The organism is Rhodococcus sp. NPDC058639 (assembly GCF_042717545.1).
Taxonomy (GTDB): domain Bacteria; phylum Actinomycetota; class Actinomycetes; order Mycobacteriales; family Mycobacteriaceae; genus Rhodococcus.
Genome location: NZ_JBHXRF010000002.1, coordinates 170,770 through 286,112, shown reverse-complemented (window position 1 = coordinate 286,112; position 115,343 = coordinate 170,770). Strand labels below are relative to the sequence as shown.

98 protein-coding genes, 1 tRNA gene, 1 pseudogene and 1 riboswitch (2 of these 101 only partly in view) are annotated in these 115,343 nt (G+C 67.7%); of the genes and pseudogenes, 35 read left to right on the top strand and 65 right to left on the bottom strand.

What is annotated here, in order from left to right; translation table 11 throughout:
• From ACFWU2_RS04275 to purS, 6 genes are all read right to left on the bottom strand, one after another.
• On the bottom strand, positions 1 to 44 hold the 5' end (the start) of the coding sequence (locus ACFWU2_RS04275) for a TetR/AcrR family transcriptional regulator (RefSeq protein WP_378601415.1). The gene continues 571 nt to the left of window position 1, outside the view; only the first 44 of its 615 coding nucleotides appear in the window; the start codon lies at positions 42 to 44; its stop codon lies beyond the left edge, outside the window.
• A gap of 72 nt (positions 45 to 116) precedes the next feature.
• On the bottom strand, positions 117 to 2,366 hold the full coding sequence (locus tag ACFWU2_RS04270; RefSeq protein ID WP_378601412.1) for a cytochrome P450: 2,250 nt from the start codon (positions 2,364 to 2,366) through the stop codon (positions 117 to 119).
• A 20-nt stretch (positions 2,367 to 2,386) separates the two neighbouring features.
• Positions 2,387 to 3,544, bottom strand: coding sequence for a serine hydrolase (locus tag ACFWU2_RS04265; RefSeq protein ID WP_072701967.1), 1,158 nt, complete (start codon positions 3,542 to 3,544; stop codon positions 2,387 to 2,389).
• Positions 3,545 to 3,589: 45 nt separating this feature from the next.
• Positions 3,590 to 4,435: an SDR family NAD(P)-dependent oxidoreductase gene (locus tag ACFWU2_RS04260; protein ID WP_378601408.1), complete on the bottom strand. Its 846-nt coding sequence runs from the start codon at positions 4,433 to 4,435 to the stop codon at positions 3,590 to 3,592.
• Positions 4,436 to 4,615: 180 nt separating this feature from the next.
• A complete protein-coding gene (gene purQ, locus ACFWU2_RS04255; RefSeq protein WP_378601405.1) occupies positions 4,616 to 5,293 on the bottom strand; it encodes a phosphoribosylformylglycinamidine synthase subunit PurQ in 678 nt (225 codons plus the stop codon).
• On the bottom strand, positions 5,290 to 5,535 hold the full coding sequence (purS, locus tag ACFWU2_RS04250; RefSeq protein WP_072701971.1) for a phosphoribosylformylglycinamidine synthase subunit PurS: 246 nt from the start codon (positions 5,533 to 5,535) through the stop codon (positions 5,290 to 5,292). Before purS ends, purQ begins: the two co-directional genes overlap by 4 nt.
• Before the next feature lie 180 nt (positions 5,536 to 5,715).
• Between purS and ACFWU2_RS04245 the strand changes: the two genes are divergently transcribed.
• Positions 5,716 to 7,962, top strand: a complete 2,247-nt coding sequence (locus ACFWU2_RS04245) for a heavy metal translocating P-type ATPase (protein WP_378601402.1) — start codon at positions 5,716 to 5,718, stop codon at positions 7,960 to 7,962.
• 51 nt (positions 7,963 to 8,013) lie between these two features.
• On the opposite strand, the gene ACFWU2_RS04240 is transcribed toward ACFWU2_RS04245, so the two are convergent.
• Both ACFWU2_RS04240 and ACFWU2_RS04235 read right to left on the bottom strand, forming a co-directional pair.
• Positions 8,014 to 8,928, bottom strand: coding sequence for an LLM class flavin-dependent oxidoreductase (locus ACFWU2_RS04240; protein ID WP_378601399.1), 915 nt, complete (start codon positions 8,926 to 8,928; stop codon positions 8,014 to 8,016).
• A 4-nt stretch (positions 8,929 to 8,932) separates the two neighbouring features.
• Positions 8,933 to 9,412, bottom strand: coding sequence for a carboxymuconolactone decarboxylase family protein (locus ACFWU2_RS04235; RefSeq protein ID WP_378601396.1), 480 nt, complete (start codon positions 9,410 to 9,412; stop codon positions 8,933 to 8,935).
• A gap of 134 nt (positions 9,413 to 9,546) precedes the next feature.
• Between ACFWU2_RS04235 and ACFWU2_RS04230 the strand changes: the two genes are divergently transcribed.
• On the top strand, positions 9,547 to 10,191 hold the full coding sequence (locus ACFWU2_RS04230; RefSeq protein WP_378601393.1) for an MBL fold metallo-hydrolase: 645 nt from the start codon (positions 9,547 to 9,549) through the stop codon (positions 10,189 to 10,191).
• Positions 10,192 to 10,218: 27 nt separating this feature from the next.
• Here ACFWU2_RS04230 and ACFWU2_RS04225 read toward each other — a convergent pair whose 3' ends face one another.
• The 10 genes and pseudogenes from ACFWU2_RS04225 to ACFWU2_RS04180 form a co-directional block, all read right to left on the bottom strand.
• Positions 10,219 to 11,862 carry an FAD-binding dehydrogenase gene (locus ACFWU2_RS04225; protein WP_378601390.1) on the bottom strand — a complete coding sequence of 548 codons (1,644 nt, stop codon included), beginning with the start codon at positions 11,860 to 11,862 and terminating at the stop codon, positions 10,219 to 10,221.
• A gap of 59 nt (positions 11,863 to 11,921) precedes the next feature.
• On the bottom strand, positions 11,922 to 12,626 hold the full coding sequence (locus ACFWU2_RS04220) for a DUF2334 domain-containing protein (protein ID WP_378601387.1): 705 nt from the start codon (positions 12,624 to 12,626) through the stop codon (positions 11,922 to 11,924).
• Positions 12,627 to 12,689: 63 nt separating this feature from the next.
• Entirely contained in the window at positions 12,690 to 13,385 is a 696-nt protein-coding gene (gene bluB, locus ACFWU2_RS04215) for a 5,6-dimethylbenzimidazole synthase (RefSeq protein ID WP_378601384.1), read from the bottom strand.
• A 5-nt stretch (positions 13,386 to 13,390) separates the two neighbouring features.
• A complete protein-coding gene (locus tag ACFWU2_RS04210; RefSeq protein WP_378601381.1) occupies positions 13,391 to 13,885 on the bottom strand; it encodes a glutathione peroxidase in 495 nt (164 codons plus the stop codon).
• Positions 13,886 to 13,910: 25 nt separating this feature from the next.
• The gene (locus ACFWU2_RS04205) at positions 13,911 to 14,426 is read right to left on the bottom strand and encodes an SRPBCC family protein (RefSeq protein ID WP_378601378.1); all 516 of its coding nucleotides are present in this window, start codon (positions 14,424 to 14,426) and stop codon (positions 13,911 to 13,913) included.
• A complete protein-coding gene (locus ACFWU2_RS04200) occupies positions 14,423 to 14,794 on the bottom strand; it encodes an ArsR/SmtB family transcription factor (protein ID WP_378601376.1) in 372 nt (123 codons plus the stop codon). Before ACFWU2_RS04200 ends, ACFWU2_RS04205 begins: the two co-directional genes overlap by 4 nt.
• A gap of 73 nt (positions 14,795 to 14,867) precedes the next feature.
• Positions 14,868 to 15,137: a metal-sensitive transcriptional regulator gene (locus ACFWU2_RS04195; RefSeq protein ID WP_378601373.1), complete on the bottom strand. Its 270-nt coding sequence runs from the start codon at positions 15,135 to 15,137 to the stop codon at positions 14,868 to 14,870.
• 101 nt (positions 15,138 to 15,238) lie between these two features.
• Positions 15,239 to 15,400 (bottom strand): annotated as a pseudogene (locus ACFWU2_RS04190) (sulfite exporter TauE/SafE family protein); the annotation flags it as partial.
• A 76-nt stretch (positions 15,401 to 15,476) separates the two neighbouring features.
• Positions 15,477 to 17,639 (bottom strand): S9 family peptidase, encoded by a 2,163-nt coding sequence (locus ACFWU2_RS04185; RefSeq protein WP_378601370.1) that lies wholly within the window; start codon positions 17,637 to 17,639, stop codon positions 15,477 to 15,479.
• Between the two features lie 6 nt (positions 17,640 to 17,645).
• Complete coding sequence (locus ACFWU2_RS04180) at positions 17,646 to 18,530, bottom strand: phosphoribosylaminoimidazolesuccinocarboxamide synthase (RefSeq protein ID WP_378601367.1); 885 nt, start codon at positions 18,528 to 18,530, stop codon at positions 17,646 to 17,648.
• A 105-nt stretch (positions 18,531 to 18,635) separates the two neighbouring features.
• Between ACFWU2_RS04180 and ACFWU2_RS04175 the strand changes: the two genes are divergently transcribed.
• The 3 genes from ACFWU2_RS04175 (at position 18,636) to ACFWU2_RS04165 (ending at position 21,461) form a co-directional block, all read left to right on the top strand.
• Positions 18,636 to 20,075, top strand: a complete 1,440-nt coding sequence (locus ACFWU2_RS04175; protein ID WP_378601364.1) for an MDR family MFS transporter — start codon at positions 18,636 to 18,638, stop codon at positions 20,073 to 20,075.
• A 30-nt stretch (positions 20,076 to 20,105) separates the two neighbouring features.
• Positions 20,106 to 20,978, top strand: coding sequence for a siderophore-interacting protein (locus tag ACFWU2_RS04170; protein WP_378601361.1), 873 nt, complete (start codon positions 20,106 to 20,108; stop codon positions 20,976 to 20,978).
• A gap of 114 nt (positions 20,979 to 21,092) precedes the next feature.
• The gene (locus ACFWU2_RS04165) at positions 21,093 to 21,461 is read left to right on the top strand and encodes a hypothetical protein (RefSeq protein ID WP_378601348.1); all 369 of its coding nucleotides are present in this window, start codon (positions 21,093 to 21,095) and stop codon (positions 21,459 to 21,461) included.
• A 57-nt stretch (positions 21,462 to 21,518) separates the two neighbouring features.
• Here ACFWU2_RS04165 and ACFWU2_RS04160 read toward each other — a convergent pair whose 3' ends face one another.
• The 6 genes from ACFWU2_RS04160 to ACFWU2_RS04135 all read right to left on the bottom strand — a co-directional run bounded on the left by ACFWU2_RS04160 (position 21,519) and on the right by ACFWU2_RS04135 (position 42,344).
• A complete protein-coding gene (locus tag ACFWU2_RS04160; RefSeq protein WP_378601345.1) occupies positions 21,519 to 22,442 on the bottom strand; it encodes a DUF5996 family protein in 924 nt (307 codons plus the stop codon).
• A gap of 110 nt (positions 22,443 to 22,552) precedes the next feature.
• Positions 22,553 to 23,803, bottom strand: coding sequence for an enterobactin transporter EntS (entS, locus tag ACFWU2_RS04155; RefSeq protein WP_378601342.1), 1,251 nt, complete (start codon positions 23,801 to 23,803; stop codon positions 22,553 to 22,555).
• Positions 23,804 to 23,813: 10 nt separating this feature from the next.
• A complete protein-coding gene (locus ACFWU2_RS04150; RefSeq protein WP_378601297.1) occupies positions 23,814 to 24,035 on the bottom strand; it encodes a phosphopantetheine-binding protein in 222 nt (73 codons plus the stop codon).
• Positions 24,036 to 24,069: 34 nt separating this feature from the next.
• The gene (locus ACFWU2_RS04145) at positions 24,070 to 33,360 is read right to left on the bottom strand and encodes an amino acid adenylation domain-containing protein (RefSeq protein ID WP_378601294.1); all 9,291 of its coding nucleotides are present in this window, start codon (positions 33,358 to 33,360) and stop codon (positions 24,070 to 24,072) included.
• Positions 33,361 to 33,474: 114 nt separating this feature from the next.
• Entirely contained in the window at positions 33,475 to 34,494 is a 1,020-nt protein-coding gene (locus ACFWU2_RS04140; protein WP_378601291.1) for an ABC transporter substrate-binding protein, read from the bottom strand.
• 92 nt (positions 34,495 to 34,586) lie between these two features.
• On the bottom strand, positions 34,587 to 42,344 hold the full coding sequence (locus ACFWU2_RS04135) for an amino acid adenylation domain-containing protein (RefSeq protein ID WP_378601288.1): 7,758 nt from the start codon (positions 42,342 to 42,344) through the stop codon (positions 34,587 to 34,589).
• Between the two features lie 178 nt (positions 42,345 to 42,522).
• On the opposite strand from ACFWU2_RS04135, the gene ACFWU2_RS04130 reads away from it, so the two are divergent.
• From ACFWU2_RS04130 to ACFWU2_RS04115, 4 genes are read left to right on the top strand one after another with little or no spacing between them, the layout of a single operon-like run.
• A complete protein-coding gene (locus ACFWU2_RS04130; protein WP_378601285.1) occupies positions 42,523 to 43,665 on the top strand; it encodes an isochorismate synthase MenF in 1,143 nt (380 codons plus the stop codon).
• Complete coding sequence (locus tag ACFWU2_RS04125; RefSeq protein ID WP_378601282.1) at positions 43,662 to 44,432, top strand: 2,3-dihydro-2,3-dihydroxybenzoate dehydrogenase; 771 nt, start codon at positions 43,662 to 43,664, stop codon at positions 44,430 to 44,432. Before ACFWU2_RS04130 ends, ACFWU2_RS04125 begins: the two co-directional genes overlap by 4 nt.
• A gap of 30 nt (positions 44,433 to 44,462) precedes the next feature.
• Positions 44,463 to 46,112, top strand: a complete 1,650-nt coding sequence (locus ACFWU2_RS04120) for a (2,3-dihydroxybenzoyl)adenylate synthase (RefSeq protein WP_378601279.1) — start codon at positions 44,463 to 44,465, stop codon at positions 46,110 to 46,112.
• 29 nt (positions 46,113 to 46,141) lie between these two features.
• Positions 46,142 to 46,783 carry an isochorismatase family protein gene (locus ACFWU2_RS04115; RefSeq protein WP_378601276.1) on the top strand — a complete coding sequence of 214 codons (642 nt, stop codon included), beginning with the start codon at positions 46,142 to 46,144 and terminating at the stop codon, positions 46,781 to 46,783.
• Position 46,784: 1 nt separating this feature from the next.
• Here the strand turns inward: ACFWU2_RS04115 and ACFWU2_RS04110 are convergent, their stop codons facing one another.
• Entirely contained in the window at positions 46,785 to 48,641 is a 1,857-nt protein-coding gene (locus ACFWU2_RS04110; RefSeq protein WP_378601273.1) for an ABC transporter ATP-binding protein, read from the bottom strand.
• An 85-nt stretch (positions 48,642 to 48,726) separates the two neighbouring features.
• Between ACFWU2_RS04110 and ACFWU2_RS04105 the strand changes: the two genes are divergently transcribed.
• Positions 48,727 to 49,155, top strand: a complete 429-nt coding sequence (locus ACFWU2_RS04105) for a MarR family winged helix-turn-helix transcriptional regulator (RefSeq protein WP_378601270.1) — start codon at positions 48,727 to 48,729, stop codon at positions 49,153 to 49,155.
• Between the two features lie 55 nt (positions 49,156 to 49,210).
• On the top strand, positions 49,211 to 49,933 hold the full coding sequence (locus ACFWU2_RS04100) for a 2OG-Fe(II) oxygenase (protein ID WP_378601267.1): 723 nt from the start codon (positions 49,211 to 49,213) through the stop codon (positions 49,931 to 49,933).
• Between the two features lie 54 nt (positions 49,934 to 49,987).
• Here ACFWU2_RS04100 and ACFWU2_RS04095 read toward each other — a convergent pair whose 3' ends face one another.
• From ACFWU2_RS04095 to ACFWU2_RS04085, 3 genes are read right to left on the bottom strand one after another with little or no spacing between them, the layout of a single operon-like run.
• Entirely contained in the window at positions 49,988 to 50,698 is a 711-nt protein-coding gene (locus ACFWU2_RS04095; RefSeq protein WP_378602309.1) for a GNAT family N-acetyltransferase, read from the bottom strand.
• On the bottom strand, positions 50,673 to 51,644 hold the full coding sequence (locus tag ACFWU2_RS04090) for a phosphotriesterase (protein ID WP_378601264.1): 972 nt from the start codon (positions 51,642 to 51,644) through the stop codon (positions 50,673 to 50,675). The genes ACFWU2_RS04095 and ACFWU2_RS04090 overlap by 26 nt, the downstream gene beginning before the upstream one ends.
• Before the next feature lie 59 nt (positions 51,645 to 51,703).
• Positions 51,704 to 52,522 carry an SDR family oxidoreductase gene (locus tag ACFWU2_RS04085; protein ID WP_378602306.1) on the bottom strand — a complete coding sequence of 273 codons (819 nt, stop codon included), beginning with the start codon at positions 52,520 to 52,522 and terminating at the stop codon, positions 51,704 to 51,706.
• Positions 52,523 to 52,684: 162 nt separating this feature from the next.
• On the opposite strand from ACFWU2_RS04085, the gene ACFWU2_RS04080 reads away from it, so the two are divergent.
• Positions 52,685 to 53,347 carry an alpha-ketoglutarate-dependent dioxygenase AlkB family protein gene (locus tag ACFWU2_RS04080; RefSeq protein WP_378602303.1) on the top strand — a complete coding sequence of 221 codons (663 nt, stop codon included), beginning with the start codon at positions 52,685 to 52,687 and terminating at the stop codon, positions 53,345 to 53,347.
• A 13-nt stretch (positions 53,348 to 53,360) separates the two neighbouring features.
• Here the strand turns inward: ACFWU2_RS04080 and ACFWU2_RS04075 are convergent, their stop codons facing one another.
• A complete protein-coding gene (locus tag ACFWU2_RS04075) occupies positions 53,361 to 54,230 on the bottom strand; it encodes an aldo/keto reductase (protein WP_378601261.1) in 870 nt (289 codons plus the stop codon).
• A 133-nt stretch (positions 54,231 to 54,363) separates the two neighbouring features.
• Here ACFWU2_RS04075 and ACFWU2_RS04070 point away from each other — a divergent pair, with 133 nt between their 5' ends.
• Positions 54,364 to 54,849 (top strand): MarR family winged helix-turn-helix transcriptional regulator, encoded by a 486-nt coding sequence (locus ACFWU2_RS04070; protein WP_378601258.1) that lies wholly within the window; start codon positions 54,364 to 54,366, stop codon positions 54,847 to 54,849.
• 31 nt (positions 54,850 to 54,880) lie between these two features.
• On the opposite strand, the gene ACFWU2_RS04065 is transcribed toward ACFWU2_RS04070, so the two are convergent.
• The 7 genes from ACFWU2_RS04065 to ACFWU2_RS04035 form a co-directional block, all read right to left on the bottom strand.
• Positions 54,881 to 55,684 (bottom strand): family 1 encapsulin nanocompartment shell protein, encoded by an 804-nt coding sequence (locus tag ACFWU2_RS04065; RefSeq protein ID WP_378601255.1) that lies wholly within the window; start codon positions 55,682 to 55,684, stop codon positions 54,881 to 54,883.
• Positions 55,681 to 56,706 (bottom strand): Dyp-type peroxidase, encoded by a 1,026-nt coding sequence (locus ACFWU2_RS04060; protein ID WP_378601252.1) that lies wholly within the window; start codon positions 56,704 to 56,706, stop codon positions 55,681 to 55,683. Before ACFWU2_RS04060 ends, ACFWU2_RS04065 begins: the two co-directional genes overlap by 4 nt.
• A 55-nt stretch (positions 56,707 to 56,761) precedes the next feature.
• Positions 56,762 to 58,366 carry an L-lactate permease gene (locus ACFWU2_RS04055; RefSeq protein WP_378601249.1) on the bottom strand — a complete coding sequence of 535 codons (1,605 nt, stop codon included), beginning with the start codon at positions 58,364 to 58,366 and terminating at the stop codon, positions 56,762 to 56,764.
• 4 nt (positions 58,367 to 58,370) lie between these two features.
• Positions 58,371 to 58,799, bottom strand: a complete 429-nt coding sequence (locus tag ACFWU2_RS04050; protein WP_378601246.1) for an HIT family protein — start codon at positions 58,797 to 58,799, stop codon at positions 58,371 to 58,373.
• Positions 58,796 to 59,407, bottom strand: a complete 612-nt coding sequence (locus ACFWU2_RS04045; RefSeq protein ID WP_378602300.1) for a TetR/AcrR family transcriptional regulator — start codon at positions 59,405 to 59,407, stop codon at positions 58,796 to 58,798. The genes ACFWU2_RS04050 and ACFWU2_RS04045 overlap by 4 nt, the downstream gene beginning before the upstream one ends.
• Before the next feature lie 74 nt (positions 59,408 to 59,481).
• Entirely contained in the window at positions 59,482 to 60,903 is a 1,422-nt protein-coding gene (purB, locus tag ACFWU2_RS04040; RefSeq protein ID WP_378601243.1) for an adenylosuccinate lyase, read from the bottom strand.
• Positions 60,904 to 60,933: 30 nt separating this feature from the next.
• Positions 60,934 to 61,542 (bottom strand): TetR/AcrR family transcriptional regulator, encoded by a 609-nt coding sequence (locus tag ACFWU2_RS04035; RefSeq protein ID WP_378601240.1) that lies wholly within the window; start codon positions 61,540 to 61,542, stop codon positions 60,934 to 60,936.
• A gap of 143 nt (positions 61,543 to 61,685) precedes the next feature.
• Here ACFWU2_RS04035 and ACFWU2_RS04030 point away from each other — a divergent pair, with 143 nt between their 5' ends.
• The gene (locus ACFWU2_RS04030) at positions 61,686 to 63,314 is read left to right on the top strand and encodes a GMC oxidoreductase (RefSeq protein ID WP_378601238.1); all 1,629 of its coding nucleotides are present in this window, start codon (positions 61,686 to 61,688) and stop codon (positions 63,312 to 63,314) included.
• A gap of 19 nt (positions 63,315 to 63,333) precedes the next feature.
• Here the strand turns inward: ACFWU2_RS04030 and ACFWU2_RS04025 are convergent, their stop codons facing one another.
• The 4 genes from ACFWU2_RS04025 to ACFWU2_RS04010 form a co-directional block, all read right to left on the bottom strand.
• A complete protein-coding gene (locus ACFWU2_RS04025; protein ID WP_378601195.1) occupies positions 63,334 to 64,512 on the bottom strand; it encodes a pyridoxal phosphate-dependent aminotransferase in 1,179 nt (392 codons plus the stop codon).
• A gap of 30 nt (positions 64,513 to 64,542) precedes the next feature.
• The gene (locus tag ACFWU2_RS04020; RefSeq protein ID WP_378601192.1) at positions 64,543 to 66,363 is read right to left on the bottom strand and encodes a CocE/NonD family hydrolase; all 1,821 of its coding nucleotides are present in this window, start codon (positions 66,361 to 66,363) and stop codon (positions 64,543 to 64,545) included.
• Between the two features lie 87 nt (positions 66,364 to 66,450).
• On the bottom strand, positions 66,451 to 67,704 hold the full coding sequence (purD, locus tag ACFWU2_RS04015; RefSeq protein WP_378601189.1) for a phosphoribosylamine--glycine ligase: 1,254 nt from the start codon (positions 67,702 to 67,704) through the stop codon (positions 66,451 to 66,453).
• 10 nt (positions 67,705 to 67,714) lie between these two features.
• Positions 67,715 to 68,380, bottom strand: a complete 666-nt coding sequence (locus ACFWU2_RS04010) for a nucleoside/nucleotide kinase family protein (protein ID WP_378601186.1) — start codon at positions 68,378 to 68,380, stop codon at positions 67,715 to 67,717.
• Between the two features lie 154 nt (positions 68,381 to 68,534).
• Between ACFWU2_RS04010 and ACFWU2_RS04005 the strand changes: the two genes are divergently transcribed.
• Complete coding sequence (locus ACFWU2_RS04005; protein WP_378601183.1) at positions 68,535 to 68,960, top strand: HIT family protein; 426 nt, start codon at positions 68,535 to 68,537, stop codon at positions 68,958 to 68,960.
• A gap of 45 nt (positions 68,961 to 69,005) precedes the next feature.
• The gene (locus ACFWU2_RS04000; protein ID WP_378601180.1) at positions 69,006 to 70,514 is read left to right on the top strand and encodes an MDR family MFS transporter; all 1,509 of its coding nucleotides are present in this window, start codon (positions 69,006 to 69,008) and stop codon (positions 70,512 to 70,514) included.
• Positions 70,515 to 70,520: 6 nt separating this feature from the next.
• Here the strand turns inward: ACFWU2_RS04000 and ACFWU2_RS03995 are convergent, their stop codons facing one another.
• The 3 genes from ACFWU2_RS03995 to ACFWU2_RS03985 are packed head-to-tail and all read right to left on the bottom strand — an operon-like array spanning position 70,521 to position 73,840.
• Positions 70,521 to 71,678, bottom strand: a complete 1,158-nt coding sequence (locus tag ACFWU2_RS03995) for an alpha/beta hydrolase (protein ID WP_378601177.1) — start codon at positions 71,676 to 71,678, stop codon at positions 70,521 to 70,523.
• A gap of 21 nt (positions 71,679 to 71,699) precedes the next feature.
• On the bottom strand, positions 71,700 to 73,091 hold the full coding sequence (locus ACFWU2_RS03990) for a sensor histidine kinase (protein WP_378602297.1): 1,392 nt from the start codon (positions 73,089 to 73,091) through the stop codon (positions 71,700 to 71,702).
• A 32-nt stretch (positions 73,092 to 73,123) separates the two neighbouring features.
• Positions 73,124 to 73,840 (bottom strand): response regulator transcription factor, encoded by a 717-nt coding sequence (locus ACFWU2_RS03985; RefSeq protein WP_378602294.1) that lies wholly within the window; start codon positions 73,838 to 73,840, stop codon positions 73,124 to 73,126.
• Positions 73,841 to 73,967: 127 nt separating this feature from the next.
• On the opposite strand from ACFWU2_RS03985, the gene ACFWU2_RS03980 reads away from it, so the two are divergent.
• From ACFWU2_RS03980 to ACFWU2_RS03970, 3 genes are all read left to right on the top strand, one after another.
• On the top strand, positions 73,968 to 74,174 hold the full coding sequence (locus ACFWU2_RS03980) for a hypothetical protein (protein ID WP_378601174.1): 207 nt from the start codon (positions 73,968 to 73,970) through the stop codon (positions 74,172 to 74,174).
• A gap of 73 nt (positions 74,175 to 74,247) precedes the next feature.
• A riboswitch (guanidine-III (ykkC-III) riboswitch) is annotated at positions 74,248 to 74,313 on the top strand.
• A gap of 11 nt (positions 74,314 to 74,324) precedes the next feature.
• Positions 74,325 to 74,639: a DMT family transporter gene (locus ACFWU2_RS03975; protein WP_378601171.1), complete on the top strand. Its 315-nt coding sequence runs from the start codon at positions 74,325 to 74,327 to the stop codon at positions 74,637 to 74,639.
• 51 nt (positions 74,640 to 74,690) lie between these two features.
• Entirely contained in the window at positions 74,691 to 75,521 is an 831-nt protein-coding gene (locus ACFWU2_RS03970) for an ABC transporter (RefSeq protein ID WP_378601168.1), read from the top strand.
• A gap of 22 nt (positions 75,522 to 75,543) precedes the next feature.
• On the opposite strand, the gene ACFWU2_RS03965 is transcribed toward ACFWU2_RS03970, so the two are convergent.
• Together ACFWU2_RS03965 and ACFWU2_RS03960 are read right to left on the bottom strand one after the other, a co-directional pair.
• Complete coding sequence (locus ACFWU2_RS03965) at positions 75,544 to 76,413, bottom strand: ribokinase (RefSeq protein WP_378601165.1); 870 nt, start codon at positions 76,411 to 76,413, stop codon at positions 75,544 to 75,546.
• Between the two features lie 37 nt (positions 76,414 to 76,450).
• Positions 76,451 to 77,062 carry a TetR/AcrR family transcriptional regulator gene (locus ACFWU2_RS03960; protein ID WP_378601162.1) on the bottom strand — a complete coding sequence of 204 codons (612 nt, stop codon included), beginning with the start codon at positions 77,060 to 77,062 and terminating at the stop codon, positions 76,451 to 76,453.
• A 128-nt stretch (positions 77,063 to 77,190) separates the two neighbouring features.
• Between ACFWU2_RS03960 and ACFWU2_RS03955 the strand changes: the two genes are divergently transcribed.
• Positions 77,191 to 77,664, top strand: coding sequence for a general stress protein (locus ACFWU2_RS03955; RefSeq protein ID WP_378601159.1), 474 nt, complete (start codon positions 77,191 to 77,193; stop codon positions 77,662 to 77,664).
• 271 nt (positions 77,665 to 77,935) lie between these two features.
• On the opposite strand, the gene ACFWU2_RS03950 is transcribed toward ACFWU2_RS03955, so the two are convergent.
• A tRNA-Thr gene (locus ACFWU2_RS03950) sits at positions 77,936 to 78,007 on the bottom strand.
• A 118-nt stretch (positions 78,008 to 78,125) separates the two neighbouring features.
• Between ACFWU2_RS03950 and ACFWU2_RS03945 the strand changes: the two genes are divergently transcribed.
• Entirely contained in the window at positions 78,126 to 79,694 is a 1,569-nt protein-coding gene (locus ACFWU2_RS03945; RefSeq protein WP_378601156.1) for a threonine/serine exporter ThrE family protein, read from the top strand.
• 31 nt (positions 79,695 to 79,725) lie between these two features.
• On the opposite strand, the gene ACFWU2_RS03940 is transcribed toward ACFWU2_RS03945, so the two are convergent.
• The 3 genes from ACFWU2_RS03940 to ACFWU2_RS03930 form a co-directional block, all read right to left on the bottom strand.
• The gene (locus ACFWU2_RS03940; protein WP_072702139.1) at positions 79,726 to 79,959 is read right to left on the bottom strand and encodes an MbtH family protein; all 234 of its coding nucleotides are present in this window, start codon (positions 79,957 to 79,959) and stop codon (positions 79,726 to 79,728) included.
• Positions 79,956 to 81,344, bottom strand: a complete 1,389-nt coding sequence (locus ACFWU2_RS03935) for a lysine N(6)-hydroxylase/L-ornithine N(5)-oxygenase family protein (RefSeq protein WP_378601153.1) — start codon at positions 81,342 to 81,344, stop codon at positions 79,956 to 79,958. Before ACFWU2_RS03935 ends, ACFWU2_RS03940 begins: the two co-directional genes overlap by 4 nt.
• 238 nt (positions 81,345 to 81,582) lie before the next feature.
• Positions 81,583 to 82,383 carry an alpha/beta fold hydrolase gene (locus ACFWU2_RS03930; protein ID WP_378601125.1) on the bottom strand — a complete coding sequence of 267 codons (801 nt, stop codon included), beginning with the start codon at positions 82,381 to 82,383 and terminating at the stop codon, positions 81,583 to 81,585.
• A gap of 191 nt (positions 82,384 to 82,574) precedes the next feature.
• On the opposite strand from ACFWU2_RS03930, the gene ACFWU2_RS03925 reads away from it, so the two are divergent.
• The 3 genes from ACFWU2_RS03925 to ACFWU2_RS03915 are packed head-to-tail and all read left to right on the top strand — an operon-like array spanning position 82,575 to position 86,458.
• The gene (locus ACFWU2_RS03925; protein ID WP_169621356.1) at positions 82,575 to 82,745 is read left to right on the top strand and encodes a hypothetical protein; all 171 of its coding nucleotides are present in this window, start codon (positions 82,575 to 82,577) and stop codon (positions 82,743 to 82,745) included.
• Between the two features lie 37 nt (positions 82,746 to 82,782).
• Complete coding sequence (locus tag ACFWU2_RS03920) at positions 82,783 to 84,306, top strand: trehalose-6-phosphate synthase (RefSeq protein ID WP_378601122.1); 1,524 nt, start codon at positions 82,783 to 82,785, stop codon at positions 84,304 to 84,306.
• A gap of 46 nt (positions 84,307 to 84,352) precedes the next feature.
• Positions 84,353 to 86,458: an FAD-dependent oxidoreductase gene (locus ACFWU2_RS03915; protein WP_378601119.1), complete on the top strand. Its 2,106-nt coding sequence runs from the start codon at positions 84,353 to 84,355 to the stop codon at positions 86,456 to 86,458.
• 44 nt (positions 86,459 to 86,502) lie between these two features.
• Here the strand turns inward: ACFWU2_RS03915 and ACFWU2_RS03910 are convergent, their stop codons facing one another.
• The 12 genes from ACFWU2_RS03910 to ACFWU2_RS03855 form a co-directional block, all read right to left on the bottom strand.
• Positions 86,503 to 86,976 carry a twin-arginine translocation pathway signal gene (locus tag ACFWU2_RS03910; protein ID WP_378602291.1) on the bottom strand — a complete coding sequence of 158 codons (474 nt, stop codon included), beginning with the start codon at positions 86,974 to 86,976 and terminating at the stop codon, positions 86,503 to 86,505.
• Positions 86,977 to 87,314: 338 nt separating this feature from the next.
• Entirely contained in the window at positions 87,315 to 87,932 is a 618-nt protein-coding gene (locus ACFWU2_RS03905; protein WP_378601116.1) for a hypothetical protein, read from the bottom strand.
• On the bottom strand, positions 87,932 to 89,347 hold the full coding sequence (locus ACFWU2_RS03900; RefSeq protein WP_378601113.1) for an MCE family protein: 1,416 nt from the start codon (positions 89,345 to 89,347) through the stop codon (positions 87,932 to 87,934). The genes ACFWU2_RS03905 and ACFWU2_RS03900 overlap by 1 nt, the downstream gene beginning before the upstream one ends.
• The gene (locus ACFWU2_RS03895; protein WP_378601110.1) at positions 89,344 to 90,561 is read right to left on the bottom strand and encodes an MCE family protein; all 1,218 of its coding nucleotides are present in this window, start codon (positions 90,559 to 90,561) and stop codon (positions 89,344 to 89,346) included. Before ACFWU2_RS03895 ends, ACFWU2_RS03900 begins: the two co-directional genes overlap by 4 nt.
• Entirely contained in the window at positions 90,558 to 91,907 is a 1,350-nt protein-coding gene (locus ACFWU2_RS03890) for an MCE family protein (protein ID WP_378601107.1), read from the bottom strand. Before ACFWU2_RS03890 ends, ACFWU2_RS03895 begins: the two co-directional genes overlap by 4 nt.
• The gene (locus ACFWU2_RS03885) at positions 91,904 to 92,962 is read right to left on the bottom strand and encodes an MCE family protein (protein ID WP_378601104.1); all 1,059 of its coding nucleotides are present in this window, start codon (positions 92,960 to 92,962) and stop codon (positions 91,904 to 91,906) included. Before ACFWU2_RS03885 ends, ACFWU2_RS03890 begins: the two co-directional genes overlap by 4 nt.
• On the bottom strand, positions 92,959 to 93,978 hold the full coding sequence (locus ACFWU2_RS03880) for an MCE family protein (protein ID WP_378602288.1): 1,020 nt from the start codon (positions 93,976 to 93,978) through the stop codon (positions 92,959 to 92,961). Before ACFWU2_RS03880 ends, ACFWU2_RS03885 begins: the two co-directional genes overlap by 4 nt.
• A 2-nt stretch (positions 93,979 to 93,980) precedes the next feature.
• Positions 93,981 to 95,159 (bottom strand): MCE family protein, encoded by a 1,179-nt coding sequence (locus ACFWU2_RS03875; RefSeq protein WP_378601101.1) that lies wholly within the window; start codon positions 95,157 to 95,159, stop codon positions 93,981 to 93,983.
• 10 nt (positions 95,160 to 95,169) lie between these two features.
• Entirely contained in the window at positions 95,170 to 96,018 is an 849-nt protein-coding gene (locus ACFWU2_RS03870; protein ID WP_378601098.1) for an MlaE family ABC transporter permease, read from the bottom strand.
• Between the two features lie 19 nt (positions 96,019 to 96,037).
• A complete protein-coding gene (locus tag ACFWU2_RS03865) occupies positions 96,038 to 96,802 on the bottom strand; it encodes an ABC transporter permease (RefSeq protein WP_169621365.1) in 765 nt (254 codons plus the stop codon).
• Positions 96,803 to 97,233: 431 nt separating this feature from the next.
• The gene (locus tag ACFWU2_RS03860) at positions 97,234 to 98,139 is read right to left on the bottom strand and encodes a 3-oxoacyl-ACP reductase (RefSeq protein WP_378601047.1); all 906 of its coding nucleotides are present in this window, start codon (positions 98,137 to 98,139) and stop codon (positions 97,234 to 97,236) included.
• Between the two features lie 130 nt (positions 98,140 to 98,269).
• Positions 98,270 to 98,455, bottom strand: a complete 186-nt coding sequence (locus ACFWU2_RS03855) for a ferredoxin (RefSeq protein ID WP_378601044.1) — start codon at positions 98,453 to 98,455, stop codon at positions 98,270 to 98,272.
• A 110-nt stretch (positions 98,456 to 98,565) separates the two neighbouring features.
• Here ACFWU2_RS03855 and ACFWU2_RS03850 point away from each other — a divergent pair, with 110 nt between their 5' ends.
• The 11 genes from ACFWU2_RS03850 (at position 98,566) to ACFWU2_RS03800 (ending at position 110,970) form a co-directional block, all read left to right on the top strand.
• Entirely contained in the window at positions 98,566 to 99,750 is a 1,185-nt protein-coding gene (locus ACFWU2_RS03850; protein WP_378601041.1) for an acyl-CoA dehydrogenase family protein, read from the top strand.
• Between the two features lie 16 nt (positions 99,751 to 99,766).
• A complete protein-coding gene (locus ACFWU2_RS03845; RefSeq protein WP_378601038.1) occupies positions 99,767 to 100,882 on the top strand; it encodes an acyl-CoA dehydrogenase family protein in 1,116 nt (371 codons plus the stop codon).
• A gap of 19 nt (positions 100,883 to 100,901) precedes the next feature.
• Positions 100,902 to 102,539 carry a long-chain-fatty-acid--CoA ligase gene (locus tag ACFWU2_RS03840; RefSeq protein WP_378601035.1) on the top strand — a complete coding sequence of 546 codons (1,638 nt, stop codon included), beginning with the start codon at positions 100,902 to 100,904 and terminating at the stop codon, positions 102,537 to 102,539.
• A gap of 44 nt (positions 102,540 to 102,583) precedes the next feature.
• On the top strand, positions 102,584 to 103,348 hold the full coding sequence (locus tag ACFWU2_RS03835; protein ID WP_378601032.1) for an MlaE family ABC transporter permease: 765 nt from the start codon (positions 102,584 to 102,586) through the stop codon (positions 103,346 to 103,348).
• A 2-nt stretch (positions 103,349 to 103,350) separates the two neighbouring features.
• Positions 103,351 to 104,205: an MlaE family ABC transporter permease gene (locus tag ACFWU2_RS03830; protein ID WP_378602285.1), complete on the top strand. Its 855-nt coding sequence runs from the start codon at positions 103,351 to 103,353 to the stop codon at positions 104,203 to 104,205.
• 68 nt (positions 104,206 to 104,273) lie between these two features.
• A complete protein-coding gene (locus tag ACFWU2_RS03825) occupies positions 104,274 to 105,434 on the top strand; it encodes an MCE family protein (protein WP_378601029.1) in 1,161 nt (386 codons plus the stop codon).
• On the top strand, positions 105,431 to 106,447 hold the full coding sequence (locus ACFWU2_RS03820) for an MCE family protein (protein WP_378601026.1): 1,017 nt from the start codon (positions 105,431 to 105,433) through the stop codon (positions 106,445 to 106,447). The genes ACFWU2_RS03825 and ACFWU2_RS03820 overlap by 4 nt, the downstream gene beginning before the upstream one ends.
• On the top strand, positions 106,444 to 107,463 hold the full coding sequence (locus ACFWU2_RS03815; RefSeq protein ID WP_378601023.1) for an MCE family protein: 1,020 nt from the start codon (positions 106,444 to 106,446) through the stop codon (positions 107,461 to 107,463). Before ACFWU2_RS03820 ends, ACFWU2_RS03815 begins: the two co-directional genes overlap by 4 nt.
• Positions 107,460 to 108,671, top strand: a complete 1,212-nt coding sequence (locus tag ACFWU2_RS03810) for an MCE family protein (protein WP_378601020.1) — start codon at positions 107,460 to 107,462, stop codon at positions 108,669 to 108,671. The genes ACFWU2_RS03815 and ACFWU2_RS03810 overlap by 4 nt, the downstream gene beginning before the upstream one ends.
• Positions 108,668 to 109,762 carry an MCE family protein gene (locus ACFWU2_RS03805; RefSeq protein WP_378601017.1) on the top strand — a complete coding sequence of 365 codons (1,095 nt, stop codon included), beginning with the start codon at positions 108,668 to 108,670 and terminating at the stop codon, positions 109,760 to 109,762. Before ACFWU2_RS03810 ends, ACFWU2_RS03805 begins: the two co-directional genes overlap by 4 nt.
• Positions 109,759 to 110,970 (top strand): MCE family protein, encoded by a 1,212-nt coding sequence (locus ACFWU2_RS03800; protein WP_378601015.1) that lies wholly within the window; start codon positions 109,759 to 109,761, stop codon positions 110,968 to 110,970. The genes ACFWU2_RS03805 and ACFWU2_RS03800 overlap by 4 nt, the downstream gene beginning before the upstream one ends.
• A gap of 112 nt (positions 110,971 to 111,082) precedes the next feature.
• Here the strand turns inward: ACFWU2_RS03800 and ACFWU2_RS03795 are convergent, their stop codons facing one another.
• The 4 genes from ACFWU2_RS03795 to hmgA all read right to left on the bottom strand — a co-directional run.
• Positions 111,083 to 112,213 carry a nitronate monooxygenase gene (locus tag ACFWU2_RS03795; RefSeq protein ID WP_378601012.1) on the bottom strand — a complete coding sequence of 377 codons (1,131 nt, stop codon included), beginning with the start codon at positions 112,211 to 112,213 and terminating at the stop codon, positions 111,083 to 111,085.
• A gap of 95 nt (positions 112,214 to 112,308) precedes the next feature.
• A complete protein-coding gene (locus tag ACFWU2_RS03790) occupies positions 112,309 to 113,559 on the bottom strand; it encodes a CaiB/BaiF CoA transferase family protein (protein ID WP_378601010.1) in 1,251 nt (416 codons plus the stop codon).
• Positions 113,560 to 113,579: 20 nt separating this feature from the next.
• Positions 113,580 to 115,061, bottom strand: coding sequence for an aldehyde dehydrogenase family protein (locus ACFWU2_RS03785; protein WP_378601007.1), 1,482 nt, complete (start codon positions 115,059 to 115,061; stop codon positions 113,580 to 113,582).
• Positions 115,062 to 115,070: 9 nt separating this feature from the next.
• Positions 115,071 to 115,343, bottom strand: the 3' end of a protein-coding gene (gene hmgA, locus ACFWU2_RS03780) for a homogentisate 1,2-dioxygenase (RefSeq protein ID WP_378600999.1). 1,065 nt of this gene lie beyond the right edge of the window; only the last 273 of its 1,338 coding nucleotides appear in the window; its start codon lies beyond the right edge, outside the window; it ends in the stop codon at positions 115,071 to 115,073.

Below are 115,343 nucleotides of genomic sequence, written 5' to 3'. Positions count from 1 at the left end.
TCGACCCGCGTCATCTTCGGCACGACCGCCGTTCTCGGTGCCACTCACCCTCCCGCATCTCGTCGCACGAAACCCTACCGGTCCCGCCGCCGGAATCCGATCGAGTTTTCGCACGGTCAGGCATCGAGCACGAGCTTCGAGCACCCCTTCTCCGCGCGCGAGACACACATCATCATCGTCTCGTTCCGCTCCTGCTCACCGGGGGTGAGGATCGAGTCTCGATGGTCGGCGCGTCCCGCGAGAATCCGGACCTCGCAGGTGCCACACGTCCCTTCCTTGCACGACGACAACGCCTCGATACCGTTCTCCTCCGCCACGTCCAGCACCGATTTCCCGGCGGGCACCGTGGCGGTGATCCCGGATCGGGAGAAGTCGACGTCGAACGCCACGTCCGGTTCGGTGCGCACGATCTTCTTCGCGGCGAAGCGTTCCGTCACCAGCGACCCGACCGGCCAGTGCGCGCTCGCGGCTTCGATCGCCTGCAGGAGCGGCTCGGGACCGCAGCAGTAGATCAGCGTGTCCTCGGTGGGCTCGGCGAGCAACGTACGCAGATCCAGCAGACCGGTTTCGTCCTGCGGGCACACGGTGATCTTGTCGCCGAACCGCTCGAGTTCGGAGAGGAAGGCCATCGACGCGCGAGTGCGGCCGCCGTAGAGCAGCTCCCAGCGGGCACCGTCGGCCTCGGCCTGCGCGATCATCGGCAGGATCGGGGTGATGCCGATTCCTCCGGCTACGAAGACGTACCGCGAGGCCGGGAGGAGACGGAAGTTGTTGCGGGGGAAGCCCACCGTCACGGTCGCACCGTCCCGCAGCCGGTCGTGCACGTACTGAGATCCACCGCGCGAATCCGGTTCGCGGAGCACACCGATCCGCCAGCGTGTGCTGTCCTGCGGAGACGACGACAGCGAGTACTGCCGCAGCAGAACGTCGTCACCGTCGCCGAGCCGAACTTCGATGTGCGCGCCCGGCTTCCACGTGGGCAGCGCGCCGCCGTCGGGGTGGCCGAGGGTCAGCGACACCACCCCGTCGGATTCGTCGCGGCGCTCGAGCACCGTGAGTTCCATGTGCCTTGCGGTCTTGGTTTTCGCTCGCTCGATGTCGGCGACATCCCAGGTCACCGGCAGGGTCCGGCGCACCGGAAGCAGCGCGATCGGCAGGAAGTCGAGGGGAACCTCCGCTGCCGGACGCAACGACGGGAGCCGTTCGAAGAGCACCTTCAGTGCCGTCGCGCCCTGGACCCGCGCGAGTGCCTGGCCGAGGCAGGTGTGCCGGCCCTGGGTGAACGCGAGGTGGTTCTCGGGTTCGGGGCGGTGGATGTCGAACTCGAACGGGTGCGGGCACCGCGCCGGGTCGGTGTTGGCGCTGGCCAGCGCCAGCCACACCATGTCGCCCTTCCGGATGTGCGCGCCGCCCAGTTCGATGTCCTGCTGCGCCTGACGCGCGGCGAACGGTGACGACGGCCTGCGTCGCACGGTCTCCTCGAACACTCGCTGCCAGAGTCCGGGATCCTCGATCGCCTCGGCGAGGGTCTCCGGGTTCCGCGCGAGGAACAACACCGCGTTCGACACCGCCTGAGTGGTCGAATCGACGCCGGCCATCGCGAATTCCGTGAGATGCACCGCGATCTGGGCCGACGACAGCATCCGGTTGCCGTCCTTGTCGTTCACGATCGCCATGTCGGAGATCAGATCGGTGCCGGGGTTCTCACGACGCTCGTCGATGATGCGGCGCAGCACGAGGGTCGCATCGATGTAGCGCTGCCAGACCTGGGTTCGCAGCGGCTCGGCCATCGGTTCGGCAGCCGACGCGAGGATCATCGCGAAGTCGTCCCGGAGTTGGCGCATCATCGCGTCGTGCTCGTACCCGAGACCCATGTGCGCCATGATCGTCTGCGTGGTGAGTTCGAGCGCGTAGTCCGTCACGAGGTTGCCGGAGCCGCGTGCCTCGAAGCCGTCGACGACGCGGTGTGCGCGCGCCTCGATCTCCGGCTGCAGCGCCTCCATGCGTTCTTTGGTGAACCCGCGCTGCGCGACGAACCGGTGGTCGGTGTGGCTCGGCGGATCGGATCCCACCAGCATCTGTGTGATCAGGTCCGGGGGCACGATCGCCCGGAACTGTTCGGGGACGTCGATGGTGCCGCTGTTACCGCCGGAGGTGAACCGCTGCCAGTCGGCGAGCACCGTCTCGACGTCTTCGCGGCGGTTGACGATCCACGCGTTGAGGTACGGGTAGAAGAACACGGGCGTCTCGTCCCGGAACTTCGCGAAATGTGCTGCGGGGTCGGTGAAGTAGTCGTCGCTCAGTGCGTCGAAACCGTGCGCGACAGGGCACCGGGAAGCGGAGGGAACTTCGGGCGTAAGGGTCATGTCAGGTCTTCCCGGAGGAGTCAGAGGGCGGCCGCGGCGGCCATGGTGGAGAGCTTCTGGAATCGCGCGACGTTGTCGCCTTCGTCCATGCAGCCGGCCGACAGGAATACGAACGTCATGTCGAGTTCGGGGTCGACCCAGAACAGGGACGACCCGGCACCGTAGTTGCCGAAGGTACGAGGTGAGGTGAAGGGTCCGAAGAACGATGCGTGGGGACCCGTGCCGGACAAGGAGAATCCGAGACCGAAGTTTCCGGGCGGGGTTTCCCATCCGCGACTCGCGGCGATGCCCGCGTAGAGATCATTGGGCATGTCACCGGTCTGCAGGGTCGTGGCGTGGTCGACGACCACGGGAGCGACGAGGTGCTGTCCGTTCACTTCGCCCTTGCGGCGGAACATCTCGGCGAAGGCGAAGATGTCCTCCGCGGTGCTGACCGCACCGACCCACGGGATCTCCGCGGCCTCGGTGATGGTGTCGTTGAGGTTTTCGATGTCCGCCGGCGACAGCCAGCCGTTGTCGGGTACGTATGCCTTGAGCGGCACCGCGTCCGCGCGCCACGCGTCGGGCATACCGAACGCCGTCCGCGTCATCCCGAGCGGCTCGAAGACGAGATCCCGCGCGAGGTCCCGGAAGTGTTCGTAACCGTAGGCACGACGGACCATTTCACCCATGAGGGCGTGGTTGATCGACGGCGCGTAGTTGAGGTTGGTCCCGGGTTCGTTGACGACGTCCACGGAGCACAGCGCGTCGATCACGTCGGCGAGTACCCCGAAGCGCTCCGGTCCGAGGCCGGGATTGGGGGTGGCGGGCATTCCCGAGCGGTGTGTGAGGAGATGGTGGAGGTTGATGCGGTCCTTGCGCACCGAGCGGAAGACGTCGGTGCCGAAGAACTCCGGGATGATGTCGACGACCCGCGTCGACAGCGCGAGCTTGCCTTCGCCGAGGGCGCGGTACGCGAGCGTGTTGGTGAACGCCTTCGACATCGAGAGGATGCGGAAGACGCTGTCCGGGCGCAGGGCTGCGTCCGTGGCTCGTTCCGCGTAACCGATCGTCTCGTGCACAGCGATGTCGCCGTGACGGGCAACGATGATGTTGACGCCGTCGTAGTCGCCGCGGTCGATGTCGCGGCGGATCTCGTCGGTGAGCCGGGTCAGTGCGGTGGGGTCCAGAGCGGGCATGGTGTCGGTCCTGTTTCTCTCGGTGCGGCGGGTATCAGCGGTGGGTCACATGACCAATCCGCCGGACGGCGAGAACGTCTGACCGGTGTAGTAGGAGCCCTCTGCACCCGCGAGGAACAGCACCGTCTTGGCGATCTCCTCGGGGGTGGCGGGCCGCTTGATGGGCTGCATCGAGATGAGGAAATCGGAGAACTCCTCGTCGCTCTGGCGGAACAGCGGCGTGTCGACGGCCCCGGGCGCAAGAGAGTTGACACGGATGTTGAAGGGAGCCAGTTCGGTCGCAGCCTCCCGGGTCAGGCCGAGCACACCGGCTTTGGATGCCGGGTAGTACGCGGGCATCGCCACCGACATCAGCGCGGCGGCCGAGGAGAAGTTGATGATCGCGCCGCCGCCTGCCTTCTTGAGCAGCGGCACCGCGGAACGCATCGTGTAGAAGGGGCCGTACAGGTTGATCTTCAGGACGCGGTCGAAATCCTCGTCGGTGATGGTTTCGTAGAACTCCGGGTTGTGCTGCCGGCCTTCCTTCATCGCCTCGAAGCCCTTGTAGTTCTCGGCGTTGAGGGCGTCGAGCGCCGCTTTGTTGGGAGCGTTGACGCCTGCCGCGTTGACGAGCACGTCGAGCCGGCCGTGCTCACGCTCGACGGTGGCGAAGGCTTCGCGCACGGCGGCACTGTCGGCGATGTCGAGGGGAACGGCGTGGACTCCGGGGAGCGCCGCGAAGTCGCGAGCGAGGTTCTCGGCCGAGATGTCGGCGCCGTAGACGACGGCGCCCTGGTCGGCGAATGCCTGCGCGGTAGCAAGACCCATGCCCGACGCGGCACCGGTGATGAAAACGACCTTGTCCTGGAACTGCATACGAATCTCCTCGGGGATGTGCGGCAGCTGGCTCACTCGTCCTCCGCCACCGGTAACGCAGAGCATGACACTTTGGGTAGACGTATGTCTAGTGAAACTTTTCCGCTGCAGGTGAGGACAGGTATTTCGACGAGGAAACGACCGGAACGAGAGGCCCGACCAACAGAAAAACCCCCGCCGTCCGATGGACGGCGGGGGTTTCGGTGGATCAGGAGATCAGGCGTTGACCACCGCGTCGAGCGCGCTGTAGAAGATGCCGAGCCCGTCGTCGCTGGGGCCGGTGAGCGCCTCGGTGGCGTGCTCGGGGTGCGGCATCAGGCCGACGACCCGGCCGTTCGCCGACGCGATGCCCGCGATGCCTCGCTGGGATCCGTTCGGGTTCTCGCCGACGTAGCGGAACACGACCCGGCCTTCGCCCTCGAGTTCGTCGAGCACTTCCTGCGAGGCCTGGTAACGGCCCTCGCCGGACTTGAGCGGTACCAGGATCTCGGCACCCTGCTCGTAGCGCGACGTCCAGGCGGTGGAGTTCGACTCGACCTTCAGCCACTGGTCGCGGCACAAGAAGTGCAGACCTGCGTTGCGGGTCAACGCGCCGGGCAGCAAGCCCGCTTCCGCGAGCACCTGGAAGCCGTTGCAGATGCCGAGCACCGGCATTCCACCGCGCGCCGCCTCGACGACCTTGGTCATCACCGGAGCGAACCGCGCGATGGCACCGCACCGCAGGTAGTCACCGTAGGAGAACCCACCGGGCACGACGACCGCGTCGACACCCTTGAGGTCGGCGTCACCGTGCCACAGGCTCACGGCCTCGCCGCCGGCAAGCTTCACCGCCCGGGCTGCGTCGATATCGTCGAGCGTGCCGGGGAACGTGATGACCCCGATGCGTGCGCTCATGCGTCACCGTCGATCCGGCGAACCGCCCAGTCTTCGATCACGGTGTTGGCGAGGAGCGCTTCGGCGATCTTCTCCACCTGGGCGTCGTCGACGCTGCCGTCGACCTCGAGTTCGAATCGCTTTCCCTGGCGGACGTCGGTCACGCCCGCGAAGCCCAGCCGCGACAACGCCCCGGCAATGGCCTGACCCTGGGGGTCGAGAATCTCGGCCTTGGGCATGACTTCGACGACGACACGCGCCACGTGCTGCTCCTAGGTAGTAGTGCTGGCGTCCGGGAACGGACACCGGACCCACCGAAGTTTACCGGCTCAGGCACCTTCGGCCGGAACCGGCCGCTGCCCCGCCGGCCAACATCCCCGAGGAGTAGCGGCCTCATACCCCCTAGGGGTATAAAGGAGGGACGACATCGAAGGAGTATCCCCATGACGACCGCTGACACGACGCGTGACGTCGAACTCACCATCGGTGGGATGACCTGCGCCTCCTGCGCCGCGCGCGTCGAGAAGAAGCTCAACCGCATGGAGGGCGTCACCGCGTCGGTCAACTATGCGACCGAAAAGGCGAAGGTCAGCTACAGCGGCGACATCACGCCCGAAGACCTCGTCGCGACCGTCGAAGCCACCGGTTACACCGCAGCACTGCCCGCACCTCCGCGGGCGCAGCACCCCGACACCGAGGACGGCGGACCCGAATCCGACGAAGCCGCCCAATGGAAGCAGCGCCTGACGGTGTCGGCTCTGCTCACCGTCCCCGTGGTCGCACTGTCGATGATCCCGGCCCTGCAGTTCGACAACTGGCAGTGGCTGTGCCTGACCCTCGCATCGCCGGTCGTCGTGTGGGGCGCCCTGCCCTTCCACCGCGCGGCATGGACCAACCTGCGGCACGGCGCCGCGACGATGGACACCCTCATCTCCGTCGGTGTCACCGCTGCATACCTGTGGTCGCTGTGGGCGCTGTTCTTCACCCACGCCGGCATGCCCGGCATGAAGATGACCTTCGAGTTGTTCGCTTCGGGCGGCGGTGAGGAGCACATCTACCTGGAGGTCGCCGCGGCCGTCACCACCTTCATCACCGCGGGTCGCTGGTTCGAGGCCCGGGCGAAGCGCCGCTCCGGCGCCGCCCTGCGGGCGCTGCTCGACATGGGAGCCAAAGACGTCGCGGTGCTGCGTGGAGGCACCGAAACCCGCATCCCGGTGGACCAACTCGCCGTCGGCGACGTATTCGTGGTGCGTCCCGGCGAGAAGATCGCGACTGACGGCGTCGTCGAATCGGGTTCGTCGGCCGTCGACGAGTCGATGCTGACCGGTGAGTCGATGCCCGTGGAGGTCGCCCCCGGCGACGCCGTGGTCGGTGCGACCGTGAACGCCGGGGGTCGCCTCACCGTCCGGGCGACCCGCGTCGGATCCGACACCCAACTCGCCCAGATGGCGCGCCTCGTCGAGGACGCCCAGAACGGCAAGGCGGAGGTCCAGCGCCTCGCCGACCGGATTTCCGCGGTGTTCGTCCCGATCGTGATCGGGCTGTCGCTGCTCACGCTCGCCGCGTGGCTGTTGTTCACCGACGATCCCGTCTCGGCTGCCTTCACATCGGCGGTCGCGGTGCTGATCATCGCGTGCCCGTGCGCGCTGGGTCTCGCGACTCCCACAGCGCTGCTCGTCGGCACGGGCCGCGGGGCGCAACTCGGCATCCTCATCAAGGGCCCGCAGATCCTCGAATCCACGCGCCGCGTCGATACTGTCGTGCTCGACAAGACCGGAACCGTCACCACCGGCGAGATGACCGTCGCCTCCGTCCATGTGGCGCCGGACGAATCGACCGACGAGGTACTGCATCTCGCGGGGTCGCTCGAGCACGCATCCGAGCATCCGATCGCGCGTGCGATCGCCGACCACGCCGCACAGACACGTCCGCTGTCCGGTGTCGAGAGCTTCGAAAACCACGGCGGGCGCGGGGTTTCCGGTGTGGTCGACGGACGTGGCGTGCTCGCCGGGCGGCTGTCCTGGCTGCGCGACGAATGGTCGCTCACACCGCCGCCCAGCCTCCGACGAGAAGCCGAGGCGGCTGAATCCGAAGGCCGGACACCGATTTGGGTGGCCTGGGACGGTGCGGTCCGTGCGGTCGTCGTGGTATCCGACACGGTCAAGGACGGTTCCCGCGACGCCGTGTCCGAACTCCGCGACCTGGGTCTTCGTCCCGTGCTGCTCACGGGTGACAACCGCGGCGCGGCCGAGGCGGTCGCGAAGCAGGTCGGCATCGACGAGGTCATCGCGGAAGTGATGCCCGCCGACAAGGTGCAGGTGATCGAGCGTCTCCAGTCGGAGGGCAGGGTCGTCGCGATGGTCGGCGACGGCGTCAACGACGCGGCAGCGCTGGCCCAGGCCGACCTCGGGCTAGCGATGGGCACGGGAACGGACGTCGCCATCGAGGCGTCGGATCTGACCCTGGTTCGAGGCGATCTACGGGCCGCCCCCGATGCCATCCGTCTCGCGCGGGCAACGCTGCGCACCATCAAGGGCAATCTGTTCTGGGCGTTCGCCTACAACGTCGCGGCGCTGCCCCTCGCCGCGCTGGGCCTGCTCAACCCGCTGATCGCAGGTGCGGCAATGGCGTTCAGCTCGGTGTTCGTGGTCAGCAACAGCCTGCGCCTGCGCAGGTTCGCGCCCCGCTGACTCCGGGCGACGATGGTGGTGTGCGAGATCTTCGGATGTCGTACACCATCGCTATCGCGATATCGCCGACTCCCCGTCGCCGCGTTCGGCCGCAACGAGTTCACGCACCCGCGGCGCGACCTCGGCCGCGAAGCGTTCGAGGTCTGCCGAGTCGTCACTCGCGAGAACGAACGTGCTCGTTCCGTGCTGCAGAGTCAGGTCGGCGAGCTGCTCGGCCCACACCCCCGCCGGGCCGTGCAGAAACGAACCGTCGGCAACATCGGCGAAGGTGCCGGTGATGTTGTACAGCCGGCGGATCTCCGCGGGCTCGCGTCCGGCCTCCCGAGCGCCGTCGTCGACCCGCGCACTCATCTCTGCCAGGACCTCGGGCCCGGCGGCGAACGAACTCGGCAGCCAGCCGTCGGCGAGCCGTCCGGTCAGTCCGAGCATGCGTGTGCCGTAGGCGCCGACCCAGATTCCGAGATCGTGTGCGGGAGCGGGGCCGCGTTTCGCACCGGACAGCGAGTAATACTCTCCGTCGACATTCGCCCCGCCCTTCTCGTCGGACCACAGCGCCCGAATCACCGCGATCGCATCGACCAGCGCGGTCACCGCTTGCCCGGCGCTTCTGCGCGGACCCCCGTTGGCCGCCACCGCATCCCAGAACGCACCCGAGCCGAGTCCGAGTTCGACGCGGCCGCCGCTGAGGCGGTCCAGCGACGCGGCGCTGCGTGCGAGGATCACCGGTCCGCGTAGGGGAAGGTTCGCCACGTTCGGCGCGACCGTGACCGTCGTCGTCCGGGCCGCGATCCAGCTGAGCAAAGTCCAGGTATCGAGAAAACGAGACTGGTAGGGGTGATCCTGGATCGTCACCACATCGAGCCCGGCGCGTTCGGACACGAGAGCGAGATCCACCACTCGGGCCGGGTCAGCGGCGGACGGTGTGAGGAAGCTGCCGAACTCGAGGGATTGCCGGTAGTCGGGCACGACGTCACGATCCTTCCGACTCGGAGCGCGGGGCGTGGCGGCTGACGATGGAGAGGCGATTGAACGCGTTCATGGTGATGGCGACCCATGCGACGGCGGAGAGCTGGTCGTCGGTGAGGTGCGCTCGGGCCTCCGCGTAGTCGCGGTCCTGCTCGTAGCTCGACGGCAGCACTGTCACCGATTCGGCAAGGGTGAGCGCCGCCCGCTCGGCATCGGTGAACAGGTCGGTGTCCCGCCACACCGACAACACCGCGAGCTGCGTCGTCGACACGCCTGCCTTCAGCGCCTCGCGGACGTGAGTGTCGAGACAGTAGGCGCAACCGTTGATCTGCGAGACCCGGATGTTGACGAGTTCGACGAGGGACCGCTCGAGCCCGGCCTCCGCGACGGCCTCCCGAACCGCGCCGGCGACGGCGACCTGCGCCCGGTAGACGGGCCGGGTCTGTTTGTCGATCAGAACGCGGGGCTCTCGGGTTTCGGTCATGTCCGCTCCTCGGGCCGGTCGGCGATCCGTCGTGCATGTGCACCAATTAGTTGACTACGCAACGTACCATCGGGCTCGCGCACGCACCGGAGATCCGGCACGCGACCGACACTGCGAACGGCATACTCGGAGGCATGCGACTGACCCACTTCGGCCATTCCTGCATCCTCGTGGAACACCTCGGGAAGAAGATCCTTTTCGACCCGGGCAACTTCTCGCACGGGTTCGAGGGGATCACCGGCCTCGACGCGATTCTGGTCACCCACCAGCACCCGGATCACGCCGACCCCGCCCGCCTCCCTGCACTGCTCGACGCCAACCCCGGCGCTGCCCTTTTCTCGGACCCGCAGTCGGCGGAACTCCTCGAAGGCGACTGGTCGGCAGTGCGACCCGGCGACCGGTTCACGGTCGGCGACGTGACGATCCGGGGCACCGGCGGACGTCACGCCGTGATCCACCCCGACCTGGCGGTCATCGACAACACCGCGTTCGTCGTGGGCGACGCCGAGAACCCTGCGCGGCTGATGCACCCGGGCGACTCGCTGTACATCCCACACGAACGGGTGGACGTACTCGCCCTCCCGGCGGCAGCACCGTGGCTCAAGATCTGGGAAGCCGTCGACTACCTGCGGGCCGTGAATCCGCGCGTGGCGGTGCCGATCCACCAGGGCATCATCACCGACCAGGCCAACGGCATCTTCTACGGTCGGTACTCCGACATGGCCCCCGACGGCACCGAGTTCCGGGTACTGCCGTACGAGGACGACGTCGAAGTCTGATCTGTACCTGGCGCCGCCGAGGACGGGCTACCGCGCCGCCGCCCGCCCGGCGGCGCGGCCGGAGAAGATGCATCCGCCGAGGAACGTGCCTTCGAGCGAGCGGTAGCCGTGTACGCCACCGCCTCCGAAGCCCGCGACCTCGCCTGCCGCATACAGCCCGTCGAAGACCGAGCCGTCCGCGCGCAACACCCTCGACGACAGGTCGGTTTCGAGGCCTCCGAGCGTCTTACGGGTGAGGAGATGCAGCTTGACCGCGACCAGGGGTCCGGCCTTCGGGTCGAGGATCCGGTGCGGCGACGCAATGCGAGCGATGCGATCCGGCTTGTAGGCGCGGGCCGCGCGCAACGCGACGACCTGCAGGTCCTTGGTGTACTTGTTGGTCATCTCCCGGTCGCGCGACTCGACGACCGAGCGCACCCGCGCGTAGTCGAGCGGCGTCTCGGGCGTCAGCTCGTTCATACCGGCGACGAGGTCGGCGAGGTTGTCGCGGACGACGAAGTCGACGCCACGCCGCATGAACGCATCCACCGGTCCGGGCGCACCCGACCGGATGCGCTGCAGGAGCAAGCGGACATCGCGGCCGGTGAGGTCGGGATTCTGCTCCGATCCGGAGAGACTGAACTCCTTCTCGATGATCTTCTGGTCCAGGAGGAACCAGGTGTGGTCGTGCCCGGTGCGCGCGATGTGCTCGAGAGTGCCGAGGGTGTCGAAACCGGGGAACAGCGGAACCGGCAGGCGATTTCCGGTGGCGTCGAGCCACAGCGACGACGGTCCGGGCAGAATCCGGATGCCGTGGTTCGGCCACACGGGGTCGAAGTTCGTGATGCCCTCGGTGTAGTGCCACATCCGGTCGCGGTTGACGATGTTGCCACCGGCGTTCTCGGTGATCTCGAGCATCCGCCCGTCGACGTGCGCGGGAACACCGGTGAGCATCCGCTTCGGCGGCTCGCCCAGACGCCGGGGCCAGTTCTTCTTCACGAGTTCGAAGTTGCCTCCGATACCTCCCGAAGTGACGATCACGGCTCCGGCAGCGAACTCGAATTCGCCGACTCCCACCCGCGACGATGCGACACCGCGAGCCGCGTCGGTCGGCTCGAGCACGGTGCCCCGCACCCCCGTCACCGCTCCGTCGGTGATCACCAGGTCGTCGACCTGGTGACGGTGCTTCAGCGTGACCAGTCCCCGGTCGACGCCCTCCCGGACCTTACGAGCGAAGATCTCGACGAGAGCCGGTCCCGTACCCCACGTGATGTGGAACCGGGGAACCGAATTGCCATGTCCCGCAGCGTCGTAACCACCACGTTCGGCCCAGTTGACCATCGGGAAGATCTTCAGCCCGCGCTGCTTGAGCCACGCGTGCTTCTCCCCCGTCGCGAATTCGACGTACGCCTGCGCCCACCGACGTGGCCAGCGGTCGTCGACCTCACGGTCGAAGCCCGCCGTGCCCATCCAGTCCTGGAGGGCCAGTTCGTACGAGTCTTCGATACCGAGACGCCGTTGCTCGGGGCTGTCGACGAAGAACAGTCCTCCGAACGACCAAAATGCCTGTCCCCCGAGGTTGTTCGCATTCTCCTGGTCCACCAGGATCACCTTCCGGCCTGCGTCGACGAGTTCTCCCGTCGCCACGAGTCCCGCAAGGCCCGCCCCCACCACGATCACATCTGCGTCCATGCCGCAAACAGTACCGAGCGAACGTACGGCTCGGGACAAACAGTTGCCCACGCAACTCTTCAGACGGTGACGCGCCCCGTCGAGGAAGCCGGCCGGCGATAGACCGCCGGTTCGGCGCCGTGACACAGCGCGGCGTCGATCGCGGCAAGCACGCCCCGCCGGGGACCGGATGCGGCCAGAACCGGTGCGAAAACCGCAAGCCGGAGCGGTTCACCCCGACGCGCCACCCGAGCGGCCCCACTCACCACTACCCGGCGCCGCCACGGCCGTGACGGCGCGCCGTCACCGACGCCGTGGACGCGGGATCTCGTCAGCGTGCCGCCGACCAGGTCGTGGACCCCCGCCCCGTCCACCATGGTCCGGAACCCGACCCCTGGCAGCGCCGCGACGGTGCCGGACGATGCGCGCCACCGCGGAGGCGCGAACAACCGCGTGCGCAACCCCGTCCTGTCGAGCACCCGGTCGGCGGCGAGGAGGCGCAGTCGCGCCTCGTGTCCCGGTAGTGCCGCGAACTCGGCATGCCGTCGGGCGTCTCCACCGTGGTCGTATCCGTGCAGCACGATGGCGTCACCCCCTTCGCGGCGCTCGAGCAGCCACTCCTGCGTGTGCGCGTCACGCACCAGCAGGTAATGCCCGGCGAGCCTGGGGGCGACGAACAGCGACAGCGGCACGCCGCGAGCGTCCATCTCCCGCGCGAACCCGTCGACGACTCCCCGTGTGGTGTTCGTGATTCCAGAGACCGAGACGATCAACTGTCCGTTCACGGGTTCCACCGTCGCATCCGACGGTGAACGCGAGTCGTCGCTCGAACGACGACTACGGGACGATCACACGTCGGCGTCGTGACGTTCCGGCAGTCTCGCGCCGTTCAGCCCTTCGTCGTGCTTCCCCCAGGATTCGAAGTGCACGGCCTCACCGAGGGGGCGGCCCTGCCTCCAGCCGAACCGTTCGAGGTCCGGAACCTCCTGCAGACGTGTCACGGGGCCGAGGCACAGCCAGGCAATCGGGCGGACGGGGTCCTCGACTCCGACGAAGTCGCGGAGGAATTCTTCTTCGTAGAACGATACCCACCCGACGCCCAACCCCTCCGCTGTCGCCGCGAGCCAGAGGTTCTGGATGGCGAGAACTGCTGAGAACAAGCCTGATTCGTCGACGGTATGCCGCCCGAGGATGTGCTTCCCGCCGCGCGACGGATCGTAGGTGACGACGATGCCGGTACGCGATTCGGCGATGCCCTCGACCTTGATGGGGTCGAAGGTCCGCCGCTTGTCCTCGGGTAGCGAATCGGCGAACGCCTCCCTGCATCCGGCGACGTGCTCGGCGAAGGCGGCAAGGCGCTCCGGATCGCGGATCACCACGAAATCCCACGGCTGCGTATTACCCACGCTCGGTGCGTGGTGGGCGGCGGCGAGCACCCGGTGCAGCGCGTCCTCGGGAATCACCTCACCGCTGAACTCGGCGCGCACGTCGCGGCGCATGCGGATGGTGTCGTACAGCGCGTCGCGCGCCTGGGCCGTGAACATGATCGTCAGGCCGGCACGACAGCTTCGATTGCCTCGATGACCTCGGGTGCGTCGGGTTCGGTGCGGGGCCGGAAACGTGCGGCGACGGTGCCGTCCGGTGCGATCAGGAACTTCTCGAAGTTCCACTGGACGTCACCGGCCTCACCCGACGCATCGGGGTGCCTGGTGAGTTCGGCATACAGCGGGTGCCGGTTGTCGCCGTTGACCTCGATCTTCTCCATCAGCGGGAAGGTCACCCCGTAGGTGGCGGAGCAGAACTCCTGGATCTCCTCGGCGGTGCCCGGTTCCTGCCCCATGAACTGGTTGCACGGAACACCGATCACGATGAGCCCACGGTCGGCGTAGTCGTTCGCGAGCTGCTCGAGCGCACCGTACTGCGGGGTCAGACCGCACTTCGACGCAACGTTGACGACAAGGAGGGCGTGCCCCTCGTAGGCTTTCAGGCTCGTAGGCTCACCCGAAAGCGTGTTGATGCTGATGTTCTGCAGTTCGTTGGTCATGCCTACAAGCTAGCCTGCCCCGTGTTCAGTCCTCGGGAACAGCGGCGCCGGACGGCATCCCGGCCGCGAGGTACGCCTCGTACACCAGCCGCCCACGGCGCATTGCACCGGCCGAATGGGGACCGTCGACCGGTTCTCCCGCGAGTGCCGAATCGAATGCGGTGAGACAGACGGTCCATCCGGTCGCGGTTCGCGCGGCGGTGTCGCGCTCCTCGAGGATGTCGACGAACACCAGGGTTGTGCCGTCGGGCGTCGAGGTGAGTTCGAAGTGCAGTTCGTCGCCGCCCCAGGTGTAGACGAGCCGGTGCGGCGCCTCAACGACGAGCACCGTCCCCGTCGCCGGTGCGGCGTTCGGGTCGCCCGAGAACTCGACGGTTCCACCCGGCCGTACGTCGATCACGACGTGGGACGGGAACCAGCGCGCCAGTTCGTCCGCTTCGGTGATCGCGCGCCACAGACGCTCCACCGGGTAGGGGTAGGTCCGCTCGAACCGCACGGCGGGCCGTCCGTCGAATTCGATGTATTCGCCTCGATTGTTCATGTCGAGTCCTTCCGGTCGGTGTCGGCCGGGTCCCCCGTGTTGACCGCAGAATCCGGTCGGTCGATCGTGTCGAGATGGTCGCCCAACGCATCGAGACTGTCGTTCCACAGTCGTCGGTACGGCTCGAGCCAGGCATCGAGCTGTACGAGTGTCTGTGGTTCCAGAGTGTAGATACGGCGGGTTCCTGCCTTGTGGACCTGCACCAGTCCGGCTTGACGCAGCACGCGCAGGTGTTTGGACGTCGCCGGTTGCGAGGTTCCCAGCCGCTCGGAGAGAGCGCCGACGGTACAGCCGCCCTCTCGCCGGATGAGATCGAGCATTGCCCGGCGGTGTGGATCCGCGAGTGCGGACCACAGTGCATCTTCCACTCCACAAGTATGTCTAGACGGTTATATTTCCGTCAAGGCATACTTGGCGGTACCGACGACGGGAGCGCGGTGGTCACGCGAGAGCGAGGAAGAGCTTCTCCAGTTCGGCCTCGGTCATGGGTTCCTTGTTTCCGTCACCCGAATCGGCCATGCATTCCCGCAGGCCGCTGGCGACGATCTTGAAACCGGCACGGTCGAGCGCTTTCGACACCGCAGCGAGCTGCGTGACGACGTCCTTGCAGTCACGGCCCTGCTCGATCATCGCGATCACTCCGGCGAGCTGCCCCTGAGCACGGCGCAACCGATTGAGGACCAGGGTGATGCTTTCTTCGTCGCCGACCATGTCGATTCCTTTCGCGAATGTCCCGCCATCGTACCCCCTGGGGTATCAACCCCGGTCGTCTCGCATCTCGACGGCCGTCTCGGGACCACCGGACGTGCGGGCATCAGCAGGACGAACCACCCGAAGCCCTTTCGCAGCCCTCCGAGCCCCGCGAAAGATTTCATGGCGATCACGATGGGTGAAGTGCCCACGGCACTGGACCCCACGGCACTGGGCATGGGCAGTCCGCCGAGGAGCGCGAGCGCGGGCACAACGAGGAAACCCCACCGGCACCGCCCGGCAGTTGCACGAACCCGACGCGCGAGCCGCGGTTGTGTCGAGCGTCGGCAGGCCCGCCGGTTACGACCCGGCGGGTCGCGGCGCGGCCTCCCCGCGGTAGGCACCCGAAGTCTCGAGCACCCATGCGAACTCGAAAGCCACTTCGCGCCACTTCTCGTAGCGACCGGAGACACCACCGTGGCCGGCACTCATTTCGGTTTTGAGCAGCAACTGCGAGTCGCCGGTCTTGGTGGCTCGCAACTTCGCGACCCACTTGGCGGGTTCGACGTACAGCACGCGGGTGTCGTTGATGCTGGTGATCGCGAGGATCGCCGGATAGTCGTGGGCTCCGACGTTCTCGTACGGGCTGTAGGAGCGCATGTACTCGTACACCTCGGGATCGTCGAGCGGGTTGCCCCACTCGTCCCACTCGATCACCGTCAACGGCAGCGACGGATCGAGGATGGAGGTGAGCGGGTCGACGAACGGCACGTTCGCGAGGATGCCCGCGAACAGTTCGGGAGCGATGTTGGCGACCGCACCCATCAACAGGCCGCCCGCACTGCCCCCGTCCGCGACGAGCCGGTCGGGGCTGGTCACACCCTCGTCGATGAGGTGCCGCGCACACGCGACGAAGTCGGTGAAGGTGTTCTTCTTCGTGAGGGTCTTGCCGTTCTCGTACCAGTGCCGGCCCATCTCGCCGCCGCCGCGCACGTGCGCGACCACGAACACCATGCCGCGGTCGAGCAACGACAATCGAGCCACCGAGAATCCGGGATCGATACTGGCTTCGTAGGACCCGTACCCGTACAGCAAAGTCGGGGCCGGCCCGTGCGCCAGGTCTTTGCGCCGCACGATCGACAACGGAATCCGGGTGCCGTCTTCGGCGGTCGCCCATTCTCGGCGTTGTTCGTAGCGTGCCGGATCGAAGTCGCCGAGCACCGGTTGCGATTTGCGCAGCAGAAGTTCGCCGGTAGCCACGACGTACTCGTAGACACGGGTCGGCGTGATGAACGAGGTGAAGCCGAGGCGCAGGACGGGCTGCTTCCACTCGGGATTGCCACCCGGACCGACCGCGAAGAGTTCCTCGTCGAACTCGAGTTCGGTGAGTTCTCCGTAGCCGTCGTCGGTGAGGGGCCACACGGCGACCCGGGTGAGCGCCTCTCGGCGGTACCCGAGAACCAGGTGACCCTCGAACGCCTCGACGTCTTCGAGACGCACGTCGTGGCGGTGCCCGATGAGGGTGCGCAGTGACGACGGGTCGTCGACCGGCGCTTCGGCGAGCACGAAGTTCTCGGCCTTCTCCCCCGTGTCCGGGTCGACATCGTTGTGCATGATCAGCAGCCGGTCCCGGCCGCCGATCACCGCATGCTCGGCGCCGTATTCGACACCCTCACGACGCGGTAGGAGAACTCTGAATTCGCCTGTGGGATTATCGGATTCGAGAATCCACCCCTCGGTGGTGATCTTCGATCCGACCCAGATCATGAGGTACTTCTCGCTGCGGGTCGAGCCGATCGACACCCAGTACCGCTCGTCGGGCTCGTGGAAGACCTTCACGTCCTCGTCGCGCGCGGTGCCGAGTTTGTGCCGCCACACGGTGTCGGGGCGCCACGACTCGTCCACCGTCTGATAGAAGACGTGGCTGTGATCGAGGGCCCAGGTGGCTCCCGGTGCGGTGCCGGTGATTTCGTCGGGGAGCAACTCGCCGGTCTCGAGATTCTTGAAACGCAACGTGTACCGCTCGTCACCGACGACATCGGTCGAGTACGCCAGCAGCGTGCCGTCCTGGCTGATCGAGAACGCCCCGATGGAGAAGAACTCGTGCCCTTCGGCTTCCACGTTTCCGTCGAGCAGCACCTGCTCGCCCGGCAGGTCGACGCCGGGAGTGACCTCGGGCGGCGTCCAGTCGTCCGCATCCGTGATCGGCGCCCGGCACTGGATGCCGTACTGCTTGCCCTCGACGGTCCGGGCGTAGTACCACCAGTTGCCCATACGAGCGGGAACCGACATGTCGGTTTCCTGGGTACGGGACTTGATCTCCTCGAAAATCGACTCACGCAACGGCGCCAGGTGCGCGGTCTGCGCGTCGGTCCACGCGTTCTCGGCCTCGAGATACGCGACGACCTCGGGTGATTCCTTGTCGCGCAACCACTCGTAGTCGTCGACGAACGTGTGGCCGTGATGGACACGCTCGTGGGGAACCTTCTGGGCGACCGGCGGGGTCGAATTCGAGGAGGTCATCTGCGTTCAGCCGATCCAATCGTCGAAGGAGAGCCCGGAAATACGCTCGTAGGCTTCGATATACCGCGCACGCGTCTTGTCGACGATGTACTGCGGGAGCGCGGGCGGCGGAGTGTCGGACGCGCGGTCCCAACCGGATTCCTCGCTGGTGAGCCAGTTGCGGACGATCTGCTTGTCGAAGCTCGGCTGCACCTTGCCCTCCTCGTACTCGGCGGCATCCCAGTACCGCGACGAGTCGGGAGTGAGCACCTCGTCGGCAAGGACGAGATTGCCGGCCGTGTCCAGGCCGAACTCGAGCTTCGTGTCGGCGAGCAGGAGGCCACGTTCGGAGGTGTAGATCGCGGCGCGGCCGTAGATGTCGAGGGTGTCCTGACGCAACTTCATCGCAAGATTCACGCCGAGTTTCTCGACGACCTGGTCGAAGGTGATGTTCTCGTCGTGATCACCGAGGGCGGCCTTCGTGGCCGGAGTGAAGATCGGTTCGGGCAGGATGCTCGCCTCCACGAGACCCTCGGGAAGCGCGACGCCGCACACCGTGCCGGTGGCGCGGTAGTCGAGCAGACCGGACCCGGTGAGGAAACCGCGGGCGACGCACTCGACGGGCACCATCTCGAGCCGCTTCACCACGAGCGCGCGGCCGAGCACCTCTTCGGGGATGCGCTCGTCGTCGGGTTCACCCGCGAGGTGGTTGTTCGCATCGAGCAGATCGAAGAAGAACACGCTCATCGCGGTGAGGACCCGGCCCTTGTCGGGGATCGGCGTGTCGAGCACGTGGTCGTAGGCCGAGATCCGGTCGCTGGCGACGAGAAGCAGGTGCTCGTCGTCGACGACGTGCAGATCACGGACCTTGCCGCCGGCGAGGTGGGGATAGGACTCGAGTGAAGGACGCACGCTGACACCCTAGTGCGCGATGCGGACGGGGACCGAACGCCGTGGCGGATATCCCATCGACGACAATGGTCCGGAACCGGTGTTCGAAGCCAGGACAGGGGCGTCATGACTGCATCGTCACGGGTGGATGTCGGGTTCCGGTCCGAGCGCGGGCCGATCCTCATCGCCTTGATGCTCGCGACCTCCTTGGTTGCGCTCGAGAGCACGATCCTCGCGACAGCGGTGCCCACGATCGTCGCCGACCTCGGCGGATTCACCCAGTTCCCGTGGTTGTTCTCCAGCTACCTGCTCACGCAGGCGGTGCTGGTCCCGGTGTACGGCAAGTTGTCGGACACCTTCGGCCGTACCCCGGTGCTGCTGTTCGGCATCGGGGCCTTCGCGTTGGGATCGGTGTTGTGCGCGCTGGCGTGGAGCATGCCCGCCCTCATCGCGTTCCGCGCCGTCCAGGGCCTCGGTGCAGGTGCCGTGCTGCCTATGGCGCAGACCATCGCCGGTGACATCTACACCGTGGCCGAGCGCGCGAAAGCACAGGGATATCTCGCCAGTGTGTGGGGGATGTCCGCGGTCGTGGGACCGGCCCTGGGCGGCGTCTTCGTGGACTTCTGGTCATGGCGGTGGATCTTCTGGATCAACGTGCCGCTGTGCGCGGTCGCTGCATGGGTGATCGTCCGTAACTTCCACGAGGACCGTCCCTCCGGCAGCGCGCGACGCGTGGACTGGGCGGGCGCAGTGACACTCGCCGCGGGCGCGGCGCTGGTGATCCTCGGCCTGCTCGAGGGTGGCCAGTCGTGGGCGTGGTCCTCGGGGCGGAGCATCGGCATCTTCGCCGGTGGGATCGCACTGCTGGTGGTCTTCGGATGGATCGAGTCCCGCGCGGCCGAACCGATCCTGCCGATGTGGGTGCTCACCCGCCGGGTCCTGATCACCACGAGCGCCGTCTCGGCCCTCGTCGGCGCGGTCGTACTCGGGTTGACGTCATACGTCCCGTCGTTCGTGCAAGGTGCCCTCGGTACGTCCGCGCTGGTCGCCGGATTCGCCCTCGCCACGATGACCATCGGCTGGCCCATCGCCGCCTCGCAGTCCGGCCGGTTGTATCTGCGGATCGGGTTCCGGCTGACCGGCCTGGTCGGTGCGGTGCCGCTGCTCGCCGGCGCGGTCCTGCTCACACGGCTCGGAATCGGCTCGTCGCCGTGGCACGTCGCGGGGTGCTGCGTGCTCATCGGTCTCGGGCTGGGCCTGATCGCGAGCCCCGCACTCATCGCCGCACAATCGAGTGTCGAGTGGGCCGAACGGGGCGTGGTCACCGGTGCCAATGCCTTCGCCCGCGCATTGGGAAGCGCCGTGGGTGTCGCCGTGTTCGGTGCGCTCGCGAACACCGCGCTGTCCCGTTCCGATGGCTCCTCCGCCGAATCCGTCCCGGACGCCCCGCAGCTCGCGACGTCCGTCGCACCCGTCTTCACGGCGGTGCTCGTCTGCGCGGTGATCCTCACCTTCTGTGTCGCACTCATTCCGAACCGCCGGCAATCGGAATCCGACTCTGCCTGAATGTGGTCAGGGTGCCCTAAGGTGTCCGCTATGACCAACGAATACGGGATGCTCCCCGTCCTCATCGAAGTGGCGAGGGTCGAGGACATCACGCCTCACATGCGCCGGATCACCTTTGCCGGCCCCGGCGTAGCCGAATATGCAGCCGTCCCGGGCCGGGTGCCGAACATCAAGTTGGTGTTCCCCCGCGCGAACGGTCGACTCGAGGTGCCGGCCCGTAACGGATGGGGGCGGCTCGCATGGCCCGATCCCACCGTGAAACAGCAGGTCCGGACATACACGGTCCGCCGCCTCGACCCCGAGACCGCCGAGATGGACATCGATTTCGTCAAGCACGGCGACGAGGGCCTCGCGAGCGGCTGGGCCGAACACGCCCGTCCCGGGGACGTGATCGCAGCGGCGGGCGCGGGCGGAGTGACCGCCGGTGAAGCGGACTGGTACCTCGTCGTCGGTGACGAGACGGCCCTGCCCGCCATCGGGCGGATGCTCGAGCACATGCGGGAGGACGCCACCGGTGTCGCCTTGATCGAGGTGGCCGACGAACACGAGCAGCAGGACCTGCGCCATCCCGACGGAGTCGAGATCCGTTGGCTCCACCGCCACGGCGCACCCGCGGGCACCACCGATCAACTGTTCGACGCCGCGACCGCGGTCGAGATTCCCGGCGGTGATGTCACGAAGTTCGCGTGGGTGTCGGCGGAGTCGAAGACCGTGCTGGCGATGCGCAAGTGGCTGCGCAATGAGGCAGGGTTCGACCGCAAGGCCACGCTCGTCATCGGTTACTGGCGACGCGGGATGACGGAGACCGGCTACGGCAAGACCGCCGACCACGACCGGGTCGAGGACGAACACGACGAGGTCCTCCCCCACGATCACGACCACGATCACCAGCACGCTCACTGAGGGCCCACCCCGGTCGCGCGGATCGTTACAGACCGGATGTTTCGTTCTGCCGCGCGATCGGGCACCATCTCTGCGGTGAGGACCAGACGTGCAGGAAACGAAACCGTCGACGACATGACATACGTCCCGCTGGGATCGTCCGAGCATGCGGCGAACCAGCTTCGGAATGCCAGGGCCATGCAGGACACGACCGACTATCAGTCACTGCGTTCCGCGATGGACGCCGAGTACTACTGGCGGGGCGTGACCGAGACCTTCCGGATCGCAGACGAGTCGTTCACCGCGGTCTCCGCCGCGACGCGCGACGTCACGGACATCTCGTCGCACGTCATGGCGCGTGCGGCCGACTGGGTGGGCACCATCGAACTGGCCGCGGAAGGCAGCCGCCTCTACGGTGCGCTGGTGGCGTACACCCAAGGAGTCGGCGACGGATACGCGGCGATCGAATTGTGGGCGCACGGCGTCCGGAACGCACACTTCTGAGATCCGAGCCTGCCCCCGAAGGTCGTGCAGCGCCGACGGGCCGGCTCCGAGCGCGCGCTACGTCGGACGCTCGAGGTGCGCGCGATCCCAGTTCCCGAGATCCGCTGCGGCGTCGTAGGTGCTGCGGAGGAACTCCAGCACTTCCGCGTCGGGGTCGGCTGCCGTGCGCACCGCCTCGTACGGCAACACGAACTCGCCGAGTTCGGCGGAGTAGTACGCGGCATCCGGGCGCACAGGACGGTCCGCGTAGCCGTCCGGCGCGGGGTAGGCATACGCGTAGAAGGCGCCCTCGTCGCCACCACCGGGCCAGAATCCGCAGCTGCTCAGCTCGTGCGAGTAGGCCTCGGTCATCACCTCGTCGGGGCAGTGAGGGATTCCACCGGGATGTGGCGGTGCGGTGCGACCCGAGAATCGGGTGCAGGCCAGATCCATTGCTCCCCAGAAGAAGTGAACCGGGCTGACCTTGCCCAGGTACTCGCCCCGGAACTGCTGCAGGACACGGTCGGCTCGGAGCAGTTGCCGCCAGAACAGGTGTGCCGCGTCGGGATCGTACGCGCTGTGCTGGTGGTCCTGCGCGAACGGGATCGCCGGGTCGACCTCGTTGGGCGCACCATGGATCCGGGTCTCGATGCCCAGCTCGTCCAGAGCACCGAAGGTGCGCGAGTAGAAGTCCGACACGGGCTGCGCCGTGAGCGGGACGGCGCTACTGCCTCCGTCGCTCGCACGGATGTTGAGGTTGTGCTCGCAGAAATCGAATTCGAGGTCGAACACACCGCCGCGGTAGGGAATCGACGAGGTACCCAAGCCGCGTGCCGTGACGTACAACGTCGTGTGCCACCAATGGTTCACCGGCGGCGACTGGACCAACCGGATCTTACCCACGATCTGCAGCCACATGTGCAGGCTGTCGCGGGTGGCGGCCCAGTCTGCGACACGCAGACTCGGCCACTCGTCGCCCGGATTCTCGACGGATCGGTTCACGGCACCTCCCACGGTCGGACATCGAACCCTACTCGGCCGGGCCGCCGCCCGGACTCCGTCGAGAGGATTCGTTGCCGCCCGGTACAGTTCGCCTTTCCCTGGTACCGCGGTCAGGACGCAGGTTCGAACTGATCGTCGTCCACGAAACGCCGCAACGTCGGGAACGACGTCCACATCACGACGACGAGCACGATGCCGGCGACTCCGTACACCGTCAGCGCCATCGACATCGGCACCACCGACGCGATCACACCGGCGGCGATCGCACCGAGCGACGTACCCGCAGTCACCTGGGCAGACCACACCGCAGCGATACGCCCGCGGTACTCGTCGGCGGTGTTGCGCTGCACCGTCGCATACCGCATCACATCGGCGAGCGAGTCGCCGAATCCGTACGCTGCCAGGCCCAGCAGCACGACCGCGGTCACGCCGGTCGCGCCTGCTCCGGCGAGCCCTGCGGCCGAGACGGCCATGAGGACGAAGACGACCAGACCGGACCGTCGGACGGAACCCGTCCAGCCGCTCGTGAGCGAACCGAGAACGGCACCGACAGCCGGCGCGGCATAGAGCAACCCGACCACCGACGGCCCCGCGCCGAGCACGCGGTCGGCGAACGCCGGGAGCAGCACTGCCCAGCCGGTGAGCAGCATCGCGGCAAAACCTACGACGAGAACCTGGCCGATCACCCGGTTGCGGAACGCATACGTGAAACCCGCGGCGATCGATCTCAGCGGTGATTCGACGGACACCGTCGCCGGCGGCAGCGGTGGCAGCCGCGTGATGCAGAAGGTGGTGATCACGGTGGTGAACGCGGCGAACGCGTAGGCCAGGCCCACCCCACCGGCGGCGATCACGACACCACCCAGTGCCGGGCCCACCATGGAGCCGAGATCCGCGGTGAGCGCCATGAGGGCGCCCGCCGCCGCCAGCTTGTCGCGCGGCACCAGGCTGGGAGTGACGGCCATCAGCGCGGTCGCCGAGATACCGCCCGCCGCCCCGTCGACGACGGAGATGAGGTAGATCGCCCACATCTGCGGCTCGGGCAGGTAGGCGTTGACGGCGAGCAGCGCGAAGGCCACCGCCGCGGTCCCTCGCGCAATGGCGATCACGTTGCGCCGGTCGAACCGGTCCGCCAGGACACCGCCGACGAAAGTCGCGGCGAACGTGGTGATTCCGAGGACCGCGGTCACTGCCGCGACCTGGGCGGTGGATCCGGTGAGCTGGTAGACCTGCACCGGGACCGCGACGATGAGAAACCCGAGGCCCAGCAGCGACACCACCCGCGCGGTGAACAGGTACCGGAACTCGCGACTGGTACGGATCGGATCGAGATCGATGGTCAGTTTCTCCAGGAGGGCCACGGCGGTCCGCTCACTGTCCGGCGAGCAGGGCGCACCACTGCTCGAGGTCGGGTTCGGACGCGAGCGACACGAAATCGATGTCGGCGCCCGCGCCGCGCCACTGTTCGATCAGCGCCATCAGGCGCACCGAATCGAGGCCCTGATCCACCAGATTCACCGTCGGGTCGAGCTCGTCCGGCTCCACCTCCAGGATGCGGGCGGTATCGGCGAGGATGGTCGCGCGGTCCAACATGTCTGTCTCCTTCTGCTGACGGTACGAAAGTAGTTCAGGCGACCGGGGATCGGCGGCCGGCGAGGGCGGTCAGTGCCTGCACCCAGCGCTGCGACAGCAGTTCGAGGGTGCCGGCGCCGACAACTCCGGTGGCCGCGGCGAATTCGCAGTCCAGGACGGGTCCGTCCTCGGTGTCCTCGGTGATCGCGTCGACTTGCAGGACGTGATCGAGCGGTGTCGACGGATCCACCGACCCGCCGAGTGCCGGCGCTTCGGGGGCGCCCGACCACGGGGCGCCGGTCTCTTCGCCGAGCGTCATCCGGCCGAGGTAGTTGAACACCACCTCGGGTCGGCGGTACCCGGCGAACCGATCCGCGAAGTCCGGATTGAAGCGGTGCAGCACACCGAAACCGATCCCGTTGTCCGGCAGAGCGCGCAGCGACCGAGGGACGCGAGCGAGTGCGTCACCTGCGGCCGGGCCGCCCTCGAGCGCGTCGTGGATGTCGATTCCGGTGAGGTCGAGGGCAACCGGGAACATCGATGTGAACCATCCGACCGTGCGGGAGATGTCGGCGCCCGGCACCACGTCCTCCTCGCGACCGTGGCCCTCGAGTTCGACACGAACGGTGTCACCGCCACGCACCGACGCCACTGCCAGAGCGAGCGCGGTGAGCAGTGCCTCGTTGATCGACTCACCGGCGAGCACCCGTTCGGTCACGGGGACCGGGACACGCACGCGGACCGAGCGGAGCGCGGACACGGTGTCGACGGAAGGATCGAGGTCGCGCTCTCCCAGGGACGGCTCGGATGCCGACAGGGCAGGTTCCCAGGCGGGCCAGGACTCGACGACCCGCTTCGATCGTGCCGCCTCCGCGAGTCCGGTGGCCCAGGCGCGGAACGGGGTACCGGAGGCGGCGAGCCGGATGGTTCCGCCACCGGCGGCCTGCTCGACCGCGTCCGCCAGATCCGGGACCAGGATCCGCCACGACACCCCGTCCACGACCAGGTGGTGAACGGCGACGAGAACACGGCCTGCGGTCCGGGGCCCGAAGTCGAACCAGACCACCTGGAGCATCACGCCCGCTTCCCGGTCGAGCGAGGAATAGGCCCGTTCCCGTTCGGCAGCGAACAGGTCCTGCCACCGTGGGTCGTCGACGCCGGCCTCGTCGAGATGCGTCGCATCGACGCGCCGGACCAGTGCGTCGACGGCGGGGATCTCCGGCGCGTGCTCCGCCGGGACCGTCCACGCCGGACGAGCGCCACCGGCGGAGAACCGGGACCGCAACATCGGATGCGCACCGAGCAGCGCGGTCACCGCCGTCTGCAACGTGGGCAACGTCAGCCCGGACGGGGCAACGAGCAACCGGGCCTGGGAGAAGCGGCTGAGGTCGCTTCCCCAGCCGAGGGCCTCCCACACGATCGGCACGAGCGGCACGTCACCGATCGCCTCGTCGGTGCCGTAGACCCGGTCGTGCACCGGACCGGCCGTGTCGGCCGCCGCGGCGAGGTCGGCGACGGTGCGCAGTTCGAAGACCTGGCGGGTCGTGATCCGCACGCCGGCAGCACGCGCCTTCGAGACGAGCTGCATCGAGACGATGGAATCTCCTCCGAGGGAGAAGAAGTCGTCGTCGGCACCGACGCGGTCCAGGCCGAGGACGTCTGCGACGACGGCGGCAAGCGCAGCCTCTGCGGGAGTGCTCGGTTCCCGCGACCCGACGAGCGCCGCGAAATCCGGTTCGGGCAGCGCCTTCCGGTCGACCTTGCCGTTGACGGTCGCCGGGAATCGGTCGAGCACCATGACGACGGCGGGGACCATGTAGTCGGGCAATGTCACCGCGGTCGCCGTCCGTACGGCGGCCGGGTCGACGTCGCCGTCCGGCGTCACGTAGCCGACGAGACGGACCACGCCGCGGTTGTCGGTGTGCGCGACCACGACCGCGTCGCGTACGCCGCGTACTGCCGTGAGGGCCGCTTCGACCTCGCCGAGTTCGACGCGGAAACCCCGGATCTTGACCTGGTCGTCGCCGCGACCGAGGAATTCGAGCACGGTGTTGCCGTCCGCACCGGCCACCCGCTTGACGACATCACCGGTGCGATACAACCGGGATCCGCTGCTGCCGAACGGGTTCGGAACGAACCGGGTGCAGGTGAGGTCGGGACGGCCGAGATAGCCGCGTGCGACACCGTCTCCGGAGATGTAGAGCTCGCCCGCCACGCCCGTCGGAACGGGCCTGAGCATCGCGTCGAGGACGTGGGCGCCGCCGCCGTGCACCGCTCTGCCCAGACACGGGGTATCGGCGTCGGTGACCTTGCCGACGAGGGAGTCGACGGTGCATTCGGTCGGCCCGTACAGGTTGAATGCGCGCCCGTCGGTGAGTTCCCGAAGGCGGCGCCACGACGCGGGGTTGACGGCTTCACCGCCGAATCCCACCGTGGCGGGCCGGTGCGGATGGTCGTAGAGCCCCGCGGCGAGCATCCGGTCGAGGAACGACGGCGTGACCTCGAGGAAGTCGAGCCGGTGCTCGATCGTGTAGGCGACCATCCGTTCCGGATCACGCATCGTGTCCTCGTCGAAGACGTGCACGGTGTGGCCGTCGAACATCCAGAGCGTGGGCTGCCACGACGCGTCGAAGCCGAACGACCACGCGTGGCCCACGCCGACGACCTCGCGCTGCGACGCGGCGACCGTGGGCACGTAGAGGTCGGCGCGGTGGCTGTCGAACAGGTTGAGCAGATTGGCGTGGGTGACGGCGACGCCCTTCGGCAAGCCGGTCGATCCCGATGTGTAGATCACGTACACGCCGTTGTCCGGCTGCAACGCCGCGCGACGGTCCGCGTCGGTCACGGGGGTCGCCGGCAGCGACGCGAGGGCATTCCGGGTCGCGGGGTCGTCGAGAACGACCACGGGGGTGTCCCCCGCGACGGCGTCGATCCGGCCGGCGACGTCCGCGGTGGTCACGATCACGCACGGTCCGGAGTCCGCGATCATGTGCGCCAGGCGGTCGGCGGGATAGGACGGGTCCATGGGGACGTACACGCCACCCGACCGGATGGCGGCGGCGATGGCCACGATCATGTGCTGGGACCGGGGCAGGGCCAATCCCACGACCGTCTCGGGGCCGACGCCTGCATCGATCAGCAGACGCGCCAGACGGGCCGACCGGTCCCCGAGTTCGGCGAAGGACACTGTCACCGCGCCGGACACGACTGCCGGAACGTCCGGGGTGCGGGCGATCTGCGCGTCGAGCAGGTCGGCAACCGTGGCCGCTCCCGAAGCGGGTGCGTGCGGGGTATCCGACCGGTCGAGCACGTCCCGGTGTTCCGCGTCGGTCAGCACATCGAGGTGCGCGACGGGCACCGGCCGGTCTGCGACGAGTTGCTCGAGGATCCGGACGAGTCGCTGTCCTACGGCTGCGGCGTCGTGTTCACCGAAGACCGCAGGCTGGTATTCGAGCACCAGGCGCAGCGTGTCCTGCAGCCCCGCGACGAGGACGAGGGGGAAGTTGGTGGCGTCCGTGCCGTTCATCGCCGACACCCGGACTCCGCTGTCGCGCTGGGCGCGGTCGAGGGCGTCACGGTCCACCGGATAGTTCTCGAACACCAGCAGGGTGTCGAACAGTTCACCCACTCCTACGGCACGCTGTACATCCGCGAGACCGACGTACTGGTGATCCATCACCCGGTTCTGCTCGGACTGTATGCGCGAGAGCAACTCTGCGACCGACTCGTCGGCTGAAGTCCGGACCCGCACGGGGACGGTGTTGATGAACAGTCCGATCATCGACTCCACGCCGGGGACGTCCGGCACGCGCCCCGACACGATCGCGCCGAACACCACGTCCGGCCGTCCGGTGAGCGCGGCGAGCAGCAGTCCCCACGCCGTCTGCACCACGGTGTTCACCGTGACACCGCGGGAGCGGCTCACGGAGAGAAGCCGCTCCGACAGCGCGTCCGGTACCGCTATCGTGAGTTCGCCGGGCAGTTCGGCCTGCATCGACGACCCGGCCGGTGCGACGAGTGTCGGTTCGTCGACCCCCGACAACGCCTCGCGCCACACCTTGAGTCCGGCGGCACCGTCCTGGCGGTCCAGCCAGGCGAGGTAGTCCGTGAACGGCACCGCGCGGGCCAGACCCGACGTGTCCCCGCCGGCCGCGTAGATCTGGAACAGTTCCTGCACCAGCAGCGGAGTGGACCAGCCGTCCAGGACGAGATGGTGTGCGGTGAACACCAGGCGCGACCGGTCACCGGACAACTGCAGGAGGCGGAAGCGGACGAGCGGTGCGGTGTCGGCAGCGAACCGGTCCACACGGTCGGACTCCACGAATGCGTGGGCGCGTCCGGTAGGGTCGGCGGCCGCGGACAGGTCGATCACCTCGAACGGCGTCTCGACCGTGGCTGCGACGACCCCGATCGGGACACCCGAACCGGAGATCCGGAAACCGGTGCGCAACACTGCATGCCGTTCGATGAGACGGGAGATGCTGCGGCGCAGCAGCACGGTGTCGACTGCACCGTCGAGATCGAGAACCGACTGCATCGTGTAGACGTCGACGCTGTCCTCGTCGAGTCCCGACAGGAAGTACATGCCGCGCTGCAGCGGGGTCAGCGGCACGACGTCCTCGAGCCCGCCGGTGACCGCGCGGTCGAGTTCCGCCGTCTCCTCGACGGTCAGCCCGGTCGCCGTCAGATCGGACGGGGTGAGGGCGATTGCGGCGGGTTCGTCTGCCACACGAGACAGGGTGGCGAGCGCATCGCCCCAGGCGCGGGCGATCCGCTCTGCCGTCGTGGCGTCCAGTACGCCGGTGGCATAGGTGAATTCGGCGGACAGCACCGGACCGTCCGGGCCGTCGTCGGTGATCGCGTTGACATCGAGCACATGATCGAGCGGCGTGGCCGGGTCGACGGATCCGCCGAGCGCGGCAGCCTCGGGAGCCGCCGACCACGGAGCCGACGCGGTCTCTCCGAGCGTCATGCGTCCGAGATAGTTGAAGACGATCTCGGGGGCGCGGTAGCCGGTGAACAGATCGTCGTTCCCGCCGGACAGGCGCCGCAGGATCCCGAATCCGATTCCGTTGTCCGGCACCGCGCGCAGCGACTCCTTGACGTGTGCGAGGCAGAGGGCGGGGTTGTCGGGAGATGCGCCGAGGTCGAGGACGACGGGATACATCGAGGTGAACCAGCCGACCGTGCGGGAGAGGTCGGCGCCGGGCACGATGTGCTCCTCGCGGCCGTGTCCTTCCAGGTGCACCCGCACCGCCGATCCGCCACGGACCGACGTCACCGCCATCGCGAGGGCCGCGAGCAGGACATCGGCGACGCCGGTGCGGAAGGCGGCGGGCACGGAGGTGAGGATGCGTGCGGTGATGTCGCCGGGGACGCGTACCTCGACCGACGCCGAGGTCGACACCGTGTCGCGGGCGGGGTCCAGCGCGCGGCAACCGAGCGCGGTCTGCTCGCTCGCGCCGCCCGCGGTGTCCGTGCAGGACCGCGACCACACCGGGCGGGACTGTGTCACCCGATCCGAGTGTGCGGCCTCCGCGAGTCCGGTCGCCCAGTCCCGGAACGAGGTTCGCGGTTCCTCGAGCGCACCGGCGGCACCACGGCGGGCACCGTCCACCGCACTCGCAAGGTCCGGGACGAGGATGCGCCAGGACACCCCGTCGACCACGAGATGGTGCACCGTCACCAGCACGCGGCCGGGCACCTCGGGTCCGGCGTCGAAGAAGACGAGCTGCACCATCACGCCGGCGGCGGGATCGATCGCGGCCCGGGCAGCATCCTGGGCGGCGGTGAACTCCGCCTGCCACCGGGCGGCGTCGAGTCCCCGCACGTCCACGTGCCGGACCAGCCCCTCGGCATCGGGTACCTCGTCGGGCACGATCCAGGAGGCAGAGTCGTTCCCGTCGGCGTCCGTGCCGACGGTGAAGCGCGACCGGAGCATGTGGTGGGTCGTCAACAGCGCACGGACACCGGCGACGAGGTCACCGGTGCCGAGACCCGCCGGTGTCACCAGTAGGCGGGACTGGGTGAATGTCCGCAGTGTGTGGGCAGGCATGTGCGTGAGCGTGTCGTGAACGATCGGAGTGAGCGGAACCGGTCCGACGGCCGAGGTCGTCTCGCGTCCCACCTCTGCTGCGGACGCGGTGTCGTGCGCCGCCGCGATCGCAGCGGGGGTGCGCAGTTCGAAGACCTGACGCGCGGTGACCTGGATATCCGCGGCCCGGAGTCGCGCCACCAGCTGGATCGAGACGATGGAGTCCCCGCCGAGGGTGAAGAAGTCGTCGTCGACGCCCACACGTTCGAGACCGAGTACGTCGGCGAACGCACTGCACAGCGTCGTCTCGAGCTCGGTGGTCGCCTCGCCGGAACCGGCCAGAGCCGCGAAATCCGGTTCGGGAAGGGCCTTTTTGTCGATTTTTCCGTTCGCCGTCACCGGTAGAGCCGGCAGCACGACCACGGTGGCGGGAACCATGTACTCGGGCAGGCGCGCGGCGAGGGCGGTACGCAGGTCCGCGGGCTCGAGGGCGTCGTCGGCCACCACGTAGGCGACCAGTCTGGTCACTCCCCTGCCGTCCGTGTGCGGAACGACCACGGACGCCCGCACGCCCGGATAGGCGTCGGTCGCGGCCTCGACCTCGGCGGGTTCGATGCGGTAGCCGCGGATCTTGACCTGGTCGTCGTCTCGGCCCACGTATTCCAGAACGCCCGCGCGGGTCCAGCGCACCACGTCGCCGGTGCGGTACATGCGCTCGCCGGACCCGGCACAGGGGTCGGCCACGAAGCGGTCGGCGCTCAGGCCCGGTCGCCCGAGATACCCTCGCGCGACACCGTTTCCGGCGACATACAACTCTCCTGTCACGCCGGGCGCGACGGGGCGCAACCAGTGGTCGAGCACGTACAGCCGGGTGCCCGGCATCGGCCCGCCGATCGTGACCGGCCCGCCGGAGATGGGGGCATACGAGGCGTCCACGGTGCACTCGGTGGGGCCGTAGCAGTTGAAGGCTTCGACGCCGGATCCGGCGAGCGTGTGCCACAGGTCGCCGCTCACGGCCTCGCCGCCGACGGTCACCTTGGCAGGCCGGTGGTATGCGGGATCGAGGAGGCCGCCCTCGAGCAAACGGGTCATGAGCACGGGCACCGTGTCGACGTAGTCGATGCGATGGGCGCGGACGTACTCGACGAGGTACTGCACGTCGGTCCGGCGGTCGTCGTCCGGGAGGTGCAGGGTGTGCCCGTCGAACAACCACGTGAGCGCGGCGACGGCGGAGTCGAATGCGAACGGGTACGTCAGCAGCACACGCCACTGGTCTCCGCGCGGCTCCCGTATCCCGGGAAGCATCAACGTCTTTCTCTGTGCCGCGTGAAGATCTGCGAGGTTGTCGTGGGAGACGACGACCCCCTTCGGAGTCCCCGTCGAGCCGGACGTATAGATGACGTAGGCAGCGTGTCCCGCGTGCAGCGGTGCGCAACGGTCGCCGTCCGTAACCGGGTGCGCCGGGAACTCGGCACGCGCCCGCTCCACGCCGGGATCGTCGAGCAGCAGCACGTCGACTCCGGCGAGCACGTCACCGAGTTCTCCGGCGACTGCGGACGTACTGATCACGACGACCGGCGCAGCGTCGGTCACCATGTGCTTCAAACGGTCGGCCGGGTACGACGGGTCGAGCGGCAGGTACGCCCCGCCCGCGGCGAGCACCGCCGCGATCGCCTCGACCATCACGGCAGTGCGCGGCAGTGCGAGCCCGACACGGTCGTCGGGTCCCACGCCTCGTGCGATCAGCAGCCGTGCGAGGCGGGCGGACTCTGCGCCCAGCTCCTCGAACGTGAGCCGCTGGTCGCCGCTCACCACCGCGAGATCTCCGGAACGCGCCCGGAACTGCCGGGTGAGCACATCCACGACCGTGCCCGTGGCAGGTTCGGCAGCCGCGAAAGAACCGGCTCCCGAAGACCAGGCTCCGAGCACCTGCTCGCGCTCGGCCCCGGGCAGCACGTCCAGTGCCGCGACGGGCGCATCCGCATCGGACGCGAGGGCCTCGAGGATCGCGACGAGCCGGGACCCGAGCGCCGCCGCGTCGTCGTGGGTGAACAGCGCCGGACGGTAGTCGAGCTTGACGACGAGGTCGTCGGCAAGTCCCGCGGTGAGGACGAGCGGATAGTTGGTGGCGTCGTGGGCCTCGACGCCGGCGATGGTGACGCCGCCGGACTGTTGCGCGCGCTCGAGCGCCTCGCGGTCCACCGGGTAGCTCTCGAAGATGGTGAGAGTGTCGAACAATTCGCCGATCCCGGCGTCGCGCTGGATGTCCGCGAGCCCGAGGTACTGGTGGTCCACCGTGCGTGACTGGTCGAGCTGGACCCGTCGCAGTGTCTCGGTGACGGTTCCGCGCGGGTCGAGCCGGACGCGGACGGGGACGGTGTTGATGAACAAGCCGACCATGGATTCGACCCCGGCCAGTTCGGCTGGGCGGCCCGACACGGTCGCGCCGAACACGATGTCGTCGCGGCCGAGCAGACCGGACAGGAGCATCGCCCACGCGGTCTGCAGCACGGTGTTGAAGGTGACGCCTGCCGTGCGGGTCAACGTGCCGAGACGCTCGGCGAGGCCGGGGGGCACGGTGACGGCCAGCTCGGCGCACGGCTCCGCGGCGCGCGTGGAGCCGGGCGGGGCAACAAGGCTCGGCTCGGTGAAATCCGCGAGGGTCTCGCGCCACAGCTGGCGCGCGGTGTCGTGATCCTGTCGTTCCAGCCACGCCAGGTAGTCGCGATAGGGCCGCACCGGACCGAGCACCGTACCGGCGCGCGCGGCCGACTCGCCCGCTGCATACAGCTCGAGGAGTTCCCGCACCATGATCGGTGTCGACCATCCGTCGACGACGATGTGATGCGTGGTGAGGAGCAGCCGCACGTCGTCGGTACCGAACCGGACGAAGTGCCATCGCACGAGCGGGGGCTGGGTGAGGTCGAACCAGTGGCGGAGGTCGGCATCGATCAGATCCTGCAGGCGCCGTTCCGCTTCCGGGCCGGGTGTTCCCGTCAGATCGGCGCTTCGCCAAGGCGCTTCGACACCGCGCACGACAAGTCCTGCAGTGCGTCCGTCCTTTCGTGGACGGAAACACGTCCGCAGCGACGCATGCCGATCGAGCAGCGCCTGCGCTGCCGTGCGCATGCGATCCTCGTCCACCGTTCCCGACAGGCGCAGGACCGACTGCACGGTGTACGCGTCGGGCTCGGCGCTGCCGTCTGTGCCGGCGGCGGGCTCGGTGGGAGCAGCGATCGTGCTCAGGTAGAGCAGACCCTGCTGCAACGGTGAGAGCGGAACGATGTCTTCGAGCGCAGTGGAGTGAGTCATGACTGCTTTCCGGGGCGGAGACGAGCTTGTCGGGCACGACGAACACGGCCCCCGAGTCGGGGACATCGGGGGCCGTTCGGTCGGTGGCAGCCGCGGTGATCGACCGCGACGGTGTTACTGCTTCTGGTTCGCGGGCAGCTTTTCGAGCGCGGCGTCGATGGAGTCGAGTGCGAGCAGCGCGGTTTCGTACGTGGCGGCGTTGGCGTGCTGGACGCCGACGAGGTTGCCGGCCTTGACGGCGGGCAGGTTCTGCCACAGCGGTGAATCGAAGACTTCCTGGAGTTCGGCAGAGACCGAGCCGTCCGCTTCGAGGCCGTAGACGATCACGTCTGCGTCCGCGAGGTTCTGCGGCAACTGCTCGAGCGAGACGTATTCGCCGTGGACGTCTGCGGGATCGACGGGCTCACCGGGGAACGTGAAGCCGAGGTCGTCGAACAGGTTGGTGGTGTAGGACGACTTGTACTCGCGGAAGAACTCACCCGGCTCGGTGCCGCAGGTGCTGCACAGGCCGGCGAAGTTCAGGCTGCCGAGAGTATCCCCGTACTTGTCCGCGATCTCGGCGGCGCGCGCTTCGTACTCCGACTTGAACTCTCCGTAGGCGTCACCGACGTTGGCTGCGTCGGCGTACTGGTCGCCGAGCGCGCGCCAGTCGCCGGGGTTGGTGGGGCCGAGGAAGACGACCGGCGCAAGGGCCTCGAGCTTGGCCATGTCCACCTGGGACTGCACGCGGGCCGGAACGCCCATGATGATCAGGTCGGGCTCGGCAGCCGTGATGGCCTCGTAGTTCAGCTCACTCGCCGCTCCGTCGGGTGCCACCTTCGGCAGTTCCTCGTATGCAGCGAGGGTCTCCTCGTCCATGCTCCCGATCTCGCGGGTCCATTCGCACACCGCGGCAAGGTTCGCCCCGGCCTGGATGAGCGGAAACGCGGCGTAGCCGCACGCGACGATGCGCTGCGGGTCGGCCGGGATCTCGATGGAGCCGTTCTGCGCCTCGAACGTCCGGGTGGCCGCGGCCTCCGTGCCGTCCGAAGCATCGCCGTTGTCGCTCGAGCAGCCCACCAGGCCGGCCGTGAGCAGCGCAGCCGCACCGAGAACCGCGACGCTACGCGCCCGGCTACGTTCAAGAACCCGCATGACATGTCTCCCAGATGTGTTCTCGCCGGGATGTACCCCCGGTCACGATTGGTTAGGCTAACCGAAACAATTGGCCACGCCAAGCGTCACGATCATCCGAATTCCAAGGCGAACTCGTCGATCTCCGACTGATCGAGGCCGCCGAGAGTCAGATCCGACGGGGTGAAGCCGCCTGCATCCCCCGACTCCGCGTGTCCGGCAAGTGCCTGCAATGCCGCAACCCAACTCTCCACGAGGTCTGCGACCACGTGCTCGGGCACCAGCGCCGGGCTGTAACCGAACGTGCCCCGGAGGACCGGACCCTCCCCCGTTTCCTCGGTGAACACACCTATTTCGAGCGCGTGGTTCACCGGCATGTCGGCCTCTGTGGCGCCGCCGAGGCCCGCCGATTCCGGCGCGCTCGACCACGGCTGTCCCTCCGCTTCACCCAGCGTCAGTCTGCCCAGGTAGTTGAACCCGATCTCCGGAGCGGCCGCCGACGCGAGAACCTGCCGTCCCTGCTCGTCGAGATGACGGAGAATCCCGAATCCGACACCGCTGTCCGGGATCTCGCGGAGCTGCTCCTTGACCTTCTTGAGCGCCTCTCCTGCATTCCGGCCACCCGCGAAGGCGTCGTCGAGGTCTGCCCCCGACACATCGAGCCGCGCCGGGTACAGGCTCGTGAACCATCCGACGGTGCGCGACAGATCGGCGCCGGGCACCACCTGCTCTTCTCGTCCGTGCCCTTCGAGATCCACCACCACCGCACCCGCACCGCACACTCTGGCTGTGGCAAGTGCCAGCGCAGTGAGCAGAACGTCGTCGACACCCGCATGGAATTGCTCGGGCACCGTCGTGAGCAGAGCCTCTGTCACCGCGACCGGCACGTCGACATGCGCCTGCGCCGTCGCGGACATCGTGTCCCGCGTGGGATCCACGGGGCGGGAGGCAAATGAGGTACGGCCGTCGGGCGCCGTGATGCGACGCCACAACGGGAGTTCGGATCGCCGCGCCGGCGCGGCATCGAGCAAGCCGCGTGCCCAGACCCGCAACGGAGTACCGGACCGAAGCGGCGCGGTCCCCGCGACGGCCTCGGCGAGATCCGGGACCAGAATCCGCCACGACACACCGTCGACCACCAGGTGGTGCACCGCGAGCAGCACCCGGCCCTGCGCGCCGGGGCCCGGATCGAAGAACACGACGCGCACGAGCTCCCCGGACCCGGGGTCCAGCGCTGCGTACGCCTCCTCGGTCGCCGCGACCATCACCGCGGACGGGTCGTTCAGGCCGGAGATGTCGACCCGGGTGACCACGTGCGCAGCCGTCACCGACCCCACCGGCAGGACCTCGAGAACGCGTGCAGCCGAGTCGAACACCGAACGCAGCGCGTCGTGGACGTCGAGCACGGATTGCACGGCGCCGGTCAGCGCCTCGAGGGTGAGACCTTCCGGGGTCCGCAGCAGCCGGGACTGCGCGTACCTGGCGTACGACCCACCTCGGTCCAGCAGGTCGTGGACGATCGGCGTCGCCGGAACGCTGCCGAGCGCCGCCGCGACATCCGTTTCCTGTCGGCCCGTATCCACCTCGGCGACTCGCGCCAGGCCCGCGACGGTCCGGTGCTCGAAAACGTGCCGCGCGGTGAACCGCAGACCCGCCGCGCGGGCCTTGGCCACGAGCTGGATCGACACGATGGAATCACCACCGAGCGAGAAGAAGTCGTCGTCGAGGCCGACCGCGTCGAGTCCGAGCACTTCCGCCACGACGGCGCAGAGCCGCCGCTCCATGTCGCTGCCCGCCACCCGGCCGGCCGTCGCGGGCGCGAACACCGGGGCAGGGAGCGCAGCCCGGTCCACCTTGCCGTTCGCGGTCAGCGGGAACTCCTCGAGCACCACCAACGCAGCGGGCACCATGTGGTCGGGCAGCCGGTCGGCCACGTATGCCCGGACCGCGTCACCGTCCGCCCGCGTGGTCCCCGGCACGACGTAGCCGACGAGGCGTTTGCGTCCGGGTTCGTCCTCGCGGGCCAGCACCGCGGCGGCCGTCACGTCCGGATGGCCGGCGAGGACCGCCTCGACCTCACCGAGTTCGATACGGAAACCGCGGATCTTGACCTGATCGTCGGTCCGGCCGAGGTATTCGAGGCGGTGGGGCGCGCGGGATGTCCACCGCACCGTGTCGCCGGTGCGGTACAGCCGGCTCCCCGGTGTGCCGAACGGGTCGGCCACGAACCTGCCGGCGGTGAGGCTGTGCCGGCCGAGGTATCCCCGGGTCACGTGTGGGCCGCCGAGGTACAGCTCACCCGGCACACCCGGCGCCACGGGGCGCAGGTACCGGTCGAGGACCAGTACACGACCGCCGGCGATGGGCTCGCCGATATGCGGCCCCACGTCCGCCGTCATGACCGCGGCAGTCGCGTCCACCGTGCACTCGGTGGGACCGTAGATGTTCAGTGCGCGCAGCCCCGGAGTGGCGGCGAGCCCGGCCCACAGCTCGGCGGGCACGGCCTCCCCGCCGACGGCGACCACCGACGGCCGGTGATCCGCGGCCGCGTCGAGAAGCCCTTCCGCGACGAGTTGCGTCATCAGCACCGGCGCGCAGTCCAGGGCGTCGATTCGATGCTCACGGACATAGCCGACGATGCCGTCGGCGTCGGCGGTCAGCTCTTCGGGAAGCACGTGCACGGTGTGGCCGCCGAGCATCGCGAGCAATTGGTCGACCGACGAATCGAACGCGAAGGTGTAGCTGAGCAGCACCCGCAGCCGCTGTTCCGCCGGATCACCGTAGGTACCGGAACGTACCGTCTCCCAGAGATTCACCACACCGCGGTGCGGCACGACGACGCCCTTCGGCAGACCGGTGGAACCGGACGTGTAAACCACGTAGGCGACGTTGTCCGCACCGGCGCGACCGCGCAGTTCCGTGGCCGTCGACGGCATGCTCGCATCGCCGCACTCCGCGACAGCACTCTCGTCGAGGACGACGGTCACGCCTGCATCGTGCGTCATGTAGTCGATGCGCTCGGGCGGGTAGTTCGGGTCGATCGCCAGGTATGCCCCGCCCGCCTTCCAAACACCGAGAATCGCGGCGACCACGGCGCTTCCGCGCGGGAGCCGTAGCGCGACGACCGTTTCTGCCCGGACGCCGCGATCCACGAGGTGGCACGCGATCCGGTCGGACCACGCGTCGAGTTCCCCGAACGTCAGGGTTCCCTCGGCGGAGACGACGGCGGGGTGATGCGGCGCTGCGGCAACCGTGCGGTCGAACAGATCGACGAGCGTCTCCGGAACGGGTTCCGCGCGTGCGGGTTCCGGTGCCGGTCGGCCGGCGCGGAGCCAGTCGCGTTCGGTGCCGGAGAGCAGGTCCACACGGGACAGGGGCCGGTCGGGATCTCCTGCCAGAGCGGCGAACCCACGCACCACGCGCGCCGCGAAAGACTCGGCGGTGTCGTGGTCGAACAGATCACGGGCGTATTCGACGCGCACCCGCATGGACCCGTCCGGTGTGTCCACCACGTCGAACGTCAGATCGAACATCGCGGCATCGTTGGGGACGAGGGACACCTCCGGCGCCAGATGCTCGAACGCACGCAGCGCCGGTGGGTTCCGGTACTGCACCATCACCTGGAACAGCGGGTGACGGGCGGCACTGCGCTCGGGGTCGAGTGCCTCGACGACCCGGTCGAACGACACGTCCTGGTGGGCGTACGCGGCGATGTCGGCGTTCTTGATGCGGGCCAGCAATTCCCGCACGGTCGGGTCACCGGACAGGTCGGTGCGCAAGACCACCATGTTGACGAAGAACCCCACGAGATCGTCGAGTTCGGAGGCGGGCCGGCCCGCGGTGGGTGAGCCGATCGGGATGTCCTCTCCCGCCCCGCTGTGAGAGAGCGCCAGCGCCACGGCGGCGTGCGCCATCATGAACATCGTCGTGCCGGTGGCGCGGCCGGCGGCGCGGACCGCATCGGCCAGCCCGGCCGGGACGGCCAGTTCGACACCTCCACCGGCGAACGATGCCACGGCCGGCCGAGGCCGGTCGGTTACCAGTGCGAGTTCCGCCGGTATACCCGCCAGCTCGGTGCGCCAGAAGTCGAGTTGCCGTCCGGCGAGCCCGGTCTCGTCCTTCGGGTCACCGAGCAGTTCACGCTGCCACACCGCATAGTCCGTGTACTGGACGGGCAGTGGTGCCGGCTCGGCGACGGCGGCACCTGTGTGCGCGGCGTAGAAAGTTCCGAGGTCCCGCAGCAGAATCGGCGTGGACAGTTCGTCGCTCGCGATGTGATGCACGAGCAGCAACAGGATGCTCTCGCCGGGCGCGACGGTGAACAGCCGCACCCGTACCGGGGTTTCGCGCTCGAGGTCGAATGCGTAGCGCGCCGCCGACCTCACGTCTGCTTCCACCGTGTCCGGGCCGGTCTCCACGACCGCGAACGGTGTCTCGACGTGCTCGAGTACCCGCTGCATCCCGGTTCCGTCCCGTTCCGCCAGCACCGTGCGCAGGCTGTCGTGGCGCGCGAGGACGTCGGTGACGGCACGGCGCATCGCGTCGGCGTCGACGTCACCGTGCAGCCGCACGGTCAGCGGAACGTTGTACGTGGGGCTGGGCCCCTCCATCCGGAACTGGAACCACAACCGTTGCTGCGCGAAGGACAGCGGGACGAGATCACCGTGGTTCCTCGCGACCAGCGGTGGGCGTGCGGGCCCGGCGTCCACACCCGCGCTCGCGCAGCGCACAGCCAGCCCGGCGACAGTCGGGTGGTCGAATACTTCCCGGATCGCCAGTTCGACGCCGAGAGTGTCCCGCACCCGGGCGAGAAGCTTTGCCGCCGAGAGCGAGTGCCCACCGAGTGCGAAGAAGTCGTCGTCGGCGCCGACACTGTCGAGCCCCAGGATCTCTCCGAACAGCTCGCACAGGCGGCGTTCGAGTTCGGTGGCCGGAGCTCGCGAGGAGACGAGCGTGGCGAAGTCCGGTGCGGGAAGACCCTTCCGGTCCAGCTTTCCGTTCGAGGTCAGCGGTAGCTCACCCAGCACGACGAGCGCGGCAGGCACCATCGCTGCCGGGAGCCACTCGGTCAATTGTGCCCGGGCGACCGCCGGATCGAGTGCATCGCCGACGAGGTAGCCCACAAGTTGTGCGGTACCGGCAGCGTCCGTGTGGATCGCCGACACTGCCCGCACCACACCGGGAAGCCGCAGCAACGCCGCGTCCACCTCCCCGAGTTCGATACGGAACCCGCGAACCTTGACCTGGTTGTCGACGCGGCCGCGGTAGACGATGTTCCCGTCCTCCGTCCACATCGCACGGTCGCCCGTGCGGTAGAGGCGCGCGTGGGCGGGATCGGCCGAGCCCGTCCCGAACGGGTTCGCGACGAACCGGGTCGCGGTGAGGGAGGGTGCGTCGAGATAACCGCGGACGACACCCGGACCGGACAGGTACAGCTCCCCCTCCGTTCCCGGCGGCACCGGGGCGAGACCGCTGTCGAGGAGATAGGCGCGCAGGTTCGCGACCGGCCGGCCCACCACGGGAGTCTCGCTGTCGTGCACCTCGGCCACGAGTGCGTCGACACTGCACTCGGTGGGGCCGTAGAAGTTGAACGCGGCGCCGCGGCGGGAGCGCAGGTTCTCCCACAGCCGGCCGGTGGCCGCGTCGCCGCCGAAGCCGAGGGTGGAGACGGTGTTCTCGGGAAGCATCCCGTCCTCGACGACGTGGTCGAGTTGCGCCGGGGACAGTTCAACGAAGTCCCAGTCCTCGCGCAGCGCCTGTTCGGTGAGCCGTGCGGGGTCGCGCTGAGCGGATTCGTCGACGATGTGGAGGGTGTGCCCGGCGAGCATCCACAGCAGCGGTTGCACGGAGGCGTCGAACGCGAGCGACCACGCGAGACCGAGGTGCAGGTGGTCGTGGCCGGCTTCGCGTGCGGCGCGGGTGAACACCTGCTCGCGGTGGCTGTGCAGGAGATTGACCAGGCCGCGGTGGGGTGCGACCACGCCCTTGGGTCGTCCCGTGGATCCGGAGGTGTAGATGACGTACGCGACCGAGTCGGGCGTGGGCCCGGACCGTCCGACGGGCGGCAGACCTGCCTCCACGCGGTCGTCGGTGTCGATGTCGTCGAGGAGAATCCGGCGGGTGGCCTCGTCGGCGTCCGCAACCCGTCCGTCCGTGGTGCGGTCGGTGAGTACGTACACGGGCGAAGCGTCGGCCAGCACGTATGCGAGGCGCTCGAGTGGCTGGTCGATGTCGAGCGGCACGTAGGCCGCGCCGGTTTCGAGCACTGCGAAAATCGCGACGACAGCGTCGACCGTACGCGGAAGGGCGATCGCGATCCTCGGTTCGGCAGCGTCGCCGAGTCCTTCGGAGACGAGGTATCGCGCGAGCCGGTCGACCCGGGCGCGCAACTCCGCGTAGGTCAGCGTGGTGGTCGCGTCCGCGAGGGCCGGCACGTCGGGTGTCACGGCTGCCTGCCGGTGCAGGAGATCGACGAGAGTCAGGTCCGGTTCGACCGGGACGTCCGGGGATGCACTCCAGTGCTCCAGGATCCGTGTCCGCTCAGCGGGAACGAGGATCGGTAGTTGCGCGAGCGTTGTCGCCGGATCGAGGGTGGTCACCGAATCGAACAACTGCTCGAGACGCGCGGCGTGGATCCGCAGATCGTCCTCGTCGTAGAGGTCGGCGTCGGCGTCGACGAAGACTTCCAGGCCGGCGCTCTCGTCGAGGGGCCGCACCGTGATCATGAAATCCTGGAGGGGTCCGCGGGCGATCGAGTGCACGGCGGCGGTGATGTCGGCGAAGCGGAACCGGTCGCCGAACGGTTTGACGTTGACGGACGGGCCGATGACGCCTCGCGACCCGGCGGGCAGGCGCAGGTCGCGTTGGATGTCCTCACCGCGGTAGCGGTAGTGCTTGCGGCACCGGGCAACCGAATCGCGGACCTGCCCGACGAGACCGGACAGGCTGTCGCGGGCGGCGGGGCGCAGTCGCAACGGCACGACGTTGACCGCCGTCATCGGCACATTCAGTGCGGCGGAACCGAGCCTGTTCATCACCGGGAATCCGATGGTGATGTCGTCCCGTCCGGTCGCACCGCGCAGGTACGCGGCAACCAGGGCGGTCACCGCATCGCCCCAGCTTCCGCGGGCGGATTTACCGAGTGCGGCAAGCGCGTTCTGCTGCTGTGCGTCGAGGGTGAATCGGACAGCCCGGGAACGGCGCGCGATTCCGCTCGCCCCGGGGCGCAGTGCCACCGCCTCCTCGACGTCCGCGAGATACTCGGCCCAGAACGCCCGGTCGGCGGCGAACGCGTCGGACTCGCGGTAGCTCTGCTCTTCCAGCACGACCGGTTCGACGGGCGCGAAACGGTGTGCGGGCGGCTCGGCCCCCGCGACCAGCGCGGTGTAGTGCTCGCCGATACGGCGGTTGAACAGGGAGAACCCGAACGCGTCGAACACGAGGTGATGCCCGCACACGTACAGCACGACACGGTCGTCCGCGAGTCGGAGCACGGCGGCGCGGACACACACGTCGACGGCCGGGTCGATGGCGCGTGCCAGGTCGTTCGTCATCCACTCGTGGGCCGCGGCCCACGGGTCCGGCACGCCGCGCACGTCCACTACGGGCGGGTCGTCGAGTTGCCTGCGTCCGGGAAACTGGACGACCGTACCGTCGGACTGAGTTTCGAAGGCCGCGACCAGGGCCTCACAGTCGTCGGCGGCACGACGAACCGCGACCACCAGGGCGTCCGTATCGACCGATCCGCGCAGTTCGAGGCATTCCGAGGTGTTGAAAATCGGGTTGTCGGGGGTCAATTGCTGAGCGAACCATACGCCCGTCTGGGCGCGCGTGAGCGCGAGTCCCGAAGTCGACGGCCTGGACGTGGGCACTGTCATCCCCTTTTCTGCGTTCGAAAACTCTTGGGCGCGAGCAGAACACCCGTGTTGCGCAACTCTCGGCAATGCGGAACAGTACCAAAGGTAAGGCTAACCGTATATGTTGCTGAAGCGATCTTGTGCACCTTGCGCTCGATCCGCCTTTCTCACTCCGCTATCGAGAGGTTCGAGCATGCAAACATCGGTTGTCGACGCACCGACACCCGACTGTGCCGAGCGGACCGTGCCACGCCCGTTCGTGTTGTCCCGCCCTCACGGCACCGTGGTCGCCGAAGGACTCGACGACCGGTTCGACCGCGCCGACGCCGCGTCCGAGGCTCTGCGAACAGGGCGCGTGCGCGCTCTCGCCGGTGCGCTCCCCTTCGATCCCGCGCACCCCGCCGCCCTGACGGCACCGCGCGCGCTGCGGCACACCTCCACGCCGCTCGGCGTCTCGAGGCCCGATCTCCCCGCCATCCGCATCGCCCACGCGATTCCCACCGAGCAGGCGCACATCGACCGTGTAGCCAGCGCACTCACCCTGCTGCGTTCCGCCGACGACGACCTCGTCAAGGTCGTCCTCGCACGCGCGCTCGAACTGCGCTCCGAACGGCCGGTCCCGACCGCCGACCTGCTCGCACGACTCGCCGGGAACGACCCCGCCGGCAACGGATTCGCCGTCGACCTCACCCCGGCCGGAGAATCTTGGCGGGGACGGCACCTGATCGGCTCGAGTCCCGAGGTGCTCATCCGGCGCCGGGGCGATCTCGTCACCGCACATCCGCTCGCAGGATCGGCACCGCGTCACGCCGACCCCGATTCGGATCGCGCGACCGCCGAGCGGCTCGCGAAGTCCGCGAAGAATCTCGCGGAGCACGCGCACGTCGTTCGCGCGCTGCGCACCGTACTCGAACCGCTGTGCACCGACCTCGACATCCCGGACCGGCCGTCGCTGACGAGCACCAAGCAGTTGTGGCATCTCGGTACTCCGGTGTCGGGGCGACTGCGCGATCGCTCCACCACAGCGCTCGATCTCGCCCTCGCGGTGCATCCGACTCCCGCGATCTGCGGCACGCCCACCGACGCGGCGCGAGATTTCATCCGCGATGTCGAAGGTGACCGCGGGTTCTACGCCGGGGCTGTCGGATGGTGTGACGCCGACGGTGACGGCGAGTGGATGGTGACGATCCGGTGCGCCGTACTCGACGCGGACGGGCTCACCCTGACCGCCTACGCCGGTGGCGGGATCGTCGCCGATTCCGATCCCGCAGACGAACTCGCCGAGACCACCGTGAAATTCGGCACCGTGCTCGATGCACTCGGGGTGCGGCGATGAGCGCCCCCGTCACCCTCGTCGTGGGCGCCGCCCAGGGCATCGGACGCGCCACCGCTGTCACCCTGGCCCGCGCCGGACACCGGCTCGCCCTCATGGACCGCGATCCGGGCGGCCTACGCAAGACAGCAGCGCTGATCGGTGACGACACCCCCGTGTACCCCGTCGACATCCGCGACCACGACGCGGTCGAGTTCACCGTCGCCGGCATCGAATCCGACCACGGCCCGCTCGAGCGACTCGCCCACGTCGCGGGAGTGTTCACCACCGGATCCGTACTCGACTCCGACCCGGACGACTGGCAGCGCATGTTCGACGTCAACGTGACCGGGCTGGTGGCGGTGCTCCGTGCCGTGGGACGTGTGATGCGGGAGCGCCGTTCGGGCTCGATCGTCGTCGTCGGATCGAACTCCGCAGGTGTGCCCCGGATGGGAATGGGCGCGTACGGATCGTCGAAGGCGGCCGCAGCGATGATCGTGCGGGTCGCCGGACTGGAACTGGCGCAGTACGGAATCCGCGCCAATATCGTCGCCCCCGGCTCCACCGATACCGCGATGCAACGGTCGCTGTGGGAAGACCCCGACGACGACCGCGGTGCGCGCAACGCCATCGAGGGCGACCCCGCGCAGTTCAAGGTCGGAATCCCGCTCGGGCGCATCGCCGAGCCGTCCGACATCGCGGACGCCATCGAGTTCCTGCTCTCCGACCGTGCCCGGCACATCACCATGCAAGCCCTGTACGTCGACGGTGGCGCGACCCTTCGCGCCTGAAACCCGTTCTGTCCCCGAAAGGAATCATTCGTGACCTCCGGCCTCCGGCGCAGCGCGCTTGCCGACATCGCCCGTTTTCCCGAGGAATTCAGCGAGCTGTACCGCGGCGCCGGGTATTGGACCGGGGAGACGTTCGCGGAGTTCATGCCGACCCGCGCCGCGCAGTTCGGCGACCGGATCGCTGTCGTGGGACCGGATGCCACCGGGGCGCGGCGGCACCTCACCTACCGTGACCTCGACGAGTCCGCCGCGCGCATCGCCACCGGGCTCCAGAATTCCGGTGTCCGTGCCGGCGACCGGGTCGTGCTGCAGCTACCGAACATCGTCGAGTACACCGAAGTCCTCTTCGCGGTCTTCCGCATCGGGGCGTTGCCCGTGTTCGCTCTCCCGGCGCACCGCGCTTCCGAGGTCGGCTACTTCTGCCGTTTCGCGGACGCCGCCGCCTACGTCGTCGCTGCCGAGCACGGCGGATTCGATTACCGCACGCTCGCCCGCGAGGTGACCGGCGCACTGGAAAACCCGCCCGCAGTGATCGTCGCCGGGGACTCCACCGAGTTCATCTCCCTGGCGTCGCTGCGCACGCACGAGCCGGCACCGATCGCCGACGTCGATGCCGAGTCCGTCGCCTTCCTCCAACTTTCCGGCGGTACCACCGGAACCCCGAAGCTCATCCCCCGCACCCACGCCGATTACCTCTACTCGGTGCGCGATTCCGCCCGGATCTGCGGAGTGGACGAGCACACCCGCATGCTGGTCGTACTTCCTGCGGCACACAACTTCCCGATGAGCTCGCCCGGGATTCTCGGTGTCCTCCACTCCGGTGGCACGGTCGTGCTGGCGCCGGACCCGAGTCCGGACACCGCCTTCGCACTCATCGAGAGCGAACGGGTGACGATGGCCTCGCTGGTCCCGCCGCTCGCACTGGCGTGGTTGTCCGCACGGGCCCGTACCGAACACGACCTGTCCTCCCTCGAGGTACTGCAGGTCGGCGGCGCGAAGTTCCCCGCGGAGGCGGCCAAGCGGGTGCGCCCGGAACTCGGTTGCACGCTGCAGCAGGTCTTCGGCATGGCAGAGGGCCTCGTCAACTACACCCGTCTCGACGACGACGACGAGACGATCGTCCAGACCCAGGGACGCCCGATCAGCCCGCACGACGAGATCCGTGTCGTCGACGACGCCGGCGAGCCCGTCCCGTTCGGCACCCCCGGGCACCTCCTCACCCGCGGTCCTTACACGATCCGCGGTTACTACAATGCGCCCGAACATAATTCGACGGCATTCACCACAGACGGGTTCTATCGCACGGGCGATATCGTGCGCATCACCGAACACGGCTACATCGTGGTCGAAGGCCGCGCCAAGGATCAGATCAACCGGGGCGGCGAGAAGATCGCGGCCGAGGAGGTCGAAAACCACCTCGTCGCGCATCCCTCGGTGCTCGATGCCGCCGTGGTCGCCATGCCCGACCAGTACCTCGGCGAACGCACGTGTGCCTTCGTCGTGACCGAGGGGGAGGCTCCGAAAGCGCTTGCGCTCAAAGCCTTCCTGCGTGAGCGAGGACTCGCGGCGTACAAGATCCCGGACAAGGTGCGCTTCGTCGACGCATTCCCGGTGACCGGTGTCGGCAAGATCAGCCGCAACGAACTGCGTCGCGCATTGGCCGCCACCCTCCAGAACTGACCGACCACACCGCAGAAAGCGAACATCCGATGGCCCTGCCGAAGTCCGTGTCCTATTCCCTTCCCTACGAGCAGCCCGCGAACGTGGTGTCGTGGTCGATCGATCCGAACCGAGCCGTCGTACTCGTGCACGACATGCAGGAGTATTTCGTGCGGTCGTTCGACCGGGCGGCCGATCCGCTGGCCACCGTGGTTCCCCATATCGACCTGCTGCGCAACACCGCCCACGATGTCGGGGCTCCGGTCGTGTACACCGCGCAACCGGGAGACCAGGACCCGGCCGATCGTGCGCTGCTGTCCGACTTCTGGGGTCCCGGGCTGTCCGAAGACCCCGCCGAGACGTCGATCATCGCGGAGTTGGCACCGCACGCCGGCGACACCATGCTCACCAAATGGCGCTACAGCGCCTTCATCCGCACCGATCTGCTCGAACGGATGCGCGAGTGGGGCCGCGACCAGCTGATCGTCACCGGCGTGTACGCGCACATCGGGTGCCTGACGACCGCCCTGGACGGGTTCATGAACGACATCCAGGTCTTCTTCGTCTCGGACGCCACGGCCGACTTCTCACAACGCGAGCACGCCGACGCGCTGAGCTACGTCGCCTCGCGATGCGCGGTCGTGCTTCCGACGCACGACGTGGTGGGTGCCCTCTCGTCGGTGCGCGCCTGAGTCACACGCTTACGGACCGGTCGGGGTGCTCGGAGAGCGTACGGCCGTCTCGCCGCGCGAGTGCCGCGTACTTGCCCCCGCGCGCGACGAGCGCGTCGTGGGTGCCCCGCTCGATGATCCGCCCGTGATCGAGGACGACGATCTCGTCGGCGTCGCGCACCGTGGAGAGGCGGTGTGCGATGGTGATGGTCGTCCGCCCGGCCCGGGCGTTGTCGAGCGCCTGCTGCACGGCGCGTTCGGTGTCGTTGTCGAGGGCACTGGTCGCCTCGTCGAGCACCAGGATCCGCGGATCCCGCAGCAGGGTGCGGGCAATCGCCAGTCGCTGCTTCTCGCCACCGGAGAATCGGTGTCCGCGTGCGCCGACCACGGTGTCGTAGCCGTCGGGCAACGAGGTGATCAGGTCGTGGATGTGCGCCGCACGCGCGGCGTCCTCGATCTCCGCGTCGGTGGCGTCCGGCCTTGCGTAGCGCAGATTCTCCCGGACAGTGGCGTGCAGCAGATAGGTCTCCTGCGACACGACACCGACGAGAGCCGCCACATCGGCGAGCCGCATGTCGCGCAGATCGATCCCGTCGATCGTCACCCGGCCGGAAGTGGGGTCGTACAACCGCGCCATCAGTGACCCGAGCGTGGTTTTGCCCGAACCGGTCTCGCCGACGAGCGCGACCTGCGCACCGGCCGGCACCTCGAGGTCGATCCCCTCGAGCGCGAGACGGTGTGCCCCTTCGTACCGGAAGCTGAGATTCTCGAATCGGACCCTGCCGGAGATGTTCTCGGGGTCGACCGGGACCGGGTGAGCAGGTTCTTCTATGTCGACGTCCAGATCGAGATACTCGAAGATGCGGCTGAACAGTGCGAGCGAACTGGTGACGGACACGCCGACGTCGAGCAGGCTCATGAGGGGACGGAACAGCGCCCCCTGCAGCCCCGTGAATGCGACGAGCGTGCCGATGGTCATGCCACCCGAGGTCGCGGGCAGACCTGCGACGAGATAGAGCACCGCCGGAATCGCCGCGAACACGATGTTCATGGTGGCCATGCGCCACCGTCCCGACAGTTGCGCGTGCACCTCGAGGTCGGCGAGGTCGGCGGAGGTCCTGGCGAACTTGTCCGACAGCGCGGGCCCGGTGCCGAGGGTCTTGCCGAGCAGTACGCCGCTGACGGACAGGCCTTCGTCGATCTGGGTCTGGATGTCGGCGAGCCGGCGTTGCTGGCGCGTCGTGATCGCCCGTCGCATCTGGGCGACGCGGCGGGTGAGCCAGATGGCCGGCGGAAGCACGATCAGCGACAGCAGCGACAACCGCCAGCTCAGGACGGCCATGGCGATCGCGGTGCCGACCACGGTCGTGATGTTGGCGGCGAGCGAGGTGGCCGTCGTCGTGACGACGGACTGCATGCCGCCGATGTCGTTGGTCAGTCTCGACTGGATTTCACCGCCGCGGGTGCGGGTGAAGAAGCTCAGGGACTGCCGTTGCAGGTGGGTGAACACCCGGGTCCGCAGGCCGTGCATGATCCGCTGGCCGACCGTGGTGGAGATCCAGGTCTGCACCACGCCGAACAGCGAACTGATCACGGTGACCGCGAGCATGCCGCCCACAGCCCACAGCAACAGACTCACATTCTGGTGCGGAATCGCGTCGTCGATGACGGCGCGCACGAGGAACGGCGTGGCGAGAGACACGGCGGACGACGCGACGATCAGCACCACCACGAGGGTGATCTGACGGCGGTAAGGGGCGAAGAGAGCGCCGATCCGGCGCAAGCTGACGGGAGATTCGCGCAGCTGCTCGACGTCCTTGGGATCGATTTTTCCACGGCCACCGGGGTGACCGCCTCGACCTGGTGGGGGATGCATCATGCACACCACCTCGATTCATGATTCGTACGTAATTACTGAGGTTGCCTCATTAAGAGGTACCTGTCAAGTGAGGTATAGTCCGGTCATGTCCGATTCTCCCGTTGTGCTGCGCGACCTTCTGATGGGCGCCACCCGCACCCTGCGGCGACGTTGGCACGACCTGCTGAACCCGTGGGAGCTGTCCCCACACGAACACCGTGCACTCCGGGTCATCGGCGACACCGACACTCCGATCCGCCTCGGCGTGGTCGCAAAGGCACTGCGTATCGCGCCCCGGTCGGCGACCGAGGTCGTCGACCGCCTCGAATCCCGTGGACTGACCGAGCGCCTTCCCGATCCCGCCGATCGCCGCGCGGTATGTGTGCAGCTCACCGATAACGGTCGCACAGTGCTGGACGAACTCGACTCGGCACGCGACACCGACGCCGCGGAGGTGTTCGCCCGGCTCGACCCCTCCGAACGCGCCGACCTCGCCCGGCTGCTGCGCAAACTCGTCGACGACGCCCCTCGCTGAGATCTCACGTTCTCGCACTCCGGTGCGTTTACGGTACGAGAGCGAAGGAGGCCGCATGGCGCACCACACCTCGAAACTCGCTGACCGCGTCGACGCCCTGCCATGGGCGCAGTTCGCCGACGACCTCGACAACTACGGCTGCGCCGCCACCGGCCCGCTCCTCGAACCGTCCGAGCGCACCGAGATCCTGTCGCTGTGGGACGACGACACCCGATTCCGCACGACCGTCGATATGGCCCGCCACCGCTACGGCCACGGAACCTACAAGTACTTCGGCGCGCCCGTCCCCGACCCGGTCGCACAACTCCGCGCCACCTTCTACCACCGCCTGCTCGCCCCCGCGCGCGAGTGGGCCGAGCGATTGGGTGATCCCGCACCCTGGCCCGACGACTTCGACGAGTGGCTGGAAATGTGTCACGCTGCCGGCCAGAGCAAGCCGGCGCCGCTGATGCTGCGCTACGTGGGCGGCGACTGGAACGCGCTGCACCGCGACCTCTACGGCGATCTCGCATTCCCGCTGCAGGTGGTGATCGGGCTCGACCGTCCCGGTGTCGACTACAGCGGCGGCGAGTTCATGCTCGTCGAGCAACGTCCCCGAGCCCAATCCCGCGGTACCGCCACCGTGATCGAGCAAGGGCACGCCTTGATCTTCACCACGCGCGACCGTCCGACGCGCGGTGCCCGCGGATGGACGCGGTCGCCGGTGCGGCACGGCGTGAGCACCGTCCGGTCCGGTCTGCGGCGCACGCTCGGGTTGGTGCTGCACGACGCCGCGTGAGCGCGCCGGCGGGAACTCCGCAGCCGGCGAGATCGGCAGTATTCCGGGGGTCGGTCAGATCACCGTCTCGGACCGGCGTTCGAGCAGGACGGTGTCGTGCCAGACTCCTGCGAGCTTGCCGATACGTTCGCGGATACCCACGGTGCGGAATCCCGCCGCGTGGTGCAGGGCGAGACTGGTGCGGTTCTCCGGGAAGATCGAGGTCTGCAGCGTCCACAAACCCGCCTCGTCGGCGGCGTCGACCTGGGTGCGTAGCAGCGCCCTGCCGACCCCGCGCCCCCGCATCCCGTCGGCGACGTAGATCGAGTTCTCCGCCACCCCGGCATAGCATTCGCGGCTCGATACCGGGCTCAACGCCGCCCAGCCGACGACGCACCCGTCGATCTCGGCGACCCAACGGTGGTCGGGCAGCCACACCTCGTCGAGCACCTCGCGAGCGGGAACCTCGGTGGTGAAGGTCGCGGTGCCGGTGGAGATCCCCTCACCGTAGATCCGCCGCACCGCATCCCAGTCCCGATCCTCGAGCGGGCGCACCGTCACGTCGGCAGGACGGTCCTCGGGGCGGCGAGGGCCGCCGGTGAGGACTCCCCTCACTGCAGTGTCGGTGTCCACCCCGACGCCGCGAGCAGCCGTGATCGGCAAACCGGACGATGTCATGACTCCACTGTATTGATCAGCGTCGACGGTCGCATGCGTCGACGCTTGTCCGGAGGAGTGCGGACCCGGCTCGGCGGCAGCCTCACCTTTCGAAGAACCGCCGCGGATTGTCGACCAGCATCGTGGTGATCTGCTCGTCGCTGACGCCACGCTCGCGGAGAACCGGCAGCACATCGTCACTGATGTGGTTGTAGTTCCAGTTCGGTACCGCAAGTTCCTTGACGTCGTGCGGGAACCAGTCGATGAAGCACGACGCATCGTGCGCGAGCACCATGCGGTCCGCGTATCCGCTCTCCGTCAGCGCGACAACGGTATCGACGCGTTGTTCGAAGGGCAGCAGTAGGTCGAGACCGAACCGGTCCATTCCCAGGAGCGACCCGGCGTCGGCGATCTTGCGGAGGTACTCGAGGTCGGTGGAGTCTCCGCTGTGCCCGATCACGACCTTCGTCAGGTCGACACCTTCCTCGGCCAGCACCTGCTGCGCCACGAGGCCGGACCCGGTGTGCGGATTGGTGTGCACGGTGATGGGGACTCCCGTTTCGACGTGGGCCCGGCCCACCGCGCGCATCACGCGCTCGACCCCCGGCGTGAGGCCTTGCGCCTCGATCGCGCACTTGAGCATCGCCGCCTTCACACCGGTGTCGGCGATGCCCTCAACAATGTCGTGGACGAACAGTTCGGTAAGGGGTTCGGGGGCGTCGAACAGCAATCCCGGTCCTACATAGTGGAATTGGAACGGCAGTTCGTTGTAGGTGTACAGCCCCGTCGCCACGAGAATGTTGATGTCGGTGTGTTCGGCGATGCGTTGGATCCGCGGTATGTACCGGCCGAGTCCGATCACGGTGGGATCGACGATCGTGTCGATCCCACGGTCCGACAATGCACGCAGTTTCGAGATCGCGTCGGCGACGCGCAGTTCCTCGTCCCACCTGGTCGGGTATCCGGGGTAGTTCTCGCGCAGTTCCTCCCCGAGCACGAAGACGTGTTCGTGCATGAGGACACGACCGAGATCACCGGTGTCGGCGGGGCCGCGGACGGTGTCGACAGAAGCCATGGCGCAGACGCTATGTCACCACGAGCGGATACGGATCGGGTTTCGGCGGGACCGCACTCCTACTGCTGCGCCGACTCCCCGCGGAGGATGTTCTGGTACCGGCGCATGCCGCTCAGCCATCGGTCGTAGTCGGCGCCCTTGTGCCGGTACATCTCGAGGACTTCCGGGTGCGGAAGGATCAGAAAGTGCTCGTCTTCGAGCGCCCGGAGCACGACCTCTGCGACGTCGTCCGGTTCCAGAACGGCACCGGCACCGGTCACCGCACGGGTGGCGAGCGCGCCGAGTTCGCTGTCGGAGTTCTTTCCCGCGTACAACAGTGGAGTGTTGACGCCCATCGGGCACAGGCACGACACTCGCACACCACGGTCCCCGTAGGTGACCGACAGCCACTCGGCGAACCCGACCGCGGCGTGCTTGGTCACCGAATACGCCGCCGACCCGATCTGGGTGAGAAGACCGGCAGCCGACGCGGTGCTCACGAAATACCCTTCGCCCCGCTCCACCCATCCGGGCACGAGAATGTTCGCAGCACGGATGTGGGCACGCAGATTGACGTCGAGGACCTGATCCCAGGCGGATTCGCCGATATCGAGTCCGGGCGGGCCGGTGATGCCGGCGTTCGCGAAATACAGGTCGACCGGCCCGAACTCCGCTTCGGCGCGCTCGACGAGACCACGGATCGCGTCGGTGTCGGAGACGTCGCCTCCCACCGCGATCGCCGACGTGGCGTCGAGAGCGTCCACGACACGCTGAGCGGCGTCCTCGTCGAGGTCGGCCACGACCACACGGGCCCCTTCCGCCACGAGCCTGGCCGCGAGAGCGCCACCGATTCCACCGCCGCCACCCGTCACGATGGCTACCTTGCCGTCAACCTTCACCGGACCCCTCTCGGTCGTGATGCTCGCTGCCCGCACTGTCGCACGCTGCACCGGACTATAGGGCGAACACCGGACGACGCGGGGGCAAGTCGTCGTCCGTGCCGGGGCTTGGCATCCTGGAGACGGACGCATTGCCACGATCCGCCGAGAGTGACCCTGACTGTGAACGAACTGTTCTCCATCCCCCGTCCGCGCCGCGAGATCGCGCCCGGTGCGGTGCACGTGCCCGACTGGCTGAATGTCGACCAGCAGCGAGAACTGGTGGAACTCTGCCGCGAGTGGGCACGGGGCCCGGCGCCGATGCGGCACACCGTGTTACCGGGCGGCGGGCAGATGTCGGTGCGTACGGTGTGCCTCGGCTGGCACTGGTCCCCCTACCGGTACAGCCGCACAGCGGTGGACGTCGACGATGCGCCCGTCGCGCCCCTCCCCGACCTGCTCGTCGATCTCGGGCGGCGCGCGGTCGCCGATGCGTATCAGGACGCGGCCGCGGGAGCGGACTACACACCGGACGCCGCATTGATCAACTTCTACGATCACGACGCACGCATGGGCATGCACCAGGACAAGGACGAACGGGTCGCGGCCCCGATCGTGTCGCTGAGCATCAGCGACGCCTGCACGTTCCGCTTCGGCAACAGCGAGTCCCGGGGCCGTCCTTACACCGATGTTCGTCTCGAATCCGGCGACCTGTTCGTGTTCGGCGGGCCGTCACGATTCGCCTTTCACGGTGTGCCCGTCGTCTTCCCGGGCACCGGCAGCGCACAGGTGGGACTGTCCGGCGGCCGGCTGAACATCACCTTGCGCGCGACCGGCCTGGACTGACCGAAACCCCGACTCAACGGTCGCCGAGTTGCCGCGCAGCGTCCTCGAGGGCTGCGACGTCACTCCCGGAGAGTTCGATCCGGGCGGCGGCGATGTTGGCGTGAAGATGCGTGATGCTCGTGGTTCCGGGCAAGGGAACGACCGCGCCGGCGACCCGGCGAGCGCGATGATGAACCCACGCGAGGGCGATCTGGCCACGGGTCGCTCCTTCTCGCGCAGCAATGTCGGCAAGGGCCTGCCCGAGAGGATTGCCGGCGGAGTGAGTCAGGCTGCCGTGCCCCAGTGGCGAATACGCGACCAGCGCGATCCCCAGGTCGGCGAGAGTCGGGAGCAGGGTTTCGACGCTGCGTTGCGCGAGGGACCACTCCAACTGGACCGCGGCGATCGGGTGCACAGCGTGAGCGCGCCGGATGTCGTCGAGCGTGACATTGGACAACCCGAGCGCACCGATCTTCCCGGCTCGGTGCAGTTCGGCCATCGCGGCGACGGTCTCCTCGATGGGTGTCTCCTCGCTGCGGTGATGCAGATAGTAGAGGTCGAGGTGGTCGACGCCGAGACGCCGTAACGAACCGTCGATGGCCGAACGCACTGTCGCAGGATCCGCGCGGACGCTCCAATCGTCCATCCGGCCCGATGGCCCCCAATAGACGCCGAACTTGCTGCACAACGTGACGTCCTGGCGACAGCCGCCGAGTGCACGGCCGACCACTTCCTCGTTTCCGTACATTTCGGCGGTGTCCAGCACGGACACGCCGGCATCGACGGCGGCCCGGACCAGGCGGGCGGGGTCACGGTCGTCGTCGCCCCACCCGTCGTCCGTCAGTCGCATCAGGCCGAGGCCCTGGAGGGGCGCGGTGTCGGATGTCCACGTCGCAACCGTCATGAACGATGACGCTACGACCTCGACTGCACTCGAGGTCAAGAGCGACGGGCGTCGCCCGGCATCCCGGTCGTCCGGTGGACCCGACCCCCGATCACCCCGATACGGCCCTCGTCGGGTTCGGTATTGTCAGGCCATGAGCGTCGATACCCCGGCAGCGCAGTTCTCCTCCTCCGGCGACGATCCTCTGGCCCTCGACCGGCAGGTGTGCTTCGCGCTCGCCGTCGCGAACCGCGCTGTTCTCGCCGTCTACCGGCCGATCCTGGACCGGCTCGGCCTCACCCATCCGCAGTACCTGGTGATGCTGGCCCTCTGGGAGCACGCCCCGATGACGGTGAAGGACATCGGGCGGGTGCTGCAACTCGACTCCCCGACGCTGTCCCCGCTGCTCAAGCGGCTCGAAGCCCTCGGATTGCTCACGCGCGAGCGCAGCACGATCGACGAACGGCAGTTGGTCGTCGACCTCACCGACGAGGGCCGTGCCCTGCGCCGCGACGCGGAGTCCGTGCCCGGCGAGGTGTTCGATTCCCTGGGCGTCGACGTCGCCGAACTCGAGGCGCTGCACACCGCTCTCGTCCGGGTCAACGCCGCAGCGCTGAAGGCCGGGGATCCGCCCCGCTGAGTGCAGGCCCCCGGCCTTCGGCGAGCGAGGCTCAGCCCTGCGAGATCAGCGGCACCGACGCTTCGCTCGTGTACACGAGGAATGTGAACGTCTCCTGGAAGTACAGCTGGACGTTCTCGCTGTCGTGCGAGAGGTAACCGATCGACAGGTCCTGCCCGACCTGCAGGTCGTAGTCCCCGCCTCGGGTGGTGAGAACGAATGCTCCATCGATCGCGGGAGCCCAGATGATGTCCCCGTCGATGAGGCGCCTGATCTGCTCCCGGATCGGATAGCCGTGGTCGGACGTTTCGCTGACCTTCGTGAATTCGTCGGCACTGAGTAGCACGTGGTACGGCCCGCCGACACCTGCGAGTCGCAGCTCGGACAGCGCCTGGCTGATGGTCTCGGGGATGTCGCGCGGATCGTCGGGCAGTTGCAACGCGGTGTTGGACGACGACGCGCGGATGCCTTCGATACCGGCGGCGGCGTAACCCTCGAAGATGGCCCGATCTTCGGCGAACGCGATCTGGCGCGCAGCTTCCTTGACGGCATCGAGATCGACGTCCTTGGCGCCTCGCTCGACGTTGTCGAGTTCTTCGCGCGAAAGAGTGAACGGCACCCGCAGTTCGACCAGCGGCGCCACCCGGTGCTGACGCGCGCGGACACCCGCCGCGGGTGACTCGACCTCGCCCAGCCGGCCGAGACCGACCGCGGCGAAATCTGTCCCGTGGGGGCCTGAGAAATCGACCACGAGACGGCCCGCGACATGCCGCTTGAACGTGCGGGTCGCCTCCTCCTCGATCTCGGCCCACGCCGCGTCGGTAATCGGAGCAAGGTCACGATAGAGATTGTTCACAGCGTTGAACTCCTTCTGAGAGCACCGATTCCGAGTGACCCGTCCGCATCCGACGGCGTCGATGCACTCGTGTCGGCAGTTCCGGGTGCGTCCGCCGGTGCGGGCGGAAGATCTTCGAGCATTTCCGACGAGGGACAGAAGAAGAGCGAACCCGTGACGGCCGTGGAGAAGTCGAGGATGCGGTCGTAGTTGCCGGGCGGATTGCCCAGAAACATGTTGCGCAGCATCTCTTCGGTCACATCCGGCGTCGCGGCGTATCCGATGAAGTACGTACCGAACTCGTCGGCACCGAAACTGCCGAACGGCATATTCGCCCGCAGGATCTGGCGCTCCTCACCGTCGTCGTCCTCGATGGAGGTGAGCGCGACGTGCGAGTTCGCGGGCTTGGTGGCGTCGTCGAGTTCGATGTCGTCCAGTTTCGTCCGGCCGACCACGCGCTCCTGCTCTTCGACGCTGATGGCGTTCCAGGTCGAGAGATCGTGCAGGTACTTCTGCACGATCACGTAACTGCCGCCCGCGAACTCGGGGTCCTCGTCGCCGACGAGTGCGGCAGCCGCCGCCTCCTCGTCTTCCGGGTTCTCGGTGCCGTCCACGAATCCGAGAAGGTCGCGACGCTCGAAGTAGCGGAAACCATGGGTTTCGTCGACGACCGTCGCTGCGCCCCGCAGCCGGTCGTTGATCTTCGCCGCAAGTTCGAAACACAGATCCGTCGACGACGCGCGGAGGTGGAACAACAGGTCGCCCGGGGTGGACGGCGCACGGTGCCGGCCGCCGTCGAGCGGGACGAAGGGATGCAGCCCTGCGGGACGCGGACCGTCGAACAGTCGGTCCCACATCTCCGACCCGATGCCCGTCACCACCGACAGCCCACCGTCCGGAATCCGGAAACCGACGGACCGTCGCAGACCGGACAGATCTTCGAGGAGACTGCGCACTTTGTCTTCTCGACCTTCGTCGATCGTGAGGACGAGAAAGATGGCCGCTTCGGTGAGCGGAGTCAAGATCGGTTGGGAACGCGCCACGGTCTCACCGTAGTTCACGCGAGCGGCCCCGGTGCCACTACATCCCCGAACGTACTTACGGCACCATCCACGACAAGACCGCCGTGGTCTGCAACCAGACGAGCACAGCCAGGACGACGACCATGGCCACGCTGATCGGCCACAGGCGCCGCATCAGCAACCCGTCTCGTCCGGACAGCCCCTGCACCGAGGACACCAACGCCAGGTTCTGCAGCGCGATGGGGGTACCCGCGGTCCCGCCGGCCATGTTGCCCGCCACCAGCACGGTCGGGTCGAGCCCCGCCTGCTGCGCGGCGGAGACCTGAAGACTGCCGAACATCGCGTTGGACGCGGTGTTGGATCCGGTGACCAGCACACCGAGCCAGCCGAGCAGCGGAGACAGCAGCGCGAACGCGGCGCCGGCTCCCGCGAGGAACTGGCCGATGGTGGTGGTCTGGCCCGACAGGTTCATCACGTACGCGAGGGCCAGCACAGCCGTCACCGTCGCGAACGACCAGCGCAACTGCACGACCGCAGCGACGAGGCACCGCAGCGCGTCTCCTGCTGCCACTCCGAGCACGACCGTCGAGAGCAGCGCCGCGACGAACACGAGCGAACCCGGAGCCGTGAGCAGGTTGAGCGTGAACGTCTCCGCCGTCGGAACCCTGCCGTCGGCGCCCGTCACGTCGAGACCCGGCCAGGTGAACGAGAAGGTGGCGTTGGACAGGAACGACTCGACCGGGCCGAGACGGCTGACGAGGAACACGACCACGATCAGCGCGTACGGCGCGAACGCCTCGATCATCCGACGCCGAGTGTCCTGGATTCCCTCGTTCCCGCCGGTACGCACCGCGTCCGGAGGCGGTGTCCGCATCTTCAGCACGATCAGGAGCGCAACCAGACCGGCCGCCGCTCCCGCGATGTTGCTCAGTCCCACGGTCAGGTAGCTCGCGCACAGGAACTGCGCGGCACCGAACGCGGCACCGACCACGAGCGCGACGGGCCACGTCTCGCGCACACCGCGGCGCCCGCCGACCACCGCGACGAGCACCAGCGGCACGAACACCGCGAGCAGGCACACCTGCCGGGCCACCACCGGGCCGATCTCGTCGACCGGAATCTCCGACACCCGCGACATCGTCAGGATCGGCGTACCCATCACCCCGAGCGGCGTCACCACCGAGTTCGCGAGGAGCGACGCCGCCGCCGCGCGGACCGGCGGCAACCCGGCCCCGATGAGCACCACCGTCGCGACGACGATGGGAGTACCGAACCCGGCGACCGCCTCGAGCAGCGCACCGAACAGGAACGCGATGACGATGGTCAGGATGCGGTGGTCCGGGGAAATCCGCGCGAACGCGCGGGTGAGCACGTCGAAGTGACCGGACTCGACGGTCAGCCGGTATACCCACACGGCATTGAGGACGGTCCACATGATCGGGAACAGACCGAAGACCGCACCCTCGAGACCCGCGCTGAGCGCCGACCCGACGGGCATGCCGTACCCGGCGACAGCGACGACGAGTGCAACCAGCACCGCCACCGCCGCCGCCGCGTGCGACTTGAAACGGAACACCGCGAGGAGCACCAGCATCGTCAACAACGGAAGCGCCGCGACGAGTGCCGACCACGCGAGCGAGCCGCCGATCGGTGAGATCGGCTGGATATATGTGCCTGTCACCGCATCATGCCCCGAACGACTCCACGGCGGTCCGAAGTGCGTCTGCGGTGCCGTCGAGCACCGTACGGTTCGGCGTCTGCGCACGCGCACGGATACCGAATCCATCGCCACTCGTGCGCGGCACCAGGTGCAGGTGGACGTGAAACACTTCCTGGCCGGCGGCGACGCCGTCGGCCAGGAAGAGGTTCACGCCGTCGATCGGCAGGTCGCTCGACCGCATCGCGGTGGCGATGCGCTGACCGGCGGCGAACACCTTCGCGCCGTCGGCCGGGTCGAGCTGCGCCAGACCCGACGCATGCCGCTTCGGCACCACGAGCAGATGCCCCGGTGTGAACGGCCGGATGTCCATGAAGGCGAGGACGTCCGCTTCGTCGAGCACGATGCTCGCCGGGGCGTCACCGGCCACGATGGCGCAGAAGATGCATTCGCTCACCGGCCCGGCGCCTCCGCGGCAACCGGCTCGCGTGCAGTACCGAGCAGTCGCAGCAGTTCGGCCTGCACTGCGGGACGATCACCGACCGGATCGTCGCTGTGCGCGAGGTAGAGCATGGCCTCCTCGACCGCGGCGACGAGCAGATGTGCGAGCACCGACGTGCGCGTGGACGACGACCGATGCGTGCCGGGAGCCAGGGATGCGAGCATTTCCTCGACCACGCGCAGGGTGGAATGCCGATGTGCCTCCCGCACTTCGGTCCACCCCAGCACTGCCGGCGCCTCGATGAGCAGCAGTCGGCGAGTGGGCTGGTCGTTGACCACGTCGAGGGACGCCAGCACCGCCGTGGTGAAACCGTCCCACGGATCGTCGACCTCGCCGGGATGCAGGGTCTGCTCGGCCTCCCTCTGCACCCGCTCGACGACACCCCGGAACAGATCCCGCTTGTTCGCGAAGTGGTGATAGAGCGCCCCGCGCGTCACCCCCGCGACGGCAACGATGTCCTCCGTCGCCGCTGCGGCATACCCGTCGCGCAAGAACACTTCGAGCGCTGCGTCCAGCAACGCTGTGCGCGTGCGCGGCGCGTTTCTCACCCTTCCCGGGCTCATTTTCTCGAGCACTGCTTCCTCCCCTGTGTGTGCAGCTATCCCCTCGGGACTCCCCCGTAGCCGCCCCCTACTTACTACAAAATCGGCGCCGGCGAGTACCGAGCGGCGTCCGGGTAACGGTCCACCAACTCCTGTACGGACGCGATCACCGCGCTCACCTGCGCGTCGGCAGCGCCGACGAACGCCGACCGGTCGGCGAGCGCCTCGTCGAGCGCGGCACGGTCGAGCGGAAGCCGGTCGTCCGCGGCGAGACGGTCGAGCAGGTCCGGTTCGCGGCCCTGCTCACGCATCGCGAGTGCCACCGACACCGCGTGTTCCTTGATCGCCTCGTGGGCGGTTTCCCGTCCGACACCGGCGCGCACCGCGGCCATGAGCACCTTGGTGGTCGCCAGGAACGGCAGATAGCGGACGAGTTCCTTGTCGATCACGGCGGGATAGGCGCCGAATTCGGAGAGCACGGTCAGGAAGGTCTCGATCTGGCCGTCGATCGCGAAGAACGCGTCGGGCAGCGCGACGCGCCGCACCACGGAGCAGAACACGTCGCCTTCGTTCCACTGCGCACCGGCGAGTTCGGCGGCCATCGACGCGTACCCGCGCAGCACGACCTGCAGGCCGTTGACCCGCTCGCACGACCGGGTGTTCATCTTGTGGGGCATCGCGGACGACCCGACCTGGCCCGGCTGGAATCCTTCGGTCACCAGTTCGTGCCCGGCCATGAGCCGGATGGTGTGTGCGAAGGACGACGGCGCGGCACCGACCTGCACGAGGGCAGAGAGGACGTCGTGGTCCAGCGAGCGCGGGTACACCTGCCCGACACTGGTGAACACGTGGGAGAACCCGAGGTGCTGGGCGATCTTCTCCTCGAGCTGCGCGAGCTTGACGGCATCCCCGCCGAGCAGGTCCAGCATGTCCTGCGCGGTGCCCATCGGTCCCTTGATGCCGCGGAGCGGGTACCGCTCGATCAACTCGCGCACACGCTGCAGGGCGAGCAGCAGTTCGTCGGCCGCCGAGGCGAAGCGCTTACCGAGCGTCGTGGCCTGCGCGGCCACGTTGTGCGACCGGCCCGCCATCACGTACGACGAGTACTCCGCGGCCCGTTCGGCGAGTCGCGCGGCCACCGCGACACCGTGCGCATGGACGTGCTCCAGCGACCGCAGAATCTGCAGTTGCTCGACGTTCTCGGTGAGATCGCGGCTGGTCATGCCCTTGTGGACATGCTCGTGACCGGCGAGGGCGTTGAACTCCTCGATACGGGCCTTGACGTCGTGGCGCGTGACGCGCTCGCGGTCGGCGATGGACGCGAGATCGACCCGGTCGGCGACCCGTTCGTAGTCGGCGATCGCCTCCGCCGGCACATCGATCCCGAGCTCCGCCTGCGCACGCAGCACTGCGATCCACAGCTGCCGTTCGAGCACGATCTTGTGCTCCGGTGACCACAGCTCCCGCAGTTCGGGGCTGGCGTAGCGAGTGGCAAGGACGTTCGGGATGTGGCTCACGAGTGGCCAGTTTACGTTCCGTGTCCGGACTCATGGTTCGGCAGGCGGCGCGACCGTGTGCATGACATCGAGGAGAATCGTCCTCGCCAGGGCGCGCGGGTCCGGATCGAGATCGCCGAGCCCGCACAACACTGCCCCGTCGACCGCCACCGCGAGGGTGTGCAACTGCGGCACCCGGACCGCGCGGCCGCACCGTTCGAGCAGGTCGGTCAGCACCTCGTCGACCTGCTCCCGGATGCCCACCTGTGCTTCGCGCAGTTCCGGATGGCGCACGGTGGCCACGCATCCCTCGAAGCGGGCGACGAGCCGGCCGCGGTCGTCGTCGGACACCGCTTTCCCGACGAGCAGGTCGAGAACGAGATCGGCGGTCTTCTCGAGGCTGCGGGGACACGACGGAACGTCCCGGACACGCGCGCGCATCATTTCGACGTCCCGCGCGCCGTTGTGCTGCATGGCGCACAGGACGAGGTGTTCGAGGGAGTCGAAGTAGTACGTCGTCGAAGCGAGTGGCAAGCCTGCACGCGTAGCGACGGCGCGGTGGCGTACCGCGCCGATTCCCTCCTCGAGAATCAGATCGGCAGCAGCCTCGACCAGCGCCTGACGGCGCCGCTCCCCTTTCGGTGTGGCTGCGATAGTCACAATCACATCGTGACAGCCTGCCGCGCTCACCAGGGGAAAACGCCAGTTGATACCACCCGGTACGATTGCGCCGCAGTCGTCAGATGGGGGCCCGGACTGCGCGGCCCGCTCGCCTATTCACGAAACGATCGGAGCCGTACCGGATGAGACGTCGCCGCTTGCTTCAGGCTTCCGCACTGGGTGCCGCCGTTGCCGCCCTCGGAGTGCCGGCCGGCCCGGTTCGGGTCGCGTCGGCGTTGCCCGTCGGGCTCGACACGTATCGGAACACCCTTCCGGAACTGTTCGCGCCGTCGCCGGTGCCTCCGCAGCATTCCGAGGTGATCGTCGTCGGTTCGGGGTTCGGTGCGAGTGTCGCCGCGCTCAGGCTGGCGGAAGCCGGGAGCCGCGTCACCGTCCTCGAGCGAGGGATGCGCTGGCCGCGCGATCCGTGGCGTGAGGTGTTCACGTCCGATCTGCTCGCCGACGGTCGCGGTTACTACCACCGCACGCACTTCACCGGCCCGACCGGAATCCCGGTGCACTGCGACGATTTCGCCGGCGTCCTCGATGTCGTCGACTATCCGCACATGTCGGTGTGGCGTGGTGCTGCCGTCGGCGGCGGATCGATCGTGTTCTCCGGCGTGATGATCGCACCGGAACAGCGTTTCTTCGAGCAGGTCTTCGGCAGCACACTGAGCTACGACGACATGGCCTCGACCTGGTATCCCAAGGTCCGGTCGATGTTGCGCCTCGACGCCATGCCCGACGACATCTATCACGCTCCGGAGTTCACGCACTCTCGCCGCTGGGACGACGACGCGCGGGCGGCGGGATACTCGCCGCACCGGATCGACGGGATCTGGGACTGGGACGTGGTCCGCGCCGAATTGGCCGGCTCGGTACGCCGCTCGGCCGTCGCCGGCGAGAGCAACCTCGGCAACTCCAACGGGGCGAAGTTCGACCTGACGCAGAACTACATTCCGGCAGCGGAGGCGACGGGACGCGCCCTGGTGTGTCACGGACACCGGGTGCTCGCGGTCGGCCAGGAGCCCGACGGCCGGTACCGGGTCGAGGTGCAGGCCGTCGACCCGACCGGCGCAATCCTGAACACCACGACCCTCACGTGCGACCGCCTGGTGCTCGGTGCCGGGTCGATCGGCACGACCGAGTTGCTCGTCGAGGCACGCCACACCGGGTCGCTGCCGCGCCTGAACGAACACGTCGGCCGGGGCTGGGGCACGAACGGGGACGCGGTGCTGGTGCGTTCCCTGGCCATGACGGACGGGTTCGGTGGTGACCAGGGCGCACCGTCCGCGTCGCGGATCGTCGACGAGTCGGGTCTGCCGCTGAGCCTCGAGAACTGGTTCGTCGCGGGCACCGCCAAGGACGTGGGGATGCTGGCCTCGCTCGGGATGACGCTCGACCCCACTCGCGCGGAGATGGTCTACGACGCCGCATCCGGCCGCACGATCGTCGATTGGCCCGCCGACGGTGAACTCGCGAGTGTCGACGCGCTGCGCACGGTGCACAACGCGATGGCCGCGGCGGGTGGCACCGTCCCGGGCGCCCCGCCGATGGCGGAGGACGTCAACGCGTCGTTCACGGCTCATCCGCTCGGCGGGGCGGTCCTGGGCGACGCCACCGACGGTTACGGGCGCGTGCACGGTCATCCCGGCCTGTACGTCGTGGACGGCGCCCTGATACCCGGAAGCACCGGCACTGTGAACCCGTCGCTGACGATCGCTGCCCTCGCCGAACGCAACCTGGCCCGCATCGTCGCGGACGGCGGCTAGGACCCGGCCGAACCGCAGGTCACGGCAGCGGAAGCCATCCGGCGAGCCGGTCGAGCGCGGCGGTGACGTCCGCGGTGGCACCCGCGAAGGACAACCGCACGGTGCCGTCGCCGCGCACGGTGTCGAAATCGACGCCGGGTGCGAGCGCGAGACCGGTGTCGTGCAGCAGGCGCGCGCACCAGGCGGTGGACGTCTCCCCGGAGAGCAGCAGATGCCGGATGTCGGCGTAGACGTAGAACGCACCGTCCGCGGGGGCGAGTTCGGTGATGCCGAGATCGGGCAGTCCGTCGAGCAGCAACTCGCGGTTCACGGCGTAGCGCTCCACATGGCCGTCGAGTTCGGTACGCGCCTCGGTACCGAATGCCTCGATCGCGGCGAACTGCGCGATCGACGGAGGGCACACGGTCATGTTCGATCCGAGCCGTTGCAGCGCGGGACGCAATGATTCGGGTGCCAGCATCCAGCCGAGGCGCCATCCCGTCATCGAGAAGTATTTCGACACCGAACCGACCACCACGGAGTCCCGGGAGGTCGCCCAGGCCGTCGACGTCGCGGGCGAACCGGGCGTCCCGAACTCGATGCCGTGATAGATCTCGTCGGAGACGAGCAGCGCGTCGTGCTCGTCGCACCAGCGGGCGAGCGCTGCGAGTTCGGCGGGTTCGATCATGGTGCCCGTCGGATTGGCGGGACTCGCGACGATCAGACCGGCCGGCGGAGCGTCGAGTGCCTCGAGCATCGCCACCGTCGGCTGGTACCGCGTCTCCGGGCCGCAGTCGAGTTCGACGACAGTGCATCCGAGCGCTGCGAGAGTGTTGCGGTAGGCGGGATATCCGGGTCGTGCGACCACCACCGTGTCGCCCGGGTCGAAAGCAGCGAGAAACAGCAGCGTGAACGCGCCCGACGATCCCGTGGTGACGACCACGTCGTCCGCGTCGACGTCGATGCCGTAGCGGTCGTGGTGGTACGCGGCGATTTCTTCGCGTAGCGGGAGAATCCCGAAGGTTTCGGTGTAGCCGAGCAGTTCCGCATCGATGGCCAGTCCGGCCGCGCGGAGCACGGGTGCGGGCGCCGGAGTCGAGGGCTGGCCCGCCGCCAGGCTCAGGACGTCGCCGTGGGAGCGCTGCCGTTCGGCTGCCGCCTTCCACACGTCCATGACGTGAAAGGTCTCGATACCGGAGCGTTGCGATTCGGTGCGCACGCCTCGACGGTAGTACGCCCGACCAGCCCCCTAGAGGCCGACCCGTTGCCGCCCGAGGGCCGACCACGCGATCGGCATTTCGTCCGGGGCGACGAACCGTGCGGCCCGGTGCGGGAACCCCGGTGTCTCGCCGCACTGCTCGGGGTCGCTTTCGTTCCCGCCCCCGGCCGCGCCCTCGAGCGCGGCGGGCGGGCGGGCCGGAACAACGGGAAGGAGCAGATGCGAATCGAAGTCGCCGCCGGCGTGGACGATGTGGAAACCCTGGTTGACGGTGCGGTCGTGCCCGACCGCGGGATTGTCGTCGAGGTCGTGGCCGGTGACGAGGAGCACGAGCGTCGAACCTGCCTCGAAGAAGGTGCTGTGCGGCATGATCTCGATGTCGACAGGCACGAGCTGGCCGGGCAGCAGCGGCCAGTACTTGGTGTAATCCAGGACCGGCCGGTACGCGGTCGACGCCTCGGGATCGAGCGCGCGATGCGATACACGGATCCAGCCGTGTGCGACGAAGCCTTTCTCGTAGCCGCCGTGCCCTTCGAACCACACGTCCTCGCCGGACGAGTCGAGCTTCTTCAGGCCGACGAACAGATCCATGTCGTTGGCGTCCTTCGCCTGGACCCACAACCGCAGGGCGGTGTGCCCGGTGATCTCGGTGTCTTCGGTGAAGGTGGTGGTGAAGGTCAGTTCGTCACCCGCGACGGGGAAGGTGCGCCGGGACTGCGGTTCGTCGGGCACCGTGGGCTCGAGCGAACTCGTGCCGTGGTCGAGATACAGCGGCACGTATCGCGTGTCGGGGATGGGCCAGTCCTGCTCGAATCGCTCCGAGTAGGTACGCAGGTCGTGCCTGGTTTCGAGACGCACGCGCGGCACGGCGTCGAACCCGTTGTCCTCCTCTTTGAGGAAGCGGTCGAAGAACCGGCGCTGAACGTCGAGCGCTTCGGGGCTGTAATAGGTCTGCCACATCTTGCGTCCGTGGGTGTAGAGCCACTTGTCGGCCGATCCGATACGGGTGTAGCCCTCGACCGACCCGCGATTGCGGGGACCCTGATCGGACCACGACGCCCCCACGAGCGCGGGCACGGTGACGTCTTCGAGTTTGGGCGGTCCGGCGACGTGCCGGAACCTGTCGGGAAACCGCCGCAGAAGCCACGGGGTGAGGCGGCGCAAGGACGCCGACGCCGGTTTGGATCCGGTATGCATCGCGCGGTACCAGAACTCGCTGTAGCGGGTCTCGGGGATTCCGCCGTGGGTGAGCGTGTCGCGGCAGGGATCGGTGATGCCCTCCCACGGTGCGATCGCCGCGAGGTGCGGCGGCGCGAGCGCAGCGGTGTACCACTGCAGCGTGGCGAGGTACGACGCGCCGGCGAGACCTACTTTGCCGGTACACCACGGCTGTTCCGCAGTCCACTCGATCACGGCCGCCGCGTCTGCGGCGGCACGGCCGAGCAGCAGCCTGGGACGACCGGCGCTCGCGAAACAACCGCGCATGTCCGCGACGACGACGGTGTATCCGCGCGGCACCCAGTACGCGGGGTCGGGGGCTTCGAACGACGTCGCCTCGCTGAGTTCGAGGTCGCCGACGAACGTGCCGGATGCGGCGAGCGCTGCGAAATCGATCGGGTAGTCGTCGACGCCGGCGTTCTTGCCGTAGGGGGTGACGGCGACGAGCGCGGGGCACTGCTCGTCGGCCGCATGTCCCGGCCGGTACACGTCGGCGCGGAGAATTGTGCCGTCCGCTGCCGGGATCGGAAGATCACGCTCGACGACGATGTCGTCGGGAAGCGGGTACCTCACGACATTGTGGTGCCGCAACGGTGTCGGATCCTGCGTGAGTGTTCGTTTCCACGAAACCATGCTTTCACCCCTGGCACGTCAGAAAGATGCACAGAGTGTGCAACATGCACCTGGCAGGCGCAAGATTTACCCGGTTCGGTGCGCGTGTTACAGCGCGATGCGACCCTCCACCGCGGCGAGACCGATGTCGCGGCGGAAATGCCCGCCCGGGAGCTTGATTCCGTCGAGCGTCGCGTAGGCGTCGGCACGGGCGGCGGCCAGGTCGTCGCCCACACCGACCACGCTGAGCACGCGGCCACCGGACGAGAGCAACTCGCCCTGGGGCCCGCGCTTCGTTCCGGCGTGGAGCACGTTGGGGCCGTCCGCACCGGTGATCACGTCGCCCGTACGCGGGATCGACGGGTAGTACTCGGCCGCGAGGACGACCGTCACCGCGGCTCCGTCGCGCCACTGCAACGGAGGCAGACTGTCCAGCGTGCCGGTCGCGACCGCATGCAGCACACTGCCGAGCGGCGACTCGAGCAGCGCAAGCACGGCCTGTGTCTCGGGATCTCCGAACCGGCAGTTGAATTCGACGACGGCCGGACCGTCCGCGCCCATTGCCAGACCCGCGTACAACAGACCGGAGAACCCGCAGCCCCGTCGGACCATTTCGGCGGCAACCGGTTTCACGACCTCGTCGACGATGCGCTCGACGCTGCCTTCCGGCAGCCACGGAAGCGGGGTGTAGGCACCCATCCCGCCGGTGTTGGGGCCGATGTCGCCGTCACCCACCCGCTTGTGATCCTGCGCGGGAAGCAGCGGTACGACGGTCTCGCCGTCCACCAGGCAGAAGAGCGAGACCTCGGGGCCGTCGAGGAACGACTCGAGCAGTACCGGATGGCCGTTCTCGATGATCTCCGCGGCATGGTCGCGGGCAGCGTCGCGGTCGGTGGTCACCACGACACCCTTGCCCGCTGCGAGACCGTCGTCCTTGACGACCCAGGTGGGTCCGAACCGGTCGAGGGCCTCGTCGATCTGCGCCGGTGTGTCGACGACCTCGCTGTGGGCGGTGCGCACTCCGGCCGCGGCCATCACATCCTTGGCGAACGCCTTGGACCCTTCGATGCGCGCGGCTTCGGCGGATGGGCCGAAGCAGGGAATACCCGCCGCGCGGACGGCGTCGGCAACACCCAGCACGAGGGGGACCTCGGGGCCGATGACGACGAGGTCGGCCTTCTGGGCGGTTGCCAGTGCCACCACCTCGTCGGCGGACGCCGCGTCCACCGGGAACTGCTCGGCGATCGTGGCGATCCCGGCGTTACCGGGGGCGACCATCACCGCGGTCACTCCGGGGTCACGGCTCAGCGCCAGGACGAGAGCATGTTCACGGGCACCGGAGCCGATAACGAGTACGCGCACGCACGACAGACTACGGGACCGGTTTCCACACCAGATCGGCGCGGCAGCGGGTCCGGCCGACGGCCGCAGCGTTGGGAAGGTCGACAGTGTGCACCCAATCGCGGGCCTGATCGTCGGCCCGTCCGTGGGTGCGGTGCCGGTGCACGAGACGACGGGCGAGCGTGTGATCGGGGACGTCGAGGTAGATCACCAGGTCGAGCAGCGGCCGGATCTCGGCCCAGCCGTCCTCGTCGAACAGCAGGTAGTTGCCTTCCGTGATCACCACACGGGCGTCGGGGGCCACGGCATGGACCGCGGCGATCGGCTCGTCGAGCGGCCGGGAGAAATCCGGTGCGTAGATCGTCTCGTCGCCACGGGCTCTGATCCGCTCGAGGATGTTCCGGAAACCCGCGACGTCGAAGGTGTCGGGTGCTCCTTTTCTCGAGCGGGCGCCCTGGGCGTCGAGTTGCCGGTTCGACAGGTGGAATCCGTCCATGGGTACCTGCCCGGCGGCGATCCCCGCACGCCGCAGTGCCTTCATGAGCAACCAGGCGGCGCGGCTTTTTCCCGCTCCCGGTGGACCGCACAGGCCCACCACGGTGCGCCGGTCCGCCGGTAGTCCCGCCAGCACATAGGTGACGAGTTCGTCCACGAGCTCCCGCAGCGGTGCCGAGCGCACGGATTCGGGGGCCTCCATGGTGCTGACGATACGACGGTCGCGGCACCGGGCCGGTTCGCGGTCGTTCGATCCGCATACCGTCGATTCCGGAAACCGGTCCGGCCCGCCGTTAGTCCAGGACGCGACCGGCTGTCCTCCGGCGGGGCAGCGCGGATCCGCCTATCCTCCCCCTATGGCTTCCGTGTTCAGCATGATCATCTCCGGGGAACTTCCGGGCAGGTTCGTCTGGCAGGACGACGACGTCGTGTCCTTCCTGACCATCAACCCGCTCACCGAAGGGCACGTGCTCGTCGTGCCCCGGCAGGAAGTCGACCATTGGCAGAACGTCGACGACGAGCTGTGGGCGAAGATCAACGGCGTCGCACGCATCGTCGGGCGGGCGGTGTCCGCCGCGTACGACTCGCCGCGCACCGGTCTGGTGATCGCGGGCCTCGAGGTGCCGCACCTGCACCTTCACGTCTTCCCGGCCCACTCGATGGAAGATTTCGACTTCGCGACCGCGGAGAAGGATCCCTCGTCCGAGTCCCTCGACCGGGCGCAGGACAAGATCCGTGCGGCGCTCCGGGAGATGGGCCACGGCGACAACGTTCCGGCCTGACGGCAGGCCCGGAACAAGTTTGCCCTCCCGTGGGTTGAGACTCACATGTCTTCACACCCGCCACACTCCCCCGAACGTCCGGCCGGCTCCCTTCCCGAGGGAGCCGGCCGTCTGATCGCCGTACTCGTCGGCGCGGCCTTCGTGGTCATCTTGAACGAGACGATCATGAGCGTCGCTCTTCCCAAGCTCATGATCGAGTTCGACGTGGGAGCGGCAACCGCGCAGTGGCTCACCACCGCGTTCATGCTCACGATGGCAGTTGTCATCCCGGTCTCCGGATACCTGATGACGCGCCTGGCTCTGCGGACCGTCTACGCCGTGGCGATGTCCAGCTTCCTGCTCGGCACCTTCATCGCGTCCGTGGCGCCGGTGTTCTGGATTCTGGTTCTGGGCCGCGTGGTTCAGGCCGTGGGTACGGCCCTGATGTTGCCGCTGTTGTTCACGACGGTGCTCAACGTGGTGCCCGCCGAGCGGCGTGGCCGCATGATGGGCGTCATTTCGATCGTGATCGCCGTCGCCCCCGCGACCGGCCCGACGATCGGCGGTGTCGTGCTCGACCAGTTGACGTGGCGCTGGATGTTCTGGCTGGTGCTTCCCATCGCGGCGATTGCCACGGCTCTCGGCGTCAAGTGGATCCGGAACGTGACCGAGCCGCGCGCGATCCCGCTCGACGCGGTGTCGGTGGCGCTGTCGGCATTCGCGTTCAGCGGTCTCGTTTTCGGTCTGAGCAGTATCGGTGAAGCCGCCGAGGGCGACCCGCTGCTTCCGCCGTGGCTCCCGCTGGCTGTGGGTGCGGTGGCCCTCGTCCTGTTCGTGGTTCGTCAGGTCGGACTCGGCGACGACGCTCTCCTGGATCTTCGGGCGTTCCGCACTCCGTCGTTCTCCCTCGCGGTCGTGCTCGTGTCGATCAGCATGATGTCGCTTTTCGGCACCCTGATCCTGCTGCCCATCTACCTGCAGAACGTTCTCGGGCAGTCCACCCTGGCGACCGGTCTGATGTTGCTGCCCGGCGGTCTGGCCATGGGCGTGCTCGGTTACGTGGTCGGGCGCCTGTTCGACCGTTTCGGGCCGCGCCCGCTTGTCGCGCCCGGCGCCATCGTCGCGAGCATCGCACTGTGGGGGATGACGTCGTTCGGAACCGAGACGACGGTCGGCACCGTCATCGCCTGGCACGTCGTGCTCAACATCGGGCTCGCGTTGATGTTCTCGCCGCTTCTGACCTCCGCACTGGGCGCGCTCCCCCAGCGGATGTACTCGCACGGCAGCGCCATTGTGAGCACCATGCAGCAGGTCGCCGGTGCTGCCGGGACCGCACTGTTCATCACCGTGATGACGCGCACGACGGTCGCGGGTGCCGAGAGCGGCGCCGATCCCGTGGCCGCACTGGGCGACGGTGTCCACGGCGCACTCGTCTGGGGTGCGGCGATCTCACTGATCGCAGTCGTGGGGGCGTTCTTCGTCCGGCGGCCCGCCACGACGATCGAACCCGTGCCCGAGCAGCCGCAATCCGCGGACCTCGCGCGGCGGGAGCCGGAGACCGAACCGGTGGGCTGATACCGGCTATGCGTCGGCCGATGTTGCGTGTGACGCATCGGCCGGCGCGGCGTCGCCGGGTGCCGGAACGTCGCCGCGCGGGTCCTCGAGGAACGCGGCGAGTTCGGCCCACGACGTGGTGCGGGCGCGGGCACCGGTGAGCATCCCGAGGTGTGTACCCGGCACCCGGACGAACCGCACCTGTGCGTTCGGAAGCAGCCGGGTGACCGGTTCGACGGCCGGGATCGGAGCGAGGATGTCCTCTGTCCCGGCGAAAGCGAGCACCGGAACCGTGACATCGGCAAGGTCGACGATCCGTTCACCGAGGTGGAGCGCCCCGGACGACAGGTCGTTGGCGACTGTGATCCGGGCGAGTTGACGGAACACGCGGCCCGCGTAGCCGTGGATCTGCTCCTGGAAGCGGTCCACGAACTCCATCCGCCCCAGCTTGTCCGCATCGGTGATGTTGGAGGCGATGAACCACGGCCGCGTCAGTTCCCGGTCGAGCGAGGTGATGCGGTACGCGGCCTGGACGAGAGGGGCCGGAACGCCGCCGAACACCGCGTCGAGAACATCGATCGTGGGCTCTGCGCAGATCTTCCCGGCCAGCCGCAGCGGCGCCATCACGGGGATCTTGGAGAAGTCGAGCGGACTGCCGAAGGCGGCGATCGACCGCACCGGCAGATCCGGATGCGCGGCGGAGGTGAGCAGTGCCATGGCTCCGGCGATACTCCAGGCGACGACGTCCACGTCGCGATCGCCGCACAGTTCGGATACCCGGTGGATTGCGTCGGGCACGATGTCGTCGATCCAGTAGTCGAGTCCCAGATCGCGGTCCTCGGCGCTCATGGCTCCGTATTCCACGACGAAGACGCTGCGGCCGAGGCCGGCGAGATACTGCACCAGACTCTGGTCCGGCATCAGGTCGAAGCACGCGGGCGACGCAGCGAGGGGCGTCACGAGAAGGACCGGATCGCCGCCGTCGTCCTCGGCACCGAACCGGCGCAGCGTCCGGTGGGGGCCCCGCCCGACGACAACCGAGGGCGTCCGGTGAGGTGCCGCGACTCCGTCTGCGACGAACAATGACCACGCGTTGTGGACCGCCCGCCTCACCGAGTCCGTGATACCCATGAGATGCCTCCGCTGCTCGGTGAACGTTCCGCGTACGAAGATCGTATTGGGCACTCGATCCGTTCACGGGGCGGGCTACGGTGACGACGATCGGGGAAGTCGCACGCGGAACGTGGCGCCCCCACCGGGCGTGCTGTCGACCTCGACAGTGCCTCCGTGGGCAGCGACGAGCGCCGCGACGATCGACAGTCCTAGTCCGCTGCCTCCCGACGACCGGGTCCGGGAACTGTCGGTCCGGTAGAAACGCTCGAAGACCCGCTCGCGGTCGTTCTCGGACAGACCGGGACCGCGGTCGGCGACCTCGAGAACCGTCTGTTCCTCGGTTGTGCCGACCCGCACGGTCACCGCCGTGTCGGCGGGCGTGTGGGTGAGCGCATTGGTGACGAGATTGCCGACCACCTGACGCAGTCGCACCTCGTCCCCGAGCACTTCCGGGGTGCCCGGCCCGTCGAGCACCTCGAGCCCGATCGGGCGTTGCGGTGCGACCGCACGCGCGTTCTGCACTGCGTCCGCTGCCAGCGCGAGCAGGTCGACGGAAGCATGCTCGAGCGGTCGCTGTTCGTCGAGTCGTGCGAGCACGAGCAGATCCTCGACGAGCACACCCATTCGTTTCGCCTCGTTCTCGATGCGGTCGAGAACCATCGAGGGATTGTCGCTCGCGCCCTGCCGGTACAACTCCGCGAACCCCCGGATCGTGGTCAGTGGGGTCCGCAACTCGTGGCTGGCATCGCCGACGAAGCGGCGCATCGTCTCCTCGGAGCGCCGCGCTGACTCTTCCGAGGCTTCTGTCGCGGCGAAGGCCTGCTGGATCTGGGTGAGCATGGTGTTGAGCGCCACCGACAGGCGTCCGACCTCCGTGCGAGGATCGGATTCGGGAACCCGCCGATCCAGGTCGCCCTCCGCGATGGCGACCGCGGTCCGCTCCACCTCCCGCAACGGACGTAAGTTGCGGCGGACCACGAAGTATCCGGCGACACCGAGACCGGCAAGCACGACCGCACCGATGCCGCACTGCAGCGCGATGAGTCGTCCGACAGTTTCCTCGCTGTCCGACAGTGCCATCGCGACAGTGGTCGTGCCACCGTCCGGTCGCGCGGTGGCGAGCAGTCGCCACTGCACGTCCGAGCCGTCGGCCGAGCCGACGGTTGTCGGCCCGGTTCCGGGATCGGCCGGCACCTCAGGAGCGGTAACCCGGTCGTTGATCGTGAACTGCACCGCGCCAACCGCGTCTGTGACCTGGACGAAGAACGGACTCGGTGGCCGTGTGGTGGCGGGCGGCGCGGGGGTGGACCCGTTCGGGCCGGCGCCGAGCGGCTTGGCCCAGCCCTGGGCGGCATCCTGGAGGTCGCGGTCCACGCGCGCGAGCAACGATGTCTGGAGCGCCGACGTGACGGCGACGCCGGACGCGAGCAGACCCAGCGCGGACAGCAGTACCAGCGTCGCCACCAGCGAGAACCGCAGCGGGATACGCCGCGTCCATCCGGCCCGCGAGTCCACGCTCACTTCGGCTCGCGCATCACGTAACCCACTCCCCGCAGGGTGTGGATGAGGGGCCTGTCCCCGGTGTCGATCTTGCGTCGCAGATACGACACGTACGACTCGACGACACCTACGTCACCACTGAAGTCGTAGTGCCATACGTGATCGAGGATGCGGGGTTTGCTCAGCACCGTGCCGGCGTTGACCATGAAATATCGCAGCAGGGTGAATTCGGTGGGTGAAAGCGGCACCGGAGTGCCGGCCTTCCACACTTCGTGCGTTTCCTCGTCGAGTTCGATGTCGGCGAATGTGATGCGCGACGAGCGTTCCCGGTCCGACAGCTTGCCTGCGCGTCGCAAGACCGTGCGGAGCCGCGCGATCAGTTCTTCGAGACTGAACGGCTTGGTGACATAGTCGTCCGCGCCGAGGGTCAGACCCGCAACTTTGTCCTCGACGCCGTCCTTGGCGGTGAGGAACAGAACGGGGACGTCGGAGCCGTCGGCTCGCAACCGGCGCAACATTCCGTATCCGTCCATGCCGGGCATCATGATGTCCAGGATCACCGCATCGGGCCTGAAGGCCCGCGCCCGATCGAGACCCTCCGGGCCGTTCGACGCCGTCTCCACCTCGAAGCCCTGGAACTTCAGGCTCACCGACAACAGTTCGACGATGGTGGGTTCGTCGTCGACGATGAGGACCCGAGCCTCGGGTCGGGTGGGAGAAGATGAGGTCACGATGCCGATTCTGCCGCGCGAGTCTCGGTCTCCGGGGTGAGTTTCCTGGGAAGTCGCTGGGAGCGACGGGCAACACGCCAGGGGTACCCACGTCGAACACCCTGTCCGTGGTCAGTGCTATCAAAGGGATATGACGTGTAGGGAGTGCGACAGCCGAATCGACCATTGCCATGGTTCGTTGATCCTGCACTCGGCGGTGGATGTCGAGTGCACCGACGACACCTGCCTGGACCTCTCGATCGTGCGGCATGCGCTGGTCGCCGACTGCACGGACCTCGTCGGCGGATGCGTCTGCACCGTGGTGGCCGAGGAGACGGAGATGCTCGTCGCGTCCTGACCCGTCGTGGTCGGGCACCTCACACTCGACGGCAGTGGCTTGCCGCCCGCTCCGAGTGTTCCTAACCTGTCGATGAGGGACCGTAGACGGGTCCCCCGGACGAGCGCACCGTACCCGGCGAGCGACAAGACGGTGTAGGAGCGTTGCGTCATGGCCTGGATCGTTCTCGTCCTCTCCGGTGTTCTCGAAGCCGTATGGGCGACCGCGCTCGGCAAATCGGACGGTTTCACCCGGCTCTGGCCGACGGTGATCTTCGGCGTCACGGTGGTCGCGAGCATGGCGGGCCTCGCGTACGCGATGCGCACCTTGCCCGTGGGCACCTCGTACGCGGTGTGGGTAGGCATCGGAGCCGCCCTCACCGTCGGCTACGCGATGGTGACCGGCAGCGAGTCCGCCACACTCGTGAAGTTGTTGCTGATCACCGGAATCGTGGCGTGCGTCGTGGGTCTGAAGCTGGTGCACTGACCGGTCCACGACGTCCCCTGCAGTCGGCCGCGGTGCGGTTACAGTGACCCCATGAGCCTCGGTTTCACGCTGGCACTCCCCCTCCGAGTCGGTCTGTCCGTAGCCGACACCGCACTCGGGATCACCGAAGCAGTCATCGGCACGGTCCGAATCGCGGTGTCACCGCAGACGTATTCGGCGCTCGGTGCCGTCGGCTTTCCCGACGCACGCAGTTCGATGGGTTTGTTGCAGCAACTCTCGACCCTCACGTCCGAGGATCGCGGACTCGGCCAGGCGATGCGGCCCGGCGGCCCTCTCGACCGTCTGCTGGAACCGGGCGGACCGGTCGATCGACTCACTGCTCCCCGAGGACTGCTCGACCGGTTGCTGGAACCGGGAGGTGCCCTCGATCGCCTGACCGCGCCCGGCGGACCGCTCGATCGGGTCCTCGCCGACGACGGCGCGCTCGACCGCCTGCTCTCGGACGGCGGGTTGCTCGACCGGATGACCGCGCCGGAAGGGCCTCTCGAGCGGTTGCTGGCACAGGACGGCGCCGTCGAACGGCTCACCGCGCCGGGCGGCATCGTCGACGTCGCGACGCGGCCGGGTGGTGTCGTCGAACGGGCGTTGGCACCGGGCGGTGTGCTCGAAGTGCTGCTCGCGGAGCAGGGCGCCCTCGACCGTCTGCTCACGAAGGGTGGGCCGCTCGATCAGATCGAGTCGTTGGCCGCCACGCTCGCAGAACTGACGCCGGGGATCATCAGCATGAACGCGAGCGTCGACATGCTGCGGGAGACGGTCGAACTGCTCCGGGGCGCGGTCGGGCCGCTCGGTGATCTCGCGGGCAGGCTGCCCGGACGATGGCTACGCGGCGGCAAGGGCGAATTGATTCCGCCCACGTGACGCACTCCGGCGTCTCGCCCGGTCAGCGCTGGGCACGGTGCGACGCGACGAGGATCGCCGCTGCCCTCGCCGCCTCGTGTGCCGCGGCGAAGAGGTCTTCGCCCGTACCGAGCAGCGCGGCCAGGGTTCCCGCGAAGTGGTCGCCCGCACCGGTCGTGTCCACGGCGCGCACCGTCGGAACCGCGATGCGTTCGACGTAGTCCTCGGTCGCGACCACCACGTCGTCTGCGCCCCGGGTGATCACGACGGTCCGGACGCGTTCGAGGAGCCTGGCGACGATCTCGTCCAGGTCGTCGCCGGCGGAGGCATCCGCGTAGAAGAGCGCTTCGCTCTCGTTCACGACGAGCGGATCGGCGTCGGCGAGGACGTAGTCGTCGAGCGCGGCAACCGGGCTGGGGTTGAGCACAAGCCGTCGCCGATGGGCACGCGCCCACTCGGCGGCGGCCGCCGTCGCGGCGGGAAGCAATTCGAGTTGGGTGAGCACGACCGCCGGGTCCAGCGCGTCGAGTGCCGCGGTGACGTCGGTCGCCGACACCTTCGAGTTCGCTCCGGGTATCACGATGATCCGATTCCGGCCGTCGTCGGTCACGACGACGATCGCACGCCCGGTGGGTACCTGGACGCTGAGAAGGTGGTTGGTGTTCACCCCCGCGGCCGTCTGCGCGAAACGCAGTGCAGTGGCGGCACTGTCGGATCCCACCGCGCCGACGACGGCGGTGGGAGCGATCCGCGCGGCGCCGATGGCCTGGTTCGCACCCTTGCCGCCCGGATAGGTGTCGAGGCGTCGGCCGAGTACGGTTTCGCCTTCGTCGGGCGCCCGCGCAACCGTGGCGGTCAGATCCAGATTCAAGGATCCGACGACGGCAACCACACAGCCCTGAACGTCTGTCACCTTCTCGACCCTACGGGCGGCATGTCCGCCGAGCGACTCAGTGCTCGTGCGCGTCCGGTTCGAGTTCCGGGCACATGGCGTGGACGACACCGTCGGCCCACGACTCGCTCACCTCACCGTGACGGAGGTACGCACCGAGATACGAACCGACGAGCATGGATACAGCCGTGTCGATGTCGAGGTCGGCGCGGACCGCACCGGCGTCGACAGCGGCGCGAAGCACACCGGCCACCACGTCGCTGCGGGCATTGATGATCTCCCGGAACGATTCTGTGAAGTCCGGATCCTCGTCGATGAGTACCGCGCCCACGCTGCCCATGCCCATGTCACTCGCCAACGCGCGTCGGACCTGTTCCAGCGTCCACTTCATCCGGTCGTAGACACACAGACCGTCCGGCACACACGGCGCGATCGCCTGCGAGTCCAACGCTGCGTCGAGGATCTCCTCGCGATTGGCGTAGCGCCGGTAGATCGTCGTCTTCGCTACACCGGACAGGGCGGCGACCGCCTCCACGGTGACGCGATGGGGGCCGTGCACACGCAGGATCTCCAGCGCCGCCCGCATGATCCGCGTATCCGTTCCCGCGCGCGCCTTGCCGGGGCGTCGCGGCGATTCGGACACCGGATCTGCGTCGGTATCGACCACCATGTCACTCCTTTTCAGGCGAGTATGCCCCGCATGATCCGAGTGTCTCCGAAAAGAAGACCCGAATCAAACGCTACGAAACGCTACGCTACGCTATACGTATCGTTAAATTTCACATCGAGGAGGAACGTATGACTGAGATCTACGCACCGACGACGGGCTATGCCACCGATTCGGAGACCCTTCTCGAGAGCTATCGCACATACGAAGCAGTCGAGCGCGCTATCGACCACCTCTCCGACGAGGGCTTTCCTGTCGAGTACCTGCGCGTCGTAGGTCAGGGAGTGACGACCGTCGAGAGCATCGAAGGCCGGATGACCAATGGCAAAGCGGCGCTCAACGGCGCGGCGGCCGGCGTGTGGACGGGCCTGCTGTTCGGCTTCCTGCTCGCCGTGTTCCTCCCGGCCACCAGCATGGCGGCCATCCTCCTCGCCGGCGTCGCCTTCGGTGCGGTGTGGGGTGGAGCACTCGGCTTCGCGGCGCACTGGAGCACCGGCGGACGCCGCGACTTCGTCTCCCGTAAGAGCATCGAGGCCGCCCGGTACGACCTGATGGTCGACAGCGACTTCGAAGACCAGGCACGTCGAAAGCTCGCTCTCCGCTGATCTGCCCCTCATCCACTGTGCTCCGCCCCCGCCCCCTGTGGCGGGGGCGGAGTCGTCTCGTGGCGCGCTTCCTCACCGACTCGCACCGACCGTGCTGTGAGATCCCACACCGCACGTAGACGAAGCGGGGTGCGGATCGAAGTGCCGCATCTGCCGGGCGCAGGCACTCGCACACCCGGCGACCCCGAGGCCGACCCTGCCGGGGCCACCGGTCGTCATGTCGAAAAAAAATAGGCCGACCTGCACTTATCTGCAGATCGGCCTACTCTCGAGCCCCCTAACGGGATTGAACCGTTGACCGCTCGCTTACAAGGCGAGTGCTCTACCGCTGAGCTAAGGAGGCAGCGAACGCCGCCCATCATATAGGCCGTCCCGCCTCCGGCGCACACCGCCCGTTTCGTTACGGTGGAACGCATGCGTACCGCCCCACCTGTTTCCGTCCGTACCGGAGGTGGCGGGCAGTGAGCCTGCTGGGCGACGTCCTGGACCGGACACTCGGTACGCGTCGCGCGACCATCGACGCGGTCATCGCAGCACCCACGCCGCTGCAGCCGATCGACCTGACCGACGACGCGGTGGTCGCCGAGGCGCTCGACGTCGCGGTCCGCGTCGGCGAAGTTCTGCTCGCCTCAGGCACGGGCGCGATCGACACCGCCGAGCAGGTCCGGTTCGTCGCCGCGACCTACGGCCTCGCGCAGTGCGATGTCGATGTCACCTACAACTCGATCGTGCTGTCCGCTTATCGCGGGCAGACGATGCCTCCCGCGAGCACGATGCGCGTCGTGCACTACCGCTCGATGGACTTCACGCGGTTGGCCGCGGTCGACCGGTTGACGCGCCGAATCCGCCGCGACGCGATCTCCCCGGCGCAAGCACACGAGGAACTGCTCGCGATCACGTCGGCGGCCCACCCCTACAACCGCTGGGTCGCGACGATCGCGTGGTCGGGGATGGCCGCGGCGATCTCGGTGCTGCTCGGCGGCGACGCCCTGGTCGCTCTCGTCGCCTTCGGGTCGACATTCGTCATCGACCGGGTCAACCGCGCCCTCAACCACGCCGGTCTGCCGTTCTTCTTCCAGCACCTCGTGGGCGGCATCATCGCGACCGCCCCGGCGATCACGTTGTACGGGCTACGGGAAACACTCGGCTTCGAAGTGTCCCCGGGATTGATCATCGCCGCCGGCGTCACCGTGCTGTTGTCCGGTTTGTCGCTGGTGGGTTCGGTGCAGGACGCGATCACCGGGGCCCCGATCACCGCGTCGGCCAGATTCTTCGAAGTACTCATGATGACGGGCGGCATCATTGCCGGCGTCGCGACCACCCTGCGCGTCGCGGAGGTGTTCGGCGCCGAACTGCCGTTGATCAGTTACGCGGCACTGCCGGACCTCACCCAGCTGCCGACGAAGATCCTGGCCGGTGCCGCCGCCGCCGCGTTCTACGCACTCGCCTGTTACGCGGAGCGCCGCGCGCTCACCGTCGCGGCCCTGGCCGGAGCTGCCGGCAGCCTCGGCTATCAGCTCGCCCTCGGGCTCTCGCTCGGCCCCATCATTTCCTCGGCGGTGGCCGCCACCGTCATCGGCTTCGCGGGTGGCCTGATGGCCCGCCGGGCCCTCACCCCGCCGCTGGTCGTCGCGGTCGCGGGTATCACTCCGCTGCTTCCCGGTCTCGCCCTGTATCGCGGTCTGTACGCGATGCTGCGAAACGAGATGAGCATCGGCATGACCGCGCTGTTCGCGGCATTCGGTATCGGTTGCGCACTCGCGGCCGGCGTCACGCTCGGCGAGTGGCTCGCGCGGCGCACCCGCAACCCGCGAAGCATTCTCAAGGTGGGGTCACTGCGCCGCCCGCAGCTTCGCCGGATCCCCCGGATCAGGCTGGAGAAGAAGCGGGCGATCCGGCCGGCCCCGACACCGGTGACCGGCCCGATCCCCATCACCGACACGATCCCGATCGTCGACGCCGCGGCAACCGAAACAACGAGAGCCACGCTGCGCCTCGGTTGGCGCGGGCGTGACTCTCGCAGAATGTAGAAGTATTCGGTGTATCAGCCGTGACGAACGGTCAGCCCTGACGAGCCTTTTCGTCGGCTTCCATCGCATCGCGAAGGCTCTTCGGACGCATATCGGTCCAGTTCTGCTCGACGTATTCGACGCACGCGGCACGCGACTCTTCGCCGAATACCACCCGCCACCCCTGCGGAACCTCGGAGAAGGTCGGCCACAGCGAGTACTGCTCCTCGTCGTTCACGAGGACGTAGAACCGGCCGTCCTCGTCGTCAAATGGGTTCGTGCTCATCTCGCCTCACTTGTTGCGTAGGTGTGATGGTCCGGAATCCTATCAAGTTCACCGATAACGCCCAGGGCTCCGGACATCTTTCGGTCCCGGCGACCGAGGACGGAAGCCAGGATTTCTCCCGCTCGTACCGCCGCGTTCGACAACAGCGACGAGGTCAGACCGTGCGTCTTCTCGGTGCCGCCCTGAAGGTAGATGTCGGCATCGATGTCCTCCGGCGTCGGCAGCCGGTAGTCACGGTCGACCGACAGTACCGGCCCGTCCGGCGCGAGATCGCCGAGGAGCGGAGTGAGCGGAGCAGGCTCGAAACCGGTCGCGAGGACCACCGCATCGCACATCAACGTCTCGACAGCGCCGTCCAGGTTGTTCCGGACGTCGATCTCGATGCCCGCGGCACTTTCCGTGGTGGAGACGATTTCGGAGGCTCGACGCATGAACAGCCGGCGACGCCCACTGACGCGTTCCCGGTACTCGGTGGCGTAGAGCGCCTCGATGAGTTCCGGGGCCACGACGGAGTAGTTGGTGCCGCGATGAAGGGTGAGTACCCGCTCCCGCTCTGCGGGCGACGCTCCGTGAAGTTCGTCGACGGCCGAGGGATCGAAGATCCGGTTCGCGTACGGGCTGTCGTCGGCCGGGCTGTAGCCGAAGCGGTTGAAGATGCTGTGAACTTCGGCCTGCGGGTAGTGGGTGTGCAGATACTGCACCACTTCCGCGGCGCTCTGTCCCGCCCCGACCACGGCGAATCGCTGATGCGTCGGCTCGGGCATCGCGTCCAGGTGGAACAGGAACTGGTGGTTGTGGAAGCACCGCACCGATTCGGTGGCCCAGCGCGGGATCTGTGCCCGGAGTCCGACACCGACCACAACGCTGTGCGCGTGGACCACGCTGCCGTCGGCTGAGTGGATCGCGAAGAGATCGGCTGTGCCGTTGTGGTGACGGACCGCTTCGACGGCGGTGATCTCGGTTCCGTACCGGACGTCCGCGGTGACGCGGTCGGCGGCCCACCGCAGATAATCCTGGAATTCGTGCCGGGTCGGAAAGAACGTCTGGTGGTTGACGAAGTCCGCGAGCCGCTCCCGTTCGTGCAGGTACGCGAAGAAGCTGTAGCTGCTGGTGGGATTCCGGAAGGTGACGAGATCCTTGGGAAAGGCGATCTGCATGGTCGCGCCCTCGAGGAGCATCCCCGGGTGCCACGCGAAGTCTTGTCTCCGCTCGAAGAACGTGGCTCGGAGCGCTGAGTCCGGATCGGCCGCATTGTGTTCCTCGATGGCGATCGCCAGAGCGAGGTTGGCGGGGCCGAAACCGATTCCGACGAGGTCGAATACGTCCCCTCGAGGTTCGTCCGGATTCTCCGAATCACCTGCGGTAGCGCTGGATCGGTCGGTCATCACTCAACTTCCGTACTCGGGGGCGTGAGCCCACGGTCAGTAGACGCAGCCCTCGAAATGTAGCTCAGGCTAACCTTGGTTTGGAGAGCCTACCAAGGGTTGTGCGCCAGTGGGAGACCCCGAACTTCCGAATTGCCAGCGACTTCCGGTCAGCGAGACATCAACCCTCCCCGATCGACACGAGCGCGGCGGGATCGTGTTCGATACCCCCGCGCTCGCCGCGTACGTGCCCGGTCCGCTAGGACGCCAGGAAGTCCAGCAACACCTTGTTGACCACCTCGGGACGCTCCAGATAGCCGTAGTGACCCGCGTCCGGAATCTCCTCGTACCGTGCGCCGGGAATCGCTTCCGCCACTTCCCGCGACAGATACGCCGGAATCATGCGGTCGTCGGCGAACCCCACCGCAAGGCACTGCGTCGTGATCGCCCGGTAGGCGGCACGGCGATCGAACTCGCGGTCCATGCCCAGCTGGGCCCGCACCCCGGGCGACATTTTCCCGCCACTGAACTCGAACACGTCGAGCCAATCGCGTGCGGTGTTCTCGTCGGCGAGCGACGCGGGCGACAGGTTCATCACCGCAGTCACCGCGGCCTGATACTTGGGCGGCAACTCCACACCGCTGTCGTACAACTGCCGCTCGCCCTCGGTGAGGGTCATCTGGAACCGGTCCATCCGTGCGTGGCCGGCGAGGAACACCGCTTTGCGGACGAGATCCGGACGCGCCAACGTCAGTTCCTGTGCGACGCGCGCACCCATCGACGTGCCGACAACATGCGCCGGGCCGCCGAGCAACTCGATCAAGCCTGCGGTGTCTGCCACGAGATCATCGAGTGTCATCCCACTCAGGCTCTCCCCCGACGGCGCGATGCCGCGGTTGTCGAACGTGGCCACGCGGTAGCCCGCCTTCACGAGCGCAGGCACCTGATGCAGGTCCCACACCCGGCCGGGGCTGCCGGTTCCCATCACGAGAACTACGAGGTCGCCGGATCCCCTGACCTGGTAGTTCAGCGGGATTCCGTTGATCGTCGCAATGGGCATGGAGACCTTCCTCGAAGACTGCGGGGGACGACCGCGCACAGATCGGCGAGCGCGGCGTTACGGGCCCCACGGTACCGCGAGGGCCCCGGCCATGATCGATCCAGCACCCGGCGGGTGGCGCCCCGGTGTCCCACTCTCCTAGAGTCGAGGCAGATGCATGCTCGCGCCGAGCAGCTACCCGGGAGGAACACATGACCGCGGACCCCACCACCCCCGACGTTCTCGCCGACGACGATCTCGAACCTGTCGCCGACGAGACCGCCCGACAGGCACAGCGCGTCGTCGCCGCCTACGCCGAGACTGCGGACGAGTGCCGCATGCTGCTGTCGATGCTTGGCATCGGCCCGGCCGAAAAGTACTGACCAGATCCATCGGACCGGCACCTCGAGAGGACACGACGTGACAGCAGGCGGCGCGGATGCGACCGAAGAATCCGAGTCGATCACCCCGTCCGATTTCGTCGTCGTCGCGAATCGCCTGCCGGTGGATCTCGAACGCCTGCCGGACGGCACGACCCGATGGAAGCGCAGCCCCGGCGGTCTCGTCACGGCCCTCGAGCCGATCCTGCGTTCCAACCACGGAGCGTGGGTCGGCTGGGCCGGGGTTGCGGACGCCGATGCCGGTGTCATCGTCGAGGACGACCTCACGCTGTACTCGGTTCCCCTGAGCACTCAGGAGATCGCCGACTACTACGAGGGGTTCTCCAACGCGACGCTGTGGCCGCTCTACCACGACGTCATCGTCCGCCCGGAATACCGGCGCGAATGGTGGAACGTCTACGTCGAGGTCAACCGGCGCTTCGCGGAAGAAGCGGCCAAGGCCGCAGCACCGAACGCCACCGTCTGGATCCAGGACTACCAACTCCAGTTGGTGCCGAAGATGCTGCGGATGCTGCGACCCGACCTCACGATCGGGTTCTTCCTGCACATTCCGTTCCCGCCGGTCGAGTTGTTCATGCAGATGCCCTGGCGCACCGAGATCGTCGAAGGACTCCTCGGCGCCGATCTCATCGGCTTTCATCTCCCCGGCGGCGCCCAAAACTTCCTCTACCTGGCGGGCAGGCTCGCCGGCCACCAGACCTCGCGCGGCAACATCGGTGTCCGCTCGAAACTCGGTGTGGTCCAGGTCGGATTCCGTTCGGTGCGCGTCGGCGCCTTCCCCATCTCCATCGCGTCGGGCGAACTCGACGAACAGTCGCGTAGCAAGAAGATTCGCGACCGGGCCAAAGCGATCCGCAAGGAACTGGGCGACCCGGACCACATCCTGCTCGGGGTCGACCGGCTGGACTACACCAAGGGCATCGACGTCCGGCTCGACGCCCTCAACGAACTCCTCGACGAGGGACGGGTCGATCCGGCCCGCACCGTCATGGTGCAACTCGCGACGCCCAGCCGCGAGCGCGTCGAGTCGTACGTGCAGATGCGCGGCGAGATCGAGCGCATGGTCAGTCGCATCAACGGTGAGTACGCCGAAGTCGGTCGCCCGGTGGTCCACTACATCCACCGCCCGGTGCCCCGCGAGGAACTCATCGCCTTCTTCGTCGCCGCCGACGTGATGCTGGTGACGCCGTTGCGCGACGGGATGAATCTCGTCGCCAAGGAATACATCGCGTGCCGCAGCGATCTGGGTGGTTCGCTGGTGCTCAGCGAATTCACCGGCGCAGCAGCCGAACTGCGTCAGTCCTTCCTGTGCAATCCGCACGACCTGGAGGACGTCAAGGACAAGATGCAGGCAGCGATCGAGCAACCCCGCGACGCCGGACGCAAGACGATGCGTGCCCTCCGCCGTCAGGTCCTCACGCACGATGTCGACCGGTGGGCACGCTCGTTCCTCGAAGCGCTGTCGCACACCGGCGCTGCGGGACCCGCGCTGATCACGCCGGGCGAAGGCAACAGCGGGAACAGCGGGAGTCGGTCCCACTGAGTGGAACTGTGCCGCGGGACACATCCTGCGGGCATAACGTCTGGGTGTGACGACCTTCTCCCACCTCCTTTCCCCCGGCACCATCGGGCCCGTGACGCTGCGGAATCGGGTCGTCCTGCCCGCCATGGACATGAACCTGTGTGACGACGGCGAGATCGAGCAGGGCGACATCGACCATTTCGTCGCCCGCGCCGAGGGCGGCACCGGACTGATCATCACCGGATGCTGCGCTGTCGCCTATCCGCTCGGCTGCGCCAGCACCAAGGAACCCGGACTGTCGGAGGACAGGTTCATCCCCGGCCTCACCGCACTCGCCGACGCTGTCCACCAGGCCGGTAGTGCTCTGTGCGTGCAGATGACGCACCACGGCAAGGTCGCACGGATCGACACCGTCAACGATCGGCCGCTGCTCGTTCCGTCGACCCCGAACTCGAGCCCAGACCTGAGCGCGCTCGCCGACAACACCGGTGAAGAACTCCAGAAGATGGCTGCGGTCACCCACGGTAAGCAGGCCGAATACCACGAAGCCACGCACGAGGACCTGGCGTGGCTCGTGCGTTGCTTCGCGGACGCCGCGGGCCGGGTGAAAGCGGCAGGCGCGGACGCGGTCGAAATCCATTGTGCCCACGGCTATGTGCTCGGCGCTTTCCTCAGCCGCGCCGACAATCGGCGTACCGACGAATACGGGGGTTCGTTCGAGAACCGTGCGCGGTTGGCGTGCGAGGTCATCCGCGCGGTGAAGGCGGAGGTCGGCGACTCCCTGGCAATTCTGGTGCGCGTCGCCGGACGCGAATTCGGCGAAGCCGACGGCCTGAGCACGGACGAGGCAGTGCGGGCCTCACAGTTGTTCGAAGCCGCGGGAGCCGACGCGATCCACGTGACCGGGTGGGGCCGAAACCCGTTCTCCAACTTCACCGACGGGCCACTCCCGAACACTGTCGGCGCCTACACCGGTCTCGCCGCCTCGGTGAAGAAGGCTGTCGGCATCCCTGTGATCGCAGTCGGTCGCGTGCTGCCCGAGGTGGGCGAGAAGACCATCGCCGACGGTCACGCCGATTTCGTCGCGATGGGTCGCCAGTTGCTCGCGGATCCCTCCTTGGTCCGCAAGCTGGCGGCGGGCACACCGGAGCAGGTGCGGCCGTGCATCAACTGCTATGTGTGTGTCCAGGAGAACTTCTGGGACGACACCCCGATCTGCGCGGTGAATCCGGCGTTGGGCAACGAGACCCTGGTGCCGTTCATCCCCGCGTCCGCGTCGAAGCACGTCGTCGTGGTGGGGGCCGGGCCGGGCGGGCTCGAAGTCGCGCGCGTCGCCTCCGAGCGGGGACACCGGGTGACGGTGCTCGACAAGTCGGACCGGCTCGGCGGCACACTCTGGTTCTCGGCCCTCACCACCCCGGACAACGAGCAGTTGCTGACATGGCTCCGCTCCGAGATCGAACGCCTCGGCGTCGATGTCCGCCTGAACACCGAGGCCACCGCCCACTCCGTCGCCGCACTCGCACCCGATGTCGTCGTGATCGCCACCGGCGCGGTGCGCGGCCGGCCCGACGTTCCCGGTGGCGACCTGCCACACGTGCACACCGGCGATACGCTGCGAGCCCTGATGACCGGGGCCGGCGACACGTCGGAACAACCGTTGTTCCTCCGCACCATGGGGCGCCTCGGCAAGCTGTCGGGAATCACCAAGAGCCCACAGGCAATTCGGGCCGTCACCCGCAAGTTCCTGCCCATGGGCAAAGACGTGGTCGTGATCGGGGGCTCGCTCGTCGGTCTCGAACTCGCGGAGTTCCTCGCCGAACGTGGGCGCCGGGTGACCCTGCTCGAAGAGGGCGGACAACTGGGCCTGCCCATGGCCATGCCGCGACGCTGGACGGCAGTTCGGCACGCCGGCGAAGCGGGCGTGACCGTTCACCGGCGGGCACGGGTACAGCGCATCACCGCCGACGCCGTCGAATTCCGGGTCGGTGACGAAACCCTCAGCGCCCCGGCCGATATGGTCGTCGTGGCGTCCGGTGTCTCGGCCGCGGCGCCGCTCGCCGCCGAACTCGAGGGCAGGGTGCCGGAAATTCACGTGGTCGGCGACGCCGCGGATGTCGGCTACATCGAAGGGGCGATCCACTCCGCGTGGGACGTCGCGACGGTGCTCTGACGGGAACACCGTGTGTTGCAGGAGGACCGAGAACGACCCGGAGCCTAGATCGGTGTCAGCCGGCTGACGAGCCAGCGGCCGTCGTGTTTTTCGAGTTCGACTCGCACACGACTGCCGCTGCTCACGGCCTCCGGATTCTCGGAACTCGTGGTGATCTGGTTGAGGAACAGCAGGGTCACGGCGCTGTCGGCGTCGGCGGACACCACCGACGATCCCTGCACGCTCACCTGCACGCTGATGGCCTTCTCCTTGGCCCCCGGCGCGATGACGTTCTTCATCAGATTCGTGTACTCGTCACGGAAGTCTCCGGTGAGGCCCTCGCCCGCCACGGCGATCTGATCGTCCACCTCACCGTGGGTGTAGGCGAGCATCGCCACGGCCTGCTCCTCCGCTGCCACGCGGGCTTCGGTACGGGCCGCCTCGGCGGCCGAGTCGGCCCGCGCTCCGTACGCGAGCCAGCCGACGACGACCGCGAACACGAGCGCGGCCACCGACAGCCCGATCGCGACGTGCCGCAGGTACGAATGCGAGGCGGGTGCTGTGTCGACGGGCGCAGGCGCGGTGTCGACGGGCGCAGGCGCGGTGTCGACGGGCGCAGGCGCGGTGTCGACGGGCGCAGGCGCGGTGTCGACGGGCCCAGGCGCGGTGTCGACGGGCGCAGGCGCGGTGTCGACGAGCGCAGGCGCGGTGTCGACGGGTGCAGGCGCGGTGTCGACGGCTGAGGTATCCACGGGCTCGGCAGCGGTCGCGCCTGCGGTCTCCCCGGATGTGGTGTCGCTGGATGTGGTCTCGCTGTGCCTGTCCGTCTGGCTGTCCGTGTTCACTGACGTCACCTGCTTGTCTTTCCGGTCTTCACTCACGGCACGAACTCCACCTTCGACGCCAGCAGTCTGCCGTTCTCGTCGCAGATCGTCACGCGCAGACGGAAATCACGTGGTTCCGGCTCGGTCTGGTCGGCATTGCTCACCATCGCACGCGACGCGACGAGCGACGACGCGCACGTACCGTCCTCGTTCTGGATTCCGGCCTCGAGCACCTCCCCGATCGTCGTGACACCGGCTTGCTGCACGACCTCGACGAACGGACCTTCCCGCCCTTCGAATTCGGCCTTGAAGTCGCCTGTCGCCCCGTCGATCAGCCGCTGCACGTCCGCGTCTGCGGAGTCGGCGCGGATCGTGGTCAGGTTCAGCACGGTCTGACGCGCAGCCTGGACGAACGCCGCACGTCGCTCGTCACGCTCGTCGGCAGACCGCTGGTCGACGATCAGCCAGATACCGGCGGCCACAACGGCCATCAGCAGAATCGATGCGACCACGACCACCCGCTTGGGCCATGTCGGCGCAGCCGGTGCCACGGACGCGGCTGGTGCCGTGTCGCTGCCCTTGGTATCGGTCGCACTCGTCGGCGCGGCGCCCTCGTCGGAAACCGAGTGGGGGTCGACGCTGGGACCGTCTTTGTCGAGTTCGTTCGCCATCAGCCCTGCTGTGCCTTCATGAAAGTCTCCAAACTTCGGTCATCTCCCAGTTGGGCGTGGGTGTACACGGTGCCGTCGGGACCGATATATGTCCCCGTCTGCGGATCGATCCGGCGCGCGGTGACGCCGGCCGGTGCCGCAGCACCGTTGCCTTCGGTGTGTGACGCAGGCGTCGGCACGACATTGTCGGACGCTACCGGTGTAGGTGGACCCTGCCACGGATTGTCGGAGTATTTCGGTGTGTAGCCGGTACGGCACTGATCGGGTGTCGGTGCGCGGCGGCCCGGATACTCCATGCACGGCAGGTTCCGGGCACCGCGCTGGGCATTCGGATAGTCCTGCGGCAACTGGCAGAACACATCGCCCGGCGTATCGACCATCGTGGTGTCCGCGGGGCTGCGCCACTGATCCGGCGGGACGAATCCGGAGAGACAGGGCGGCGGGTCGTGAAGCTGGAGGTGGAAGTCGACGACCGCACCGTCCTCCGGCGGTCCGGACCCGGCCGCCGTGATCAGCGCGGTCGTCATCGGCGGATACAGCACGAGGATCTGCTCGATCCCGGAGTTGTAGATGACACCGACTTCACCGACGCTCACCAGATTCGCGAGCAGGAGCGGAAGTGTCGGGCGGAGATCCTGCAGCAGCACTTCGGCTTCGGCCGCGGCCGACGGACCCGTCTCCAGCAGTGTCCGCAGATCGGGGTCGCTCTCGCGCAACCGGTCGGTGAAGGTCACCATGTCCCGCGTCCACGACCGGATCGCGTCGCTGGTGACCGTCTGGGTGTCGAGCAGCGGCCCCACCTCGTCGATGAGTCGGCGGGTTTCGGCGCTGTTCCCCGATGCTTCCTGCACGAACAGGCGGGTCGAGTCGATCAGGTCCTGCAATTCGGGACCGGACCCGTTGAACGCCTCGAAGGCTTCGTCCACCAGTGCCTGCAGTCGCGTGTCACCGATGCTGGCGAGCAACACGTCCGCCTGGTCCAGCAGGGCACCGACCTCTTGCGGGACGGTAGCGCGCTCCACCGGCACCACGTCGCCGTCCGCGAGATAACCACCACTCGAACCACCTTGGCGGGGAACGAGATCGACATACTGCTCACCTATGGCGGACACACTGCGAACGGCCGCGTCCACATCGGCAGGAATCTTGTAGTCGCTGCCGATCGACAGCGTCGCGTCGACGCCCGCGGGCGAGAGCGCAACCGACTGGACCGTCCCGACGGTGATACCCCGGTAGGTCACGTTCGAGTGCGGATACAGGCCGCCGGTGGACGGAAGTTCCACGGTGAGCGTGTACTGGCCGACCCCCAGCAGCGCCGGCAGACGTACGTACTGCAGCGTCATCACGACGAGACCGATCACGGTGAGCACAGCGAAGATCGAGAGCTGGATGCGAACGAATCGCGAGAGCATCATGGTCCGAACACCCCCTCGGGAAGTCCGGGAATCGTGATCTCGCCGATTCCGGGGATCGAGAGTGTGCCGGCAGGTCCCGGAGCGGGTTGTGCGGGCGGCGGCGCGAGCGGCGCCTGGAACGGATCGACTGCCTGGGCGGCGAGTCCGGCGTCCCTGCCGAGTATTCCCTCCGGTCCGGCCAACCGGCCCGCCAGTGGGGTTCCGGTCAGGAAGTTCAGGTCGAGCCGATCGAGGGTGATGTCGATGGTCATGGCGAGGTTCGCGTAATCGCCCCGGATGACGTTGTTGATACCGGCCTGCGGGAAGGGGTATGTCAGGAGTACGCCGAGGACTTCGGTGAGCGCGCTGCCCGAGTCGGCCAGCGCCCGCAACGTCGGTGCCAGCCCTTGCAGGTTCGCTTTGAGATCGTCGTTGGAGCTTTCGACGACACGACTCGCCACCGTGCTCATCTCACCGAGCGAGGACATCGCCGACGTGAGGTTCTGCCGCTGGTCCACGAGGACTTCGAGCGCGGGCGGTAGTTCTTCGAGTGCCCGCACGAGGGTTTCGTTCTGGTTGTTCACCGTGACCGCGAGCCGGTCCATCCCTTCGAGCGCGGACACGATATCGCCGCGCTGGGTGTCGAGCGCGGACACGAGTTCGTCGAGACGCGGGAGCAGGTTGCGGATGGAATCCTCCCGCCCGACCAATGCGGCGTTGAGTTCGGTGGTGATGTCGTTGATCTGGGCCAGACCGCCGCCGTTGAGTACCAGCGACAGCGACGAGAGCGTCTGCTCCGTCGTCGGATAGACACCCGCACGCTCGAGGGGAATGCGATCGCCGTCCGCGAGCCGTCCACGCGCGGGTTCGTCGACGGGGGCCAGCAACTCGAGGTGCTGCGAACCGAGCAGGCTCGTCTGGCCGATCTTGGCCGTCGCGTTGGCGGGCACCACGGTGTCCTTGTCGAGCGCCACGGTGACCAGGGCGTGCCATCCGTCCACCTCGATCGCGGCAATCGAACCGACGGTGACATCGTCGACGCGGACCGGTGAGTTCTGGGTGAGCGTCGTGACGTTGGGCATCTCGATCTCGACGCGGTACGCACCTTCACCGCGTCCGGCGGTGCCCGGCATGGGAACCGAGTTGAGCCCGTCCCATTCACAGCCCGTCAGCGCCAGCGTTGCCGCCAGCACGACCGCGGCCGCGGTGATGCGCCGTCCATTCGACAGGATCATCGTCCCCCTCCCGGCTGCAGCAGTGTTCCCAGGTCCTGTGGGACCGCGACGTTCGGTAATCCGCCCAGCAGTCCGTCGAGCGGCGTGGGTGCGGGCGCCGCCTGCGGCGGTGCGGTCCCTCGTCCCGCGGACGCACCTTCGAGCCACGGTTCGCTGTAGACGATGTCGCCGGGGAACGCCTGCACACTGGCGAGCGGGTTGGCGAGTGCCGGCAGGTAGTTGGCGCTCATCGAGGCCAGGACCGGACCGAGTTGCTGACGGCACAACTCCTCGCTTCGTTCGGACGTCGCGTTCGCGGCGGCAGCGACCGACCCACACATCCACTCCACGGGGTTGGCCAGGTTGTTGATGGCGAGGGCGCCGGTCAACGACCCCTGTGCCGGCTTGTAGATGTTGTAGAAGTTGGCCAGCGACGTCGGGCCCGAGTGCAGAATCCGCTCGATCTCCGGCCGCTTGCGCGCGAGCACTTCGGTGGCGTCGGCGAGGCGCTCGACCGACTCGGTCAGTCCGGCACGGTTGTCCTGGACGAAACGCTGCACGTCGCCGACCGCAATGCCGAGATCGGTGAGCGAGACCCCGAGTTGGTCGGAACTTTGGGCGAGGACATTCGAGACGGAGGCCAGCCGGCCGCCGAACTGCACGATCTGCTCGTTGCTCGACGACAGCACCGAGACGAAGGTCTGGAGGTTCCGGATCGTCGAGAACAGATCGGTGCGTCCCTCCGACAGCGTATGCATGGTCGCGGACAGCTCACGCAGTGTGGTGCGGATGGTCTGCCCGTTTCCGTCGAGGTTCTCCGCGGCGGTGTCGATGAACCGGCCGAGCGACCCTTGTGGATCGAGTTCTTCCGGCCCGAGCGCCTCGGACAGGCGCATGAGTTCGGACTTGATCTGATCCCATTCGACGGGCGATGCGGTGCGCTGCACAGGAATCGTCGCGCCGTCCTCGAGGGCGGGGCCGCCGGAATAGACGGGGGTGAGCTGGACGAAGCGGGCAGAGACGAGGCTCTGCGCGATGACGACGGCAGCGGCGTCGGCCGGCACGTCGACCGCGTCGTCGATCGACATGGTCACCCGTACGAGGTCGTCGCCGGCCTCGATATCGGTGATGCGCCCGACCGACACACCGAGCACGCGTACGTCGTCACCCTCGTACAACCCACTGGTGGAGACGAATTCGGCGTAGACCGTCCGCTTGCCGAGGCCGGGCAGCACGAACCACACGAAGCCCGCGACCAGCGCAAGGACGACGGCGGCCGCGATACCGATCAGCAACCGGCGCGGGAGTCGGGAGCTTTTCGGAGGCGCCGGTTCGTGGTTGTCCACCGGCATGGTGTCGGTACTCATTCGCCATCCCTCGTGATCGACGGCGGCTCTTTGGGAATCACGTTCTGAAGATCCTCGGGGAGAAGGTCGGGGGCAACTTGGCTGTCCACGATGGCTTTCCACCACGGCGCCGGCAGGATATTCGACACGTAGGCGTTGAAGAACGGTCCGCTGGCCACGGATTCACCGAGAGCACTGATGTACGGTCCGAGACCGTCGAGGGCGCCCGCGATGTTGTCCTTGTTCGCCTGCAGGTTCGCGGTGACCGCGTTGAGCTTCTCGAGAGTCGGCCCCATCTGGCTCTGGTTGTCCTGGACGAGGCCGGTGAGCTGGCGCGAGACCGCGGAGATGTTCGCGATGAGTTCGGTGATGGCGTCACGCCGAAGGTTCAGTTCGCCGAACAAGGCGTTGGCGTCGACGATCAGCGCGTTGACCTGATCGCTGCGCTCGGACAGGATCGCGGTCACGTCTTCGGCCCGCTCGAGCAACTGCAGCAGGGACTCGTCCCGCGAGTTGATCGACTGGGACAACCGGGTCATGCCCTCGAGGGCACCGCGTATCTCCGGCGGAGTGTCTTGCAGCGAATCCGACAGGGCATCGAGCGACTCGTTGATCTGTCCCGTATCGAGTTCGGACACGGTGGTCGTCAGGTCGCCGAGCGCGTCGGTCAGCGAGTACGGCGAGTTGGTTCGCTCGATCTCGATGATCGTGCCCGGACGCATCACGCCGGAGCCACCCGGACGCACCGCGAGCGACTTGCGGCCGAGCACGGTGTTGGTCTTGATGTCGGCGCCGGTGCCGTCGCCGAGGCCGATCCCGTCCTGGATCGTGAAGTTCACGAGTACGGTCTGGCCGTCGAGTTTCACGTCGGTCACGTCGCCGACGGTGACGCCGGAGAGCATCACCTCGTCTCCGGCGACGAGTCCACCCGCGTCCTCGAATCGAGCCGAATAGCTCAGTCCGCCCGAGAGGAACTGGAGCTGGTCGTACTGCAACCCGGCGAGGACGATGGCGGCGGACACACCCAGACCGACGATGCCGATCTGGAGATGACTGCGTTCGCGCGGTGCACTCATTCGACCTTCGCACACCTTCCCGTGTCGTGGTTCGCCGTCGTGTACCTGACGGTGGTGCCGTCGGGTCCGGAGAACTTGAAGGTGTTGGCACAGAGGAAGAACTGGAAGAAGTTGCCGTAGGCGCCCACCCGGATCAGTTTCTTGTAATCCGACGGGAGACGTTCGAGTGTGCGGTTGATGTCGTCCTCACCCAGATCGAGTTGTGTCATGGTCCGATTGGTTTCGGCGATCACGGACTGCAGGTCGGGTCGGTTGTTCTGCAGCAGCGCTGCCAAATCCGCGGTGCCCGCCGCGATCTGCGGGATCGCGGTACCGATCGGGTCGCGGTCTGCGGCCAGCCCGCCGGCGAGGGCACTCAATTGGTCGATGGTCTCGGCGAACTCACGGTCGTGGTCGTCGATGGTGCCCAGAACGCCGTTCAGATTGTCGATCACGTCGCCGATCAACCGGTCGCGATCAGCGAGCGAATTGGTGAACGAATTCGTGTTGCCCAGCAAGGAGACCAGGGTCTGGCCCTGCCCCTGGAACACTTGGAGCAACGCGCCGGACAGGTCGTTGACCTGCTGGGAATCGAGTCCTTGCAGCAGAGGCTTGAACCCTCCGAGCAGCAGGTCGAGGTCGAGGGCGGGTTCGGTCTGCTCGATCGGGATACTTCCGCCCGGCTGGAGAACGTCGACGCTGCCGGGTCCCTCGAGCAGTTCCAGATACCGGTCTCCCACCAGGTTCTCGTAGCGCACGGTCGCACGCGTGCCGGTGAAGAGCGTGTATTTCGAATCGACGCCGAATTCGATTTCCGCGTGGTTGCCGTCCCCGATGTCGACCCCGTCGACCGACCCCACCTGGACACCGGCGATACGCACCTTGTCGCCGGATTTCAGCCCGGAGACGTCGGTGAATGCCGCGTGGTAGGTCTCGCTTCCGGTGAACCGGGCCTGGCTGAACACCACTGCCAGCCCGGCGAACACGAGCACCATCGTGAGCGCGAAGATCAGGAACTTGATCGTGTTGGGCCGCATCATCACTGCCCTGCCGCGAGGTGATCGCCGAACAGGTACTGGAAGATCGTCGGGTAACGCACCCATGCCTCCGTGGCCGGTTTGTACGGCGTGGTCCCGGTATCGGTCACCACGAACTTCGCGTTCCCGTCGCGTCGCGGATCGAAGTCCGGCAGGCCCCAGCAGTTCGGGCCGCCGGACGCCCCGACGACGGGCAGGTCCTGGGCCGCGTTGTACGGCGTGGCACCACCCATGAAGCTCGCGCTCAGCGTGAGCGCGGCGTATTCGCCGGTTCCGGCCATCGGCTCGAAGGCGATGCGAGCATCGTTGAGACCGATGATGAAGCACGTCAGTCCGGGCGAGTACTCGCCGAGGAGCCCGGTGGTGTACGACAGGCTGTCGAGCGCGGTGACCACTTGGTTCTCGTTCTCCCCCAGCACGTTACGACCGGTATCGGCCAGACCGGTGAGATTCATGAGCAACAGGTCGAGCTGCGACTGTTCGTCGACGATCGTGTTACCGACGTCGGTGACGTTGCCGATCGTGGTCATCAGATCCGGCGCGGTGTCCGCATAGAGGTTGGCGACGTCGGCGGCCGCTCCCAGGTCGTACTGCAATTGCGGGAGCGAGGGGTTCATCTCGGCCAGGTAGGCGTCCGCGTCCGCAAGGGTGGCCCCGAGCGCATCGCCGCGACCGTTGAGCGCCTCCGAGAGGGCACCGAGGGTGGCGTTGAGCTTCTCGGGTTGCACCTGCGTCAGCACCTCGGACAGATGCTCGAAGACCGTATTGAACTCGACCGTCACACTGTCGGCCGCGATCACCGCACCCTCTTGCAGCGGCACCGGTGACGGATCCTCCGGGACGACGAGGTTGACGAACTTGGCACCGAACACGGTGGTCGACTCGATCGACACGCGCGTGTCGGACGGAATGAGGTGCATCTGTCCCGGCTGCATCGCGAGCCGTAGCACGGCACCGTCAGGGGTGTGCTCGATGGACGAGACCCTCCCGACCTCGACGCCGCGCAGTTTGACCTTCGCGTCGGGTTCCATCACCAGGCCCGACCGCTGCGCGGTCACGGTGACGGGCGTGGTGGAGGTGAATCCGGCGGCAAACATCGTGAGTGCCACGAAGACGATCACGGCGAGCCCACCCACCAACACGAACGCCGCGAGCTTTTTCTTCCACGAGGGAGTGTCCATGTGCCGCGCCCTATCCCGACAAGTTGAAGTTGCCGGTCGCGCCGTACACGGCGAGAGAGATGAGCAGGGTGACGGTGACGACCGCGACGAGCGACGCGCGCACCGCGTTGCCGACGGCCACGCCGACACCGACAGGTCCGCCGCCGGCGGTGAACCCGTAGTAGGTGTGGATGAGCATGACGGCGATCGCCATCACGATCGCTTGGACGAACGACCAGAGTATGTCGGTGGGTATGAGAAAGGTCGTGAAGTAGTGGTCGTAGACGCCGGCCGACTGGCCGTAGATGACGACGGTCGCGAATCGGCTGGCGACGAACGACGCGATCACCGCGAGCGAGTACAGCGGGACGATGGCGATCATTCCCGCCAGGACCCGGGTGGAGACGAGGTACGGGATCGACGGGATGGCCATGGTCTCGAGTGCGTCGATCTCCTCGGACACGCGCATCGCACCGAGTTGCGCAGTGGACCCCGCACCGATGGTGGCGGCCAGGCCGATCCCGGCGATGGTGGGTGCCGCGATGCGGACGTTGATGAACGCCGCGAAGAACCCCGTGAGTGCTTCGACGCCGATGTTGCCGAGGGAACTGAACCCCTGCACCGCGATGATGCCGCCGGTGAACAGGGTGAGGAATCCGACGATGACGACCGTGCCGCCGATCACGGCGAGGGCACCTGTCCCCATGCTGATTTCGGCGACGAGCCGGAGGGTTTCCTTCGGGTACTGCCGGAGCGCGCGAGGGATCGTCGCGAGCGCCTTGCCGTAGAACAGGGCCTGCTCACCCAAGCCGTCGATCGACGTCGAGGCGCGCGAGAACCGCCGCACGGCCTTCGGGAATCGCCCGGAGATCACTGCCATTGTGTGTCCTCCGCGTTTCTCATCCGGCCGTCAGCTTGATGCCGACCGCGGTGACGAGGAGGTTGACGACGAACAGAGCCATGAACGCGAAGACGACCGTCTGATTGACGGCGTCCCCGACGCTCTTGGGGCCGCCTTTGACGTTGAGTCCGAGATAGGAGGCGACGAGGCCTGCGATCATGCCGAACAATCCTGCCTTGACCTGGGAGATCATGAGTTCGCCGAAGCCGGTGAGAAGCGTGATGCCGTTGATGAACGCTCCGGGGTTCACGTCCTGAAGGAAGACGGAGAACACGAAGCCACCGAGGATGCCGATCGTGCAGACGAGCCCGTTGAGCAGCAGCGCGACGACGGTGGACGCGAGCACGCGCGGGACGACGAGACGATGGATCGGGTTGATGCCGAGCACCCGCATCGCATCGATCTCCTCGCGGATGGTGCGGGCTGCGAGATCTGCACAGATCGCGGTGGCTCCGGCACCGGCCACGATCAGCACCGTGACCATCGGCCCGACCTGCGTGACGGCTCCGAGCGCCGCCCCGGCACCGCTGAGGTCTGCCGCACCGATCTCGCGGAGCAGGATGTTCAGGGTGAAGCTCACCAGGACGGTGAAGGGAATGGCGACGAGAACGGTCGGCACGAGAGACACCCGCGCGACGAACCACGCCTGGTCGACGAATTCACGTCGCTGGAAGGGCCTCGTGAACACCGCCCTCGCGGTGTCGCCGGTCATTGCGAAGAGGCCGCCGACGGCGCGCAGTGGAACCTCGAGGAGATCTACCACCGTCTCCCCTTTCGTTCGCCGGCCCGACCGAAGTCCGACCGTGCGCAGAAATCTGCTGTGACCCGCGTCATAGTAACTAGAACGTGTTCACGTGTCAAAGAAACATCCTGTAGACAATTCATCCGTTTTTTTCGCGGCCGCACTCTCTCCGCGTCCCCACTCTCACTAATTCGGACATAAGGCGCATTGATCAGCCGTTTTTCCGTTGGTTCGGCACTGCTCTCCCACTCGCCCCAACCCCGGAAGACGATTCAAAACAGTTGAAGACTGAAATTGAACGGAGATAAAACTAGAACAGGTATCCCTTGCTGCCGAAGCGCGGCGCACTGCCGACGCGGGACTGCACCCGTCGGCGTGATACGTACCCGACGCCCAGGATACGTGTCACGCAGGGTTGCAGAGAGTTCCGACTCGGGCGAGTCGGAAGGCGTTCACAGTTTGAGCGCGTCGGAGGCCGAGAACGTCGCGGCCGGATCGCGGTCCGCGAAGTAACCCCCCAGTTCGGCCGCGAGGGCGTCCGGTGTCCACTGCACGTCCGCGTCGAACCGTTGCTCCACGACCGGCGCGGCCATGAGCGCGACCATCGGCCCGTACACGATGAAGACCTGCCCGCTGATGTGATCTGCGGCGGGCGAGGCCAGGTAGGCAACCAGATTCGCCACATGGTCGGGCGAGAGTGGATCGACCTCACCCTCGGGCGGGGCGCCGAAGACCGATTCGGTCATCGCGGTGCGGGCACGGGGGCAGATCGCGTTTGCTCGCACACCGTAGCGGGCCAGTCCCCGCGCGGCCGACACCGTCAGTGCTGTGATGCCGGCTTTCGCGGCACCGTAGTTCGCCTGCCCCTCCGGTCCGAGCAGGCCCGCCTCCGACGACGTGTTCACGATGCGCCCGTAGACAGGTCCGCCTGCCTCCTTGGACTTACCCCGCCAGTACGCGGCAGCGTTGCGGCACAACAGGAAGTGGCCACGCAGGTGAACCGCGACGACGGAGTCCCATTCATCGTCGGACATGTTCGGCAGCATCCGGTCACGCGTGATACCCGCATTGTTGACCACGATGTCCACACCGCCGAACTCCTTCTCGGCGGCCTGAACCATCGCATCGGCGGTCGCGCGTTCGGCGACACTTCCCGGCACGAACGCCGCACCCGGTCCGACGGCGCGGATCTGAGCGAGGGTGTCTTCCACGGAGTCGTTCGCGACGAGATCGTTGACGACCACCGACGCGCCGGCGCGAGCCAAGCCGATCGCTTCGGCCCGCCCGAGGCCCGCACCTGCGCCGGTGACCACGGCGACCTTGCCTTCGAGGGACACACCGCTGCCGACAGAACTCATCCACGCACTCCTTGCGATTCGGGCCGGCCGGACGGCCACACCCCGGTGGACGTCCCCGGCACCACATCGGGACAGTCCAGAGAATGTAGAACGTGTTCCTATTTATGACAAGACGCGACGGGGTCCTACCTCACCCTTCGGACAGTGCGGCCCTGGGGCACTGCGCAATTGCCTCACGTACATCCGCCTCACTGCCTTCGGGAACCGGAAGCTTGACGAGCAACTCGTCGTCGTCGTTGAGATCGAACACCTCGGGTGCCACCCCGACACACACGCCGTTCGCCTCGCAGCGGTCGAAGTCGACCTTGACATCCATGACCCGAACCCCGTTTCACTTTCGTACCGACCCGACCGCCTCAGGCTAGAACGCGTTCCATTTCTGTGCAATGATTCGCGCTAATCCCGCAGCGGCGAAGTGGAGCGTTCGTGGACATCAGCTATACCTCCGAGCAACAAGCGCTCCGTGAGGAATTGCGACACTATTTCACCCACCTCATGACCCCGGAACGGCGCGAGGCTCTCGCCGCGACGACCGGCGAATACGGGGCCGGCAACGTGTACCGCGAGATCGTGCAGCAGATGGGCAAGGACGGCTGGCTCACGCTGGGCTGGCCCGAGGAGTACGGCGGCCAGAACCGCTCCGCGATGGACCAGCTGATCTTCACCGACGAAGCCGCGATCGCAGGCGCACCGGTCCCGTTCCTCACCATCGACTCGGTGGCGCCGACGATCATGCACTACGGCACCGCGGAGCAGAAGGAGTATTTCCTTCCGCGCATCTCCGCGGGCGAACTGCACTTCTCCATCGGTTACTCCGAGCCCGAAGCCGGCACGGATCTCGCGTCGTTGCGCACCACGGCCGTGCGCGACGGCGACGAGTGGGTGATCAACGGTCAGAAGATGTGGACGAGCCTGATCGCGTACGCCGACTACGTGTGGCTTGCGGTGCGGACCGACCCGGATGCGAAGAAGCACAAAGGCATCAGCGTTCTCATCGTGCCGACCGACGCGGAGGGGTTCTCGTATACCCCGGTCCACACCATGGCGGGTCCGGACACGAGCGCCACCTATTTCGAGAACGTCCGTGTCCCCGCGTCCGCTCTGGTGGGCGAGGAGAACGCCGGATGGTCCCTGATCACCAATCAGCTCAACCACGAGCGTGTCGCTCTCACGTCCGCCGGACCGGTGCTCACCGCGCTCCGCGAGGTGCGCCGCTGGGCCCAGCAGACGAGGCTGCCCGACGGACGCCGCGTCGCGGACCAGGAATGGGTGCAGGTCGGTCTGGCGCGGGTGCACGCCCGTGCGGAATACCTCGCGCTGATGAACTGGGACATCGCGTCGAGTTCCGGCAAGACACCGCTCGGGCCCGGGCCCGCGTCGGCGAACAAGGTGTTCGGAACCGAATTCGCCACCGAGGCCTACCGTGTGCTCATGGAGATTCTGGGGCCCGCGGCGACGATCCGCCAGAACTCTCCGGGCGCGCTGCTGCGCGGACGGATCGAACGGATGCACCGCAGTTCCCTCATTCTCACCTTCGGCGGAGGCACCAACGAGGTCCAGCGCGACATCATCGCGATGGCCGCCCTCGGCCAGCCTCCCGCCAAGCGCTAACGAAGGATCCTCCACCGTGGACTTCACCCTCACCGAGGCTCAACAGGACCTGTCGAGCCTGACCCGCAGCATCGTCACCGATATCGTCACCAACGACCATCTGCGCGTGCTCGACTCGCTCGACGACCGGATCGACCGGACCTTGTGGGACCTCCTCGCCTCGTCGGGAATCCTCGGCGCGGCGTTGCCCGAGTCGGTGGGCGGCGATGGATACGGGCCGCTCGAGCAGGCAAGCATCCTGCTCGAACTCGGCCGCGGGGTTGCCGCCGTCCCGTATCTGACGTCGATCGCGGTGTGTGCCTCCGTCATCGGCGAATTCGGTACGCCGCAACAGTTGTCGGAGTGGGGCAGGTCGGCTGCCGCCGGTGGGACGATCCTCACCGCCGCACTGTCCGAAGAACTCGACGACGATCCGGTGGTCCCCACCACCCGAGCGCACGCCGTGGACGACGGGTACGTGCTGGACGGCACCAAGACGGTCGTCGACGCAGCGCCGGTCGCCGATGGATTCCTGGTCCCGGCGTCGCTGGAGGACTCCGTCGCGGTCTTCCTGGTGCGGTCCGAGGACCCGGGTGTCGGGGTCACCCGCCAGGCAACGACCGATCGCGGCAGCAGAGGCATCCTCACGCTGGACGGGGTACAGCTCGACGCCGGGCGGGTGCTCGGCACGGACGGCGCAGCAGTGGCTGCCCGGCTGCGGGATCGGACACTGCTCGGGTCGGCCGCATACCAGTGCGGAGTGCTCGACCGCGCACTCGAGCTCACCGCGCAGTACGCCCGCGAACGCGTCCAGTTCGACAGGCCGATCGGCAGCTTCCAGGCTGTCGCGCAGCGACTCGCGGACGCCTACATCGACACCAAGGCGGTACGCCTGACCTTGTGGCAGGCCGCCTACCGGATGGCCTCCGGCGAACCGCACGCCGAGGAACTCCGCAGTGCTGCATTCTGGGCGGCGGATGCGGGACACCGCGTGGCGCATACGGCGGTCCACGTGCACGGCGGCGTCGGCCTCGACGAGGACCATCCCGTCCACCGATACTTCCTCGCCGCCAAACAGCACGAATTCCTGCTCGGATCGGCCACCTCGCAACTGCGTGCGCTCGGCCGGCTACTCGCCGACACGCCCGCCTGACCGGACGACGAGGACTGCCATGACCGCCGATCCCACTGTGACCTCGCTGCTCACACGCCTGTCCGACATCGACGACCGCGGCATGGCATTCGAGGACACCCGAATCTCGTGGCGGGAACACGTCCGCGCCTCGCACGACCGTGCGGCGTTGCTCCGCGACCTGCTCGACGAGAACGCTCCCCCGCACATCGGGGTGCTGATGGACAACGTGCCCGAGTTCTCCCTGCTGCTCGGTGCCGCCGCACTGTCCGGATCGGTGGTCGCGGGCCTGAACACCACCCGCCGAGGCGAGGCACTCGCCCGCGACATCGCGCTCACCGACTGCCGGGTGGTCTTCACCGAATCCGCTCACCTGCCACTGCTCGACGGTCTCGATCTTCCCGGGGTGCGGGTGATCGACGTCGACTCCGCCGAGTGGCCGACGATGCTCGCTCCGTTCGCAGGCTCGGCCCCGGTGGTCGCGCAGACGAAGCCCGACGACTTGTTCATGCTCATCTTCACGTCGGGAACGAGTGGAGATCCGAAAGCGGTGCGCTGCACCCACGGGAAGGTGACCGGCCCGGGGCTCATGCTGGCGGAGCGGTTCGGCCTCGGACCGGATGACGTGGTCTACCTGTCGATGCCGATGTTCCACTCCAACGCGATCATGGCCGGCTGGGGCGTGGCGCTGGCAGCCGAGAGCGGTGTGGCGCTGCGACGCCGGTTCTCGGCCTCCGGGTTCGTCACAGATCTCCGGAAGTTCGGCGTCACCTACGCGAACTACGTCGGCAAACCCTTGTCGTACATTGTCGCGACACCGGAGCGTGCCGACGACGTCGACAATCGTCTGCGCATCATGTACGGCAACGAAGGCACGGCGCCTGCGGTCGCGGAGTTCACCCGTCGATTCGGCGCCCGGGTCGTGGACGGCTTCGGCTCCACCGAGGGCGGCGTGTCCATCGCCGCCACCCCCGGTGCGCCGCCCGGGGCACTCGGAACGCTCCCCGACGGCATCGACATCCTCCATCCGGAAACCGGGAGGCCGTGCCCTCCGGCCGAATTCGACAGCGACGGCCGGATCGTCAACGCCGACGCCGCCACCGGCGAGTTGGTCAACACTCGTGGGGCCGGAATGTTCAGCGGCTACTACAACAATCCCGAAGCCGACGCCGAACGTCTCCGCGACGGGAAATACCACAGCGGAGACCTCGGTTACCGGGACGCGGACGGGTTCGTCTATTTCGCCGGCCGCAGTTCCGGTTGGCTCCGTGTCGACGGCGAGAACCTCGGGGCCGCACCCATCGAGCGAGTCTTGATGCGGTACCCGGGTTTCGCCCAGGTGTCCGTGTACGGGGTTCCCGACCGGCACGTGGGTGATCGCGTGATGGCTGCCGTGATACCCACTGTCGCCGAGGAATTCGATGCGAGGAAATTCGCCCTCTTTCTCGCCGAGCAGACCGATCTCGGCCCCAAACAGGTGCCCACGCTCGTGCGCGTCTGCCGCGAGTTTCCCCGGACCGCGACGTTCAAAATCCTCACCCGATCGCTCGCCGCGGAACGATGGCACTGCGCCGATCCGATCTGGGTCCGCGAACGCGGCGATGCCGAATTCGTGCGATTGTCACCGGGAACGACACACCTCCTCGAACCTCTCACAACGACGTCGGGACACCGATAACGTCTAGCCGAACACCAGGAAGACCGTGGGAGAAGCGAGGATCGATGGGATCGGTGCCCGGTACCGCAGCGCGCGCCCTCGGGAGTTTCTACGCGTTGTCGCTCGACGCATTCGTGGGTGCGTTCCGGGGACCGTTCCAGTGGCGTGAATTCCTCTCGCAGTTCTGGTTCATCGCGCGCGTGTCCCTCGTCCCGACGGTCCTCATGTCCATCCCGTTCACCGTCCTGGTGGTCTTCACCCTCAATTCACTGCTGCTGGAGATCGGCGCGGGTGATCTCAGCGGCGCGGGTGCCGGACTCGGCGCTATCACCCAGATCGGTCCCCTGGTGACGGTTCTCGTCGTGGCCGGAGCAGGAGCCACCGCCATCGCAGCGGATCTCGGATCGCGCACCATCCGTGAGGAGATCGCTGCCCTCGAAGTCCTCGGCATCGATCCCGCGGCGCGCCTGGTGCTGCCGCGTGCGCTCGCATCGACGGCAGTCGCCGTGACGCTCAACGGGGCGGTGTGCGCGATCGGGCTCACCGGCGGATTCTTGTTCTCGGTGACCTTCCAGAACATCGACCCGGGCGCCTACGCCGCGGGCGTCACCTTGCTCGTGGGGCCGGGAGAACTCCTGCTGTCGGAACTCAAGGCGGCAGTGTTCGGGCTGCTCGCAGGTCTCATCGCGTGTCACCGCGGCCTGTCCGTCACCGGCGGACCGAAAAGTGTCGGCGAGGCTGTCAACGAGACCGTGGTGTTCGCGTTCGTCGCACTGTTCCTCGCGAACATGCTGCTCACGTCGATCGGAATCGCGGTGATGGGTCGGTGAGCGTGCCACGGCCCACCGGCGGGCGGGTCGCTCACACTGCGCGCCGGGCCGGTCACGGACTCGACCGCGCGGTCGACACCGTCGGCCGTCAGGTGGTCTTCTCGATCGGTGCACTCGCCTCGACAGGGCGGGCCGCCCGCCACTATCCACGCGAAACACTGCGCGTGGTCTCCGAGATCGGGCTCGGGACCGGCATTCTCGCGATGATCGGTGGAAGCGTCGCGATCATGGGGTTCCTCACCTTGTTCGCCGGTGCGACGGTCGCGGTGCAGGGATTCACGTCTCTCGGCAATATCGGGGTCGAAGCGCTGACCGGTTTCCTGTCCGCCTACGTCAACGTGCGGGTCGTCGCGCCCGTGACCGCGGGAGTGGGCCTGGCCGCGACCATCGGCGCGGGCACCACCGCACAACTCGGCGCGATGCGCATCAGCGAAGAGATCGACGCCCTCGAAGTCATGGCCATCCGCTCGGTGCCGTACCTGGTCGGTACCCGCATCCTGGCCGGCCTGATCGCGGTGATTCCGCTCTACGCGCTGTCCGTGCTCGCCGCGTTCCTGTCGAGTCGTATTGCCACCGTGGTCGTTCTCGGTCAGTCCCCGGGGGTGTACGACCATTATTTCTCCACGTTCCTGCGCCCGGCCGACGTGGCGTGGTCGTTCTTCCAGGCGGTCGCGATGGCACTTGTCGTCATGACCGTGCACAGCTACTACGGATTCACCGCAAGCGGTGGCCCCTCCGGTGTTGGTGTCGCGACCGGCCGGGCGGTGCGGATGTCCCTCATCGCCGTCGTGACGATCACCCTACTCATTTCGCTGGTCCTCTACGGCAGCGCCCGCCAGCTGCATCTGGCCGGGTGAGGGCGGTGCGGGCAGGACGGATGCGGAGCACCGGGTTGCACAGGATGCGGAGCACCGGGTTGCACAGGATGCGGAGCACCGGGTTGCACAGACTGGCCACAGCGGGCTTCGTCGTCGTCGCCGCGGTGGTACTGGTCGTCGTCGGCCTCGCCTTCCGGGGAGCGTTCGCTTCGGGGGTGACCGTCACGGTCGAAACCGGACGGGCGGGGCTGATGCTCGAGCGCGGCGCGATGGTCAAGGCACACGGTGTGCAGGTCGGCACCGTGACCGAGGTCCGGCACACTCCTGCCGGAGCCGAGGTCGTCGTTCGCCTCGACCCCGCCGACGCGGCGCGCATCCCGTCCACCGCGGAGGCAGAGATCCTCGCGACGACAGTGTTCGGTGCCAAGTACGTCTCGCTCACCGGCACCGGATCGGCCGGCACTTCCGGGCTGTCCGACGGTGCGGTGTTGCAGGCTTCGAGCGTGACGGTGGAGACGCAGACCGTGTTCGAGTCGCTGTCCGGGGTGCTGCAGGCCGTCGACCCCGCGAAGCTCAACCGAACCCTCGGGGCGTTGGCGGCCGCCTTGCGCGGCCGGGGCGACACACTCGGCGCGGCTCTGTCGGACACCGATGCCGTGCTCGCACGGCTCGAGCCGCGACTGGAGGTGATCCGACGCGACCTCACCGCTGCCGAAGCCACCGCAGACATCTACACACCGGTCACCGACGAGGTGACGGAGTCGCTCGGCAACCTGACGGTGACCGGAGCAACGATCGTCGAGCGCGCCGACGATCTCGACCGGTTGCTGCTCGCCACCATCGGGATGGGCGACGCCGGGCGGCGCGTCGTGGAACCGAACACCGCGCAGATCATCGACGTGCTCGACCTCCTGCGCCCCACCGCATCACTACTCGAGGAGTACTCCCCTGTCCTGCCGTGCTTCTTCCAGGGCGCCGACCGCGCCCGGCAACTGGCCGAACCGGCGTCCGGAGGCAACGGATCGTCGATGATGCTCAATTCGACGCTGTTGCTCGGTGTCGACCCGTACGAGTATCCGCGCAACCTTCCGGTGGTCGCCGCGACGGGCGGTCCGCGGTGCGGCGCACTGCCTATCGTCACCCTCGACGAAACACCTGCGCCTTATCTGGTCGCTCGCACCGGTGCCGATCCGTTCGAGAGACGTAACACCGCACCGGTGTTCGTTCCGGAATCGTTGTTCGAACTGCTGGGCGGAGGAGTCGGATGACGCGAACCGCGATCGCGGCCGGCATCTACGCCCTCGTCATGACGCTGATCCTCGCCGGGTTGTTCGTCGTCTTCGGGCAGGTGCGCTTCGGTGACTACACCCGGTACCACGCTGTGTTCGACGATGTGTCCGGACTCGAGCCAGGGCAGTTCGTCCGGGTGTCCGGCGTGGAAGTGGGGCGGGTGGAGAAGGTCGAGTTCGCCGACGAAAACCGCATCGACGTCGTCTTCGAGGTCGACTCCGTCTACACGCCTACCCGGGCGACCGTCGCGACAGTCCGCTACCTCAACCTCGTCGGCGACCGTTATCTCGAATTGTCCGACGGTCCGGGAGAACTCGTCCCGATGAGTGCCGACGAGACGATCGGCCCCGAACGGACCCACCCGGCCCTGGACCTGGACGTGCTCGTCGGCAGTTTCACACCGCTGTTCCGGGCGCTCGAACCGGACCAGGTCAACCGGCTGTCCGCAGACCTGATCTCCGTACTGCAGGGTCAGGGCGGAACGGTGGAGTCGGTGCTGGCACATGCGGCCTCCCTCACGTCGGCCATCGCTGACCGTGACCTCCTGGTCGGACAGGTGATCACGGACCTGAACGCGGTGCTGGCCACTCTCGCTGCGCACCGCGACACGTTCGACACCGCACTCGTGCGTGCGCAGGAACTGCTGTCGGGACTTGCGCAGGATTCGGTGATGCTGGGCGAGTCGGTCACCCGTCTCGATGCCGCGAGTGGATCTGTCGCGGACCTTCTCGGCCGGACGCGCTCCCCGCTTGCCGGGACGCTCCGCGAAACGGAACTCGTGGCGGCACAACTGGAGTCCCGCAGCGATACCATCGACAGCCTGGCGACACGTCTGCCCGATGCGTACGCCGCACTCACCAGGCTCGGCGCCTACGGTGGGTTCTTCAACTACTACCTGTGCGGAATGCTCATCAAGGTCAGCGACCCCTCCGGAAACACCGTCACCTCGCCCCTGTTCGGTCAGACGACGGGCAGGTGCGCCCCGGCATGAAACAGTTCCGCGACATGAATCCCACCCGCGTGGGTGTGATCGGCACGGTGGTGCTGATCGTTCTCGTGCTGTGCGCTCTGAACATCCGGTCACTGCCGCTGTTCGACTCCGGGTCCACCTATCGCGCGCGTTTCGTCGACGCCGGCGGTATGAACACCGGCGACGCCGTGCAGGTGTCGGGCAAGGACGCCGGGCGTGTGCTCGACATCGTCATCGACCACGACGCCGTCGCCGTCACGTTCACCGTCGACCAGCGAGTCACGCTCGGCACCGACACGACCGTCGACATCGCGACCGCCACCGCACTGGGTGCACGGCACCTGCGGGTGCGTCCGGCAGGACCGGGGAGACTCGAACCGGGCAGCACGATCAACCTCGACCGGACCACCGCCCCGTACCAGCTGACGGACGCCCTCGGTGATCTCGCCGATACCGCAGCCGAACTCGACGCCGACCAGCTCCGTACCTCGATGCGCGTGCTGTCCGACACCCTGCGCGAGACACCCGACGACGTCGGTGCCGCCGTGGACGGGGTGATGCGCCTGTCCGAGACGGTGGCCGGCCGCGACGCCTCGCTGCGCGAACTGCTCACGCACGCGGAGCAGGTCACCGCGGTGCTCGCCGAGCGCAGCGACGCGATCGATTCGCTCATCGTCGACGCCGACCTCGTACTCGGCGAACTCGACCGCCGTCGCGCAGCACTCGACACCCTGTTCGCCAACGTCGACGCGTTGTCCGTGGAGATCTCGAACCTGGTCGCAGACAACGAGGCCCAGCTGACGCCCACGCTGACCAAGGTCAACGCGGTTCTTGCCGTCCTCGAACGCAACCGCGACAACATCGCACTCGCCATCGAAAGGCTCGGTCCGTACGCGACCGAACTCGGCGAGGCCGTTGCGTCGGGCCCGTTCTTCAACTCCTACATCCAGAATCTGCTGCCGATGCAGATCATCGAACCGGCCCTCACGCAGGCGCTCGACGATGCCGGTATCGCCGTTCCGGGAGGTACTCCGTGAAGCGGAACACAGGGCTCCTGACGTGGGTGGTGCCGCTGCTCGTCCTGGCGGTGATCGCCGTCGTGTCGTTCACCGTGGTGCCCTGGCGCGCGACCGACGAGTACTCGGCCGAGTTCACGACCGCGCGTGGCCTGTACGTCGGTGACGATGTGCGCATCATGGGGGTCGAGGTCGGACGGATCACCGGCATCGAACCGCGCGGCGACCGGGTACTGGTGACATTCACCGTCGACGCCGCCCATCGCATCCCGGCCGCCGCAGAGGCCGCCCTCATGGCGCCGACACTGGTCTCGGCCCGATTCCTCCAGATCACTCCGCCCTACACCGGCGGACCCGAACTCGCTCCCGGCGCGAGCATCACGCTCGACCGCACAGCGGTACCCGTCGAATGGGACGAGATCACCGCGCAACTGGCTCGCCTGACCACCGAACTCGGTCCGACCGGTGACGATCCGCAGGGGCCACTCGGTGAGGTTCTCGACGTCGCCGCCGACAATGCCGAGGGCCACGGCCCCGCGATCCGCGATTCTCTGCAGGAACTGTCGGCCGCGATGCGCACCGTCTCGGACGGACGTCGCGACCTCTTCGGCACGCTGGGCAACCTGCACGTGTTCGTCGACGCGCTGTCGGCGAGTGGCGACCAGATCGTGTCCTTCCACGATCGGCTCGCTGCGGTGACGGGCGTCCTGGACGCGAACCGCGACGAGATGGGCGCTGCGCTGGCCGGACTCGACACCGTGCTCGTGGATGTGGAACGGTTCGTCCGCACCAATCGGGAGGAGATCGACACGACGGTGGACCGCACCGCTGTGCTCGCCGAGACGCTTGCGGCACAGCGTGACGGCATCGCCCAGGTGCTCCACGTCGCGCCGACCGCATTGTCGAACCTGCAGAACATCTATCAGCCCGCCCACAACACCGTCGTGTCGGCGCTCGCGCTGACCAACTTTGCGAACCCCGCCCAGTTCATCTGCTCGGCGCTGGCCGCCGCGGAACAGGTGGACGCCCACACCGGTTCCGAACTGTGCGTGCAGTACCTGGGCCCGATCCTGCCGCTGCTCGCGATGGAGTATCCACCGGTCCGCATCAATCCCACCCGCGGTGTCGGCGCGCTGCCCGACCAACTCGTCTACACCGAGCCGGATCTCGCGCCGGGCGCCCCGTCGCCCACCGACCTGACCGAACTCCTCTCGCCGGGGTCGCCGTGACTACGCGCCCGGCGGTAGCGGCAGGCATGCTCGCCTGTGTTCTCGTGGTGACCGGATGCGACTGGCAGGGGCTCAACTCGCTCGACCTGCCCGGCACGCGCGGGCACGGGGCCGACGCCTTCGAGGTCACACTCGAGATGCCGGATGTCACGACGCTGGAACGAAATTCGCGCGTACGCGTGGGTGATGTGACGGTCGGCCGCGTTTCCGGGCTTCGGTTGAGCAATGGACACGCCGAGGTGACGGTGATGCTGGACGGCTCCACCGTGCTGCCCGCCAACGCGAGCGCCGCAATCGGTCAGACGAGCCTGCTCGGCTCCGCACACGTCGAACTGTCGCCGCCGGTAGGCGAACCTGCACGCGGCCGTCTCGCGGACGGCGACGTCATACCCCTGGAACGTTCGGGCGCTTTTCCCACAACCGAACAGACTCTCTCGTCGCTGTCCCTGGTCCTCAGCGGCGGCGGGCTCGCCCAGGCTCAGGAAATCTCTCTCGAGCTCAACCGCGCGTTGGACGGACGGCAGGAATCGACGCGTGCAGTGCTCATCCGGCTCGATGCCGTACTGAGCGGACTCGATGCCCAGCGAAACGGGATCGTGAGCGCGATGGAATCCATCGACGCACTTGCCGCGGAGGTTGCCGTGCACAACGACCGGATCGCCGCGGCCGCAGATCAACTCGCACCTGCGCTCGAAGTGCTGGCGGCCCAGCGCGCGGAACTGACTCGTGCCGCTGATTCCCTCGGGCAGTTCGGGCGGGTCGCCACCGAGGTCGTCGAGGCGAGCGGCGACGACGTGGTGGCGAATCTGCGAGATCTCGAGCCGATCCTGTCGTCGCTGGCCGCATCCGGCGACTCGCTGACCGAATCGCTGCGATACCTGCTGACCTTCCCGTTCCCGATCGACACGTACCGCAACGCGGTTCGGGGCGACTACGCGAACGGCACCGTCATTCTCGATCTCACCCTGCCCACGCTCGAAAACGCGTTGCTGCTCGGCACCCCTTTCGAAGGTGCGCTCACAGGCTCTGCCGCTCCCCTCCCCGACCTGGTGTCGCTGCTCGTTCCCCCGACCGGGGAGGGCCCACGATGAGCCCTACCGCGGCGTTGCGAACCCGGCTGCTCGCGTTCTTCGCGATCGGACTCGCTGCCGTCCTCGTTGTCGCCCTCTGGGTCGTGGAGGTGCCTCGCCTGGTCGGCATCGGCCGCTACGACATCCGGCTGGAACTCACCGACGGAGCGGGTCTGTACCCGTCGGCCAACGTGACCTACCGGGGAGTCGAGATCGGGCGCGTGACCGCTGTGACGATGACGGTCGGCGGTGCGGAAGCAGTGCTGTCCCTCGATTCGGGCGTACCCGTACCCGCGGACGCCGCGGTGCAGGTCCGGAGCATGTCGGCCATCGGTGAGCAGTACGTCGAATTCCTGCCTGCCGGCGCCGACGCGCCGTACCTGGGCGACGGTGACGTCGTCGGGTCCGGCCGTGTGTCGGTGCCCGAGCCCGTCGGACGGGCACTCGATCAACTCGATCGCACCTTGCAGTCGGTCGGGACCGACCGCCTCTCCGTGCTGCTCGACGAAACCCACTCCGCTGTTGCCGATTCGGACGACGCGTTGCGGACGCTCATCGAGTCGGCGGCGGCAGTGAGCGGTGAGGCCGCTTCGAGCATCGACAGCACGGCGACGCTGCTGGATCAGGTCGGGCCGCTGCTCGAGACACAGGTGGCATCCTCGGACGCCATCACCCGTTGGGCATCGTCACTGGCCGGCACGACCGGGCAACTCCGAGACTCCGACACCGATATCCGAACCCTGCTCGGGGTCGGCGCGCCGGCCGCCGCGCAGGTGCAGGCATTGTTCGAGGACGCCGAACCCACCCTGCCCCTGCTCCTGGCAAACCTCATCACGGTCGAGCAGGTCGCGGCGGTGTATCGACCGTCGCTCGAGCAGATACTCGTGCTCTTCCCCTCGATCATGGCGTCGACGCAATCCGCTGGACTTCCCAACGTCGACAACCCGTCGCAGAACACGTATTTCGTCAATTCGTATAACGATCCGCCGCCGTGTATCAGCGGTTTCCTGCCACCGGAGCAACGCCGGTCGCCCACCGAACTCGACGTTCCGGCAACCCCACCGGATCTGTACTGCACGCTGCCGGCCGATTCGCCGGTCGCGGTGCGCGGCGCACGGAACATGCCGTGCATCGAGTACCCGGGACGACGGGCACCGACCGTGCAATTGTGTCGCGACGGTGGATACCCGGCCACCGGTCTGGAAGGTCTGCTGACCCCGACAGGCTGAGTAGCCGGGAGCGGCACCCTGCGCGGGAGCGTGGGCAGAACACGACCGCGTGCGGTCGACGAACGAACGGTGGCCGCCGCGCCGGAGCGCAGCGGCCACGCGATCATCCGGGTCAGGCGCTCGCGGCCTCGTTCAGACGCTCGAGCGTGCCGGTCGCGTCGAGGTACTCCTGCACCCACCGCTCGATGACCGCAGAGGTCTTCTCCACCTTCGAGAACTGGCCGACGACCTGCCCGACGGGGTTGAACGCGACGTCGACGGAATCGTCCGGGTACTTGTGCGTCGCAGCGACGGCCATGCCCGAGACCATGTACTGCAGAGGCATTCCCAAAGGCTCCGGGGTGTCGTCCCGCTCCCACGCCTCGGTCCAGTCGTTGCGGAGCATCCGGCAGGGCTTGCCCGTGAACGAGCGGCTGCGCACGGTGTCGCGACTGGTGGCGTTGACGTAGGCCGCCTGCTGCACGGCGGTGTTCTCCGCTTCTTCGACCATCAGCCACTGGGAGCCGGACCAGGTGCCCTGCGTGCCCAGCGCCAGGGCGGCGGCGATCTGCTGGCCGCTGCCGATACCGCCCGCTGCCAGGACGGGCACCGGCGCAACCTCTTTGACCACCTGGGGCCACAACACGATCGAGCCGACCTCGCCGCAGTGTCCGCCACCTTCTCCGCCCTGGGCGATGATGATGTCGACTCCGGCGTCGGCGTGCTTGCGCGCCTGGTAGGGGGATCCGCACAGGGCCGCGACCTTGCGCCCGGATTCGTGGATGTGCGCGATCATGTCCGCGGGCGGCGTCCCGAGTGCGTTGGCGATGAGCGTGACCTTCGGATGCTGGAGCGCAACGTCGACCTGCGGGGTGGCCGTTGCCTCCGTCCAGCCGAGAAGCTGCAACGCGTTATCGTCTCCTTCGGGCAGCGGCACACCGTGGTCGGTGAGAATCTTGCGCCCGAAATCGAGGGTTTCCTGCGGCACCATCGACTGCAGCATCTTGGTGAGTTCTTCGGCCGAGAGGTCGGTGTCCATGCCCTCGTACTTGTTCGGAATCACGATGTCCACGCCGTACGGACGGTCGCCGATGTGCTCATCGATCCAGTTCAGCTCTACTTCCAGCTGCTCGGGGGTGAACCCGACGGCGCCGAGGACACCGAACCCGCCCGCCTTGGACACAGCGACGACAACGTCACGGCAGTGGGTGAAGGCGAAGATGGGGAACTCGATGCCGAGTTCGTCGCAAAGGGGCGTGTGCATTCGGCACTCCTCAGGAGACAGCGGAAGACTGGAACAGGTTCCACTTTAGAGTGCGCGCGGCGGATTGAACATGCCCAGCGGCGTCTCGCCCGAACTCAGATGATGCCGCGCTCGCGGAGCGCATCCTGCTCGGCCTCACCGAGTCCGAGGATGTCGCCGTAGACGGCCGCATTGTCGTACCCGGCAACCGGTGCGCCCGCCATGCGAACCGATCCGGGTGTGCCGGCGAGAACCGGCACGACACCCGGCCCGAGCACGTCCCGGCCCGTGCGCTCGTCGTGGTGCGGCACGAGCATTCCGCGGGCCTGGAACTGCGGATCGCGCACCACTTCCGCGACGGTATTGACGGGACCGGCGACGACGCCCGCCACAGACAGGTGCGCGAGTAGGTCGTCGAGCGTCCAGGTCGCCGCCCATCGCCCGATGAGCGCGTCGAGTTCGTCCTGGTTGGTGCCGCGGGAAAGGTGGTCGGCGAAACGCGGGTCGTCTGCGAGTTCCGGGGAGTCCATCGCAGCGCACAGCCTCCGGAAGACGGTGTCCTGGTTGGCGGCGATGACGATCCACATGTCGTCGGACGTCCGGTAGAGATTCGACGGGGCGATCCCCTCGAGGCGGGTGCCGGACGGGCCCCGCACCACGCCGGCGGCGTCGTAGTCGGGCACCACGGATTCCTGGACCGCGAAGCACGCTTCCGTCAATGCGACGTCCACGATCTGTCCGCGTCCCGTGCGTTCGCGGCTGAGCAGCGCGGCGAGCACCCCCTGCACGGCGAACATGCCGCCGAGGGTGTCGCCGAGGGACAGCGCGAGACGCGGCGGGGCCTGCCCGGGATAGCCGTTGAGGTGCCGCAAACCGCTCTCGGCCTCGGCGACCGACGCGTAACCCGCGTGCCCGGCCTTCGGGCCGGTCTGCCCGTAGCCGGACACGCGGGCGAGCACGAGACCGGGGTTGATCTCGGACAGCACGTCGTACCCGAGCCCCCACTTCTCGAGGGTGCCCGGCCGGAAGTTCTCGACGATGACATCCGATTCGGCGACCAGTCGCCGGAACAGTTCCTGCCCGTCGGGAGCGCGCAGATCGAGAGTGATGCAGCGCTTGTTGCGGGCGTGCACGGTCCAGAAGAATCGGTGCCCGTCCCGCTCGCCCTGTCCCCACGTACGCAGCGGGTCGGGACGAGCGGGATCCTCGATCTTGATGACGTCGGCACCCATGTCGCCGAGCAGCCGTCCGGCGAACGGGCCCGCAATCAGGGTGCCCAGCTCGAGCACCCTGATGTCCGCGAGCGCACCGGCGCCTGCCGTCGTCTGCGCCGAATCACTCTGCGTACCTGCGTTACCGGAATTCACTGTGTTGCCTGTTCCTTCGGTCAGTAGCCGAGGTGAACCGTCTTCTCCTCGGTGAACGCTTCGAGACCACTGCGGCCCAGTTCGCGCCCGATACCGCTGGCGTCGCGTCCGCCCCAGGGTAACGCCGGGTCGGGCACTCCCCAGCCGTTGACCCACACCGTTCCGACCCGCAACTGCGGGATGACGCTGTGCACCGTGGAGAGGTTCTGGCTGAAGATGAAGGCGTTGAGGCCGTACTTGGTGGTGTTCGCGAGCCGGACCGCCTCGTCGGTGGTCTTGAACGTGATGACCGTGGCGACCGGGCCGAAGATCTCGTCCTGCGCGATGGTGAGGTCGTTCGTGCCGCGGAAGACGGTGGGTTCGACGAAGAAACCGCGGTCGCCGATGCGGGATCCTCCGGTGACGAGCTGGGCGCCCTCACTGCGTCCCTTCTCGATGTAGCCGAGGATGCGATCGAGTTGCTTGCGGTTGACGATCGTCCCCTGGGTGCTGGCCGGGTCGAAGGGGTCGCCGACGACCGCGCTGCGGGCGAACTCGACGAGTCCCTCCACCACCTGGTCGGCGATCGACTCGTGCACGATCACCCTCGTACCCGCCGCGCACACCTGGCCCTGGTGGTAGAAGTTGCCCATCGCGATCCACGGCAGCGACGCTTCGAGGTCCGCGTCCGGGAAGATCAACTGCGGGGCCTTCCCGCCCAGCTCGAGGGTGACCTTCCGGAACTTCTCACCCGCGAGAGACGTGATGGTCTTTCCGACCGCGGGGCTCCCCGTGAACGTGATCTTGTCGATGCCGGTGTGCGCGGCGAGCGCAGCACCGGCCTCGGGGCCCAGACCGGGCACGACGTTGAATGCACCATCGGGCACACCGGCTTCGGCGAGCAGGTCGGCCAGCCTGAGGGTCGCCAGCGATGCGTCCTCTGCGGGTTTGACCACCACGGAGCATCCGGCTGCGAGCGCGGGTGCGATCTTCCAGGCCGCAACCACGGTCGGGTTGTTCCACGGCGTGATCGCACCGACCACGCCGAGGGGCTGACGGAGCGTGAATCCGAATCGGTGCTGGGGGCCGACATCCGGGAGGATCATCGCCTCGCCGGCGATCTTGTCGGCCCAGCCGGCGTAATGACGGAACGACGCCGCGGCGGCGGGAATGTCACCGGCAACGGTGTCGGCGTAGAGCTTTCCCATCTCCGCTGTCTCGAGCGCGGACAACTCGGGCGCGTGCTGTTCGAGGAGGTCCGCCACGCGCGTGAGGATTCGCCCACGCTCGGCGCCGGGCATACGTGACCACACTCCGGACTCGAAGGTGTCGCGGGCCGCGTCGACGGCGGCGTCGATGTCTGCGGCGCCGCCCGCTGCCACTTCTGCGACGACTTCCTCGGTCGCCGGATTGATCGACGAGAAATGTGCACCGGACTGCGCCGGGACGGTCCGCCCTCCGATACGCAGGCCGGAGTCGGGGATTGTCACGGGGGCGGGGGCAGGGATGGAGAGGTCGGTCATCGGGACTCCTCAGGAAGAAGGCGGGGTGAAGCGACGGATGAGCCCGGACCACGACGCGTCGTAGTCCGTCTGACGGTGCGCACAGCGGTACGCGGCGTCGGTCACGGTGAGCGCCGATCGCGTCTCGAACATGAACGAGAGGGTGTTCTCGAGCTTGACCGGGGCCAGGTCGGCCGCGGTGGCAAGGTCGAACGTCTCCGCATCGGGCCCGTGCGCGCCCCACTGGTTGTGGAGGGACGCACCACCGGGTACGAACCCCTCGGCCTTCGAATCGTGGCGCCC

What these genes read in the sequence shown, in the direction of transcription:
- ACFWU2_RS04185 (WP_378601370.1), bottom strand. Translation starts at nt 17,639, where the DNA reads ATGACCTCCTCGAATTCGACCCCGCCGGTCGCCCAGAAGGTTCCCCAC.
- ACFWU2_RS03905 (WP_378601116.1), bottom strand. Translation starts at nt 87,932, where the DNA reads ATGGCGAACGAACTCGACAAAGACGGTCCCAGCGTCGACCCCCACTCG.
- ACFWU2_RS03795 (WP_378601012.1), bottom strand. Translation starts at nt 112,213, where the DNA reads ATGCACACGCCCCTTTGCGACGAACTCGGCATCGAGTTCCCCATCTTC.
- ACFWU2_RS04000 (WP_378601180.1), top strand. Translation starts at nt 69,006, where the DNA reads ATGTCTTCACACCCGCCACACTCCCCCGAACGTCCGGCCGGCTCCCTT.
- ACFWU2_RS04145 (WP_378601294.1), bottom strand. Translation starts at nt 33,360, where the DNA reads ATGACTCACTCCACTGCGCTCGAAGACATCGTTCCGCTCTCACCGTTG.
- ACFWU2_RS03875 (WP_378601101.1), bottom strand. Translation starts at nt 95,159, where the DNA reads ATGGACACTCCCTCGTGGAAGAAAAAGCTCGCGGCGTTCGTGTTGGTG.
- bluB (WP_378601384.1), bottom strand. Translation starts at nt 13,385, where the DNA reads ATGTTCACGGCCCAGGCGCGCGACGCGCTGTACGACACCATCCGCATG.
- ACFWU2_RS04115 (WP_378601276.1), top strand. Translation starts at nt 46,142, where the DNA reads ATGGCCCTGCCGAAGTCCGTGTCCTATTCCCTTCCCTACGAGCAGCCC.
- ACFWU2_RS03800 (WP_378601015.1), top strand. Translation starts at nt 109,759, where the DNA reads ATGAGCCCTACCGCGGCGTTGCGAACCCGGCTGCTCGCGTTCTTCGCG.
- ACFWU2_RS03930 (WP_378601125.1), bottom strand. Translation starts at nt 82,383, where the DNA reads ATGCCCATTGCGACGATCAACGGAATCCCGCTGAACTACCAGGTCAGG.
- ACFWU2_RS04170 (WP_378601361.1), top strand. Translation starts at nt 20,106, where the DNA reads ATGACCAACGAATACGGGATGCTCCCCGTCCTCATCGAAGTGGCGAGG.
- ACFWU2_RS03820 (WP_378601026.1), top strand. Translation starts at nt 105,431, where the DNA reads ATGACGCGAACCGCGATCGCGGCCGGCATCTACGCCCTCGTCATGACG.
- ACFWU2_RS03855 (WP_378601044.1), bottom strand. Translation starts at nt 98,455, where the DNA reads ATGGATGTCAAGGTCGACTTCGACCGCTGCGAGGCGAACGGCGTGTGT.
- ACFWU2_RS04075 (WP_378601261.1), bottom strand. Translation starts at nt 54,230, where the DNA reads ATGACGGTTGCGACGTGGACATCCGACACCGCGCCCCTCCAGGGCCTC.
- ACFWU2_RS04070 (WP_378601258.1), top strand. Translation starts at nt 54,364, where the DNA reads ATGAGCGTCGATACCCCGGCAGCGCAGTTCTCCTCCTCCGGCGACGAT.
- ACFWU2_RS04140 (WP_378601291.1), bottom strand. Translation starts at nt 34,494, where the DNA reads ATGCGGGTTCTTGAACGTAGCCGGGCGCGTAGCGTCGCGGTTCTCGGT.
- ACFWU2_RS04175 (WP_378601364.1), top strand. Translation starts at nt 18,636, where the DNA reads ATGACTGCATCGTCACGGGTGGATGTCGGGTTCCGGTCCGAGCGCGGG.
- ACFWU2_RS04005 (WP_378601183.1), top strand. Translation starts at nt 68,535, where the DNA reads ATGGCTTCCGTGTTCAGCATGATCATCTCCGGGGAACTTCCGGGCAGG.
- ACFWU2_RS03825 (WP_378601029.1), top strand. Translation starts at nt 104,274, where the DNA reads ATGCGGAGCACCGGGTTGCACAGACTGGCCACAGCGGGCTTCGTCGTC.
- ACFWU2_RS03890 (WP_378601107.1), bottom strand. Translation starts at nt 91,907, where the DNA reads ATGAGTACCGACACCATGCCGGTGGACAACCACGAACCGGCGCCTCCG.
- ACFWU2_RS04150 (WP_378601297.1), bottom strand. Translation starts at nt 24,035, where the DNA reads ATGTTGGACCGCGCGACCATCCTCGCCGATACCGCCCGCATCCTGGAG.
- ACFWU2_RS03960 (WP_378601162.1), bottom strand. Translation starts at nt 77,062, where the DNA reads ATGGTGGTCGATACCGACGCAGATCCGGTGTCCGAATCGCCGCGACGC.
- ACFWU2_RS04270 (WP_378601412.1), bottom strand. Translation starts at nt 2,366, where the DNA reads ATGACCCTTACGCCCGAAGTTCCCTCCGCTTCCCGGTGCCCTGTCGCG.
- ACFWU2_RS04225 (WP_378601390.1), bottom strand. Translation starts at nt 11,862, where the DNA reads ATGGACGCAGATGTGATCGTGGTGGGGGCGGGCCTTGCGGGACTCGTG.
- ACFWU2_RS04230 (WP_378601393.1), top strand. Translation starts at nt 9,547, where the DNA reads ATGCGACTGACCCACTTCGGCCATTCCTGCATCCTCGTGGAACACCTC.
- ACFWU2_RS03940 (WP_072702139.1), bottom strand. Translation starts at nt 79,959, where the DNA reads ATGAGCACGAACCCATTTGACGACGAGGACGGCCGGTTCTACGTCCTC.
- ACFWU2_RS04130 (WP_378601285.1), top strand. Translation starts at nt 42,523, where the DNA reads ATGCAAACATCGGTTGTCGACGCACCGACACCCGACTGTGCCGAGCGG.
- ACFWU2_RS03895 (WP_378601110.1), bottom strand. Translation starts at nt 90,561, where the DNA reads ATGATCCTGTCGAATGGACGGCGCATCACCGCGGCCGCGGTCGTGCTG.
- ACFWU2_RS03925 (WP_169621356.1), top strand. Translation starts at nt 82,575, where the DNA reads ATGACCGCGGACCCCACCACCCCCGACGTTCTCGCCGACGACGATCTC.
- ACFWU2_RS03970 (WP_378601168.1), top strand. Translation starts at nt 74,691, where the DNA reads ATGAGCCTCGGTTTCACGCTGGCACTCCCCCTCCGAGTCGGTCTGTCC.
- ACFWU2_RS04210 (WP_378601381.1), bottom strand. Translation starts at nt 13,885, where the DNA reads ATGACCAACGAACTGCAGAACATCAGCATCAACACGCTTTCGGGTGAG.
- ACFWU2_RS04235 (WP_378601396.1), bottom strand. Translation starts at nt 9,412, where the DNA reads ATGACCGAAACCCGAGAGCCCCGCGTTCTGATCGACAAACAGACCCGG.
- ACFWU2_RS03980 (WP_378601174.1), top strand. Translation starts at nt 73,968, where the DNA reads ATGACGTGTAGGGAGTGCGACAGCCGAATCGACCATTGCCATGGTTCG.
- ACFWU2_RS04165 (WP_378601348.1), top strand. Translation starts at nt 21,093, where the DNA reads ATGACATACGTCCCGCTGGGATCGTCCGAGCATGCGGCGAACCAGCTT.
- ACFWU2_RS03880 (WP_378602288.1), bottom strand. Translation starts at nt 93,978, where the DNA reads ATGCGGCCCAACACGATCAAGTTCCTGATCTTCGCGCTCACGATGGTG.
- ACFWU2_RS03815 (WP_378601023.1), top strand. Translation starts at nt 106,444, where the DNA reads ATGAAACAGTTCCGCGACATGAATCCCACCCGCGTGGGTGTGATCGGC.
- ACFWU2_RS04030 (WP_378601238.1), top strand. Translation starts at nt 61,686, where the DNA reads ATGAGACGTCGCCGCTTGCTTCAGGCTTCCGCACTGGGTGCCGCCGTT.
- ACFWU2_RS04110 (WP_378601273.1), bottom strand. Translation starts at nt 48,641, where the DNA reads ATGATGCATCCCCCACCAGGTCGAGGCGGTCACCCCGGTGGCCGTGGA.
- ACFWU2_RS04090 (WP_378601264.1), bottom strand. Translation starts at nt 51,644, where the DNA reads ATGGCTTCTGTCGACACCGTCCGCGGCCCCGCCGACACCGGTGATCTC.
- ACFWU2_RS03975 (WP_378601171.1), top strand. Translation starts at nt 74,325, where the DNA reads ATGGCCTGGATCGTTCTCGTCCTCTCCGGTGTTCTCGAAGCCGTATGG.
- ACFWU2_RS04265 (WP_072701967.1), bottom strand. Translation starts at nt 3,544, where the DNA reads ATGCCCGCTCTGGACCCCACCGCACTGACCCGGCTCACCGACGAGATC.
- ACFWU2_RS04125 (WP_378601282.1), top strand. Translation starts at nt 43,662, where the DNA reads ATGAGCGCCCCCGTCACCCTCGTCGTGGGCGCCGCCCAGGGCATCGGA.
- ACFWU2_RS03860 (WP_378601047.1), bottom strand. Translation starts at nt 98,139, where the DNA reads ATGAGTTCTGTCGGCAGCGGTGTGTCCCTCGAAGGCAAGGTCGCCGTG.
- ACFWU2_RS03870 (WP_378601098.1), bottom strand. Translation starts at nt 96,018, where the DNA reads ATGGCAGTGATCTCCGGGCGATTCCCGAAGGCCGTGCGGCGGTTCTCG.
- ACFWU2_RS04105 (WP_378601270.1), top strand. Translation starts at nt 48,727, where the DNA reads ATGTCCGATTCTCCCGTTGTGCTGCGCGACCTTCTGATGGGCGCCACC.
- ACFWU2_RS03955 (WP_378601159.1), top strand. Translation starts at nt 77,191, where the DNA reads ATGACTGAGATCTACGCACCGACGACGGGCTATGCCACCGATTCGGAG.
- ACFWU2_RS03785 (WP_378601007.1), bottom strand. Translation starts at nt 115,061, where the DNA reads ATGACCGACCTCTCCATCCCTGCCCCCGCCCCCGTGACAATCCCCGAC.
- ACFWU2_RS04100 (WP_378601267.1), top strand. Translation starts at nt 49,211, where the DNA reads ATGGCGCACCACACCTCGAAACTCGCTGACCGCGTCGACGCCCTGCCA.
- ACFWU2_RS03885 (WP_378601104.1), bottom strand. Translation starts at nt 92,962, where the DNA reads ATGAGTGCACCGCGCGAACGCAGTCATCTCCAGATCGGCATCGTCGGT.
- ACFWU2_RS03935 (WP_378601153.1), bottom strand. Translation starts at nt 81,344, where the DNA reads ATGACCGACCGATCCAGCGCTACCGCAGGTGATTCGGAGAATCCGGAC.
- ACFWU2_RS04205 (WP_378601378.1), bottom strand. Translation starts at nt 14,426, where the DNA reads ATGAACAATCGAGGCGAATACATCGAATTCGACGGACGGCCCGCCGTG.
- purQ (WP_378601405.1), bottom strand. Translation starts at nt 5,293, where the DNA reads ATGAGCGCACGCATCGGGGTCATCACGTTCCCCGGCACGCTCGACGAT.
- ACFWU2_RS03835 (WP_378601032.1), top strand. Translation starts at nt 102,584, where the DNA reads ATGGGATCGGTGCCCGGTACCGCAGCGCGCGCCCTCGGGAGTTTCTAC.
- ACFWU2_RS04195 (WP_378601373.1), bottom strand. Translation starts at nt 15,137, where the DNA reads ATGGTCGGCGACGAAGAAAGCATCACCCTGGTCCTCAATCGGTTGCGC.
- ACFWU2_RS03840 (WP_378601035.1), top strand. Translation starts at nt 100,902, where the DNA reads ATGACCGCCGATCCCACTGTGACCTCGCTGCTCACACGCCTGTCCGAC.
- ACFWU2_RS04010 (WP_378601186.1), bottom strand. Translation starts at nt 68,380, where the DNA reads ATGGAGGCCCCCGAATCCGTGCGCTCGGCACCGCTGCGGGAGCTCGTG.
- ACFWU2_RS04020 (WP_378601192.1), bottom strand. Translation starts at nt 66,363, where the DNA reads ATGGTTTCGTGGAAACGAACACTCACGCAGGATCCGACACCGTTGCGG.
- ACFWU2_RS04245 (WP_378601402.1), top strand. Translation starts at nt 5,716, where the DNA reads ATGACGACCGCTGACACGACGCGTGACGTCGAACTCACCATCGGTGGG.
- ACFWU2_RS04045 (WP_378602300.1), bottom strand. Translation starts at nt 59,407, where the DNA reads ATGAGCCCGGGAAGGGTGAGAAACGCGCCGCGCACGCGCACAGCGTTG.
- ACFWU2_RS03900 (WP_378601113.1), bottom strand. Translation starts at nt 89,347, where the DNA reads ATGATGCTCTCGCGATTCGTTCGCATCCAGCTCTCGATCTTCGCTGTG.